The organism is Micromonospora musae, from assembly GCF_003626635.1.
Taxonomy (GTDB): Bacteria; Actinomycetota; Actinomycetes; order Mycobacteriales; family Micromonosporaceae; genus Micromonospora; species Micromonospora musae.
This window is the reverse complement of record NZ_RAZT01000015.1, coordinates 57,084-156,234: the sequence shown is the minus strand read 5'-3', so window position 1 is coordinate 156,234 and position 99,151 is coordinate 57,084. Positions and strand designations below refer to the sequence as shown.

The following is a 99,151-nucleotide window of genomic DNA, read 5'->3' as shown; positions in this document are numbered from 1 at the left end:
CGGTCCGGTGATCAGGCCGATCCGGCGGTGCCCGAGCGCCACCAGGTGCGCGACGGCCAGCTCGGCGGCCTCGCCGTCGTCGCAGGAGACGAAGGGTGCGGGCACGTCCGGCACGTAGCCGTTGATCATCACGATCGGCAGTGGCCGGGAGAGCAGCGCCCGGTACCGGTCGTGGTTCGCCGCGGTGTCGGCGTGCAGGCCGGAGACGAAGGCGATCCCGGAGACCTGGCGGTCCAGCAGCATCTCGACGTACTCGTCCTCGGTGACCCCGCCCGGGGTCTGGGTGCAGAGCACGGGGGTGAACCCGCTCTGCGCCAGGGTGGACTCGATGACCTGGGCGAACGCGGGGAAGATCGGGTTGTCCAGCTCCGGCACCACCAGGCCCACCAGGCCGGCGCTGCGCTTGCGCAGCCGGGCGGGGCGCTCGTAGCCGAGCACGTCGAGGGCGGTGAGCACGGCCTGCCGGGTCTCCGGGGCCACGCCGGGGCGGTCGTTGAGCACCCGCGACACCGTGGCCTCGCTGACTTCGGCCTGTTGGGCGATGTCGGACAGTCGAGCGCGCATGGCGGGCACTCTAGCTCAAGGGCAAGTTCTTGCGTACGACGTTGCAAACTCTTCCATTCCTTGAAACGTCTTGCTAGCGTCCCCGCAACACAGGAGCGCAGCGGCGCGGCATCCGTGCGCCGGCTCGGCACGAACCTCCGACCTTCCCCCCCCCCTTTGCGGACGACGCCCTTCCCCCGGCGCACCGCCACGACGACAGGAGTACCGATGCGCATCCGTACCGCGGGTGTGATCGCCGTCTTCACCCTGGCGCTCGCCGCCTCGGGTTGTGGCGGCGGCAGCGACGAGCCGGCCACCGACGAATCCCCCAAGGCGGCCGGCGGCAAGCTGGTGATCTGGGCCGACGACAAGCGGACCGCCGCCCTGAAGCCGTTCGCCGAGACCTTCGGCCGGGAGAACGGCGTCACCGTCGAGGTGCAGGCCGTCTCGAAGGACCTGCAGACGAACTTCGTCACCGCGTCGCAGCAGGGCAGCGGACCGGACGTCGTCGTCGGCGCGCACGACTGGATCGGCAACATGGTGCAGAACGGCGCCATCGACCCGGTGCAGCTCGCCGCCGACCAGAAGAGCGCCTTCAACCAGACCGCGATCAAGGCCGTGACCTTCAACGGGCAGCTCTACGGCGTGCCGTACGCCATGGAGAACCTCGCGCTGATCCGCAACACCGCGCTGGCCCCCGAGGCACCGAAGACCGTCGAGGAGCTCGTCGCCACCGGCAAGCGGCTCAAGGCGGAGAAGAAGGCTAGCGAGATCCTCTGCCTCCAGTCCGGCCAGAACGGCGACGCGTACCACATCTACCCGCTCTACACCTCGGCCGGCGGCTACCTCTTCGGCACCACCGCCAACGGCGACTACGACCCGAAGGACCTGGGCGTCGGCAAGCCCGAGTCGATCGAGGCGTTCAAGAAGATCGGCGCGCTGGGCGAGAAGGGCGAGGGTGTTTTGAAGCGCTCCATCACGCCGGAGAACTCGATCGCCACCTTCACCGGCAAGAAGTGCGCCTTCCTCGTCTCCGGCCCGTGGGCGGTGGCGGACGTCAAGAAGGCCGGCATCTCGTACGACATCACGCCGGTGCCCGGCTTCGCCGGTGGCAAGGAGGCCCAACCGTTCGTCGGCGTGCAGGCGTTCTACGTCGCGTCGAAGGGCAAGAACAAGGCGCTGGCGCAGGAGTTCGTGGCCAACCACGTGACCAAGCCGGACCTGGCCGTGGCGCTGTACCAGGCCGAACCTCGGCCGCCCGCGCTGACCGCCGCACTCGACCAGGTGAAGGGCAGCGACCCGGACCTCGCCAAGTTCACCGAGGCCGGCCGGAACGGCCAGGTGCTCCCGGCGATCCCGGCGATGGCCGCGATCTGGGACCCGTTCGGCAAGGCCGAGGCGGCCGTCATCGGCGGCGCCGACCCGGCCAGGACCATCACCTCCGCAGGCCAGACCATCGCGGGCCAGATCAAGTAATGAGCACGCCGTCGTCCGGCCCGGGGTCCACGCGGGCCCCGGGCCGGGAGCCGGTCGGCTCCCGGCCCGCGAAGAGTCGTACCGCGGGTGAGCACACGCCGATCACCCTGACCGGCCTCGGGGCCAAGGTGATCCTGCTCGGCCTCGTGGCCGGGATCGCGATCTGGGCGGCCTTCCCGCTGGTCGAGGCGGAGCAGTGGGTCGGGCTGGCGCTGCTGGTCGCCACCACGGCCGGGCTCTTCTACCTCTACCTCACCCGTCGGCACGTGCCGGCCAAGTACCTGGTGCCGGGCACGCTCTTCCTGATCGCGTTCCAGATCGTCCCGGTGCTCTACACGGCCAGCACGGCCTTCACCAACTTCGGCGACGGGCACCGCGGCGACAAGCAGGGCACGATCGTCGCCATCCAGACCGCCTCGGTCGAGCAGGTGCCCGGCTCCACCGAGTACGCGCTCTCCGTCGCCACCGAGGGCGACCCCGCCACCGGCCCGCTGGTCTTCCTGGTCACCGACCCGGCCGACGGCGCCGTCTCGATCGGCGACGCCACCGGACTGCGCCGGCTCGACGCCGACGAGGTCACCGTGGCGCCCGGCGGAAAGGTCACCGCCGCCGACGGTTACACCGTGTTGAACTTCGGCCAGGCGAGCGCCCGCAGCCAGGAGATCACCGACCTGGTGGTGCCGACCGCCGGTGGCGCGCTGCGCTCCTCGGGCCTGTCGCGCGCCTACGAGGGCAAGGCGGTTCGGGCGTACGACGCCGCCTGCGACTGCGTGCGGGACAGCGAGACCGGCCGGACGTGGACCGCGGACGAGTCCACCGGATCCTTCGTGGCCGACGACGGCGAGCGCCTCGCCCAGGGGTGGAAGGTCGGCGTCGGACTGCGCAACTTCACCCGGGTGCTCACCGACCCGAACATCTCCGGGCCCTTCCTCGGCACGCTCGTCTGGAACTTCGCCTTCGCCGTCGGCTCCACCGGCGGCACGTTCATGCTGGGCACGTTCGTGGCGCTCGCCCTGCACTCGCCCCGGATGCGCGGCACGAACCTCTACCGGGTGCTGCTCATCCTGCCGTACGCCATGCCGTCGTTCGCGATGCTGCTGGTCTGGCGGGACATGTTCAACACCGACTTCGGCCTGATCAACAACCTCTTCGGGCTCGGCGTCAACTGGTTCGGCGAGCAGTGGTCCGCGCGCGCCGCGGTGCTGCTGGTCCAGCTCTGGCTCGGCTACCCGTACATGTTCCTGGTGGCCACCGGCGCGCTCCAGGCCATCCCGCGCGAGCTGACCGAGGCGACCTCGGTGGACGGCGCGTCGCCGTGGCAGTCGTTCCGCGCGGTCACCCTGCCGCTGCTGCTGGTCGCGCTCTCGCCGCTGCTGATCTCGTCGTTCGCGTACAACTTCAACAACTTCAACGCCATCTACCTGACCACCGAGGGCGGCCCGTTCCCGGCCGACAACCCGAGCAACGGCGCGACCGACCTGCTGATCACCTACACCTACCGGTTGGCGTTCGGCGGGCAGGGCGCCGAGTTCGGGTTCGCCGCGGCCATCTCGCTCTTCATCTTCGCCATCGTCGCGGTCGTCTCGGCGGTCAGCTTCCGACGCACCCGCAAGCAGGAGGAGGTGTACGCATGACCGCGCTCACCGGGACCCCGGTCACCGGCGGCACGGCCGGCGCCCTACCCGCCGACCGGAACGGAAACGGGCGAAGTCGCCGTTGGCTCGTGCGGGTGGGCTGGCGGCACGGGGTGGCGGTGCTCGCCGTGCTCTTCAGCCTCTTCCCGATCGTCTTCGTGCTCTCGGCCGCGCTCAATCCGCTGGGCACCCTCTCCTCGACGGCGCTGGTGCCGAGCTCCGGAGTGTCGTTCGGGAACTTCACCGAACTGTTCGGCCGGACCGCCTTCGAGCGGTGGTTCGTCAACTCCCTGCTCATCGCCGGTCTCGCCGCGCTCGCCTCGATCACCCTCTCGGCGCTGGCGGCGTACGCCTTCTCCCGGATGCGGTTCCGTGGCCGGCGGGTCGGGCTGCTCTCGCTGCTGCTGATTCAGATGTTCCCGCAGTTCCTGGCGATCGTGGCGATCTTCCTGATCTTCGCCACCATCACCGACCTGTGGCCGGCGATCGGCTTCAACACCCCGTGGGGGCTCCTCCTGCTCTACCTGGGCGGCGCGCTCGGCGTGAACACCTGGCTGATGAAGGGCTTCTTCGACACGCTGCCGAGGGAGCTCGACGAGTCGGCCACGATGGACGGCGCCACGCACACCCAGATCTTCTTCCGGATCATGCTGCCGCTGGTGGCGCCGATCCTCGCGGTGACCGGCCTGCTCGCCTTCATCGGCACTGTCAACGAGTTCCTGATGGCGAACGTCTTCCTGACCGACACCGAGTCGAAGACCCTCGCGGTCGGCATGTACGGCCTGCTGCAGGGCGACGAGCGGAACAACAACTTCGGCATCTTCGCGGCCGCCACCCTGCTCACCGCGATCCCCACGGTGGTGGTCTTCCAGTTCCTCCAGCGCTACATCGTCTCCGGCCTCACCGCCGGGGCGGTGAAGGGATAGCGGGCGCATGCCGCTGCAACCGCACCACGACGGCTCCGCCCGCTACGTCCCCGAGCAGGCCCCCTCGCTCGGCGACACCGTCGACGTCTTCGTCCGGGTGCCGGCCGGTGCGGACGTACGCCAGGTGCACGTGCGTACCACCGGTGACGGCGAGCCCCGGTTCACCGAGGCGGTGGTCGACCGGGTCGACGGCGACGACGTCTGGTGGCGGGCCCCGGTCGAGGTCCGCAATCCGGTGAGCAACTACCGGTTCCTGCTCACCGGGGCGAGCGACCAGCGCTGGCTCAACGCCGCCGGAACGGTCGGGCACGACGTGCCGGATCACGGCGACTTCAAGCTCGTCAGCCACGCCCCGCCGCCGGCCTGGGCCCGGGACGCGGTGATCTACCAGATCTTCCCGGACCGGTTCGCCCGCTCGGCCGGGGCCGACGGGCGGGCGCTGCCGGACTGGGCGATCCCCTGCGACTGGGACACCCCGGTCGTCGGCCGCGGGCCCGAGACGCCGTACCAGTTCTACGGCGGCGACCTGGACGGGATCGCCGAGCGGCTGGACCACCTGGACCGGCTGGGGGTGAACACCGTCTACCTGACGCCGATCTTCCCGGCCCGCTCCAACCACCGCTACGACGCGGCGGACTTCGACCGGGTGGATCCGCTGCTCGGCGGGGACGCCGCGCTGGCCCGGCTCGCCGACGCGGTACGCGCCCGTGGCTGGCGACTGCTCGGCGACATCACGAGCAACCACACCGGGGACGCGCACCGCTGGTTCACGGCGGCGGTCGCCGACGTCGACGCGCCGGAGCGGGGGCTGTACTACTTCGACGAGCTGACCGGCCGCGACAACTCCGGCTCGGCGCGCTGCGACCCGGAGCCGTCGTACGAATCGTGGAACGGGGTCAGGTCGCTGCCGAAGCTGAACTGGGGCAGCGCCGAGCTGCGTCGCCGCTTCGCCACCGCGCCCGACTCGGTGCTGCGGCGCTGGCTGCGCGAGCCGTACGGATTGGCCGGCTGGCGGGTCGACGTGGCGAACATGACCGGCCGGAGGGGCGCGGACGCGTACACCCACGAGGTGGCGGCGCTGCTGCGAACCGTCGTGACGCAGACCCGGCCGGACGCCCTGCTGATGGCCGAGCACGGGCACGACCACACCGGCGACCTGGACCGCGACGGCTGGCACGGCACCATGAACTACGTCGGCTTCACCGAAACCGTCTGGTCCTGGCTGCGCCACGGCGAGCAGCCGGTGCCGAACTTCCTCGGGACGCCGGGTGGGGTCCGACGTCGGGACGCCGCAGCGGTGCTGGCGACCATGGACACCTATCGCAGCCTGGTCTCGTGGCGCTCGTACACCCATTCGTGGCAGCTGCTCGGCTCGCACGACTCGGCCCGGATCCGCACGGTGGTGGGCGACGCGGCCCGGCACGAGGTGGCCGTCGGACTGCTCGCCACCATGCCGGGCCTCCCGATGATCTTCGCGGGGGACGAGCTGGGTCTGACCGGCATCAACGGGGAGGACTCGCGTACGCCGATGCCGTGGCACCGGCCGGAGCGCTGGGACGGGGGCACGTTCGCCGCGTACCGGGCGCTGCTCAGGCTGCGACGCGACGAGCCGGCGCTGCGGCACGGCGGCCTGCGCTGGGTGCACCACGACCCAGAGACGCTGGTCTTCCTGCGGGAGTCGCCGGCCGGCACCGTGCTGGTGCTGGCCCGTCGGGCCGCCGGGACGCCGCTGCGGCTCGTCGGCCTGCCGGCCGGGGAGAACCTCTACGGTGGCGCGCCCGCGCTGCGGCCGGACGAGGGCGGCGCGGTCGCGCTGCCCGGCGACGGCCCGACCTTCCAGGTCTGGCGCCTCGCGTGACCGCGGTCCTGGCGGGGCTCGGGTCGCCGCGGCGCGGCCGTGAGACGGTCGGGGAGAAACCTGATACCTCTGGGGCGTCCACATGCCCCAGAGGTATCAGGTACTCGAACGGGTCGGCTCGCAGGAGCGACCGGTCGGGCGAGTCCCCCTACTACGAACTGTCGTTGATGGGGCAGGATGGGGCGCGTGGAAGCTCTGAGGCTGATCCTTCTCTACGTCCATCTGATCGGGTTCGCGTTGCTGCTGGGCGGTTCGTTGGCCCAGTACATCAGCGGGCGGATACGCATCAACGGAGCCATGCTCTGGGGGTCCGTGATCCAGCTCGTGACCGGTATCGGGCTCGCCGCGCCGCTTCGGGACGGCGACGAGCCGGCCCCGGCCAAGCTCGCGACCAAGGGCGTCATCGCGCTGCTGATCTTCGTAATGGTCTTCTTCTCCCGGAAGCGGGAAACGGTCAACCGCGGCCATTTCCTGGCAATTGTGGGGTTGACCCTGGTCAACGCCGCAGTAGCGGTCTTCTGGCGGTAACGTCAGCCTTGAAGGCGCTCGAAAATCGGACTTTCACGACGCCTGGGTGCAGCTCTACCTGCACTAAGAGTGATTTCCCCCACGGGACGGTTACGTAGGGGTAACAGGCACTCAACAGTCGTGCACGATTGGCGGCCGGTGGGTGGGCGCGGGCGTACGCTCCCGTCCGTAACGTGGGACGCCGGCCGCGACATCGCAGGCCGGCTCAAGGGCAGCCACCGCACAAGGCGCGGTGTGCGATGGGAAGGAGACGTCTTGCGCTCGGTGCGTGGGATGCGGATCGCCTCGATCGTGGCGGCGGGTGGGCTCGTACTGAGCGCCGCCGCGTGTGGTGAGGCGCCGGACGAGAACAACGGCGCCGGTGACGGCGGCAAGAAGTTCAGCGCCTGCATGGTGACCGACGTCGGCGGCATCGACGACAAGTCGTTCAACACCTCTGCCTGGCAGGGCCTGAAGGACGCGCAGGCGGCCAACAGCAACATCGACCCGAAGTTCGTGGCGTCGAAGGCCGAGGCCGACTACGAGCCGAACCTGACGCAGTTCGTGAACCAGAAGTGCGACTTCATCCTGGCCGTCGGTGGCCTGATGGGCGACGCGACGAAGAAGATCGCGCAGGCGAACCCGAACCAGCAGTTCGGCATCGTCGACGCCGACCCGGCTGTGGACAACATCTACCCGATGCAGTTCGACACCGCGCAGGCCGCGTTCCAGGCCGGCTACCTGGCCGCCGGGATGAGCAAGAGCGGCAAGGTCGGCACCTACGGTGGTCTGCCGATCCCGCCGGTGACCATCTTCATGGACGGCTTCGTCGACGGCGTGGCCTACTACAACCAGGTCAAGGGCAAGAACGTCCAGGCGCTGGGTTGGGACAAGGCGAGCCAGAAGGGCTCCTTCACCAACGACTTCGCCAAGCAGGATGAGGGCAAGAAGGTCTCCGACACCCTGGTCGCCCAGGGCGCGGACATCATCATGCCGGTCGCCGGCGGCTCCGGCCTCGGCACCACCGCCGCGGCCAAGGCCTCGAACGGCAAGTACAGCGTCATCTGGGTCGACGTCGACGGCTGCGAGAGCACCCCGGACTGCTCGGCGATCCTGACCACCGTGGTCAAGAACATCCCGGAGGCCGTCAAGGAGGCCGTGCTGAAGGCCGCCGGTGGCGAGAAGCTCCAGGCCAAGCCGGGCTTCGTCGGCGACCTGGCCAACACCGGCGTCTCCATCGCCCCGTTCCACGACTTCGAGAGCAAGGTCCCGGCCGAGCTCAAGGCCGAGGTCGAGAAGATCAAGACGGACATCGCCGCCGGCACCATCACCGTCACCTCGAAGGCTCAGCCGACCAAGTGACGACCGGCCGTTCCCCCTGGTGAGAACATCGGGGGGCCGGCGGGCAACACGCACGACCGATCCGGCCGCTCCGGCTCCGCGGAACCTCCCGCCGGGCCGGGGCGGCCGATCGCGCACCACGGAGACCGCCGTCCCCGGCCGGGTCGTCCGGCAGCCGGCCGCCCGCTAGGCTGCACCATCGCTCGCACTCCCGGGAGGTTGCGCTGAGACTCGAACTGCGCGGCATCACCAAGCGGTTCGGTGATCTGGTCGCCAACGACCACATCGACCTGACGGTGGAGCCTGGTGAGATTCACGCCCTGCTCGGCGAGAACGGCGCGGGCAAGTCGACCCTGATGAACGTGCTCTACGGGCTCTACCAGCCCGACGAGGGCGAGATCCTGGTCGACGGCGAGCCGCTGAAGCTGCGCGGGCCGTCCGACGCCATCTCGGCCGGGATCGGCATGGTGCACCAGCACTTCATGCTGGTCCCCGTCTTCACGGTCACCGAGAACATCATGCTCGGCGCGGAGCGGACCCGCGGTGGCCTCGCCGGTTTCCTGGACCGTCGGCGCGCCCGCCGGGAGGTCGTCGAGGTCTCCGAGCGGTACGGCCTGCGCGTCGACCCGGACGCGGTGATCGAGGACCTGCCGGTCGGCATCCAGCAGCGGGTCGAGATCGTCAAGGCGCTGACCCGGGACGTCGACCTGCTCATCCTGGACGAGCCGACCGCGGTGCTCACCCCGCAGGAGACCGAGGAGCTGCTCACGGTCATGCGGTCGCTCAAGGCGGCCGGCAAGTCGATCGTGTTCATCACCCACAAGCTCGGCGAGGTCAAGGCGATCGCCGACCGGATCACCGTGATCCGCCGTGGCAAGACTGTCGGCACCGCCTCCCCGGAGGCCAGCCGGGACGAGCTGGCCGCGCTGATGGTCGGCCGCAACGTCCGGCTCACGGTGGAGAAGGCTGCGGCGAAGCCGGGCAAGCCGGTGCTCGAGGTCGCCGGCCTGGTCGTCGACGACGACCGGCAGATCCGCGCGGTCGACGGGATGGACCTGACCGTGCACGCGGGCGAGGTGCTCGGCGTGGCGGGTGTGCAGGGCAACGGCCAGACCGAGCTGATCGAGGCGATCATGGGCCTGCGCCCGACGCTCGCCGGTTCGGTGACCCTCGACGGGGAGCAGATCGACGGCTGGTCGACGAAGCGGGTGCTCCGCGCCGGCGTCGGCTACGTTCCCGAGGACCGCAGCGTCGACGGGCTGGTCAAGGAGTTCAGCGTCGCCGAGAACCTGGTGTTGGACATCTACGACCGTCCGCCGTTCGCCGGTGGGCTCGCGTTGAAGCGGGACGCCATCGCGGCCTCGGCGAAGGAGCGGATCGAGCAGTTCGACGTCCGGACCTCCTCGGCGGCCATGCCGGTGGGCACCCTCTCCGGCGGTAACCAGCAGAAGGTCATCGTGGCGCGGGAGCTGTCCCGGCCGCTGAAGCTCTTCATCGCCGCCCAGCCGACCCGTGGGGTCGACGTGGGGTCGATCGAGTTCATCCACAGCCAGGTCATCCACGAGCGGGACATCGGCACCGCCGTGCTGCTGGTCTCCAGCGAACTCGACGAGGTGCTCGGGCTGGCCGACCGGGTCGCGGTGATGTACCGCGGCCGCATCATCGGCATCGTCGGCCCGGACACCCCCCGCGAGGAGATCGGCCTCCTGATGGCCGGTATCACCCCGGAGGCGGCGACCGAGCAGGCCGAGGCGCGGCCGGCGACCGATGGCGACGCGCCGACCAGCGAGGAAGAGGAATGAGCGAGCGTCAGCGAGCGAATCATCGAAACAGCGTCACGGTGCCTCTGGCCGGCGTCGAGCGCAGCGAGGTGACGGCATGAGCGAGCGCCAGCGAGCGAATCATCGGTACAGCTGCGTGGTGCCTCAGGCCGGCGCCGAGCGCAGCGAGGTGACGGCATGAGCTCCCCCAATCCGCAGTCGGGGTCGCCGGACAAGGAACCGGCGAGCGAGGCGCAGGCGGCGCAGGAATCGCTCGACAACACCGAGCGGGCCGAGGATGCCACCACGCCGCAGGCGGGATCGGCCACGGCGACGCCCGGTGACGCGGCGGAGCCGAAGCCCAGCCTCGGGCGACTCTTCGTGGCGAACCTCTGGGCCGCGAACACGGTCACGGTCACCGTGCTCTCGCTGGTGCTCGCGATCGTGGTCGGCGCGATCCTCATGATCATTTCTGATCCCGAGGTCCTCTCGACCTACTCGTACATCACCGCTCGCCCGTCGGACGCGCTGAACGCCAGCTGGACGCTGGTGAGTGAGGCGTACGCGAACCTCTTCAAGGGTTCGGTCTTCGACCCGGAGGCGTTCAGCGGGTGGCTGAACGGCAGCAACGGTTGGCAGGCCGTCCTCGCCCCGATCTCCGAGACGCTCACCTACACCGCGCCGCTGGTCTTCACCGGCCTCTCGGTGGCGCTCGCCTTCCGCGGCGGCCTCTTCAACATCGGCGGTCAGGGCCAGGCCACCGTCGGCGTGGTGCTCGCCGCGCTGGCCGGCTTCGCGCTGCCGCTCCCGCCCGGCCTGCACCTGCTCGTCGCGGTGCTCGCCGGTGCCCTCGGCGGCGCGATCTGGGGCTTCATCCCGGGCATCCTCAAGGCGCGTACCGGCGCCCACGAAGTGATCATCACGATCATGCTCAACTACATCGGGACCTACCTGCTCACCTGGCTGATCGTCCAGAACGGGGTGCAGGACCCGAACCGCACGGACGCGATCAGCAAGGCCGTGGACCCGTCGGCCCAGCTGCCCCGGCTGCTCGGTGACAACCTGCGGGTGCACGCCGGCATCCTGCTCGCCGTGCTGGCCACCTGGGCGGTGGCGTGGCTGCTCAACCGCTCCACGCTCGGCTTCGAGCTGCGGGCCGTGGGCGCCAACCCCGACGCGGCCCGTACCGCCGGCATCAGCGTCGCCCGAACCTTCGTCCTCATCATGGTCTTCGCCGGGCTCCTCGCGGGCCTGGGCGGCGCGAACATGGTGCTCGGCTCGACCGCCAGCGCGCTCACGCCGCTGGTGGTGGCGCAGATCGGCTTCGACGGCATCCTGGTGGCGCTGCTCGGCCGCCTGAAGCCGTGGGGGGTCGCGCTCGCCGCGCTGCTCTTCGGCGCGCTGCAGGCCGGCGGCAACCGCATGCAGTCCTACTCGGGGATCTCGTTGGAGCTGGTGACCGTGCTCCAGGCGCTGATCGTCATCTTCATCGCCGCGCCGGCCCTGGTGAAGGCGATCTTCCAGCTCCGGGCCGCACGCGCCGCCCGGTTGCAGACGAGCCTGGCGAAGGGCTGGTAACTCATGTCCACCATGGCTGTCCCCGACGTGGCGGTCGCCGCGGTCGACCAGGGCTTCTGGACCCGTAACCGCAAGGTCGGCCTCGTGCTGCTGGTGCTCGGCCTGCTGGCCGCGGTGCTCTTCGGCGCGCTCGCCACCGACCAGCAGGCCCGGTTCACCCTCAGCGAGGACGCCGCCGGGACCGCGCTGGAGATCAACGGAACCTTCGGCGCGATCCTCTTCGGCGTCATCGCGCTCGCCGCCGGCGCGGCGCTGCTCGCCGCGGTGCCGAAGCGCTGGTTCCTCCTGGTGCTCGGCGTCGGGCTGGTCGCCTTCGTGCTGTCGTTCCTCTGCTGGCAGGTCTCCGCGGCCCCGGCCGGGCAGAACTTCATGCCGCTGGTCAACATCATCCGGGGTACCTTCATCCTGGCCCTGCCGCTGATCTTCGGTGCTCTCGCCGGCGTGCTCTGCGAGCGCTCCGGCGTGGTCAACGTGGCGATCGAGGGGCAGCTGCTGATGGGCGCGTTCAGCGGCGCCCTCTTCGGCAGCATCTCCGGCAACGTCTGGGTCGGCCTGGTCGCCGCCGCCATCGGCGGCGCGTTCATCTCCCTGCTGCTGGCCGTCTTCTCCATCCGCTACCTGGTGGACCAGACGGTCATGGGGATCGTGCTGAACCTGCTCGCGGTGGGCGTCACCGGCTTCCTCTACGAGCGGCTGATGCAGACCAACGCGGAGCGCTACAACAGCGCACCCCGGTTCAGTAACTGGGAGATCCCGCTGCTCAAGGACATCCCGGTGCTCGGTCCGGCGCTGTTCCGCAGCAACATCTTCCTCTACCTCGGGCTGCTGCTCGTCCTGGTGATCCACATCGGGCTCTTCCGTACCCGGTGGGGGCTGCGTACCCGCTCCGTCGGCGAGCACCCGACCGCCGCCGACACCCTCGGCGTACGCGTGCTGCGGGTGCGCTACCGCAACGTGCTGCTGGCCGGGGTGGTCGCCGGCATCGGTGGCGCCTCCTACACGCTGGCGCTCTACTCCTTCACCAAGAACATGATCGGCGGTAAGGGCTTCATCGCCCTGGCCGCACTGATCTTCGGGCGGTGGAACCCGACGGGCGCGCTGCTCGCCGCGCTCTTCTTCGGCTTCGCCGACCAGCTCGCCACCTACCTGGGCGCGATCAACAGCGTGATCCCGAGCCAGTTCCTGGCCATGCTGCCCTACCTGGCGACGATCCTGGCCGTGGCCGGGCTGGTCGGCCGGGTACGCGCACCGGCCGCGGACGGCAAGCCGTACGTCAAGGGCTGACAGCCCGTCGGCGCCAGGAGGCCCGGGACGATCCGCGGATCGTCCCGGGCCTCCTCAGGGGTCTGTTTCATAAGACCGTGCCCGGCTGCGCCGGCCCCAGGCGACGACCGGCGGCGTTGGAGGTTCGTCCGGATACAACACCGGTATCCGGACGAACCTCCGCCTTGCCGGACCGCCGCCTGGGCCTCGGCTCGCTCGGGCGAGCCTTATGAAACAGACCCTTTGTCGTGCCGACCCGATGATCCTGCGATGACCCGCCGATGACGACGATGGTCACGCTCCACGCAGTTCTCCCCCGTCTGCGTGAGGTGACCCATGAAACGGCCTCTGGCCGCGCTCGCGGCACTGCTCGCCGTGATCCTCCTGTCCCCGTCCGTGGCCACCGCCGGACCGGCCCCCGGACGAACTCCGTCGGCCGTCGATCCGCCGGCCGCCACCGCCGACAATGACGAGCCGCGCCGGGGGCCCGATCGGGTGACGGATCCCGACGCCCGGCTCGGCCCCGCCTGGCGTACCTCGACCGACCGTGCCGTCACCACCTCCGGTGACGCCACCGGCCTGCACGTCCTCGTCGCCGACGAGTCGGCCGCCTACGCCTGGCGGACCGCGGCGACCCTCGCCGAGCCCGGCTTCGACACCGACCAGTGGATCGGCCAGGCGTGCGTGACCGGGTCGGGGCGGCGCGCGGTGGTGGTCTACGCCCCCAGAACCTTCACCAACCGGGAAGTGCTCATGCAGCGCGGCGGCTTCGCCGCAGTGGTGGACCTGAAGACCGGCGCGGTGACGAAGCTGCCCGAGCGGGTCTCGTTGGCGTACCACAACCCGGGCTGCGGCAGCGGCGAGAAGGTCGTGCTGTCCCGCCTGGAGGTGGCGGCGCAGCCCGGCCAGGTGGCACACACCTGGCTCGGCACGGTCGACACGAGCCGGCCGGCCGCGGCGGTACGGACGGTCCGCGCCGCCGGTCAGGTCTCCTCGGTGCTGCCGGTGGGCGACGACCTGATCGGTGCGAAGGGCAACAGCCTGGTACGCGTCGGCGCCGGTGGCGGGTTGACCCGGCTGGCGCAGACGCCCGGCACTCCCTTCCGGATGCTCGCCGACGGCCGGGACGCGGTGGCGTTCCAGATCGCTCGCGATGGGCGGACCGAGTTCAAGCGGTTCGCCGCGGGCAGGGTCTCCGACCACGGATCGGTCCCGCTGGGACAGGTCAAGCTGCGCCCCGGCGCGGGCGGCCGGGTGTTCGCCGTGGGCGGTCGCGCCGAGTCCACGCTGACGGCGCGGCTGCCGGGTGGTTGGCGGGCCGTCGACGGGCTGCCCGACGCGGACGTCTCGACCACCGGCGCGCTGGTGGTGCAGCGGGCGACCACGGGCCGGGAGGCGGCCGGGCAGCTGGCCGAGCGCCCGACGGACGGCCTGCCCGACCAGGTGGAGATCCGGTCCAACCGGACGGCCGGCGGCCAGGAGTTGACGTTCTCGGTGGCACCGCAGGTCGACGACGCCGGACGTGCGCCGTCGCCGACCGTCGCCCGGCGGGCGGCGTCCACCCGGTCGCCAGGCGCACGCACCGCCAAGAACCCGGCCGATCCGGACCTGTCGTGGGAGCCGGACGCGGCCTGCGGAGTGTCCCGTAACGACCCGGAGCTGCAGGTCTACCAGCCGACGGTGGCGCAGATGGAGTGGGCGGCCGATCTGGCGGTACGGAACCAGTTGACGTTCCAGCGCCCGGCGAACTGGAACAACAACGGCATGGCGGCCTACTCACCGCAGGGCTTCTTCCCCTCGGCGGCGCTCTCCGGCGGCGGTAACGTGCCCGCGCAGATCTTCCTGGGCATCCTCGCCCAGGAGTCGAACCTCTGGCAGGCCAGCCGGCACGCCGTCGACGCCTCGGTCGGCAATCCGCTGACCAGCCTCGGTTACTACGGCCTGGACCTCCTCGATCCCGACTTCAACGACATCAACTTCGACGAGGACGTCGACCCGCACCCGGACTGCGGCTACGGGGCCGGTCAGGTGACCTCCGGGATGCGGGTCTCCGACCGGGGCAAGACCATCGCCGGGGTGACCTGGAACTACACGAAGCAGAAGGCGGTCGCCACCGACTACGCCACGAACGTGGCGGCCGGGCTGCGGATCCTGCAGGACAAGTGGAACCAGACCCGCGGCGCCGGCCTGATCGCCAACGACGGCGACCCGCGGTACCTGGAGAACTGGTGGTTCGCCGTCTGGGCGTACAACACCGGGTTCTACGCGCAGAATCCGCAGAACCCGTCGGAGCCGTGGGGGGTCGGGTGGGCCAACAACCCGGCGAACACCGACTACCCGGCGGACCGGAAGCGGTTCCTGACCGCTCCGCTCGACGTCGACCTCCCGGGCACCGACGACGACATCGACGACGTGGTCGGCTACGACAACGCCAAGCACCCGAACCACTGGTCGTACCCGGAGCGCGTGATCGGCTTCGCGTACACCTCGTTGATCCGGTACAACTACCGGGCCGGGGCGTACTCGAGGACCTACGCGACGGCCACCGCACGGAACCCGGACATCGCCCACGCCGCCCGCTACACCTTCTGTGAACCGCAGGTCAACGACTGCGACGAGAAGCTGCCGCCGAAGGTGCCGCGCGACTTCCCGGACACGAAGCCGGGCGCCTGCCAGCGCGACGACCTCAGGTGCTGGTGGCACGGCCCGGTGACCTGGACCGATTGTGCGACCCACTGCGGTCTCGAGAGCCGCAAGTACACCTCGGTCGAGCCGCGGCCCTACGCCGAGGACGGGGACAACATCCACCCGACCCCGGTGAACGGCGACGGCAGTTGCCGCGTCTCCGGCCTGCCGGACGGCGTACGGATCATCGACGACATCCTGACCTCGGTGCCGCTCGGTGCGGAGGGCTGTACGCCGAAATTCACCAGGGGAGGGGGATTCGCGCTGAACTTCGCCACCCACACCCAGCCGGACGGTGACGTGGTCACGCCGGGCAAGGTGGACCTGCACCAGATCGGCGCGGGCTTCGGCGGTCACTTCTGGTTCACCCACACCTACAAGCAGGCGGAGGAACCCACCTACCGGGTCACCGGCACGTGGACGATCGATCCGACCAACGCCTGGACCCGGGTCTGGGTGCACCTGCCCGACCACGGCGCGCACACCCGCCAGGCGACGTACGTGATCCGCCGGCCGAACGGGGCGACGGAGAGGCGGATCATCCCCACCCAACTGGAGTCGAACAGCTGGGTCAACCTGGGGGTCTTCGACTTCACCGGCGCGGGGACGCCCAAGGTGGAGCTGAGCAACTTCACCCTCGACGGCACCGGGGTGCAGGACATCGCCTGGGACGCCCTCGCCGTCCAGCCGCTGACCCAGAAGCCGCGGCACTTCGTGGTGGCGCTCGGCGACTCGTACTCCTCGGGCGAGGGGACCGGGGACTACACCCGGGTCAGCAACCAGTACGGCGACGACGCCGCCTCGCGGAACTCCTGCCGGCGCAGCCCGAACGCCTGGTCGCAGCAGGCCACCATCCCCGGCGCGCCGGGCACGATCGCCGCGCTGGCCGAGGGGAACAACGAGGAGATCGACGCACAGTTCGTGGCGTGCAGCGGCGCGACCACCCTCAACATGCTCAGCCCGGCCCTGTTGCCCGACGGCAAGTGGCTCGGTAAGGCGCCGCAGGGCCAGTACGGCGAGATCGCCCAGTTGGACCAGGGCTCGCTGAACGAGAACACCACGGCCGTGATGTTCTCGATCGGCGGGAACGACGCCCGCTTCACCGACGTGGGCAAGTCCTGTGGGTTCGGGTACGACTGCAGCGCCCCCGACTACTACATGGAGGGCGACAGCAAGCCGCTGCGGGACGCCGAGCGGGATCTGATCACCGGCCCGGTCAAGTCGTCGCTGCAGGAGGTGGTCCGGCAGATCAGGGTGCGGGCTCCGAACGCCCGGATCTTCGTGATGGGCTACCCGCACCTGTTCGAGACGCCGTGCGAGTACGGCGTCGTGCTGCCGGGCATCACGGTCGGCATCTCGTGGGACGAGACGATCTTCCTGAACGAGCTGGGTGACCTGCTGGTCAACGAGGCGCTGCCGTCGGACGCGGCGCACGGCGTGCACGGCATGGATCCGCGCAGCGAGTTCACCGGGCACAGCCTCTGCGGCGACGACCTCTATCTCAACGGGTTGAAGGCCGGCGACGCCGTGGTGGGCGACGACGGTGACCCGAAGCAGCTGTTCAGCATGGAGTCGTTGCATCCAAACAAGGACGGGAGCCGGGCCTACGCGCGGATCGTCAACACGTACATGAATGTGTACGGCTATCGGTGGTAGAACCTCCCGCGGGGCCCGGCCGGCGGTCGGGCCCCGCGGGGCCTTACCGGAAGGCGGGTGAGCGGCAATGACCGAACCACGCGGCGTCGCCGCCGTCGTCCCCGCCACCATCGGAGGCGCCGTGCTGGCCGGCCTCTGGCGCGCGGAGCTGACCTTCCAGTCGGGGTGCCGGCCGGAGACGATCGGCGCCTGCCTGAGCTGGCGGATCCCGGTGCTGCTTCTCGGGCCGGTCGTCGTGGCCGTCGGCAGCTGGCTGGTGCTGCGGGCCGCCGGGGCCGCCCGACCGCTGCTCGCCACGTCGCTGGGCGTCCTCGCCACGGCGGGCGTGACGCTGCTGCACCAGGCCGGGCAGAGCGGCTGGAGGCCACCCTCGGTTCCGCTCGCCGCGCTCTTCGCCGCGTTCGGGTTCACCGTCGGCGTCGTCGTGGCCGGCCTCCGGATGCCGGTCGCGCTCCGCGCCGCGCTCGCCGTGCTCCTGGCGGTTCCGGTGGTCCTCTTCCCCACGATCAAGGAGAGCAGCACGCGGGACCGACGGGTCGAGAACTTCGCCCGGCTGGGCCTGCCGCTGCTGGTGCCCGAGGTCGGGGCGTACCGGGTGGTGGCGGCCCGAGCCGACCCGGCCGGCGGTCAGCTCTCGCTGGTGCTGGCGGACGGCCCACGCCGGCTCTCCGTCGACACGATCCGCGTGCCAGCGGACTTCGCCCCGCCGCAGCGGTGCGGGCCGAGCGCGGTCGAGGTGTCGCTGCGGGGCACCGTCTCGTTGCCGCCCTCGAACGGGCCGTGTCAGCGGTTCGCGGCCGACCACTGGCTCCGCAGCGAGAACGGTCACCCCGTCCACCTGCTCCGCCGCGGGGACGCGCTGGTGCTGGTCAGCCCCGGTGTCGACGTACCCGACCGGGACGTCGCGGCGGCCGCGGGGCAGCTGGTCGAGGTGTCGCCGCGGGAGCTGGCCGCACTTCTCGGCTGAACCGGCCGGCCCGGGTGGTCCTCGCCGCCTCCGACCAGCGGTTCGGCACAATGTAGGGGTGACGGAGATCGACTGGACGGGGCTGCGGGCCGCCGCCACCGAGGTGATGCGGCACGCGTACGCCCCGTATTCGAAGTTCCCGGTCGGCGCGGCCGGCCTGGTCGACGACGGCCGGGTGGTGGTCGGGTGCAACGTGGAGAACGCCGCGTACGGTGTGGTGCTCTGCGCCGAGTGCGGCGTCGTCTCCTCGCTGCACGCCACCGGCGGTGGCCGGCTCGTGGCGCTCTCCTGCGTCGACGCGACGGGGGAGCCGCTGATGCCCTGCGGCCGGTGCCGGCAGCTGCTCTGGGAGAACGGTGGCCCGGAGTGCCTGATCGAGACGAAGGGGCGCCCGCTGCGGATGGCCGAGCTGCTGCCGCACGCGTTCGGCGTCGAGGACCTGGAGTCGGTGGTCGGGGAGACCCCGCTGCCGGTGGTGCCGGAGCGGCTGGCCGCCTGGCGGGGTCGGGGCACCGTCTTCGTCCATCCGGACCTCTCCGCCGGCCAGCAGGTCTGGACGGCGTACTGGGAGCGGTCGGCGGGGGACGACGCGGGCGCCGAGACCGGTGTGCTGGAGGAGGGGCCGAGCTGGGACGACCCGGCCGAGGCGATCACCTGGGGGCTGGCCCGTACGCCCCGGGTGGTGGTGGTCGACGCGAGCGGCACCATCTTCTGGGCCGGCGAGGGTGAGCCACCGATGGAGATACCGGTCCGCTGGGGTTGATCGTGGTTCAGCTTGAGAGCCGGGGCCGACCGCGCCCGGCTCCGGGCGGTCAGGCTTGATCCCTCCGCCGGGCGCGGTCGGCCCCGGCCCGTCGTGGTCACCGGCCGCGGGGCGGTATCTGCAACGACTGGAAAGAGATCTTTGATGAGTGGCGCTTTTACGGCGGTTGACGTCATCCGGACCAAGCGGGACGGGGGCGTGCTGTCGGACGACCAGATCGACTGGGTGATGGACGCGTACACCCGGGGGCGGGTCGCCGACGAGCAGATGTCCGCGCTGGCCATGGCGATCCTGCTGCGGGGCATGACCGGTCCGGAGATCGCCCGGTGGACCGCCGCGATGATCGCGAGCGGCGAGCGGTTGGACCTCTCCGCCGTCGACCGGCCGACCGTGGACAAGCACTCCACCGGCGGCGTCGGCGACAAGATCACTCTGCCGCTGACCCCGCTGGTGGCGGCGTGCGGGGCCGCGGTGCCGCAGCTCTCCGGCCGGGGGCTCGGGCACACCGGCGGGACGCTGGACAAGCTCGAGTCGATCCCGGGCTGGCGGGCGACGCTGACCAACGACGAGTTCATCGGTCAGCTGCGCGACGTGGGCGCGGCGATCTGCGCGGCCGGCGCCGGGCTCGCGCCCGCCGACCGGAAGCTGTACGCGCTGCGTGACGTGACCGGCACCGTCGAGGCGATCCCGCTGATCGCGAGTTCGATCATGAGCAAGAAGATCGCCGAGGGGACCGGCGCGCTGGTGCTCGACGTCAAGGTCGGCTCGGGTGCCTTCATGAAGTCCGTCGAGCAGGCCCGCGAGCTGGCCCACACCATGGTCGAGCTGGGCGGGGCGCACGGGGTGCGTACGGTCGCGCTGCTCACCGACATGTCCACCCCGCTCGGCCTGGCGATCGGCAACGGGATCGAGGTGGCCGAGTCGTTGGAGGTGCTGGACGGCGGCGGCCCGACCGACGTCCTGGAGCTGACCCTGGCCCTCGCCCGGGAGATGCTCGACGCCGCCGGCCTCGAAGACATGGATCCGCAGGTGGCGCTCCGCGACGGCCGCGCCATGGACGTGTGGCGGGCGATGATCCGCGCCCAGGGCGGCGATCCGGACGCGGCACTGCCGACCGCGCCGGAGATCGAGACGGTCCGGGCGGAGTCCGACGGCTACGTCGAGGCGATCGACGCGTACGCGATGGGGGTGGCGGCGTGGCGACTCGGCGCGGGTCGCGCGCGCAAGGAGGACCCGGTGAGCGCCCCGGCCGGGGTGCTGCTGCGCAAGCGTCCCGGCGACTCGGTGCGGGCCGGTGAGGTGCTCTACGAGCTGCGGGCCGAGCAGGCCGAGCGGATCCCCCCGGCGATGGCCGAGGCCGCCGGTGCGGTGCGGATCTCGTCGACGCCACCGGTCGACCGGCCCCTCGTCATCGAGCGGATCGGCTGACCCGGCATCGGGCGGGGCGGCATGGTGCAGCCCAGCTGGGATCGCTATTCTCCCTGGCCAGGGGGGACAACCGGCGCTGAGCCGTTGCAAGCAAGGGAATCGCCGTGACCGTACCTGCCCCCGACCCACGTGAGGTGCGTGAGGCGAGCCTGGACGAGTTGTCCCGGCTCGGCCTCCCCCTGCCACCGCCGCAGTTCCCGCTGGTCTGGGAGCCCGGCGACCTGATCGAGCTGCGGCCCACGACCGAGATCGAGGCACGGATCGCGGTGCTGCACCTGATCCTGGCCCGCTGTTTCGGGATGCCGCCGCAGGACGCGATGAGCTGGCTGCTCGCCTCCCACCTGGTGGAGATGGTCACCCCGCCCGAGTGGCAGTTCGTCACCGGCAGCAAGGGTGATCACCGCTCCTTCGTGCTGCACCACGACGCGCTCTTCTCGCTGGCGTGGGTGCTCGGCCTGACCAAGCTGCTCGACCCGACGCTGCCGGTGGACGAGCGGCTGATCGAGCGGATGCCGGACATCGCCCGTGGGGAGAGCTTCACCCAGTGGCGCTCCCGCATCCTCGCCGCGCCGCAGCACCCCGCCGACGCGGCCGCCCTGCTCGACCTGCACTACTGCCTGGACTGGGCGTACCTGGAGCTGGAGCGGGCCGGCCACCGGCCGCCCGGGCTGGTCGACGCGAACGCGATCGGTCAGCGGCGGTGGGCGTTGGAGTGGGCGGTGGTGCTGCGCGGGCCGTACCACGACGAGCCGCCCGGCTGGGAAGAGGTCGACCTCTCCACCTGATAGACCGCCGGGAACCCGGGGTTTTCCGACGGTCTCTGAGCCGGGCCGGTCGCGGTCAGCGCGGCACCGGGCGCCACACGGCGAGCCGGATCGCCGCGGTCACCCGGACCGGCTCGGCCACCGCGGCGACCCGCGCGGCCAGTCCGGCCGGATCGGTGTGCCAGGCGCTCGGACCCATACCGACCAGGGTGGCCACCTCGGGCCGGGTGAGCGTCAACTCCCGGCGGTGCACCGTCTCCTCGGAGCAGGTGAAGTGCCCGCCGAGACTGCCGGCCACCCGGTCCTGTTTCGCCGGGTCGACCCGGAGCAGCCCGAGCGGGCCGATCAGCTCCGCGAGGTGGTCCGCCGCGGGTGTCACCACGAGCAGCGCCCCGGCCGGGTCGAGCACCCGGTGGAACTCGGCGCCGTTGCGCGGCGCGAAGACGTTCAGCAGCAGGGCGACGCTCGCGTCGGCGACGGGGAGGCGCTGCCAGGTGTCGGCCAGCGCGGCCGCGACCCGTGGGTGGGCCCGGGCGGCGCGGCGCAGCGCCGGCTTCGACACGTCGAGCGCCAGCCCCACGGCGTCCGGCAGCGCCGCCAGCACCGCGGCGAGGTGCCGGCCGGTCCCGGCGCCGGCGTCCACCACCAGGGGGTACGCCCCGGCGGTCGGCCCGACCGCCGCCTCCGCCGCGTCGGCGAGCGCCGCCGAGATCAGGTCGTAGTGCCCGGCGGCCAGGAAATCGGCCCGGGCGGCCACCATCTCGGCGGTGTCCCCCGGGTGCGGCGCGCGGCCGGCGAGCAGGTTCACGTAGCCCTGCCGGGCCACGTCGAAGCTGTGCCCGCGGGGGCAGCGCAGCGCTCGGGTGGTGCCGGCGGGCGTCTCGCTCAGCGGCTCGCCGCAGACCGGACAGACGAGCCGCTGGAGGATGCGGGGGTCCATGTCAGGCGTCCAGGTTGGTCGGCGCCGCGGGTGCCCGGAGGTCACCGTCGTGGCGGTGGGGCGGAAGGGCAACCGCGGAGCCTCGGCGATCGCGATCGGGCAGCTCCACGTCGACTACGGTAGGCCCACCCGTCGGTGCGCCGGTCCGTACCCGGCCGGCCGCCGTCCGGGTCCGGCGCGGTCCGGTGACCGTTCTCCGGACGCCGCACTAGGGTCTTGGCATGGTCGCGAACATCCGGTACGAGGACATCGTCAAGGTCCCGAAGGCGTTGCTGCACGATCATCTCGACGGCGGTCTGCGGCCGGCGACGATAGTCGAGCTGGCCGCGGAGGTGGGGCACGAGCTGCCCGCCACCGATCCCGAGGAGCTGGGGCGCTGGTTCGTCGGGGCGGCCGACTCGGGTTCGCTGGAGCGCTACCTGGAGACGTTCGCGCACACCGTGGCCGTGATGCAGACCGCGTCCGGGCTGCGCCGGGTGGCCCGCGAGTGCGCGCTCGACCTGGCCGCCGACGGGGTCGTCTACGCGGAGGTGCGGTTCGCTCCCGAACAGCACCTGGAGCGGGACCTCACCCTGGACGAGGTCGTCGAGTCGGTGCTCGGCGGCTTCGCCGAGGGCAGCGCCGAGGCCGCCGAGGCCGGCAACCCGATCCGGGTGGGCACGCTGCTCACCGCGATGCGGCACGCGGCCCGCTCGCAGGAGATCGCCGAGCTGGCGGTCCGGCACCGGGACGCGGGTGTGGTGGGCTTCGACATCGCCGGCGCGGAGGCGGGCTTCCCGCCCACCCGGCACCTGGACGCGTTCGAGTACCTCCAGCGGGAGAACTTCCACTTCACCATCCACGCCGGCGAGGCGTTCGGGCTCCCGTCGATCTGGCAGGCGATCCAGTGGTGCGGGGCGGACCGGCTCGGCCACGGCGTACGGATCGTGGACGACATCAGCACCGAGGGGCCGGAGCCGGTGCTCGGCCGGCTGGCCGCGTACGTGCGGGACAAGCGCATCCCGCTCGAGCTCTGCCCGTCCTCGAACGTGCAGACCGGCGCGGCCGCGTCGATCGCCGAGCACCCGATCGGCCTGCTACGTGACCTCCGGTTCCGGGTGACGCTGAACACCGACAACCGGTTGATGAGCGGCACCTCGATGTCGCGGGAGATGGCGCTGCTGGTCGACGCGTTCGGCTACGGGTGGGCCGAGCTGCGGTGGTTGACGATCAATGCGATGAAGAGCGCTTTCATTCCGTTCGACGAGCGCCTGAAGATCATCGACGAGGTGATCAAGCCGGCCTACGCGCCGCTGCTGCGGGACTGATCCGGGTGGCTCGGGTGGCCGGCGAGCAGGCCGGCCACCCGGTGCAGCACCTCGCGGCCCCGGGCCGCCTCCGCGCCCAGGTTCGTCTGTCGGCGCAGCACCGTCGGTTCGCTGCGGAGCAGCGCCAGCCCCCGTTGGACCAGCACCCGCGGCGCTTTGCGCTGCTCGGACAGGTCGCGGGCGAGCCGGCGCAGGAAGGTGGCACCGCGGGGCCGGCGCAGTGCGTACGCCCCGGCGAGCACTCCGCGACGTCGGCACTCCCTGACGATCTCGGCGGCGAAAATCCCTTCGGCCACAAAAAGTGGCGATCCGGCTAGGTCAAATGTCCGGGTGGACACCCGGCGATCCGCGCCTATCGCATAGACGGGCACTTCTGCCCGGCCGTCGCGCGCCAATCGCACGATCGTTTCCACCGCGCCCTCGGTGTCCCAGGACTCTGGTGACTCCCAGTCCACCTGCCCGTTTCGCCGTGGCAACGTAGGGTCATCACCGTCCTTGTAGAACTCGTCCAGGCACAGCACCGGAAGCCCGGTTCGCTGCGCTATATACGACTTTCCGGAGCCGGACGGGCCGGCCAGCAGTACGACGCGGTGCGGATGATCCATTACTTTGAGTGACTCCGGCCAGACAGTGTGCTATCAAAAACCTTCAACATCTCACCACACCATGGGCACCAGCCAACCTGGGCTTTCTTCTTGTCGAGCGGCGTGATGGAATCTCGGGGGTCCGACCCGCCGGGTCGGTCGCTGGGCGTTGCCCGGGGCAACGCGCTGAAGCTGTAAATCGCGAGGACGGTGACGTGAGCAAACGGCCGAAGACGGCGGGCTCCTTCCTGTCGCGGCTGCGTCAGCCAGCCAGTCGACTTCGGGACATGCCGATCTGGTCCAAGCTCGGTCTCATCATGATCGTGCCGACCATCGCCACGGTCGTGGTGGGAACCAACGGTCTGGTCGACCACCTGGAGACACTCAACAATGCCAACCGGGCCGGCGACCTTGCCAACCTCTCCGGCTACTCGGGTGACCTGATCAACACCGTGCAGGACGAGCGGACCACCGCCGTGCTGCTGCTGGTGTCACCTCCGGGGCAGGCGAGAGCGCAGTACCAGGAGGCGTACAACCGGGTGAACACCCGGGTCGACCAGTCGAAGGCCCCCTACCTGCGGCAGCGCGCCTCGATCGAGGGGCTCCCGGGCCGGCTCGAGACCCTGCTCGACAAGATCGACCGGAGCCTCACCGACCTGCCCGGCATCCGCAGCCAGGTCTACAACGGCAAGCTCCGGCCGGTCGAGGCGACGCAGGCGTACGAGGGTGTGATCACCGACCTGCTCGCCATCCGCGACTCGGCCACGCAGCTCGCCGGTGACAACAACCTGAGCGACCGGATGCGGGCCGCCGCCGCGGTGGCGCGGGAGAAGGAGTTCCTCTCCCTGCGCCGGGTGGTGGTGCACCAGGCGCTGGCACAGCGGCAACTGACCCCGGCCCTGCGCACCGAGTACATCGCCAGCGGCACCGGCCAGGACCAGGCCGCGCAGAACTTCAAGGCGGTGGCCACCGAGGACGAGGCCCGCTTCCACGACCAGACCATCGCGGGCGGCGACCGGCGCGAGGCCGAGCGCTACATCGGCTGGATCAACGGCAACACCAGCGGCAGCATGGTCGGGGCCCCCTTCGGGCCCGACCAGTGGGACGCGGCCATGGTCGCCAACGCGAAGCTGATCCGGTCGGTGGAGACGAAGCTCGACGGCGACGTGGTCGGCCTGGCCGAGGGCATCCGCTCCGACGTGCAGCGACAGGTGTTCCTGGAGACCGGCCTCCTGCTGAGCATGCTCCTGCTGGCCATCCTCTTCGCCTACCTGGTCGCCCGCTCGATGGCCCGTTCGCTGCGCGAGCTGCGGCAGGGCGCCCTCGCCGTGGCCCAGTACGGCCTGCCGCAGGCGGTGGCCCGACTGCGCGACCCGCAGGTGACCGGTCAGCTCTCCCCGTCCCAGCTGGCGAACCAGATCGCCGAACCGCTCCCGGTGCGCAGCAAGGACGAGTTCGGTCAGGTGACCGAGGCGTTCAACGCCGTCCACCTGGAGGCGGTCCGCACCGCGGCCGAGCAGGCGGCGCTGCGCGCCTCGGTCGCGACGATGTTCGTCAACCTCGCCCGCCGGTCGCAGATCCTGGTCGACCGCCTGATCGGGCACCTCGACCGACTCGAACGCGGCGAGGAGGACCCGGACCGGCTCGCCGAGCTCTTCCAGCTCGACCACCTCGCCACCCGCATGCGGCGCAACGACGAGAACCTGCTGGTGCTCGCCGGTGCCGACTCCACCCGCGTGCAGCGGGAACCCGCCGCCCTCATCGACGTGCTGCGCGCCGCGCAGTCCGAGGTCGAGCACTACACCCGCATCGAGTTCGGCGTCATCGACCGCGACATCGAGATCGCCGCGCACGCCGTCAACGACCTGGTCCACCTGGTCGCCGAGCTCTTCGACAACGCCACCGCGTTCTCGCCGCCGGACTCCCAGGTGCAGGTCGAGGCCCGCCGGGTCGGTGACCGCTCCTCGCTCTACGTCGAGGACCGCGGCATCGGCATCAGCGCCGACCAGCTCCAGGAACTCAACGAGCGGCTCGCCACGCCGCCGCAGGTGGACGTGGCCGTCTCCCGGATGATGGGCCTGGTCGTGGTCGCCCGCCTGGCGTCCCGGCACGGCGTCCGGGTGGAGCTGCGTCCGGGCACCGATCGGGGCACCGTGGCGGAGGTCGTGCTGCCCGCCTCGGTGCTGGTGCCTCGCGCGCTCTCCGGGCGAGTGCAGCAGCCCCCGGCGCTGCCCGCCCCGGCCGGTGCCCCGGCACCGACCGCCCCGACGCCGAGCTTCGGCGCGCTGCCCGCGCTGGGCGTCCGGCAGAGCGAGTCCGGCAACCAGGTGACCCTCGGCGGCCGCGCCTTCGACCCGCCGTCGCAGAACGGTTCGGGTTCGCCGATGCCGGCCGCTCCCGGGCGCGGCATGCCCGCCTGGTCGGATCTCACCGGCGCCGCCCCGGCCAACGGTGCGGGCGCGTTCACCCCGCGTGCCGCCAACGGGCAGCCGATCGACCCGCTGCCGCAGCGTCGGGGCGAGGCCGACCAGTCCGGCGGCCAGCCTCCGGCGATCCCGCGGCAGCTGCCGAGCAGCCCCGAGGTGAACCCCTACTCGCCGCCGGTCTCCGGCGGCCCGGTCTCCGGCTCGCCGGTCTCCGCGCAGCCGTACTCGGGCGCTCCGGTCTCGTCCTCGCCGTACGCGGGTCCGCCGACCTCGGCCTCGCCCTACACGAGTCCGCCGGTCTCGGCACAGCCGTACTCGGCGCCGCCCGTCTCCGGGCAGCCGTACTCCGCGCCGCCGGCCTCCGGGCAGCCGTACTCGACGCAGCCCTACTCGGCGCCGCCGGCCATGCCGCAGCCGTACTCCGCGCCGCCCTTCGCCGGCCAGCCGGCTCCGGCCAACCCACTGCCGTCCCGGCCGGACTCCGGCCCGTCGGCGCCGCCGGCCTGGCCGCCGGTGGCCGAGACGGAGCGAGAGGCGGCCACGCCGCCGGTGCCCGAGCGCCTCGCCGCCGCGCTGGACATGACGACCGAACTGCCGCGGGTGCCCCGGCCGGAGAGCCAGCCGGCCCCCGCGCCGGCCGCGCCGCCGGCACCCAACCGGCCCGCGCCGGCCCAGCCCCAGCCCCAGCCCCAGCCCCAGCCTCAGCAGCGGTACGCGGACGAGACGATGGAGCTGCCGATCTTCCGGGAGCTCGAATCGGCCTGGTTCCGTACCCGCCGACCGGGGCCGGAGGAGACGGCCGGGGCCGCGAAACCGGCGGCGACGAGCGGGGCACCGACCCAGCAGTTCGCCGCGATCGGCGCCAGCGGTCCGGCCGTTCAGACGACCACACCCGGGACGACAGGTAACGCACCGATGGCAGACACACCGACGCCGCGGGAGAACGGGTTGGGCGCGAACGGGGGCAGCCGTCCGACCGCCGCCGAGAGCCTGCCCAACCGCCGGCCCACTCAGCAGGGCAACAGTTGGGAGACCGCTGCCGACGACGGCTGGCGGGCCGCCACCGCCGCCACCGACGTGCCGGTACGCTCGACCACCCCGACCGGGTTGCCGAAGCGCACGCCGATGGCGCAGCTGGTGCCCGGCGCGGTGGAGAAGCCGACCACGTCCGTCCAACGGCGCTCGCCGGAGGCCGTCCGCGGTCTGCTCTCGGCCTACCATCGGGGCGTGCAGCGGGGGCGTAGCAACCCCTCGGAGGGCAACCCGACCAACCCGGAGGCGGCTCCGGGTGGGCAGCAATCCTCGCAGTCTGACTCAGGCCCAGTGGCCGGGAGCGGGCAGAAGGAGCAATAACGATGACTACTACGCAGGATCTCGGTTGGCTCCTCGCCAACTTCGCCGACCGGGTGCCGGGGGTCGCGCACGCGGTCGCCGTCTCCGCGGACGGACTGCTCCTCGCGGGGTCACGGGATCTTCCGCGTGACCGCGCCGACCAGCTGGCCGCGATCTCGTCCGGTCTGGTCAGCCTGACCCAGGGGGCGGCCCGCTGCTTCGAGGGAGGCGCGGTGCTGCAGACAGTCGTGGAGATGGACAACGGCTTCCTGTTCCTGATGTCCATCTCGGACGGCTCGTCCTTCGCCGTGCTGGCGGCCCGCAGCTCCGACGTGGGGCAGGTCGGCTACGAGATGGCACTGCTCGTCGACCGGGTGGGCGACGCGCTCACCCCGGCGCCGCGCGCTGCCGCGGGAATGCTGGGCTGACACCTGCTGACCGAAGTCGGCGGGGCAGCAACGACGACAAGTGGGGCTGCACCGGGTGGAGCCGGTGCCGGGTACGAAGGAGGTGAGCGGCGACATGGCCGATCGTGACGAACCGACCGGAGCGTTGGTCCGTCCTTACGCCGTGACCCGTGGTCGTACCCGCCCCCGACTCGACATCGCGCTGGAGGCGCTCGTCGAGACGACGGTGCGCGGCCGGGCCGCCGCTGCGAACGGCAGTGGTGGCCAGGGCCGCGAGCACCAGTACATTGCCGCGCTGTGTGACGGACGCGTCCAGTCGCTCGCCGAGATCGCGGCGCGGATGCAGCTCCCGCTCGGTGTGGCCCGGGTGCTCATCGCCGACATGGCGACGGACGGCCTGGTCGCAGTCCACGAGCCGACCATCCTGGACGACTCGGACGACGCGGTGGGCACTGAACTGCTGGAGAGGGTGCTGAGTGGACTTCGCAGGCTCTGACATGTCGCACCGCCCGCCGACCCAAAGCGGGCGCGTGACGTCGGCGAAGATCGTTATCGCCGGTGGATTCGGCGTCGGCAAGACGACGCTGGTCGGTTCGGTCTCGGAGATCACGCCGCTGACCACGGAGGCGATCATGACCTCCGCCGGCGTGGGTGTCGACGACACCCGGCAGGTGCCGGGTAAGGCGACGACCACGGTGGCCATGGACTTCGGCCGCATCACCATCGACCGTGACCTGATCCTGTACCTGTTCGGTACGCCGGGTCAGACCCGGTTCTGGTTCATGTGGGACGAGCTGGTCCGTGGCGCCATCGGTGCCGTCGTGCTGGTGGACACGCGGCGGCTCGCCGACTGCTTCGCGGCGATCGACTTCTTCGAGCACCGGCGGCTGCCGTACCTGGTGGCAATCAACTGCTTCGACGGGATGCAGTACCACGACCCGCAGGACGTCCGGGACGCGCTGGCGATCTCGAGCGACGTCCCGGTGGTGGCCTGTGACGCCCGGAACCGGGAGTCGACCAAGCACGTGCTGATCTCGCTCGTCGAGTACGTGCTCACCATGCGGCGGTCCCGCGCGGTCACGCCGGCCTGACCGGCAACCAACCCGTCGACGCGCCCCGGTGCGGCTGAGGCCGCGCCGGGGCGCTCGTCGCTTCTCGGCCGACCACCGCTGATCTCGCGAGCGAACCGACGCTCGTGCTCAGGCACGCGGTTCGGCCCTGGTCGTGCTCGGGCACGCGGTTCGGCCCCGCGCGCTGGCCCCGGCAGGCGCCCTGAGCGGGCCGCTGGCAAGCGAAGAGCCCCTGTGCCAACCCGGAGGGGTCGGAACAGGGGCTCTGCTGCGTCAGCGGATCTAGGAGCGGTACCCGGCCGAGCGGTACTCGTACTCCCGATCGTCGTCGCGGTCACCGTGGTCACGGCTGAAGTCCCAGCCGCCGGCGGCCTCTCGGCCCGGGCGGCCACCCACCGCGAAACCGCCGATCTCCTGACCTCGACGCCAGCCACGGAAGTAACCGGTGGTGTTCTCGGCGAGGCTCGCCGCGTCCCGGACGATCCGCAGCGGTCGCTCCTCCCGCAGCGGCGACCCCGGAACCAGGTTGGCCTGCGGCACCCGCTTGGGCAGCCCGGCCCTGGTCTCGGAGCCGACGGCGGGCTGGGCGGCCTGCTCGGCGGCCTGCCAGCCGGTGTCGGCCAGGCTGGCCCAGTCCAGGTCCACCTCGTCGTCGTGCCCCACGAACCAGGCGGACCTGGCCTGGGCGAAGATCAGCAGATCGCCGTCGCCGCTCTCGTCGGCCACCGGCGGCGGCCGGTGCTCGACCGGCGGGGTCGGTCGCTGTTCGAGCGGCGGGGCCGACCGGCGTTCGAGCGGCGGAGTCGGTCGGCGTTCGAGCGACGGGGTCGGTCGCTGTTCGAGCGGCGGGGTCGGCCGATGCTCGGCGGCCGGCGGCTGCCGGTGCTCGACGGGCGGGCGTTCCGCCCGGGCGGCGGGGCGTCCGTTGCGGCCGGAGTCCGCGCCGTCCACCAGGCGCAGCGACGGCAGCTCCAGCTGCGGGTCGGTGTTCTCGCGCAGCGCCCGGTCGGCCAGCGGCGGCGGCTCGACGAGCCGCAGCATCGGCGGTTCCTGAGGCAGGTCGTCGGCGAGCCACGGCGGGGTGACCCGGCCCTCGCCCGCGCCGGGGTCGGTCGGCGCGTCGACGCCACGACCACCCCCGTACGGGTAGGCGACCGGGTTCTCCGTCGGGCCGTCGGACGGGTCCTCCGGGTTGTTGACCAGCGGCCAGTTGGCCCGCGAGCCGGGTGGGGCGGATTCCTGCTCGGGTCGGGGAGCGGGCACCGGGACACTCAGGTCGGTGGCGCTGAACCCGCCCGTCGGCGGCGCGGCGTCCCCCCCGTTGGTCTTCGGCCGCGGCGGAATCACCGTGCGCTGCCGCTCCGCCCGGGCGCTCTGGATCGCCGCGGTGGTCAACGTCGGTCGGAACGGCTCGCCGGCCTCGGCGGGTGGCACCTTGCCGCGCTGCGCGGGCGCGATCGGCGTGATCCCGGGCGGCGGGGGAGGCGGTGCGGAGACGGGCCGGTTGGTGGGCGCGTCGATCTGGCTCGCCGCGGGCTCAGTGAACGCGGGCGGCGCGGAGACCGGCGGCCCGGCCAGCGCGGCCGGCGTGACCGGCGCCGGGGCGACCGGCGGAGGCGCGACCGGTTCCGGCGCGACCGGTGGCGGCCCGAGCGGTCGGGGCGGCAGCGGGGTGCTGCCCGCGGAGATCGGCTCGGGACGGCTTCGCCGGCCGCCGCCGGATGGCGTGGGCTCGGTGGTGGTCGGGCGGATCGCGCGCAGGCCACTGGTGTTGCCGGTCAGGCCGGGCAGCTCGGTGCGGCGGGCCGCGGCGCGTCGGCCGGCGGCCGGGGCGGGCGTGGTGACCCGGGCGTTGAGCGCGTCGACGAGCGCGTCGCAGCCCGCGTCGCAGGCCCGGACCGAGGCCACCGCCTGTCGGATCGTCTCCGCCACCGCGGCGGTGAGGGCCCGGTTCACCGTGGCCCGCCGGGGCGTCTCGGAGATGGCGACCCGCAGCGCGGTCATCGCCTCGTCGATCTCGCCCTCGTCGGCGACGCCGTCGGCCGCCAGGTGTGCGGTGATGGCGTCCGCGGCGACCGACATCTCCCGGCCCTGCCCGACCGTGCCGGCGAGCATGCTCGGCTCGGGCAGGGCGTCGAGCACGGCCAGCGGCACCGGCTCGGCCGGATCGGGGTACGCGCGCAGCGCGGCCGGGTAGAGCTCCCGGAGCACTTCGCGCAGCGCCGCGGCGGCCGAGTGGCGTCCGCTGGCCAGCGCGGCGTGCGCGGCGAGGACCTGCTTGTAGCCGGCGAGGTCCCGAGGGGCGGGGAGGGTCACCGCGGAGAGCGCGCCGGCCTGCAGCGCCCGGGCCAGGCCGACCGCGCGGCGCTCCGCCGGTGGCGACTGCATCTCCTCCAACGAGTCGTCGTCGGCGAATCGCTCGGCGAAGTCGTCCACCGAGTCGTCGTCCGCGATCGCGAGGGGACGGCCGGCCGCGCTGAGCAGTGAGGTGACGGTGTGGTCGTCGCTGTCGGCGGCGATCGCGGCACCGCTCGGCCCGCCCGACCGCTCCACGAGCAGCGCGACCAGCTGGGCGTAGCCGGCCGGGTCGTCGCTGATCTCGCAGACATGCAGCAGACGGCCCGCGTCATCCACCACAGCGGACGTCAGCGCCGAGCCGGCCGAGGCCGGTCGGTCGGCCGGATCTGCCGAGGCCAGACCGCAGTACACGCGCACGAGCGCCACGGCGTCGTCCTCCTCCCGGGACAGGTGTTCCTCTGCCAGAGACTGATGCTCCCCGGTAAGGGTCAGTCGCGCCAGTCCACGACGGCAGAGATCTTGCCGACAATGGTGCGCCAACCGAGGCTTGCGGTTTGTGCCCCGATTTTCTTGAGTCGGCGTCGACCGAGGAATCCGCCTACCCCGCCGTTGACCGAGGCCCGGAGCGCCTCGTCCAGGTCATCGAGGCTGGAGCCGGCGGAGAGCATGTCGAGTACGGCCGGTAGGTGCAGGGCGTACGACAGGTCACGGGCGGCCTCGCCGGCCTCGATCAGCAGCGTCGGGTCCCAGGTGTCGTGCCCGCCGCGGAGGTTCTCCACCACCAGGTCGAGCTCGTAGGTGTCCTCGTCCAGCGGGGCGATGTCGGCCGGCTCGACCCGTTCGGACAGTTCTTGCCAACTGTCCAGTTGAGACAGGTCGTTGGGCGCACCGGATCGGATGAAACTGACCAGCGACTCCGGGGTCTTGAAGAGCAGCAGCTTCCCCTTGTGGGAGAGGAAGACCGGGACCTCCTCGTCGCCCGCCTCCTCGGCGGCCTCCTCCTCGGCGGTGTCGGCGTCCTCGCCGTCGGCCTCGCGCCGGCCGCGCTCGTCCTCCTCGTCGCTCGCCGCGAACTCGTCGGCCAGCTCCTCGTCGAGGATCACGACGGTCTCGTCGTCCTCCTCCTCCTCGATCACCTGGCGGCGGGCGAGGAACGGGTCGTCCTGGTCCCGCTCGGCGACGTCGGTCGGGGTCAGGTCACGCGCCGACCGGTACGCGCGCAGCGTGAAACCGGTGCCGGCGGGAAGGGCGATCTCCACCGGGTCGATGTCGACCGAATCCCAGAGCGACCGGTCGGCGTTCGCCGAGGGGCGGTCGGCGTCGGCCTCCTCCGGCTCGACCGGCTCGGTGGTGTCGTCGAGCTCGGGCTCGTCGGCGTCGGGCCGTTGAGGCGTCTGGCGGGCCACGCTGACCTCCGTGTGCTTCGGGCTGCCCACTTCCGGCGCTGCTGCCGGTGAGTGACTCTGGGCACATACCCTAGTGGGCCGCTCCGGAACACCGGTGGCCGCACCCCGGTCCGGGACCGCCGGTCGCCGGTGGCGGTACGGCCGTCGGACAAGTAGCGTAGCTACGCATGAAGGCTCAGTCGCTGCACGGACACCTCGACGCCCTGCTGCTGGCGGTGCTGGAAGGGGGCGCCCTGCACGGCTACGCCATCATCGAGGCGCTGCGCGCCCGCAGCGACGGCAATCTCGACCTGCCGACCGGGACGATCTATCCCGCCCTGCGCCGGCTGGAGCGCGCCGGGCACGTGGTCAGCGACTGGAGCACGGTCAACGGCCGGGAGCGGCGCACGTACCAGCTCACCGACGCCGGGCACCGGGCGCTCGCCGGCGAGCGCGCCGGCTGGCACGAGTTCAGCGCGACAGTCGGACGGTTCCTCGACCCCGGAACCCCGCCCGCGCCGGCCTGACGTGGCCGCACCGGCCGGGCGGGCGTCGCCCGGGAGCCGAAACGGACGGGCCGCCTGACCGGGGCTCGCCGGTGGTCGGCCCTGCCGGGCGGAGTTCAGCGGACGGCGAGCACCCAGCCGCGCAGGGCCCGCCCCAGCCAGAGGTAGCCGGCGCCCGCGAGCGTCGCCCCGATGATCATCGGTGGCCAGGTCAGCGCGCCGTCCCAGAGCGCGATCGACCAGGCGAAGAGTGCGGCCCCCGCCGGTACGCCGAGGATCAGCGAGCCGGCGAGCCCGGAGCCGACCAGCCGGACCAGCGTCGCGGCGCCGGAGCCGGGCGACCGGGCGGCCCACGTGACCAGCAGCAGCCCGCCGGCCGCGAAGACGAGCGCGGCCAGCCAGAGCACGCTCACCGACTCGGAGAGGTGCAGGTAGCCCTCCGGCGGGCGGGGCCCGGCGCTCCAACTCGACCCGCGCCAGGTGAGGTCGCCCCCGGCGACCAGGAGCGCCGCCACGGCGAGCACCCGTAGCGACAGGGTGCGCAACGCGCCGGTCGTGAGCTCGGCCTGCCAGGCCGGCACGAGCTGCGCCGCGCTGCCGAACTCGGTCACCGCCCGCCGCTCGGCCTCGACCGCCGGCAGGCCGTCCGCGCGGTACGCCTCGACCGCGTCGAGCAACCCGTGCCGCGCCTCGGTCAGCAGGTCGGCCTTCATCCGGGCCGGCCCGCGCAGCAGCCCGGCCAGCGTCCGCAGGTGGTCCTCCACCATGACGTCGTCGCGGCGTGGCATGGACCCACCCTGCCACGTCGACCGCTTCCGTGCTGTCCGGGACAACCCTGGTCCGTCCCGGAGAACCCGTCAGGGGGAGAGCGCGAGGTAGCCGCGCTCGGCCGCCTCCTGGAGCAGCCACTGGTCCCGGTACCAGCCGGGGGTGGCGAGCAGTTCGGCGTGCCGGCCGCGCTGGGCCACCCGGCCGGCGTCGAGGACCACCACCTCGTCCAGTCCGGCCAGCCCGGTGAGCCGGTGGCTGATGAGCAGCACCGAGTGCCCGGCGGGGGTGGCGGCCAGCGCCGAGGCGAGCACCGCGTCCGCTGCTGTCGGGTCCAGCCCCTCGGTGGGCTCGTCGAGCAGCAGCACCGGCGGCGCGGCCAGCAGCGCCCGGGCCAGCGCCAGCCGCTGCCGTTGTCCGCCGGAGAGCTGACCGCCCTCCTCGCCGACCACCGTGTCCCAGCCGGCCGGCTGGGCGCGTACCCAGTCGAGCAGACCGGCTGCGGCGGTCGCGGTGGCCAACTCCTCGTCGTCCGCGCCCGGACGGCCGAGCAGCAGGTTCTCCCGAACGGTGGCGTGGAAGACGTACGCCTCGGCGAGCAGCCCGCCGATCAGCCGCGGCAGCTCGTCGGCGGAGTACGTCGTCACGTCGCGTCCACCGACGGTCGCCCGCCCACCGGCGGGGCGTACGGCGCCGGTCAGGACGGCGGCCAGCGTGCTCTTGCCGGCCCCGCTCGGGCCGACCACCGCGATCCGTCGTCCGCCCCGCAGGTCGAGGCTCACCCGGTCCAGCGCGGGCGGTGCCCCGGCCCGGTACCGGACCGTCACCTCGTCGAGGTGGACGTCGTGCCCACCGCCCACCGCCGGCCCGCTCGGCGCGGCCGGGGGCGGTAGTTCGGCGCCGGGCAGGGGCTCGGGCCCGGCGGCCCGCCGAGCGTCGGCCGGCGGGGCGGCGGGGGCGGTCTCGTCGAGCAGGACCGCCACCCGGGTCAGCCCGGCGCCGAGCTGGGTACGCTGCCGGGCCGCGCCGACCAGCGCCAACGCGATCTCGACGGCGCTCAGGGTGCCCACGGCCAGCACGCCGACGAGCACGCCGGGCACCCCCGCGGAGAGGGCGACGAGCACCACCGCGCCGGCGGTGAGCCCGGCGACCAGGGTGCCGACGGCGTCCACCGCGAACCCGGCGGCGGCGAGGCGACGTTCCAGCCGGGCCAGCCGTCCGGCGCGGCCGGTCGCGGCCCGCAGCGCGGATTCGGTGGCACCGAACGCGGCGAGGTCGGCGGCGCCGTGGGTCAGGTCGACGGCGTCGGCGGCCAGCGCACCGCGCAACGGCGCCAGCTCGGCGGCGCTGCGCCGGGTCAGCGCGGTGGCCAGGGTGGGCAGGGCCAGCCCGGCGACGAGCAGCCCGACCGCGAGCACCGCCGCGGCGGGGAGCGAGATCAGCGCCGCCCCGGCCACCGCGAGCAGGCTGACCAGCGCCGCCGCCGAGGCCGGTACGAGGACCCGCAGCAGCAGGTCCTGGACCGCCTCCACGTCGGAGACGAGCCGGCTCAACGAGTCGCCGGAGCGTGCCGGGGCGGCACGGCGGGCGGCGAGCGTGGCGAAGACCCGGGCCCGTACGTCGGTGATCATCCGCAGCACGGCGTCGTGCCCGGCGAGCCGTTCGGTGTAGCGGAACACGCCCCGGCTGATCGCGAGCGCGCGTACGGCGACGATGGCCACGGTGAGCCGGTCCAGCGGCGGCCGGCCCGCCGCGCTCATCAGCAGCCAGGTCGCGGTCGCCATCAGGGCCAGCCCGGCGAACTCGGTGGCCGCGGCGAGCAGCCCCGCGCCGACCAGTCGGCCGAGGTACGGCCGGGCCAGGCGCAGCACCGCCCGCTCGGCGGACCCCGTCCGGGTCGCGGAACCGAGGCCTTCGGCCGGGTCGACCGGGCCGAGCGGCGGGTCGACCGTGGCGGGGCCGGCGACGTCGAACTCCGACGGGACGGCCACACCGGCGGCGGCGGGGCCGAGCGGACCGGCCCGACCGGCGTCGAGCGCGGCCGCACCGGTTCCGTCCGGGGCGGGTCCGGGCCGGTCGGCCGGGCCGGGCGCAGGCTCGGGGCGCGGCAGTTCGCTCATCGGGAGGCCTCCCCGGTCGGTACGGGGCTCACTTCGGTGACCCGGCCATCCTCGATCCGCAGGATCCGGTCGGCGTCGGAGAGCAGCGCGGGACGGTGCGCCACGAGCAGTGCGGTCCGTCCAGCCACCAGCCGGTGGGTGGCGCTGAGCACCACCGCCTCGGAGGCGCTGTCCAGCCGCGCGGTCGGTTCGTCGAGCAGCACCACCGGGGCGTCGCGGAGGAATGCCCGGGCCAGCGCCACCCGCTGCCGTTGCCCGCTGGAGAGGCCGTGCCCGCGCTCGCCGAGCAGGGTGTCGAGCCCCTCGGGGAGGCCGGCGACGACCTCGTCCAGCGCCGCGTCGCGGACCGCTCCGGCGAGGGCCGCGTCGGGGGTGTCCGGCGCGCCGAGGCGGATGTTGTCGGCCAGGGAGGCGGCGAAGAGGTGGGCGCGCTGCGGGACCCAGGCGAGCTGGCGACGCCAGGCGTCCAGGTCGGCCTCGGCCAGGTCCACGCCGTCGACAGTGATCCGGCCGCTGGTCGGGGTCACGAAGCCGAGCAGGAGCCCCAGCAGGGTGCTCTTGCCGGCGCCGCTCGGTCCGACGACGGCGATCCGCTCGCCGGGTCGTACGGTCAGCGTCACGTCGCGCAGGGCGGTGGTGCGCTCGTACGCCACGGTCACCGACTCGAACCGGATCTCGCCGCGGCCGTCGGGTACGAGCCGACCGGCCGCCGGTCGCGGGGCGGGTCCGCCCGCCTCCACCGCGAACGCGTCGTTCAGTGCGGCGAGCCCCTCCTGGCTGGCGTGGAACCGGCTTCCGGCGGCCCGCAGCGGCAGGTACGCCTCCGGGGTGAGCAGCAGCACCAGCAGCGCGGTCTGCAGCGCGAGCCCGCCACCGAGCAGACGGATGCCGACCGGCACCGCCACCAGCGCCACCGAGAGGGTGGCGACCAGCTCCAGCACCAGCGCGGAGAGGAAGGCGATGCGCAGCGTACGCATGGTGGCGACCCGGTGTCCGTCGGCCATCCGGCGTACGACGTCGACCTGTGCCCGGGCGCGGCCGAAGGCGCGCAGCGTGGGTAGGCCGGCGACCATGTCCAGGAAGTGCCCGCCGAGCAGCGTGAGCCGACGCCACTGGCGTTCGGTGGCGGCCTGGGCCTGCCAGCCGAGCAGCGCACCGAAGATCGGGATCAGCGGCAGCGTCACCGCGATGATCAGCGCCGAGCTCCAGTCGGCGAGCCCGATCCGGGCGAGGACGGCCAGCGGAACGGTGACGCTGAGCACCAGCTGCGGCAGGTAGCCGGTGAAGTAGGCGTCCAGCGCGTCGAGCCCCCGCCCGGCGAGCGTCGCGAGCTGCCCGGCCCGCTGCCCGGCGACCCAGCCCGGGCCGTTGTGGCCGACCGCGGCGAGCAGGTCGGCGCGGAGCGCGGCCTTGACCGTCGCGGCGACCCGGGCGGCCACCGTGCCCTGCGCCCAGACCAGCAGCGCGCGGGCCGCGACGGTGACGCCGAAGCCGGTGAGCGCGAGGCGGTCCAGCCGCCCGTCGAACGCGGTCGCGAGCAGGGCGGCCAGCGCGGTCGCCTGGGCGACGATCAGACCTGCGGCGAGCACGCCCAGCAGGGCGAGCAGGGCGAGGTCGCGGCGGGCCGCGGGGACCCGACGCAGCAGACGTGGGTCGAAGGGGCGGCGGTTCACCAGTACACCGGTGCTCTGCCGTCCGTCCGTCCCCGGAACACCCACCAACACATCAGTTGGAAGCCTAGTAGGGCCGGCATGAGTGGCAGCGCGAGCCAGCCGAGCAGACGCAGGGTGGGGGTGCTGGCGGCGGCGTCGGCCACGGTCAGCGACGCGCTCGGGTCGGTGGTGGAGACCAGCACGTAGGGCCAGAGGGTCGCGCCGACCAGCGCCACCGGCAGCGCGAGGGTCGCCGCCGTTGCGGTGAAGGCCACCCCCGGGCGCCCTCGGGCGAGCGCCGCGCGGGCCACCAGCAGCGCCGTGACCAGCAGCGCGGGCAGCAGTACGCCGGCGAGCGGCTGCTGCGCGGTCGCCCGTACGCGTTCGGAGAGGAGACCGACGACGGTGGCGACGCCGACCGCGGCGAGCGCCACCGGGAGCAGTCGGCGGGCCAGCCGGCCGGCCCGGTCGGCGTCGGCGGCCGGCAGCCGGAGCGTGAGGAAGGTCGCACCGTGCGCCGCCACCAGCGCGACCATGGCGAGCCCGGCGGCCGCGGCGAACGGGGTGACGAGGTGGGTCAGCCCGACGACGTGCCCGTCGGCGTCGCGCGGTACGCCCTGGAGCAGCCCGGCGAGCAGCGCCCCCCAACCGAGGGCGGCGAGCGCGCTGCCCACGACGACCACCCGGTCCCACCGGGCGCGGACCCGCTCGTGGCTGGGACGGCTGCGCAGCTGCACCCCGGCGGTCACCAGGATCACCCCGGCGAGCGCTCCCAGCACGGCCGGGTAGAACCCGGAGAGCAGTTCGCCCTCCAGCACGGGGAAGGCGCCGAAGAGGATGCCGACGGCCGCCACCAACCAGACCTCGTTGCCGAGGAAGAACGGGCCGACGGCGTTGAGCGCGGCGCGACGGCGCCCGGGGTCGCCGTTGCGGGCGAGCGAGAGGCCGACTCCGTAGTCGTAGCCGCCGAGCACCAGGTAGGTGCCGAAGAAGAGGCCGAGCAGGACGTACCAGGTGAGTTCCACGTCAGCTCCTCACGCGAAGGTGGGCTCGGTACGGAGGTCGAGCGGCTGTCCCGGGGGTCGGCCGAGGGCCGGGTCCTGCGCTCCTCGGGCGGCGTGCCGGGCGATGAGCACCCAGTTGGTGACGGCGAGCGTGCCGAGCAGCAGGCTGAAGCCGATCAGCGAGGTGAGCATGGCCGGGGCGCCGACGGGGGAGACCGCCTGGTCGACGGGGAGCAGCCCGTACGCGACCCAGGGCTGGCGGCCGACCTCGCGCGCGATCCAGCCGAGGATCGCGGCGACGAACGGCAGCGGGAGGGCGAGCAGCAGCAGCCAGAGCGGGAAGCGCAGCCGGATGATCCAGTCCCGCCAGAGCAGCGGCACCAGCAGCCAGAGCGCGCCGAGGGTGAAGCCAATCATGATCATGAAGCCGAGCCCGGCGCTGGCCAGCACCGGCGGCGTGTAGTCGCCGGGGCCGAACCGGGCGGTCCACTCGGCGATCATGGCCTGGGCCTCGTCGCCGCCGCCGCCGAACTTCGTGGGCTGCACGCTCCCGACCGGAGCGAACTGGGCGAACCCGAAGCCCTGCACCAGGGTGATCGAGAGCGCCGCGGTGACGAGCCCGATCCGCAGCGCGGTGCGGTGCAGCGCGTGGTCGGTGGTGCGGCGGATCAGGTGCCCGGCGCTGACCGCGGCCATCAGCACCCCGCCGACCAGCAGCGCCGCCGAGACCACGTGCCCGAAGGCCATGCCGAGGGTGGGGTTGGTGAGCAGCGCCGAGAAGTCGGTGAGGTGTGCGACGCCGTCGCGTACCTCGTAGCCGACCGGGTTCTGCAGCCAGGCGTTGGCGACCAGGATCCAGAACGCCGAGGCGTACGCGGTGAGCGCCACGCCCCAGAGCAGCGCGAGGTGTACGCCGCGCCGCAGCCGGTGCCACCCGAAGATCCACATGCCGAGGAACGTGGATTCGAGGAAGAAGGCGACGAGGGTCTCGATCGCCAGGGGCGCGCCGAAGACGTTGCCGACGTAGCGCGACAGCCCGCTCCAGTTCAGGCCGAACTGGAACTCCATCACGATGCCGGTGGCGATGCCGAGCACGTAGTTGATCACGTAGAGCTGGCCCCAGAACCGGGTGAGTCGCTCGTACTTCGGGTTTCCGGTGATCACCCACGCCGTCTGGAGGCCGACCAGCAGGGTGACGAGGCCGAGCGTGACGATCACGAAGAGGAAGTGGATCGACGTCGTGGTGGCGAACTGCAGTCGGGCGAGGAGCAGGGTGTCCATCCGGCACTCCAACGAGTTGGCTCGCTTTTGGTAGCGAGCCTACACGTAGATTTACTACCTATAACTACTACGCCTTGTCGTAGTCAACTATACGACAAGGCGTAGTAGTTGTTGCGGAGTGGGATCAGCTCAGGAAGAGCGAGACGGGCAGAGTGACCAGCATCGACGCGACGGCCAGCGCGGTGACCACGGTCAGCCGACGCGGCTCGTCCGCGACCAGCAGCCGCTGCACCCGGACGTCGAGGTCCCGGTCGCCCAGGCCGAGCGCGCCGGCCGGCGTGATCCGGTGACCGGCGCTGGCGAACCGGCGCAGCGCGCCCGCCAGCGGCGCCTCGGCATGCAGCTCCCGGGCCTTGTCGTCGGCCCGCATCTCGACCAGCAGGGCGACCCGCTCGTGCGCCTGGCGCACCCAGCGGACCCAGGGCAGCGCCCGGCCCAGCGCGGTGAACGGCAGCAGCACCAGATCGTGCCGCTCCTGGGCGTGCGCCCGCTCGTGGGTGAGCACCGCGTCCAGCTCGGCCGGGTTCAGCAGGCTCAACGTGCCCGCGCTCACCACCACCCGCGGCTTCACCCCCGGCAGGCAGTACGCCGCCGCGCTCGGGTGGTCGAGCACGAGCGCACCGGGCACGGCCGGGTCGTCCCGGGCCACCAGGGCGAGCAGGTCCCGGTGCCGGCGTTGGGCGCGCAGGGCGCCGTGGACGCTGCGTACGGTCGTGGTCAGCAGCACCGCGCCGATCCCGAACCCGATGCCGACCCCGCCCAGGTGCAGCACGTTGACCCCGGCGGGGAGCCGGTCGTGCAGCAGGTCGTCGAAGAGGGCCACCAGCCCGCTGCCGGGAGGCAGGTCGTACGCGCTCAACCCGAGCGCGATCGGCAGTCCCATGGCGGAGAGGCCGAGCGCCAACCCCACCGCCTGCCAGCAGACGATCGCCGCCCGGGGGCTGTGCCAGGACCAGGTCGAGCGGGCCAGCACCTGGGCGGTCCCCCAGCAGGCCAGGATCGTCAGGGTGAAGTGCAGCGCGTACGCCACGGCCGCCGCCCTACCCGTCCACTGCCTCGTCGGCGGAGGTCGGGCGCTCGGCCCGCGTGCTGGTCGGCGCCTCGATCCGCCCGGTCAGCGCGCCCGGCCCGGCGCCGCCGCCGGAGGCCTCGGCGGCCAGGGCGGCGCGGAGCACCTCGGCCTCCGTGCCGGTCACCGAGCGCGCGAATCGCACCAGCGCCGCGTCCCGGCTGCCGCCCAGGTCGAGGGCGTCGAGCATGAGCTGGGCGATGTGCGCCTCGCGGCTCGCGGCGGCCCGGTAGCGCCAGGCCCGCCCCTCCCGCTGGCGCTGCACCATGCCCTTGCCGGCCAACCGGTCCAGCACCGTCATCACCGTGGTGTAGGCCAGCTCCCGGCCAGCCAGCGCGTCTGCGACCTCGCGCACGGTCACGCCGTCGGACGTGCTTGGGACCGAGTCCCACAGCACGTCCATCACCGCACGTTCGAGATCACCGAGCCGAGTCACCCCTCAATCCTACCCCCCGTAGTAGAACCCCCTCCCACCCCTCCCAGCACATGCCTCTTTCACGGAAAGACTGGCCATCCGACGCGCGGAGGCCACTCTTTCCGTGAAAGTGTGCGGATCTTGGGGAGGGGTGTGGGTGCGGGTCAGGTGCCCTTGGGGTGCCAGACCGTCTTCGTCTCCAGCAACGCGGTCATCCGGGTCACCCCGGGATCGGCGAACCAGTCGTGCTCGGCGGGCGCCGGCCGGAGCACCCGCTTCAGGTTCTCCGCGGCCTTGACCTCCAGCTCCACGGCCAGCTCGGCGTCACCCACGCCGGTCAGGTCGACGGCGTTGACGTCCATGTGTGCGGCGAGCGTCGGCGCGGTCTCGCTGATCCGGCCGGTGAGGAGGTTGACCACCCCGCCCGGCAGGTCCGAGGTGGCCAGCACCTCGGCCAGGGTGATCGCCGCCAACGGCTCCGCCGGGGAGGCCGCCACCACCACGGTGTTGCCGGAGACGATGGCCGGGGCGATCACGCTGACCAGCCCGAGCAGCGCCGGCCGCTCCGGGGCGACCACGGCCACCACGCCCGTCGGCTCCGGCGCGGAGAGGTTGAAGTACGGGCCGGCGACCGGGTTCGCGCCGCCGTACACCTGGGCGAGCTTGTCGGACCAGCCGGCGTACCAGACCCAGCGGTCGATCGCCGCGTCCACCTCGTCGCCCGGCACACCGAGCGCCACGAACTGCTCCCGCCGGCCCTCCAGCATCTCGGCGACGCGGTAGAGGATCTGACCCCGGTTGTACGCGGTCGCCCCGGCCCACCCCTTCACGGCGGCCCGGGCGGCGACCACGGCGTCCCGCGCGTCCTTGCGGGAGGCCAACGACACATTCGCGTCCTGCACGAGATACGACCGTCCCGACTCGCTGCGAGGGAACTTCCCGCCGATGTAGAGCTTGTACGTCTTGCGTACCGCGACCCGCTCAGACATTGAGGTACGCCTCCAGCCCGTGCCGGCCGCCCTCGCGGCCGTAGCCCGACTCCTTGTAGCCGCCGAAGGGCGAGGTGGGGTCGAACTTGTTGAACGTGTTGGCCCAGACCACGCCGGCGCGCAGCCGGTCGGCCATCCAGAGGATCCGGGAGCCCTTGTCGGTCCAGATCCCGGCCGACAGCCCGTACGGGGTGTTGTTCGCCTTCTCCACCGCCTCGGCCGGGGTGCGGAAGGTGAGTACGGAGAGCACCGGCCCGAAGATCTCCTCCCGGGCGATCCGGTGCGCCTGGGTGACCCCGGTGAAGATGGTCGGGGCGAACCAGAAGCCCCGGTCCGGCAGCTCGCACGGCGGCGACCAGCGCTCCGCGCCCTCGGCCGAGCCCGCGTCGGAGAGCTCCTTGATCCGGGCCAGCTGCGCCGCCGAGTTGATCGCGCCGATGTCGGTGTTCTTGTCCAGCGGATCGCCGAGGCGCAGCTGGGCCATTCGCCGCTTCAGCGCCTCCAGCACCCGGTCGGCGACGGACTCCTGCACCAGCAGTCGGGAGCCGGCGCAGCAGACGTGGCCCTGGTTGAAGAAGATGCCGTTGACGATGCCCTCGACGGCCTGGTCGACCGGCGCGTCGTCGAAGACGATGTTGGCGGCCTTGCCGCCCAGCTCCAGGGTGAGCTTCTTGCGGGTGCCGGCCACCGAACGGGCGATCGCGCGGCCGACCTCGGTCGAGCCGGTGAAGGCGACCTTGTCCACGCCCGGGTGCTCGACGAGCGTCCGGCCGGTCTCCCCGGCGCCGGTGACGATGTTGACCACGCCCGGCGGTAGGTCGGCCTGCTGGCAGATCTCGGCGAAGAGCAGCGCGGTGAGCGGCGTCGTCTCGGCCGGCTTCAGCACCACCGTGTTGCCGCCCGCCAGCGCCGGGGCGATCTTCCACGCCAGCATCAGCAGCGGGAAGTTCCACGGGATGACCTGGGCGGCCACCCCGACCGGCGCCGGGTTCGGGCCGAAGCCCGCGTAGGGCAGCTTGTCGGCCCAGCCGGCGTAGTAGAAGAAGTGCGCGGCGACCAGCGGCAGGTCGACGTCCCGGGACTCCTTGATCGGCTTGCCGTTGTCCAGCGACTCGAGCACCGCCAGCTCGCGGGAGCGCTCCTGGATGATCCGGGCGATCCGGTACAGGTACTTGGCCCGGTCCCGGCCGGGCATCGGACCCCACACCTTCTCGTACGCCCGCCGGGCCGCCCGGACCGCGCGGTCGACGTCGCCGGAGCCGGCCTCCGCGATCTCGGCGAGCACCTCCTCGGTGGCCGGGTTGACCGACTTGAAGCTGCCGCCGTCGGAGGGATCGACGAACTTCCCGTCGATGAAGAGCCCGTACGTGGGCTTGAGGTCCACCACCGAGCGGGACTCGGGAGCGGGAGCGTATTCGAACATCGGGCTCAGTCCAGGGTGAAGTAGTCGGGACCGGCGTAGACACCGGTCGTCAGCTTGGTGCGCTGCATCAGCAGGTCGTTCAGGAGGCTGGACGCGCCGAAGCGGAACCAGTCCGGGTCCAGCCAGTCCGGGCCGACGGTCTCGTTCACCATCACCAGGTACTTGATCGCATCCTTGGTGGTCCGGATCCCGCCCGCCGGCTTCACGCCGACCTGGCGGCCGGTGGCGGCGCGGAAGTCGCGCACCGCCTCGAGCATCACCAGCGTCACCGGCGGGGTGGCGGCCACCGGAACCTTGCCGGTGGAGGTCTTGATGAAGTCGCCGCCGGCCAGCATGGCCAGCCAGGAGGCGCGCCGCACGTTGTCGTACGTGGCGAGCTCACCGGTCTCCAGGATCACCTTGAGGTGGGCGTCCCCGCAGGCCGCCTTGGTGGCGACGATCTCGTCGTACACCTCCTGGTAGCGGCCGGCCAGGAACGCGCCCCGGTTGATCACCATGTCGATCTCGTCGGCGCCGGCCTCGACGGCCGCCCGGGTGTCGGCGAGCTTGACCTCCAGCGGGGCCTGGCCGGACGGGAAGGCGGTCGCCACGCTGGCCAGGTGCACCTTGCTGCCGCGCAGCACCTCGGCGACGTACGGCACCATCGCCGGGTAGACGCAGACCGCGCCGACGTGCGGGCAGGACAAGTCGGCCGGGTCGGGGCGCAGCGCCTTGGCCGCCAACGCCCGCACCTTGCCCGGGGTGTCCGCGCCCTCGAGGGTGGTGAGGTCGACCATCCGGATCGCCAGGTCGATCGCCTGGGCCTTGGCGGTGGTCTTGATGGAGCGGGTGCCGAGCTGTGCCGCCCGCTGCTCCGCGCCGACCTGGTCCACGCCGGGCAGGCCGTGCAGGAAGGTCCGCAGAGCGGTCTCGGATCGTCCCAGCTCGGAGAGGTCCGACCGGGCCGACGTCGCTGTCGCCGTCATGCAGGGAAGTCTACGCATCCATCGACCCAGTGATCTTGGTCACGTTCGGGTGGTACGGGTGAGCGGCGTCGCCCCTGCGCCGCACCCCGCACGCCGGCGCCGGGCCGTTCGGTAGGTTGAGCGATCGTGGATGTACACGTCATTGACCACCCGCTGGCGCAGTCCCGGCTGACCGCCATGCGGGACGAGCGCACCGACTCCGCCTCCTTCCGGGCGGCGCTGCACGAACTCACCACCATGCTGGTGTACGAGGCGGCGCGCTCCTTCCCGGTCGAGCGGTACGACATTCAGACGCCGGTCACCGGCACCGACGGCACCCGGCTGGCGAACCCGCCGCTGCTGGTGCCGGTGCTGCGGGCCGGTCTGGGGATGGCCGACGCCGCGTTGGGCCTGCTGCCCGAGTCCTCGATGGGCTTCGTGGGGCTGGCCCGGGACGAGAAGACGTTCGAGCCGCGCGCGTACATGGAGTCGCTGCCCCGGGACCTGAGCGGCCTGCCGGTGCTGGTGCTGGACCCGATGCTCGCGACCGGCGGATCGCTGGAGCACTGCTGCCGCCTGCTCGCCGACAGGGGCTGCACCGACATCACCGTCCTCTGCGTGCTCGCCGCGCCGGCCGGCATCGAACGGCTGCAACGCTCCGGTCTGCCGATGCGCCTGGTTACCGCCTCGATCGACGAGGGTCTCAACGACGAGAGGTTCATCGTCCCCGGCCTCGGCGACGCCGGCGACCGCCAGTTCGGCGGCATGCCCCGCTTCTGACCCCCGCGCCGTCACCGCGCCGAGCCGGCGGCGGCCACATCGCACGACAGAGAGGGCTCATTCCACGCTGAATGAGCCCTCTCTGTCGTGAACGAGCGCGCGACCCCGGGGGTGCGACGGCGCGCCCGGTGCGGGGGGTGCGGGGACGGGATAGCGTCTGCGGCCATGACTGGTGTTGCGCTCGCCGAAGAGCTGCTGCTCCTCGCGTACGACGACGAGACGGGCAAGGCGACGATGCCGCGGATCAGCCTCGACCTGGGGATGGCCGCGGCGGTACTGATCGAGTTGGCGCTCGCGGGCCGGATCGCGTACGCCGACGGGAACCTGACGGCGGTCGACCCGACGCCCACCGGGGAGGCGGTCGCCGATGGTGTGCTGGCCCGAATAGCCGAGGACACCCCGCACACCCCGTCCTCCTGGGTGCAGCGGCTCCGGCACGGCCTTCGCGACCGGATCCTGGGTGACCTGTGCAGCCAGGGCGTGGTCCGGGACGTGGAGGAGACCGAACTGGGCTTCATCCACGTGCACCGCTACCCGGTGCTGGACGCCACCGTCGAGGCCGACACCCGGCACCGGCTGGCCGACGCGCTCACCAGCGGGGTTGCCCCGGACGAGCGGACCGCCGCGCTGGCCACGCTCGTCGCGGTGCTGCGCATGGAGTCCGCGCTCGGGGTGAGCGGGGAGGCCGCCGAGACCGCCCGCCACCGGCTGGCCGAGATCGCGACCGGCGCCGGTTTCTCCGGCGAGGTCAGCCTGGACGACTCGGTGGTCCGTCCCTCGGTGGGCCTGGTCGTCGCCGCCCTGGCGCAGGCAGTCGACGCCGCCCTCGGCCCCCGCCGCTAACCCCCACCCCCCACCCCGTCCCCCCCGCCCCCCCGCTTTCCCGGACCCCCGCCCGGTTGATCAAGAGCTTTGCGTCAGGTTCCCCGCGATTCCTGACGCAAAGCTCTTGATCAACACCGACAGGGGTGGGGTCAGAGGTTTAGGGCGGTGGCGATCTCTGTGCGGAGGCGGGTGATTGCCTGCTGGGCGCGGGTGCGGGCGGCGGGGACGTCGCCGCCGGTGACCGGCTCCACCACCTCCAGGTACGCCTTCAGCTTCGGCTCGGTACCGGAGGGACGGATCACCACCCGCGCCGTGGCGGTACGCAGGATCACCACGTCCGCCTCGGGGAGCAGGTCCTCGGCCGTGTCGACCGGCTGCCCGAGCAGCGCCGTCGGCGTGGCCGCCCTGATCCGGGCCATCGCGTCGGCGATCTGCCGCAGATCGTCCACCCGCACCGAGAGCTGGTCGGTGTGGTGCACCCCGAACTCGGCGGCCAGCTCGTCGAGCCGGTCGGTCAGGGAGCGCCCCTGCGCCTTCAGCCCGGCGGCCAGTTCGGCGACGGTCAGCGCGGCGCTGATCCCGTCCTTGTCGCGGACGAGTTCCGGCGCGACGCAGTAGCCGAGCGCCTCCTCGTACCCGAAGACCAGCGGCTCCGTACCGCCGCCCGCCCGGACGATCCACTTGAACCCGGTCAGCGTCTCGTCGTACGGCAGTCCGCGCGCGGCGCACATCGCCCGCAGCAGTGACGACGACACGATCGTGGTGGCGTAGAGCCCCTTGACCCCGCGCCGCATCAGGTGGTCGGCGAGGAGTACCCCCACCTCGTCACCGCGGAGCATCCGCCAGCCGGATCCACCGTCGCGTACCGCCACCGCGCAGCGGTCCGCGTCCGGGTCGTTCGCGACGGCGAGGTCCGCGTCGGTCGCGTTCGCGAGCCCCACCAGCAGGTCCACCGCGCCCGGCTCCTCCGGGTTGGGGAAGGAGACGGTGGGGAACTCCGGATCCGGTTCGGCCTGCTCGGGCACGATCCCCGGCACCGGGAAGCCGGCCCGGGCGAAGGCCGCGGTCAGGACGGCCGCACCCACCCCGTGCAGCGGGGTGTACGCCACGGCGAGGTCCCGGGAGCCGTCCGGCGCGATCACCGACGCGACCTGTTGCACGTAGGAGGCGACCAGGTCGTCGCCGAGCACCTGACCGGGCGGGCCGAGCGGCACCTCGGTCAGCGGGCCGACGGCCCGGATGGCGGCCTCGATCCCGGCGTCGGCGGGCGGCACGATCTGCGCGCCGGCGCCGAGCGACCCGCCCAGCTGCGCGCCGAGGTAGACCTTGTAGCCGTTGTCCTGCGGCGGATTGTGACTGGCGGTGACCATCACCCCGGCCACCGCGTCGAGCCGGCGTACCGCGTACGCGAGCACGGGGGTCGGCAGCGGCCGGGGCAGCAGCAGCGCGGGCCGTCCTGCCCCGGTGGCGATCTGGGCGGTGCGTTCGGCGAACTCCCGGGAACCGTGCCGGGCGTCGTACCCGATCACCAGCGGACCGGTGCCGCCCTGGGCGGCGAGCCAGCCGACCAGCCCGGCGGCGGCCTGGGTGACCACCGCGAGGTTCATCCCGTTCGGCCCGGCCCGCAGCGGCCCACGCAGGCCGGCGGTGCCGAAGGTCAGCGGACCGGAGAACCGGTCGGCGAGGTCCGGGGCGCTCGCCGGCAAGCGGTCGAGGACCGCCTGTAGCTCCGTCCGGCTCGCCGGATCCGGGTCGTCGTCGAGCCAGCGCCGCGCTTGCTCGCGAATGTCGTCGATGTCAGTGGTCTCCGCCGGCATGCCTCTTGATAGCACGCCGGCGGAGCACCGCCGACACTTCCCTCCGGCTCAGCCGGTCACGCCACTGCCGCCGTAGCCCAGCTCAGCTGGCGTCGGTGAGCTTGAAGGTCCGTACCATCTCGTCGAAGATCGGCTTGCTCTCCGTGAACCGGCTGTCGGTCGCGGTCAGGTAGAAGGAGTAGATCTTCCCGTCGCTGACCACGCCGCGCCACACACCGTGCCGCATGGTGTCACCCTCGCCGCAGGTGTACTCGAACTCGGCGGCCGGCTTCCCGGCCAGCTCCTGGTCGGTCATCTCGATCTGGCTGTACGGCTTGGCGCAGCTCTTCGCCGACTTGAGCCCGTTCGCGGCGATCTCGGCCCAGCGCATCGAGCTGTCGCCGCCGAACTTCTCGGTGAGGACCCGGACCTTGCGCCCGCTGTCCTCGGGGTCGATGTAGTCGATGTAGACGCCGCCGGTCGCCTTCTTCCAGCCCTTCGGCACCATCACCTGGACGCCCCGGGCGGCGTGCTCCTGCATCTCGATTCCCGGTCCGGCGGGGGCCGTGGCGGTCGGCTGGGCCTGCGGGGCGTTCGGCGTCTCGTCGTCGCCGCCGGTGGCGACGACGATCACCGCGATCAGCAGGACCACGGCGAGGCCACCGGCCGCCGCCAGCTGGACGTTGCGCGGCCACCCCTTGACCGTACGGACCAGCTCGGCGCCCATCCGGCGGACCCGGTCGCCCAGGCTCCCGCCCTCCTGGGGCGGGTTGCCGGGCGAGGTCCACGCCTGGCCGGTGCCCGGCACCGACCACTGGCCGCCGCCGTAGGTGCCACCCATCCGCTGGGTCGCCTCGGGAGCGGTCGTGTAGGGGACCGCCTGGGTGGCGTCCGGCCGGACGCCCCAGGTCACCGGCTGGGTCGCGTCGGGCTGGGCGGTCACCCGCTGGGTGGCGTCCGGGCCTCCATAGGTACGACCGGCGCTCGGCAGGCCCGGGCCGGGCATCGCCCCGGTGGGCGTGTGCAGCGGCCCCGCCAGCGCGTCGGCGCTGGTCTCGTCGAGGGCTCCCACCCCGGGGGCGGTGGTCGGCTGCGGCCGTTCACCCCGACGCAGCGCGGCCAACCGGTCGGTCAGCGACTCCTCGGGGGCGAGCATGGCCCGGCCGCCGATCTGCGCGCTCGGCTTCGGCTCCGGCTGGATCGCCGGCGGGGGCGTGACCGGCCGCTGCAGCGGCACCACCGAGTACGGGTCGGTCATCGAGTGCACGGCGGCGGCGTTGTTGCTCAGCGCCCCGGCCAGCAGTTCGCGGAGCATGGCCCGGGCGCCGTGCACGTCCAGCCGGCGCGCCGGGTCCTTCTCCAGCAGGCCCATCAGCACCCCGGTCAGCGGGCCGCTGCGCTGCGGCGGGGCGGGCGGGTCCTCGACCACCGCGTGCATGGTCTCGATCGGGTCGCCCTTGTCGAACGGCGGGCGCCCCTCGACGGCCGTGTAGAGCGTCACGCCGAGCGAGAAGAGGTCACTGGGTGGACCGAAATCCTGGCCCATGGCTCGCTCGGGAGAGATGAAGTGCGGTGAGCCGAGCACCATGCCGGGCGTGGTGAGCTGCACGTCGGTGGGCATCCGGGCCACGCCGAAGTCGGTGAGCACGCAGCGGCCGTCGGTGCAGATCAGCACGTTGGCCGGCTTGACGTCGCGGTGCAGCACACCGATGGCGTGCGCCACCTCCAGCGCGCCGAGCAGCGCGATGCCGATCTTGGCGACGACGCGGGGCGCGACCGGCCCGTCCTCGATCACCATGTCGGCGAGGCTGCGGGCGTCGAGCAACTCCATCACGATCCACGGGCGGCCACTCTCGGTGACCACGTCGTAGACCTGCACGACTGCGGGGTGTTGGATCGCGGCGGCCGCGCGGGCCTCACGGAGGGTGCGTTCGTACATGGCGTCGCGGTCGCTGGGGGCCAACCCCGGGGGGAGGACGACCTCCTTCACCGCGACGTCGCGGCGCAGCAGGGTGTCTGTCGCGCGCCAGACCGTACCCATGCCGCCGTTGCCCACCGCGGAGCGCAGCTCGTAGCGACCACCGATGGTGGTGCCGGGTGCCGCGCGTCCGCTGGGGGGACTGACAGGTCCGCCGCTCCAGGTCGGGATCTGAGTCACAGAAAAGCCACCGGGGGATATCGAGGGGGCTGGGACACAACCTCCCTATCTTGCTTGTTCCGACGCCCGATGCGAAAGCCGACGCTCGGACGTTTATCGAAGTCAACGGTACGTACCCGGCCGTTCACGTCCGGTCGAACTTCCGGGACTCGGTGTGCGTGCTCCCTCACCCCCGGCCGTCGTGGCTCCTACCATCCGGTGATGAGCCAACGGCGGTCGAGCGAGTCCGGGTTTCCGATCGAGGACGTCTACCGCTCCGGCGACCTTCCGGAGGAGCTGGACTCCCGGCTCGGCGACCCGGGTGAGTTCCCGTACACGCGCGGGGTCCATCCGACCATGTACACGTCCCGCCCGTGGACCATGCGGCAGTACGCCGGCTTCGGTACCGCCACCGAGTCGAACGCCCGTTACCACCAGCTGATGCGGGCCGGCACGACGGGCCTCTCCGTCGCCTTCGACCTGCCGACCCAGATGGGGTACGACTCCGACGACCCGATCGCGCACGGCGAGGTCGGCAAGGTCGGGGTGGCGATCGACTCCATCGAGGACATGCGGCTGCTCTTCGCCGGCATTCCACTGGACCGGGTCTCCACCTCGATGACCATCAACGCGCCCGGCTCGGTGCTCCTGCTGCTCTACCAGCTGGTCGCCGAGGAGAACGGCGTCGCGGGCTCGGCGTTGAACGGGACCATCCAGAACGACATCCTCAAGGAGTACATCGCCCGGGGGACCTACATCTTCCCGCCGAAGCCCTCGCTGCGGCTGGTGGCCGACACGTTCGGCTACTGCCGCAGCGAGGTGCCGAGGTGGAACACCATCTCCATTTCCGGCTACCACATGGCGGAGGCCGGCGCGAGCCCTGTGCAGGAGATCGCGTTCACCCTGGCGAACGGCGTGGAGTACGTGCGCGCCGCGCTCGCGGCGGGGCTGGCGGTCGACGACTTCGCGCCCCGGCTCTCGTTCTTCTTCGTGGCCCGTACGACCCTGCTGGAGGAGGTGGCGAAGTTCCGCGCCGCCCGGCGGATCTGGGCCCGGCTCATGCGCGACGAGTTCGGGGCGAGGAATCCGAAGTCGATGATGCTGCGCTTCCACACCCAGACCGCAGGGGTGCAGCTCACCGCCCAGCAGCCGGAGGTGAACCTGGTCCGGGTCGCGGTGCAGGGGTTGGCCGCGGTGCTCGGCGGCACCCAGTCGCTGCACACCAACAGCTTCGACGAGGCCATCGCGCTGCCGACGGAGAAGGCCGCCCGGCTCGCGCTGCGGACCCAGCAGGTGCTGGCGTACGAGACGGACCTGACCGCCACCGTCGACCCGTTCGCCGGCTCGTACGTCGTCGAGGCGATGACCGCGGAGGTGGAGGCGGCGGCGACGGAGCTGATGGCACGGGTCTTCGAGCACGGCTCGGCGGTGGAGGCGATCGAGGCCGGGTTCCAGAAGCGGGAGATCGAGCAGTCCGCCTACCGGATCGCGCAGGAGATCGACTCGGGCGAGCGGGTGGTGGTCGGGCTCAACCGGTTCGCCGTCGACGAGGAGGAGCCGTACGAGCCGCTGCGGGTCGATCCGGCGATCGAGTCGGCGCAGGCCGGGCGGCTGGCCGAGCTGCGGCGCACGCGCGACGCCGGGACGGTGCGGCGGACCCTCGCCGAGCTGCGTGCGGCGGCCGCCGGCACGGAGAACGTGCTGTATCCGATGCGGGAGGCGCTGCGCGCCCGGGCCACGGTGGGCGAGGTCTGCGCGACCCTGCGCGAGGTGTGGGGGCAGTACCGGCCCAGCGACCGGTTCTGACCGTCCCGCCGACCGCCGCCGGCAGCCGCGCACCGTCCGGTCGGCTGTCGCGTTTTAGCTGGTCAGGCGCTATTTCGCTGCGTTCGCGCAGCGCTAGAGTCGGGGTAGGCGCATCCCGTCGCCGGCCCCCGGGCACGGTACGCGCGACGCCGTCGTACGTCGCGGGGCGACGCTGCCCCATCTCCGCGTGGTGTGTGCCCGCGGGGTTTGCGGGTACCCCGGCCGGGTGAACGGAACGGACACCGTGTGCGCTTCCGGTGCGCGGGCACATGTGAGCGTCTGTCCGGCTCGTTGCGGAGAGTGGTCGGCTAATTGGCGGAGTGTATGTTCATCAAGCTGACTAATGCGACAATTCGCAACGAAGGCCCTGAGTGGCAGTGCTCGATCTCGTGACCATGGATCGGTTACGCGTTGTAGGAGGTGATGCGGCAGATGGCAGCGTCCGAACGCGATCTACCTGCTGTGCCGCTGACTTCCGAGCGCTCCCAGCAGGGCATTCGTGACTCTGCGCGTTCCGATCACTACCGGAACGAGGTTGCGCAGCGTCACCGGCGGAGGTCTAGGCTGTCTGCTGTTCATGATGATCCATCCATCACTAACGAACGAGATTTCGACGTGACGAGTGCGTTGACGCTGCCCACTGGCAGCCAGCTGGCGTCGTCCTGGCCGGAGACGCCATCCGGGTCCCAACCCCTGCCGTTCGAGCTGGACGATCTGCTCGCCCTTCGCGTACCCGGCCTCATCGCGACCCGCCGTCACATCCACGCCCACCCGGAGCTCTCCGGGCAGGAGTTCGACACCGCGGCGCTGATCGCCCGGGAACTCACGATGGCCGGCCTCAACCCGCGGCTGCTGCCCAAGGGCAACGGGGTGATCTGCGACATCGACGGCCGCCCCGACGGCCCGGTGGTCGCGCTCCGCGCCGACATCGACGCGCTGCCGCTGACCGACGTCAAGGACGTGCCGTACCACTCCACCGTGGACGGCGTCTGCCACGCGTGCGGCCACGACGTGCACACGACGATCATGCTCGGCGTCGGGATGCTGCTCGGCCAGCTCGCCGAGCGTGGCGCGCTCAACGGCCGGGTCAGGCTGATCTTCCAGCCGGCCGAGGAGATCCTGCCCTGCGGTTCCCTCGAGGTCATCGAGGCCGGGGGCCTGGACGACGTGGTGCAGATCTTCGCGCTGCACTGCGACCCCAACCTGCCGGTCGGCCGGATCGGCCTGCGGGTCGGTCCGATCACCGCGGCCGCCGACAACGTCACCGTCCGGCTCACCGGGCCGGGCGGGCACACCGCGCGTCCGCACCTGACCGTCGACCTGGTCGACGCGCTCGGCCGGCTCATCACCGAGGTGCCCGCCCTGGTCAGCCGGCGCGTGCCGGCCAACAGCGGGCTGCTGCTGGTCTTCGGCCACGCCTCGGCCGGCACCCGCTACAACGTCATCCCGTCCGAGGCGTGCGCGGCCGGCACCCTGCGGGTGATGGACCGCGACACCTGGGAACTCGCGCCGAAGATCGTCGGCCAGGTGGTCCGGGACGTGGTCGCGCCGACCGGCGCCACTGTCGACCTGGAGTACCTCCGCGGCCGGCCGCCGGTCAGCAACGACGCCAAGGCGATCCAGATCCTCACCGCCGCCACCAGCGCGGCCCTCGGCTCCGAGGGGGTCGCGGAGACCCCGCAGAGCATGGGCGGCGAGGACTTCTCCTGGTATCTGGAGTACGTCCCCGGCGCGCTGGCCCGGCTCGGCGTCGGCCGGTCCGGACCCAACGTCGACCTGCACCGCGCGTCGTTCGACGTGGACGAGCGGGCGATCCCCGTCGGCATCCGGGTCATGGTGCAGACCGCGTTGCGGGCACTGGAGGCTGCGCCCCGCTGACCTGCGGGGGCTGCGGCCCGACACCCGGCGGAGGGGCCGCGCCGACCGGCGCCGCCGGCGGGTTCCGCCGCCGGCGGCGACGCAGCAGCACGAGCAGCACCGCCAGCGGTACGCCGAGCACGACCAGCCACGGCAGCAGCGCGCCGAGCACGGTCAGCAGGAGGGTCATCGAGGCCAGGAAGACCTTCCAACCGCCGCTCAGCCCGACCGTGAAGCCCAGCTCGGTCTCCTCGTCCGCCGTGCTCACGTCCGGCCCGAGCAGCGTCAGCGTGATGGTGGAGAGCGCCGTCAGGTCGGCCAGCCGGCGCTTCTTCGCCTCCAACGAGGCGAGGTCCGCCTCCCGCTTCGCCAGCTCACCCTCCAGCGACACCAGGTCGCTGATCGTGGTGGCCCGGGCCAGCAGCTTCCGGCCGCTCTCCACCCGGGCGCGCTGGGTGCTGATCCGCGCGTCCAGGTCGATGGTCTCCTCGGTGACGTCCTCGGTGCGGATCTCCCGCCGCTCCTGCCGGCCCAGCCCGGCCAGCTCGTCGACGATCCCGGTGAACCGCGCCGCCGGGACCCGCAGGCTCAACTCGGCCCGGGCGTCGGCGTCGACACTGGTCCGCTGGTCGCCGCCGACGAAGCCGCCGGCCGCGGTGACCGCCGCGACGGCGGAGCGCGCCGCCGCGTCCACATCGTCGACCCGGACCAGCATCGTTCCGGTGTAGATGATGGAGCGCTGCTCCACCTGGAGGTTCGGCGCTCCCGTACCGGCTGCGGCGGGACCACCCGCACCCGCCTGGTCCGGCGCGACCGCCGGCCCCTGCTCCGCCGTCCCCGCACCGGCCGCCGAGGTGGCCTCGTCGCTTCCACCGGACGCGCTGCAACCGCCCGCCGCGAGGGCCGCCACCAGCGCCGCGACCAGCACCACCCGACGCCGCCTGTCCCGTAGGTCCATCTCAGCTCTCCTCCGCTCGCCCGACGGCCGATAGCTCGGACGCGGCGCGTCAGTACGCCGGTTCCGGCAGACTGCGCTGAGGACGTCACGATTCGATAATCGAGGAGTCACGATGCAGCTCACCAAGTACGCCCACTCCTGCCTGCGGGTGGAGCACGACGGGGGAGTGCTCGTCATCGACCCCGGCGGCTTCAGCGATCCCGCGGCGCTGGACGGGGCGGACGCGGTGCTGATCACCCACGAGCACCCGGACCACCTGAACCTCCAGGCGATCACCGCCCAGCTCGACCGGCGGCCCTTCCCGGTGCACGGGCCGGCTTCGCTCTCCGCGCCGCTCGGCGACGCGGCCGAGGTGTTGCGGCCGGTCCGGCCGGGCGAGTCGTTCACCGCCGCCGGGGTGGCCGTCCGCGCCTACGGCGGGCAGCACGCCGTGATCCACCCGGACATCCCGGTGGTGGAGAACCTGGGATACCTGATCAACGACGTGGTCTACCACCCCGGGGACGCCCTGGTGGTGCCGGACCTCCCGGTCGACACGCTCTTCGCGCCGATCCACGCCCCCTGGTCGAAGTTCTCCGAGGTGGTCGACTTCATCCGGGCGGTCGCGCCCCGCCGCGTCTACGCCCTGCACGACGCGCTGCTCAACGAGAACGGCTTCGGCGTGCTCGACCGGCAGTACACGGCCCTCTCCCGGACGGACTACCGGCGGCTGGAACCGGGCACCCGGCTGGACGCCTGAGCCGATGCCCGGCCCCCCGCCCGAGCTCGTCCAGCAGCTCTACCGCACGCCGCCGGACCGGTTCGTCGCGGCTCGGGACGCCGCCGCGGCGGAGGCGCGCCGGGCGGGTGACCCGGCGACCGCCCGTCAGATCGCCCGACTGCGCCGCCCCACGGTGGCCGCCTGGCTGGTGAACCTGCTCGCCATCCGCCGACCCGAGCTGGTCGCCGACCTCGCGCAGCTCGCCGAGGCGCTGCGCTCGGCGCAACGGGAGCTGCGTGGCCCCCGGCTACGGGAACTCTCCGCGCAGCGACGGGCGGTGGTCGGCGCGCTCCTCGCCGAGGTCCGCAAGCTGGCCGCCGAGGAGCCCGGCGCCCCGTCGACCGGGAAGCTGCCCCTGACCGAGGTGGAGGCGACGCTCAACGCAGCGCTCTCCGACACCGAGGTCGCCGAGCAGATACGCGCCGGCCGACTGCTCCGGGCGGCCAGCTACGCCGGCTTCGGTGAGGTGCCCCGCCCGCAGCTGCGCCTGGTGACCGGCGGCGAGGACGAGGAGGAGGAGCAGCGGCGGCAGGAGGCCGGCCGAGCCCCCGCCCAGCGGACACCGGGCGGGCGGGCGGCCGAGCGGGCCGCGGAACGCGCCGAGCGGGAGGCGCGCGCCGAACGGGCCCGGCGACGTCGGGCGTTGGACCGTGAGCTGGCGAAGGCCCGTGCCGACCAGGAGCGGGCCGAGGCGGAGCTGGCCGCCGCGGCGGAGGTCGCGCAGGACGGCGACGCCGCCCTCGGCGAGATCGAGACCGAACTGGCCGAGCTGGAGCGGCGGCGGGCGGTCGCCGAGCAGGAGCTGAGCCGGGCCAAGCTGGCCCGCCGTGGGGCGGAGCGGGCGCTCAGCGCGGCCCGGCGGCGCACCGGTGAGGTGGAGGCGGCCGTGGAGGCGCTCGATGCCGAGGAGGGGGATTCCGGCCCGGGCGCCGGCGAGGCAGACTGACGCCGATGGACTTCGATGTGGTGCGGGCGGGGCGGGCCGGTTCCGACGCGCGCGGGGCGGCCCGATGACGCCGGAGCAGATCGCCGCGACCAGCAAACCCCTGGTGCTCGTCCTGGGCGACGCCTACAGCCGCTGCCCGGTCACCTTGCGTCGGGCCCGGCTGCTCGGCATCTCCGGCTGGGCCTTCTACGTCACCGGCCGGGCCGGAGCGCTCGGCGACGTACGCGCCGAGACGGTCGCCGCCGTGCTCGGCTTCCTCGCCCCCGACGCGGTGGCGGACGGCTGGGACGGGGCCGCGCGCACGGTCCGGCCCTCCGAAGTGGCCGCCGCGACACTCGCCGAGTGCTGCCGGTGGGGTACGCAGCACCTGGACGACCTTCCCCGGATCGACCGGCTCGTCGGGCTGCTCGAACGGGCGGTGCACGCCGCGGACGCCAGCGGCATGCCGCTCTTCGCCGCCGGACGCGCGATGCCGGTGCCGAACCGCAACGCCGGCGCCCGCGCCGCGGTGGCGCTGCGTCTGCTCCGCGAGTACTTCACCGGCGCGCACCTGCTCGCCGTGCGGGCCAGTGGGATGACCCCGCTGGAGGCGGTGCTCGCCGGGCCGGAGGGGGAGGCGGGCGCGATGGCGTGTGGCTGGCCGCCGCCGTACCCGCCGGTGGGTCCGCTGGTCCGGCGTCGGCTCTGGGCCGAGGCGGTGACCCACCGGCTGGCCGCACCGGCGTTCGCGGCGCTCGGGCCGGTCGACGGCGCCGAGCTGGTGGAGCTGCTGCGCGCCGCCCGGGCGCACCTCGGCCCGGCGACCCGCTCCCAGCCCGCCGCCTGAGTCGGAAAATGGGCGGCGCGACGCTGCGCCGCCTGTCAGGATCGGCCGCGTGACGCTCCCCGCCGGTTGGACCGCCCGCCGCCCCACCGCCGACGACGTACCGGCGATCCTGAAGGTGGTGCACGCCGCCGACGTCTTCGCCGTCGGCTACCCCGACTTCGACGCCGAGGACGTCCGGGACGCGCTGACCGCCCCCTTCGTCGACCCGGCCCGGGACTCCTGGCTGGTCACCGATCCGGACGGCACGGTGACGGCGTGGGCGATCCTGAGCAACCCGACCGGCGTGGGCCGCGAGTGGGTGGACGTCCTCGTGGACCCCGACCGTGGGGCCGACCTGCGGGCCCCGCTGCTGGCACGGCTGCTCGACCGGGTCGCCGAGCGGGCGGCCGAGCGGGGCCTGCCCCACCTCACCGCCCGCACCGGGGTCTTCGCCCCGGAGACCCGCTGGGCCGGCGAGCTGGTCGAGGCCGGCTTCACCCGGATCAAGCGGTACGTCCGGATGACCCGCTCCCTCGCCGATCTCCCCGTCGAACCGGCGTCCCCGCCCGGGGTGACCGTCCGTCCGCTGGTCGCCGACGACGAGGCCGACCTGCGCCTGTTCCACCGGATCTTCGACACCGCGTTCCGGGACACCCCGGACTACGAGCCCGTCGGGTTCGCGCAGTGGCGCGAGCAGCTGCCGTCGTACGGCAAGGTCTGGGACGAGTGGTTCGTCGCCGAGGTCGACGGCGTGCCGGCCGGCGCTCTCCAATCCTCCGACCAGGCCCTGGAGCAGGAGATGGGCTGGGTGCGCACGCTGTCGGTGCTGCCCGCGTACCGCCGGCGCGGGGTGGGGGCGGCGCTGCTGCGCCGGGCGTTCGCGGTCTACGCCGGCAAGGGTCGTACCGCAGCCGGGCTGGGGGTCGACCTGGCCAACCCGACCACCCCGGTGACCCTCTACCAGTCCGTGGGGCTGCGCGAGGTGCGCTGGACCGACATGTACGAGCGGACGGTCGCCGCCGCGGGTGTGTGATAGGCGACCCGGGCCGGGGCCGCCGCGCGACCGGGGACCGGCCCGGAGGAGACTGCAGGCGTGCGAACGTTACGCCGAGGCGGTGCCGGTGGGGCGGGACCGCAAATCGGAGACGTAGTCGTCCGGCGCGCCCGCCTTCTCCGCGGCGTTCACGATCTCCGACAGGTACCACGAGGTCGGCAGTCCACCCTCGTAGCCGTCGAAGACGTAGATCCACGCGGTCAGGTCGCCGTCGAGGGTCGAGACGCGGACGTGCAGCTTGCGGTACGTGCCGGAGGTGACGCCCTCGATCTCGTCGAGCTGGGCGGCGTCGTACGGGTGGATGTCGTAGAGCGCCACGAAGACCCGGTCGCCGGGGGACTCGACGAGGGTGCTGACCGCGCCCTCCCAGCCGATGACGTCCTCGCCGGCGAAGGTCAGCCGCCAGCCCTCGAGCCAGCCGGTGCCCACCATCGGCGAGTGCGGGCAGTAGGCACGCATTCGACCGGGGTCGAGGTTTGAGCCGTAGGCGGCGTGAAGACGCACGGCGATGACGATAGCCCGGCGGACGGGTGGGGGAGAATACGACGGTGCGTGTCGGACGCGTTCAGGAGAAGAAAGTCACTGTGAGCATCGACGAAGGGCGAGTGCGGTGAGCCGGATCGTGATCATCGGCGGCGGGCCGGCCGGCTACGAGGCGGCCCTGGTCGCCGCGCAACTGGACGCCGACGTCACAGTGGTGGAGGCCGAGGGGGCCGGCGGAGCCTGCGTGCTCTCCGACTGCGTACCGTCGAAGACCTTCATCGCGAGCTCGCAGGTGGTGACCGGCTACCGGGACACCGAGGAGTTCGGGGTGCACTCCGACGGGCTGGAGGCGGTCACCGTCGACGCCCCCGCCGTGCACCATCGGGTCAAGCGGCTCGCGCTCGCCCAGTCCGCGGACATCCACGCGAAGCTGCTGAAGGCCGGGGTCACCTTCGTGGCCGGCACCGCCCGCCTCGGTGAGGACACGCTCGGTCACACGCACCGCGTGGTGGTCAGCCCCACCGACGGTGCCGACGAATACACCATCGACGCGTCCACGGTCCTCTTCGCGACCGGCGCCACCCCGCGCCAACTGCCGACCGCTCTTCCCGACGGCGAGCGGATCCTCACCTGGCGTCAGGTGTACGACCTGCCCGAGCTGCCCGAGCACCTGATCGTGGTCGGCTCCGGGGTGACCGGGGCCGAGTTCGCCAGCGCGTACCTCGGGATGGGCGTCGAGGTGACCCTGGTGTCCAGCCGGGACCGGGTCATGCCGCAGGAGGACGCCGACGCGGCGCAGGCGATCGAGCGGGTCTTCCGCGCCAAGGGCATGAGCATCCTGAACAACTCCCGCGCCGACGCGGTCCGCCGCACCGAGGACGGCGTCGAGGTCGAGCTCTCCGACGGTCGCAAGGTGTACGGCTCGCACGCGCTGATCACGGTCGGCTCCATCCCCAACACCGCCGGCCTCGGCCTCGCCGAGTACGGCGTCGAGCTGGGCCGGGGTGGCTACGTGACAGTCGACCGGGTGTCTCGGACGAACGTGCCGGGCATCTACGCCGCCGGCGACTGCACCGGTGTGCTGGCGCTGGCCAGCGTCGCGGCCATGCAGGGCCGGATCGCGATGTGGCACGCGCTCGGTGAGGCCGTCCGCCCGCTGCGGCTGCGGACCGTCGCCGCGAACGCCTTCACCTCGCCCGAGCTGGCCACGGTGGGCGTCTCGCAGAACGAGGTGGACGCCGGCACGGTCCCGGCCCGGCAGGTGATGCTGCCGCTGGCGGGCAACGCCCGGGCCAAGATGGACGACCTCGCCGACGGTTTCGTGAAGCTCTTCTGCCGTCCGGCCAGTGGCCAGGTGATCGGCGGAGTGGTGGTGGCCCCCAAGGCGAGTGAACTCATCCTGCCGATCACCATGGCGGTGGAGAACAACCTCACCGTCAACGAGCTGGCCCAGACCATCACCATCTATCCGAGCCTCTCCGGATCGATCACGGAGGCGGCCCGCCAGCTCATGCTCCACGTGCTGGAGTGAGCGGTCGGAGCCCGGCCACCGCCGCCGCCAGGAACGCGATCAGGGTTACCTCGGTCAGGATGAGGACCCGTTCGACCAGGCCGATCAGCATCCGGTCACCCGGGTAGGCCGACCAGACCATGGTCGCCGCGAGCACCAGGCTGGTGAGGGCGAGTCCGCGTACCCAGCGGGCGGCGGGGTGGGGGAGCCGACCGGCCAGCAGCCAGCCGCCGACGGGCAGGGCCAGGAAGGCGACGACCGAGGCGTACCGGTGCACGTACGCCGCCGCGTCCATCGGCAGCCCCGGCTCGTTGGTCGGCACGACCGCGGCGAGCAGCAGGCCCCCGATCCAGGCCAGCAGCAGAACCCCGACCCGGCGGGTCGCGCCCGCTCGGCGCAGCGCGGGTAGCAGGGCTGCCGTGGCGAGGGCCAGCACCACCATGGCGACGTCGATGACGCCGCCGCGGTCGGAGACGGCGTAGTCGCTGACGGTCAGCGACCAGGGCGAGAGATCCTCGTTCACCTCGACGTGACCGATCACGGCGAGCAGCGCCGCGAGGGCGATCCCGCCGAGGGCCAGCAGGCCCGAGTTCCGCGTTCCAGGCATGCCTCAGCCTGTCGCCGGAGGCACCCGAGACGGATCGGGGCGAGCCACCGAATTCGATCCCCGGGACCACCCCTAGGTCGCGGTGGAGCCGCTACGCCACGTTGAGCTGGATGTTGCCGATCCGGGCGACCACGTCGAGATGACCGCCGAGTCCCGTCACGTACGCCCGAAGAGTTTCGAGGTTGGTGTGCTCGCCATTCTCAATCTGGCTGATGCGTGCCTGGGAGAGCCCTGCGGCCTCGGCCAGTTGGCGCTGCGTCATCCCGAGCTGCTTGCGGATCTCAGCCAGTTGAGCTCCGCTCACCGATGCAAGCATCTGCTCGCGCAGGCGACCGCGTCGCGCCACCCGATCAGGGTGATCCCAATCGGGGTCCATCTCGCGTGCCTTGGCCTTGACGTCCCGCCAGTCGGTGCCGTCGCTCATCGCTCCGCCTCCTTCAACGAGGTGAGGTGCTCCTGGAACCGCCCATCCGCCAACGGCACGGCCACCTGGTACCAACTCTGCCAATGGCCCGATTTGTCACCGGCCACCAGGAAGACGGCTTCCCGCAACGGGTCGAAAGCAAAGATCATCCTTATCTCCGTCGAGCCCGTGGAACCCGGCCTGAGTTCCTTCATGTGGTGGAAGGAGCTGCCCTTGAGTCGGTCCACCATCGGACGACCCAATGCCGGACCGTGTTCGGCCAGCAGGTCTATCGCCTCGGCGATCAGATCTGCGCTTGCTGGATCGGTCTTGCATAAGCCGAGGAACCAGTCTTCGACCTCAGGATGCAGTTTCACGCTCCACACGTCATCAATATAAATGCAGCTTATACGAGTCTGCGGCGGCGACACTCAGTCGATGGGGAGTTCGGCGGCGGCCCGGCGGGCGTTGCGGACGCCTACCAATGTCATCGCCCAGCCGGCGGCGCCGAACCCGGCCGCCGCGACGGCCGCGACCAGGGCGAGCCGCCAGGTGGACGAGGCGAGCGCCGCCCCGCCGAGGTGCCCGACCAGCGCGCCGTAGCTGGCCCAGCCCAGCGCCGCGATCGTCTCGTAGCTCAGGAAGAGCCGGTACGGGTAGCGGCTGCGGCCGGCCGAGAAGCAGGCCGCCATCCGGCCGCCGGGCACGAACCGGCAGAGCAGGATCACCATCGGCCCCGGACGGCGTAGGCCCTGGGTGAACCGGGCGGCGGTCCGTTGGGCGCGATTCTGCCGGGTATGTCGTCGTACCCGTCGATCGGGTGCGCTCCGGCCCAGCAGGTAGCAGACGAGGTCTCCGGCGAGCACCCCGAGCGCGCCGACGGCGATCGTGAGCGGCAGGTCCAGCCCGCCGTAGACGGTGAGCGCCCCGCCGGTGATCATGATTGCCTGGGTGGGAATGACCGGAACGAAGGCGTCCAGCAGCAACAGCCCGAGCAGCGCGAGGTACGCCCACGTCGGTGACGTGACGTCAGTGAGTAGTTCGGGCACGCGTGCCACCTCGCCGTATGTGGCCGATCTGATGTACCGAGCCTGACGGCGTGTCCGGCGTCACGACGGACGGCCCCGACAGGCGGTGACCACGGACACGGCAAGGTCACCCAGGTACAACGACGCTCCATAGCTCCCGGTCACGGTCGGCGGATCGGCGTTCGTCGGCGTACCGTTGGCGAGCGCGGCCCCAACGACCGTCGGGTCCCCCGTTCTCGACGATCGGGCCGCATTGGGCCGCCGGCAGGTCCCGTGCCGGCGGCCCGCCCCTGACCCGGCCGGGCCGGGCCTCGGCGGGGCGGTCCGTCGCCGCGCCTCGACGACGTCGCGGTGACCCGTCCGCGCCGACACCCTGACATCACCGCAGACCCAGTCGGTCAGGCGGCCGGGAGCCACGCCGCCTGCGGCGAAAAACGCGGGTGCGCCCGCGCCCGCACCGGGCGTACCGTCTCGGCATGCGCAGCGCGGATCTGACCACGACGCCGGACGACTCCGGCGTGCCGCACTGACGTTTCTGTCCACGAGGCCCCGGGGCGACCGCTCCCGGGGGCCGCGCGGACCTCGGTCACCGGGTCGCCTCCGGGTCGTACGCGATCAGGGAGAGCGACATGATCGACCACCGCAGGCTCGGCCGGGAGCTGGAGCTGTTCGTCTCCGATCCGCTGGCCGGCGCCGGGCTGCCCATCTGGTTGCCGGCCGGCGCCGCCGCCCGGCACGCGGTCGAGGAGTACGTCCGGGAGTTGGAGCGCCGAGCCGGCTACCAGCACGTCTACTCGCCACCGCTGGGTAAACGCGAGCTCTTCGAGCGCTCCGGCCACCTCGGCTACTTCGCCGACGACATGTTCCCGCCGATGCGCCTCTCCGCCGACGACGAGTTCGTGCTGCGGCCGGCGCTCTGCCCGCACCATGCGCTGGTGTTCGGCGCGCGCGGGCGCTCCTACCGTGAGCTGCCGCTGCGCGTCGCCGAGCTGGGCGGGATGTACCGCGCCGAGCGCTCCGGGGTGCTCGGTGGCCTCTCCCGGGTACGGGCCATCTCGCTCAACGACGCGCACAACTTCTGCGCGTTGGAGCAGGTGGGGGCGGAGGTGGCCGAGATCCTCCGGCTGATCCGCGAGGCGCACGCCGCGCTCGGCGTACGCCCGGCCGGGTTCCGGTTGTCGGTACGCGGACCCGGGCAGCGGTACGTCGGCGACGACGCGCAGTGGGCCCGCGCCGAGGAGCTGCTGCGCGACGCGCTGGCCGGGGTGGAGTACGAGGTGGCACCCGGGGACGCCGCCTTCTACGGTCCGAAGATCGACGTCCAGATCGTCGACGGCCGGGGGCGGGAGTCGACCCTGGCCACCGTGCAGCTCGACTTCGACAAGCCGGAGCGCTTCGACCTGGCCTACACCGACCGGGACGGGGCGAGGCGGCGCCCGGTGATGGTGCACCGGAGCCTGGTCGGCAGCATGGAGCGACTCTTCGCCTACCTGATCGAGGTGCACGAGGGCGCCTTCCCCGCCTGGTACGCGCCGGTCCAGTTGGCGGTGCTGCCGGTGGACGCCGGCCAGGCCGGCGCGGCGGCCGACCTCGCCCGCCGGGCCGAGGCGGCCGGGCTGCGGGTCGAGATCGACGCCGCCGGTTCACTGGGTGCCCGGATCCGGGACGCCGCCCGGCGACGCATCCCGTACGTCGCGGTGGTCGGTGCCCGGGAGGCGGCCGACGGGCGGGTGTCCCTGCGGCTGCGCGACGGGCGGTCCCTCGACCCGCTGCCCGTGGCGGACGCGCTCGCCCTGGTGGGCGACGTGGTGGCCAGCCGGACCGGACAGCTGCTGCCCGGCTGACCCGGGCGCGGCGGCAGTCAGTCCGTGGGCCGGCCGGTGCTCGTGCCGGCCGGCCCACGGCCGGTGCCGATGGTCCCGGCCGGGTGGGGGCAGGCCCGCCTGCACCCGGCCGGGAACCTCGCGCGCCTACCCGGCCGGGTGGGTCACGCGGAGAGCGCCCCCTGGGCCGCTGCCGGGGTCCGGGCGGCCTCCTCGCCCTCGTCCTCCTCGGTGATCGCCTGGGTGAACTGGGAAAGGTAGAGCCGGTGGTACGCGCCGCGCGCGTCGAGCAGCTGCTCGTGCGTGCCCTGCTCGACGATCCGGCCGTTCTCCATCATCAGGATCAGGTCGGCGTCCCGGATGGTGGAGAGCCGGTGCGCGATCACGAAGCTGGTCCGGTCCGAGCGCAGCGCGGCCATCGCCCGTTGCAGCAGCACCTCGGTGCGGGTGTCGACCGAGCTGGTGGCCTCGTCCAGGATCAGCAGCGACGGCTCGGCGAGGGCCGCCCGGGCGATGGTGATGAGCTGCTTCTCGCCCGCGCTGACGTTGCTCGCCTCCTCGTCGATGACGGTGTCGTAGCCGTCGGGCAGGCTGCGGACGAACCGGTCCACGAAGGTGGCCCGGGCGGCGGCGAGGATCTCCTCCTCGGTCGCGTCCGGCCGGCCGTACGCGATGTTGTCGCGGATGGTGCCGCCGAAGAGCCAGGTGTCCTGGAGCACCATGCCGATCCGGCCACGCAGGTCGTCGCGGCTCATGCTGGTGGTGTCCACCCCGTCGAGGGTGATCCGGCCGGCGTCCAGCTCGTAGAACCGCATGATCAGGTTGACCAGGGTGGTCTTGCCCGCGCCGGTCGGCCCGACGATCGCCACGGTGTGACCCGGCTCGGCGACCAGCGACAGGTCGTCGATCAGCGGCTTCTCCGGCACGTAGCGGAAGGACACGTGCTCGAACTCGACCCGGCCGCGCGGCTGGGTCACCCGGGCCGGCTCGACCGGGTCGGGGGTCTGCTCGTCGGCGTCGAGCACCTCGAAGACCCGCTCCGCCGACGCCACGCCGGACTGGAGCAGGTTGGCCATCGAGGCCACCTGGGTCAGCGGCTGGGTGAACTGCCGGGAGTACTGGATGAACGCCTGCACGTCGCCGAGGCTCATCGTCCCGTTGGCGACCCGCAGCCCACCGACCACCGCGATCGCCACGTAGCTCAGGTTCCCGATGAACATCATCGACGGCATGATGATCCCGGAGATGAACTGGGCGCCGAAGCTGGCCTTGAAGAGCTCCTCGTTCTTCTCCGTGAACGCCGCCTCGACCTCCCGCTGCCGGCCGAAGACCTTGACCAGCTCGTGGCCGGTGAAGGCCTCCTCGATCCGGCCGTTCAGCTCACCGGTGTGCGCCCACTGGGCGATGAACTGCTTCTGCGACCGCTTGGCGATCCGTTGGGTGACCAGCACCGAGAGCGGCACGGCCACCAGCGCCACCAGCGCCAGCAGCGGCGAGATCCAGAACATCGCCCCGAGTACGCCGACCACGGTGAGCACGGACGTGAGCAGCTGGCTCAACGTCTGCTGGAGGCTCTGCGAGATGTTGTCGATGTCGTTCGTCACCCGACTGAGCAGCTCGCCCCGGGGCTGCCGGTCGAAGTAGGGCAGCGGCAGCCGGTTGAGCTTCTCCTCCACGTCCGCACGGAGCTTCAGCACCGTCCGCTGCACCACCCCGTTGAGCAGCCAGCCCTGCCACCAGGAGAGCACCGCCGCGCCGAGGTAGAGCCCGAGCGCCAGCAGCAGCACCCGGCCCAGCGCGGTGAAGTCGATGCCGGCGCCGGGCACCGGGTTCATCCGGGCGAGCATGTCGGCGAAGGCGTCGTTGCCGCTCGCGCGGGCCGCCGTGACGGCCTGCTCGACGGTGCTGCCCGTTTCGAGCTGCCGGCCGATCACCCCGCTGAAGATCAGGTCGGTGGCGTGCCCGAGGATCTTCGGCCCGGCGACGCTCAACCCGACGCTCACCAGCGCCAGCGCGATGATCCCGCCGAGCTGGAGCTGGTGCGGCCGGAGCCGGCCGAGCAGACGCCGTGCCGACGGCCCGAAGTTCATGGACCGCTCGGCGGGCATCCCGGCCCCGAAGCCCGGGCCGCGGCCACCGCCCGGCCCCCGGCGCGGTGCCGAACCGGCAGCCGGCTTCTGCGCCGGTACGGGTTTCCTGTCGCTCACGCCGCCTCCTCCGCGCTGTGCCTGATGATTCGCTCCCTGCGGTCGCTCATGCCGGCACCTCCCTTCGGTCGGCGCCGGCCTGAGGCTTCTCCGCGCTGTGCCTGATGATTCGCTCCCTGCGGTCGCTCATGCCGGCACCTGCGCGGTCTGCTGCGAGGCGACGATCTCGGCGTACGTCGGGCAGCTCTCCAGCAGCTCCTCGTGTCGTCCCACTCCGACGACTCCCCCGTTCTCGAGCACGATGATCTGGTCGGCGTCGACGATCGTGGAGACCCGCTGGGCCACGATCACCACGGCGGCGTCCGCGGTGACCGGCCGCAGCGCCGCCCGCAACCGCGCGTCGGTGCCCAGGTCGAGCGCGGAGAACGAGTCGTCGAAGAGGTATATCTCCGGCTTCCGGACCAGGGCCCGGGCGATCGCCAACCGTTGCCGCTGGCCACCGGAGACGTTCGTGCCGCCCTGCGCGACGGGCGCCTCCAGCCCCTCGGGCATCTGCATCACGAAGTCCGCGGCCTGCGCGATCTCCAGCGCCCTCCAGAGCTCCTCGTCGGTGGCGTCCGGGTTGCCGTACCGCAGGTTGCTCGCGACCGTGCCGGTGAAGAGGTACGGCCGCTGCGGCACCAGGCCGATCCGTCGCCACAGCTCGTCGGGGGCCAGGTCGCGTACGTCGATTCCGTCGACCAGCACCGCGCCGGCGGTGACGTCGACCAGTCGCGGCACCAGCGACAGCAGGGTGGTCTTGCCGGCCCCGGTGCTGCCGATGATCGCCGTGGTGCTGCCGGGCGTGACCCGGAACGAGATGTCCCGCAGCACCGGGTCGGCCGCGCCCGGGTACTGGAAGCGCACGTCGCGCAGCTCCAACTCGGCCCGTCCGGACACCTCGGCGGTCGGCGTCGCGGGCGGCGCCACGGAGGTGTCGGTGTCGAACACCTCGACGATGCGCTCGGCGCAGACCGCCGCGCGCGGCACCATCATCAGCATGAAGGTGGCCATCATGACGGACATCAGGATCTGCATGAGGTACTGAAGGAAGGCGGTGAGCGCGCCGATCTGGATCGCGCCGGAGTCGACCCGCTGCGCGCCGAACCAGAGCACCGCGACGCTGGAGACGTTGAGCACCAGCATCACCACCGGGAAGATCAGGGCCAGCAGTCGCCCGACCCGCAGCGCGGTGGCGCTCAGGTCCGTGTTCGCCACGCCGAAGCGCTGCGTCTCGTACGGCTCACGTACGAAGGCGCGGACCACCCGGATGCCGGTGATCTGCTCGCGCAGGACCCGGTTGACCGCGTCGATCCGGGTCTGCATGAGCCGGAAGCCCGGCACCATCCGCCGGATGACCAGTGCCAGCGCGATGGCGAGGACGGGTACCGAGACGAGCATCAGCCAGGAGAGCCCGAGGTCCTCCCGCAGCGCCATCACCACCCCGCCGACGCACATGATCGGGGCGGCCACGAGCATGGTGCAGCTCAGCAGCACGAGCATCTGCACCTGCTGCACGTCGTTGGTGGTGCGCGTGATGAGCGACGGTGCGCCGAACCGGGCGACCTCGCGGGCGGAGAACCGGTTGACGTGCCGGAAGATCCCGGCCCGCGCGTCCCGGCCGAAGCTCATCGCGGTACGCGCCCCGAAGTACACCGCGGCGATCGAGCAGACGATCTGCACCAGGCTGACGGCGAGCATCCAGCCGCCGGTCGACATGATGTAGCCGGTGTCGCCGCGCGCCACGCCCTTGTCGATGATGTCGGCGTTGAGGCTCGGCAGGTAGAGCGAGGCCATGGTGCCGACGAACTGGAGCAGCAGGACCGCGGCCAGCGGCTTCGAGTAGGGGCGCAGGTGTTCGCGGAGCAGTCGGATCAGCACTTCTGCCGGCCTCCCGTCCCGTCCGTGGGCACTGTCATGCCTGGTTCCTCTCCACTACCGATGACCTCCAGCAGGAACTCGCGGATCACCGCCGCCTTCTCGGGGTCGGCGTCGACCGAGGTGAGCGGCCGACCCGACCGGATCAGGACGCCCACCCCCGCCAGCCGTTCGTGGCCGGCGGGGGTGATGGCGAGCCGTACGCTGCGCCGGTCGCTGTCGTCGCGTTGCCGCTCGACCAGGCCGTCCCGTTCCAGGGTGTCGACGATCCCGGTCAGCGTGGCGGGCCGTACGAAGCAGCGTTGGGCCACCTCGCGGTGGGGCATCGGGCCGTTCTTGTCGAGCGTCATGAGGGCGACCATCCCGGCCTGGGTGAGGTTGAACTTCTCCGCCAGGAAGCGGTTCCACCGCTGGGTGACCATGTGGCCGGCCAAGGCCAGGAGGCGACCCATCGGCACGTCGTTGAGGGTGACGAGATCCACGGTCTGCAGGTTAGCCCCCTGATAGTCAGGCACCAAACGAAATTGTCGCCGCGGTGACCAGGAATGCGATCTGCATGGCCGTGCGCTGCCCCAGCGGCGTGACCGGCCGTCCGGCCAGGGTGAGCCGGCGCTGTGCCGCGGAGACGTTGGCCGGGAACATCGCGAGCATCAGCAGTCCCAGCCCGGCCGCTCCCCACCGGGCCGTGGCCGGGACCAGCAGCGCCGCCGCCCCGACCAGCTCGAGCACGCCGGTCACGGTGACCAGGAGCGCCGGCCGGGGCAGGCGGGGCGGGACCATGGCGATGAGGCCGGATCGGCGGGGCTCGCTGAAGTGCGCGAGCCCGGTGATTACGAACATGGCGGCCAGCCCGATCCGGAGTGCGTCGGTCGTGCTGTCCAGGGCGTCGAATCCGGCCAGCCCGACGATCCGGGCCACCGCGAAACCGGCGATCAGGGTGATCAGTGGAGCCATGACAACCTCCTCGGGTCGAAACTTGTCACTGGCAAGATTGCTCGTCGAGTGTCATCTTGTCAATGGCAAGATAGGATTACGTCATGACTCCGACGCGTGGCTACCATCACGGCGATCTACGCCGTGCCCTGCTCGACACCGCAGTGGAGGCGATCTCCGAATCCGGCCCCGCCGCGCTCAGCCTGCGTGACCTCGCCCGGCGGGCCGGCGTCTCGCACGCCGCCCCCGCGCATCACTTCGGCGACAAGGCGGGCCTGCTCACCGCGCTCGCCGTACAGGGATTCGATCTGCTCGCCGAGACCCTCGGCCAGGCGGGCGACGACCTGCTCGCCGCCGGCGTCGCCTACGTGGACTTCGCGGTCCGGCATCGCGCGCACTTCGAGGTGATGTTCCGCCCAGAGCTGTACCGGGCCCAGGACCCGCAGGTGCGAGCCGCCAGTGACCGGGCCGGCAATGTGCTGCGCGATCGGGTGGCGGGCCTGCCGGCGCGCGACGGTGGCGCCGGCGAGCCCGGGCGGGACGCCCTCGCCGCCTGGTCGATCGTGCACGGCTTCGCCACCCTCTGGCTCGCCGGTGCGCTGCCTCCCCGCGTCGGCGACGACCCGCGGGAGGCAGCGCGGTACGTGATCAGCCGGCTCGTCGAGTAGGCGAGCCGGCCCGCCGTCACCAGCTGGTCGGCAGCGGCATCCCCTCGGTGTAGCCGGCCGCGCTCTGCACGCCGACCACCGCCCGCTCGTGGAACTCGGAGAGGTTGCGCGCGCCCGCATAGGTGAAGGAGCTGCGGACACCCGCGATGATCTCGTCGATCAGGTCCTCGACGCCCGGGCGGGTCGGGTCGAGGTGCATCCGCGCCGAGGAGATGCCCTCCTCGAAGACCGCCTTCCGGGCCCGGTCGTACGGGCTGTCCTCGGCGGTGCGGGCGCTGACCGCCCGGGCCGAGGCCATGCCGAAGCTCTCCTTGTAGCGCCGGCCGTCCGGATCCGTGTAGAGGTCGCCGGGGGACTCGTACGTGCCGGCGAACCATGAGCCGATCATGACGTTGGAGGCGCCGGCGGCGAGCGCGAGCGCCACGTCCCGGGGATGCCGGACGCCGCCGTCGGCCCAGACGTGCCGGCCGAGCGCCCGGGCCGCCGCCGCGCAGTCCAGCACGGCCGAGAACTGCGGCCGCCCCACCCCGGTCATCATCCGGGTGGTGCACATCGCGCCCGGTCCCACGCCGACCTTGACGATGTCGGCGCCCGCCTCGATCAGGTCCCGTACGCCCTCGGCGGTGACCACGTTGCCGGCCGCCACCGGGACGCCCGGGTCGAGCCGGCGTACCGCCCGCAGCGCGGAGATCATCCGCTCCTGGTGACCGTGCGCGGTGTCCACCACCAGGGTGTCCACCCCGGCCTCCAGCAGGGCGGCGGCCTTGCCGGTTACGTCGCCGTTGATCCCGATCGCCGCCGCGATCCGCAGCCGCCCCTGCTCGTCCACGGCCGGCCGGTAGAGGGTCGCCCGCAGCGCCCCCTTGCGAGTGAGGACGCCGACCAGCCGCCCCTGCGCGTCGACCACCGGGGCGAGCCGGCGCCGACCGGCGGAGAGCACGTCGAACCCGGTACGCGGGTCCGCGTCCGCGGGAACGGTGTGCAGCTCAGTGGACATCACGTGACGTAGCTGGGCGAACCGGTCAACGCTCACGGTGTCCGCCTCGGTGACCACACCCAGCGGTCGGCCGGCCTCGTCCACCACCATCACCGCGCCGTGCGCGCGCTTGGGCAGCAGGTGGATGGCGTCACCGACCGTGTCGGTCGGGCCGAGCGTGATCGGGGTGTCGTAGACCAGGTGGCGCTGCTTGACCCAGGACACCACGTTCGCCACCACGTCGATCGGGATGTCCTGCGGGATGACCGTGACCGCGCCGCGCCGGGCCACCGTCTCCGCCATCCGCCGGCCGGCGACCGCCGTCATGTTCGACACCACGATGGGGATGGTGGTGCCGGTGCCGTCGGAGCTGGCGAGGTCGACGTCGAGGCGGGAGCCCAGGTCGGAGCGGGACGGCGCCATGAAGACGTCGTTGTAGGTCAGGTCGTGCGCGGGAGCCGCGCCGTGAAGGAACCGCACCCGGCAATCATGGCTGCTCGATACGGGTATCGCCGCCGCTGGTAGCGGAAAACACCTTCCCAGGCCCTCCCGCCCCCACCGGCTTCGGTGATCAAGAGGTTTCGGTCGGAAATCGCTCCGCATCTGACGCCAAGCTCTTGATCATCGAGGGGAACGCGGGGGAGGGACGGTCAGCCCAGTAGTAGTGCCAGGGCGAGGAGGGCCATCAACGTGGCGATCAGCCCGTCCAGCAGTCGCCACGCGGTCCGGCGGGCGAGCAGCGGGGCGAGCCGGTGCGCGCCGACGCCGAGCGCCGTGAACCAGACCACGCTGGCCAGGGTGGCGCCGACGCCGAAGAGCCAGCGGTGCGGGTGCTGCTGGGCGATCCCCCCGAGGAGGAGCACGGTGTCGAGGTAGACGTGCGGGTTCAGGTACGTGAAGGCGAGGCAGGCCAGCAGGGTGGCGCCCAGGGTGGCCGGCGGCCGCTCGGTGGGCAGCAGCGCGCCGGGCCGCAGGGCGCGGCGGGCGGCGAGCGCCGCGTAGCAGAGCAGGAACGCGGCGCCGCCCCAGCGGATCGCGGTGAGCAGGACGGGCCGGCCGGTCACCAGCGTGCCGACCCCGGCGATGCCCGCCCCGATGAGCAGCGCGTCCGAGGCGGCGCAGGTGAGGACGACGGGTACCACGTGCTCCCGGCGCAGGCCCTGACGCAGGACGAAGGCGTTCTGCGCCCCGATGGCGACGATCAGGGCGATGGAGACGGAGAAGCCGGCGACGGCGGAGCTGAGCACGTCTCCGACCGTAGGCGGGCTCGTTCCGTCAGTCGAACTAAAGATTCTGACGCCGGTTAAGGTCAGCTGATGGAAGGGCTCGACTTCGTCCAGCTTCGTACCCTCGCCGCCGTGGTCTCGGAGGGCAGCTTCGAGGCGGCGGCCCGACTGCTGCACGTCACCCCCTCGGCCGTCAGCCAGCGGGTCAAGGCCCTGGAGGAGACGGTCGGGCAGGTGCTCGTTCGGCGGGCCCGGCCCTGCGTGGCGACCGAGGCGGGCGCACCGCTGCTACGTCTCGCCGGGCAGCTCGTACTGCTGGAGCGGGAGGCGCTGACCGACGCGCGCGGCCCGCTCACCGGCGGTGGCGCGCGGACCAGACTCGCCGTGGTGGTGAACGCCGACTCGCTCGCCACCTGGTTCCCGGCCGCCCTGGCCCGGCTGCCGGAAGGGCTCGAACTCTCCCTGGACCTCCGTCAGGAGGATCAGGACCACACCGCCGAGCTGCTCCGCGACGGGGTGGTGACGGCGGCGGTGACCGCGCAGCGCGAGCCGGTCCAGGGCTGCCGGGTACGCCGGCTCGGCGCCATGCGCTACCGGGCGCTCGCCGCCCCGGCGCTGGCCGCCGCGCACTTCGCCGACGGGCTGACCGCCGCGGCGCTGGCCGGCGCGCCGACCGTCGTCTTCGACCGGAGGGACCGGCTGCAGCACCGCTTCATCCGTACGCTGACCGGGCGCACGCTCGACCCGCCCGTGCACTATGTGCCGTCGGTGCCGGCGTTCAGCGAGACCATCCGGCACGGACTCGGCTGGGGTCTGGTGCCCGAGCAGATCGCCGAGGACGATCTCGCCTCCGGGGCGTGCGTCGACATCGCCCCGGGCCGGCAGGTGGACGTGCCGCTGTACTGGCAGCACTGGCGACTGGAGTCGGCGGCGCTGAACGGCCTCACCACCGCCGTACGCGCGGTGGCCGCCGAAGCCCTCCGCTGACCAGCCGGGCGGGCCCCCACGCGGAGGGGGTGCGCCCGACCCGGTCTCAGGAGATGGTGCAGATGGGGGCGCCCGCGCTGATCACCGCGCCGACGTCCGCCGTCAGGCCGCTGATCGTGCCGGCCTTGTGGGCGTGCAGCGGCTGCTCCATCTTCATCGCCTCCAGCACCACGATCAGGTCGCCCTCGGCCACGGTGTCCCCGTCCGCCACGGCGATCTTGACGATGGTGCCCTGCATCGGGGAGGTGAGCGCGTCGCCGCTGACCGTGCCGCCGGCCTTCGCACCCCCGCCACCACGGCGGGCGGGCTTACGGGCGGCGGGCGCGGCGGTACCCGTACCGGTGCCGAGACCTGCCGGAAGGCTGACCTCCAGCCGCTTGCCACCCACCTCGACCACGACGGTCTCCCGCTCGGCGGGCTCGGCGGTCGGGCCGGCGGTCGCGGTGAACGGCGTGATCGTGTTGTCGAACTCGGTCTCGATCCACCGGGTGTGGACAGTGAAGGGCTCCGCGGTGAAGGCCGGATCGCGGACCACCAGGCGGTGGAACGGCAGAGCCGTGGCCATGCCGTCGACCACCATCTCGTCGAGCGCCCGGCGGGCCCGCTCCAGCGCCTCGGTCCGCGTCTCGCCGACGATGATGACCTTGGCCAGCAGCGAGTCGAAGTTCCCGCCGATCACGTCACCGGCCGAGATGCCGGTGTCCACCCGTACGCCGGGGCCGGTCGGCAGCCGCAGCGCGGTGATGGCGCCGGGGGCGGGCAGGAAGTTACGACCGGGGTCCTCGCCGTTGATGCGGAACTCGATCGCGTGCCCGCGGGGCGTCGGGTCCTCGGTGAAGCGCAGCTTCTCCCCGTCAGCGACGCGGAACTGCTCGCGGACGAGGTCGATGCCGGCGGTCTCCTCGGTGACCGGGTGCTCGACCTGGAGCCGGGTGTTCACCTCTAGGAAGGAGATGGTGCCGTCGCCGCCGACCAGGTACTCGACGGTGCCGGCGCCGTGGTAACCGGCCTCGCGGCAGATCGCCTTGGCGCTCTCGTGGATCTGCGTACGCTGGGCGTCGGTGAGGAACGGCGCGGGCGCCTCCTCGACCAGCTTCTGGTGCCGCCGCTGGAGCGAGCAGTCCCGGGTGCCCACCACGATCACGTTGCCGTGCTGGTCGGCCAGCACCTGGGCCTCGACGTGGCGGGGCTTGTCGAGGTAACGCTCGACGAAGCACTCGCCGCGGCCGAAGGCGGCGACCGCCTCGCGGGTGGCGGACTCGAACAGCTGGGGGATCTCCTCCATCGTGCGGGCGACCTTCAGGCCGCGCCCGCCGCCGCCGAAGGCGGCCTTGATGGCGACCGGCAGCCCGTGGTCGACGGCGAAGGCCAGCACCTCGTCGGCGCTGCCGACCGGGTCCGGCGTACCGGGCACCAGCGGCGCGCCGGCGCGCTGGGCGATGTGCCGGGCGGTGACCTTGTCGCCGAGGTCGCGGATGGCCTGCGGGGTGGGGCCGATCCAGGTCAGCCCGGCGTCGATGACGGCCTGGGCGAAGTCGGCGTTCTCGGAGAGGAAGCCGTAGCCCGGGTGCACGGCGTCGGCGCCGGCCCTGGCCGCGATGTCGACCAGCTTGTCGATGCGCAGGTAGCTCTCCGCCGCGGTGTCCCCGCCGAGGGCGTACGCCTCGTCGGCCAGCGTCACGTGCAGCGCGTCCCGGTCGGAGTCGGCGTAGACGGCTACGCTCGCCAGGCCGGCGTCGCGGCAGGCGCGGATGACGCGGACGGCGATCTCGCCGCGGTTGGCGATGAGTACCTTACGCACCGTGGGGGCTCCTCCCGGGAGGTCGTTGACCGGGAGTGTATAGGCCATCCCGGCGGGCCCTAACGATCGCTCAGTGTGGGTTGGGGCACGGTCACATCGCGCTCTAGTCAAATTTGCCTAATACGCTTGTGCCGTGTCTGCCACCCGAATGATGATTCTCGGTCTGGTCCGCTGGATGCAGCCCGTGCACGGCTACGACGTGCGGCGCGAGCTGCTCAGCTGGAGCGCCGACAAGTGGGCCAACGTACAGCCCGGCTCGATCTATCACGCCCTGCGCAAGCTGACCGAGGAGGGGCTGCTGCGGGCGGTCGCGACCGAGCAGGTCGGCGGACGCCCGGCCCGCACGACGTACGAGATCACCGAGAAGGGGCAGGACGAGTTCGAGTCGCTGCTGCGCGGCCTCTGGTGGCAGTTGAACGAGCCGGCCGACCCGTTCACGGCGGCCTTCTCGTTCCTGCCGGCGCTGCCGCGCGAGGAGGCGGCGGCCGCGCTGCGGAACCGGGCGAACCTGCTGCGGGCCGGCATGGCGTGGATGCGGACCTCGTTGGAGTCGGACTGGCTGCGCGACACCAAGCCGGTCCACGTGGGTTGGATGTTCGAGCTCTGGACGGCCCGGGCGGAGGCGGAGATCGCGTGGTGCGAGCGCATCGCGGAACGTATCGATTCCGGAGTGTCGTACCTGCCTGCTGGGCTGGAACAGGCGGAGGGTTGGTCCGGGTGGGAGCAGCGACTGCCGGAGCATCCGTCCTCATCTGAATAATCAACGTTGACCAGAAAAGCTATATCGCGTTAGCCTCTTCGCGACGTACGGGGAAGTGCGCCGTCCCACGCTGCCCGCCGCGGCTCGGCGGCCGGCGACCGCGCTGCCTTCCCCGCCGACCCGTGGCCGGGAATACCGGCCCGGACGACCAGGAGCCCGCATGATCGAGACCAGGGGATTACGCAAGTCCTTCCGCTCCCGTGCCGGGCGGGAGACGAAGACCGTCGAAGCGGTACGGGGGGTCGACCTGACCGTCGCCGAGGGCGAGATCTTCGGCTTCCTCGGCCCCAACGGCGCCGGCAAGACGACCACGCTGCGGATGCTCGCCACGTTGATCGAGCCGGACGACGGGGAGGCGATCATCGCGGGCGCCGACCTGCGCAAGGCGCCGGGCGAGGTGCGCCGCCGGATCGGCTACGTGGCCCAGGGCGGCAGCACCTGGGACGAGTCGACCGCCCGCGAGGAGCTGGTGCTCCAGGCCCGGCTCTACGGGATCGGCAAGACCGAGGCGCACCAGCGGGCCGTCCGCGCCCTCGACGCCTTCCAACTCGCCGAGTTCGCCGACCGCAAGTGCAAGACCTACTCCGGCGGCCAGCGGCGGCGGGTGGAGATCGCCCTCGGCATCATCCACGAGCCGAAGATCGTCTTCCTGGACGAGCCCACCACCGGGCTCGACCCGCAGAGCCGCGCACACATGTGGGACGAGATCCGCCGGCTGCGTACCGAGGGGATGACGGTCTTCATCACCACTCACTACCTGGACGAGGCCGACGCGCTCTGCGACCGGATCGCGATCATGGATCACGGTCAGCTGGTCGCCGAGGGCACGCCGGCCGACCTCAAGCGGGAGATCTCCGGCGAGGTCGTCCAGGTCGGCCTCGACGCCGCCGACACCCCGCAGGCCGCGAAGGCGCTCGACGGCGAGGCGTACGTCCGGAAGCTGGAGACCGGCGACGACGGCGGCCTGCGACTGTACGTCGACGAGGGTGCCACGGCGATCCCGCAGATCCTGCGCCGACTCGACCACGCCGGCCTCGCGCTCTCCTCGATCGAGCTGCACCGCCCCAGCCTGGACGACGTCTTCCTCACCAAGACCGGCCGCTCGCTGCGCGAGTCCTGACGAACCGGAGATCGATCATGAAACTCGCCCGCGACACCTGGCTCATCTTCCAACGCCAGTTCCAGCTGCTCGTCCGTAACCCGGTCTGGGTCTTCGTCGGCGTCTTCCAGCCGGTGATGTACCTCCTCCTGTTCGCCCCGCTGCTCAAGCCCGCACTGAACGCGCCGACCCAGGCCGAGGCCTACAAGATCTTCGTACCCGGCCTGCTGGTGCTGCTGGCCATCTTCGGTGGCCTCTTCCAGGGCTTCGGTCTGATCGCCGAGCTGCGCGCCGGGGTGATCGAGCGGTCCCGGGTCACCCCGGTCAGCCGGCTCGCCCTGCTGCTCGGGCGCTCCCTGCGCGACGTCGTCTCGCTGATCGTGCAGGCGATCATCATCACGCTGCTCGCCCTCGCGTTCGACCTGCGGGTCGTCCTGGGAGACCTGCTGCTCGCGTACCTGATGCTCGCGCTGATCGCGCTGATGACCTCGGCCGTCTCGTACGGCGTCGCGCTGAAGGTCAAGAGCGAGGACGCGCTGGCCCCACTGATGAACACCGTCGCCCAGCCGGTGCTCCTGCTCTCCGGCATCCTCCTGCCGCTCAGCTTCGCGCCTGGCTGGTTGCAGGGCGTCGCCGACTGGAACCCGTTCTCGTGGGCGGTCGACGGCACCCGGGCCCTCTTCGCCGGCGACCTGGGCAACGACCGGGTCTGGCAGGGGCTGACCATCATCGCCGTACTCGCCGTGCTCGGCGTCTACTGGGCGGCAAGGCAGTTCGCCCGCAGCGTCCGCTGAAATCACTGGCCGGCTCGCGACTGCTTGCTCGCGGCTCGCGGTCCGCGGCTGGTGGCTCGCGGTGCGCGGCTCGCGGCTGGTGCCTCGCTTGATCCACTCGCCTTCATTGATGTCGGGGTATCGAACGCCGTTCGACACCCCGACATCAATGAACCGGAGTCGATCAGGGTGGCGCCGTCAGTGCACCCGGGCCAGGGTGAGTCCGTCGGCGATCGGCAGCATCACCGCGTCCACCCGGACGTCGGCGAGCACCTCGTCGTTGAAGGCGGCGATGGCCCGGTCGCTCTCGTTCCGTGGGGCGATCACGGCACCGCCGCGCAGCACGTTGTCCACGGCGATGACGCCCCCGGGCCGCATCCGCGGCACCAGCTCGGCCCAGTAGATCGGGTAACCCGTCTTGTCCGCGTCGATGAACGCGAAGTCGAGGTACCGCTCGTGCGGCAGCTCGCGCAGAGTGTCTCCGGCCGGGCCGATGCGCAGCTCGATCCGGTCGTCCACCCCGGCCCGTGCCCAGTAGCGGCGGGCGATCCCGGTGTACTCCTCCGAGATGTCGAAGCAGGTGAGCCGGCCGCCCTCGGCCAGGCCCCGGGCGATCGCCAGCGAGGAGAGCCCGGTGAACGTGCCCACCTCCACCGCCTGCCGTACCCCGAGGATCCGGGTGAGGAAGGTCAGGAACGCGGCCTGCTCCGGCGCGACCTGCATGGTCGCCTCGTCCGGCAGCACCGTGCGGGTCTCCTCCGCGAGGTCGCGGATGATCTCGTCGGGCGGGGATCCGTGCCCGACGAGGTACGCGTGCAGCTCGTCCGTCAGCGGAATCGACTTGGTGGTCATGGTGGCACGCTAACCGAGCGGCTCGACCGACTGGCCGCCCGGCGAGACCTTCGTCCACAGATCGGTGATCCGCAGGTCGAGGTCGGCGAGGAGCTTGCGCAGCAGCGGCAGGGAGAGCCCGATGACGGTACTCGGGTCACCCTCGATCCGCTGCACGAACGGCCCGCCCAACCCGTCGATCGTGAAGGCCCCGGCCACGGCGAGCGGTTCACCGGTGGCGACGTACGTCTGGATCTCCTCGTCGCTGATGTCGGCGAAGTGGACGACCGTGGAGGCGACCGCCTCGGCGCGCCGCACCGCCGTCACGTCGATCAGGCAGTGCCCACTGTGCAGCACCCCGCTGCGTCCACGCATCCGCCGCCAGCGCTGCTCGGCGTCGGCGGCATCGGCCGGCTTTCCGAAGATCTCACCGTCGAACTCGAGCACCGAGTCGCAGCCGATCACCAGGGTGCGCTCCTCGGTGGCCGGCCGCAGCCGGGTGAGCACCGCCTGCGCCTTCAGCCGGGCCAACTCCAGGCAGAGCTCGTCGGCCCGGTCGGTCACCACCAGAGATTCGTCGACGCCGCTGACCAGTACGTCCGGCTCGATACCGGCGGCTTGCAGGATCTTGCGGCGGGCGGGACTCGCGGAGGCGAGCACGAGGCGGAGCGGCAGCTGATCAGGCACGCCGCCGACGTTACCGGCTCAGCCCCTGCCACGGGCCGTGCGGCACCCCCCAACGCCGCCTCCGACCCGGCACCCCGTCCCGCCGGCCCTGTCCCCGACCCGGCGCCCCTCCCGCCGGTCCTGTCCCCGACCCGGCGCCCCTCCCGCCCCCGGAGATCAACTCGCAGATCAACTCGTCTTCCTTGAAGTCGGGGTATCAAGTGGCGTGGGAGGCCCCGACTTCAAGGAAGACGAGTTGACCAACTCGCGGCCGGGCCGCAACCAGGCACCGTTGCAACCGGAACCTCGCGTCGGGGCTCGTCAGCGGCTGATCCGCGGCGGCGGATCGTCCCCGCGCCTGCGTCGACGCACGATCACCGCCCACGTCACAGCGGCCGCCACGATCACACCGAGCGTGGCCAGCCCGCGGACCGTGGCCGCGTTGTCGCTACCGAGACCGTCGCCCGGAGGCTCGGCGGCCGCCGTCGTGCGCGGGCCACCGCCGGCCGGTGCGCTCGCCGTCGCCGATCCGAACCCCAGCGGCGGTACGTCAGCAGTCAACGCCGCAACGATGTCGATCACTCCGTAGCCGTACTCGTCGTCCCGCCCAGGCGGGCCCTTGTCGATGGCGGTCGCAGTGAGTCGATGCACGACCTCCCGCGCCGGCAGGTACGGGTACTTCGACCGAATCAACGCCACAGCCCCCGCAACGATTGCGGTGGCGTCCGACGTTCCAGTGCCCTTGCGGTACTTTCCGTCGATGCTCGTGCTGTAGATGTCGACGGCAGGCGCTACGACATCAATCTTCGGGCCGGTCACCGATACCTCGGCATGATTGCCGGTGCGATCAACCCCGCCAACACTAATGACACCCTCATATAGGGCCGGATACTCCACTGATGTGTCCTCGGGCCGATTGCCGGCGGCGGCTACCACCACTACCTCTGCTGCTAGTGCCGCATTGATCGATTCGGCGAGAGCGGCGTTCGGGCCTCCACTGCTTGAGATGCATATGACCTCTGCGCCGCTTGAGGCAGCGAACAAAATAGCGTTGGCCAGGGCGCCGAACTCGCCTTCATTCTCTTCTGAGGTGAAGGTTAGCGGAAGTACCTTAGCCTTCGGCGCTATCCCCATCGCACCGAATGCGTCTTGACCGTGGGCAGCGATCAATCCCGCCATCCCGGTTCCGTGGCTACTGGGTTCGGATTGCCTGCTCTCAGGGCTTTCGCTGATGAAATTCGCGCTCGGAAGTAGATTGCCCCGCAGATCTGGATGTGGCGCTACGTCGGTGTCGATTACCGCGACGACGACCCCCTCGCCAAGGCTGATCTCGTGCGCTCTCGAGGTCTTCAAGTACTTCAGGTGCCACTGATCGGCTCGAACGTGCTCGCTGCCACTAGTGCTCGGGTCGCTCGGGCTGCTTTCTGGAGTTGTAGCGGCTGTGAGTGTCCCGAGCAGGAGGATGCTGGCCGTCGTACTTGCCCACGCGGCGAGACTCACCGTGTCAGGCCGATGGCCGGTCCGGGGTCTATCGGCCCTTCCTCGTCAGGAGCACGCATCACAGGGGGAACGCCCTTGTCGACATCCCACGGGTGGTCCGGGTCCCAGTTGCGAGACTCCCCGGTCATCTGTCCGGGCTGGTCGAATCGGCTTGGAGAGTGAGCGTCTAACGTTCTCGGGATGTGTGCCGGATGCACGCCGTGAGCGCCTGGGAAGCCGCGGGTACCGCCCGGGCGGGTTCCGGCCGCGCCGGTAGGAGAGGTGCCTGCGCCGCCACCGATGACCCCACCAATCGGATTCACGCGACGTGGTGCGGCTCCGCCACCGACTGGCTGACCCATTCCTGGTCCAGGCATGCCTCCAATCAGGCCGCTGGAAGGCAGTGAATGGAAGGGCGGCGCTTTAGTTGAATTCTGGATTTTGCTCGAGCTTTCGATTGCTGGTTTGGTAGGCGGATGGGAAACGCGTTCTCCGCCTATCGGAGCTTGTGGGCTAAAGGCAATGGGTGCTGTAGGCGAGCGAGGCGCGCTGGCGTCCGGCGTTATAGCAAGCGGCGGTGGCAGTGCGCCGCCGGACGGGAGAGTGGGGGTCGGAGGCGAAGTGTTGATGTTTGCCCCGCCGAGTATTGGACCGACTCTGCCGGGGGTGGACGCATCGTCCTGTTGCAAAGCGGTTGCCGACGGCCGTGGAGACACGCGGGTCGCTGAATTGGTGCCTACTGGGGCGGGAACGATGGCTGGAATTACCGGAACGGCGCCAGCGCCGTATACGTCGGGATCTGCCGTGTCTTTGCCGGAAGGCCTAGGTGCCGGTGGCGGCTGGCGTAGCGCCGCCTGGGCTTGCTGGAGTTCGGTGCTGAGGCCGTACATGATGCCGCGCGCCTGGACGTTCAGCTGCTCAAGGTCGGCGTCGGTGACCGGCCGATCCGTCACGCGGCTGCCCATGGCTGCCTTCGGGTCGGCGGCCGTCGCCTCGTACGCCCGCTTCTGCTGGAGTTTGGCCGCGTACTCCTCGTGGATCTTCTGAAGTCTGGTGCGGGTGCCGCCGATGGCCTGGGTGGCGGCGGCGAGCGCGGTGTAGTTCGTGGCGGCGGCGTCGTGGGTACGGCGCACCTTGTCGATCAGCTCGTCGAGCTGGCTGAGGTACGCGAGGGCGGCCGTGTTGCTGGCCGGCGGCCATGCTGCGGCGAGACCCCGTCGGTACTCCTGGAGCCGGCTGAGGTGGGCCTGCGCCAGGTCGCAGATCTTGCGCCAGCCGGCGACCTGCTTCCAGTGGTTGGCGGTGTCGTGGTCCTGCAGGCAGGCCCACATGCTGTTCACGTCCATCCGGTGCCAGTCGGTGAGGCTGGACGTGCGGCCGCTGCCTCGTTCGATCATCTGTTCACCGCCGGGCCGTTCTCCGGACCGGTCGGGTCTCCCAGCAGCACCGATGGCGGTCCGGCGGCCCCGACGGCGCGGGGGTTGGCGAGCGCGTGCTCGACGTCCGCGACCCTCGCCGCGGAGAAGGCGTCGGCGCCGGCGTACCGGTCGGCGACCGTGCCCGCCGCGGCGGCGAGGTGGCCGGTGGCGCCGCAGACGCCCCAGACCATGTCGACGCTGGCCTGCTGGGTCTCGTGGTGGGCCTGCAGGAAGTGCACCAGCTCGATGAACGCGTCGCAGGGGTTGGGCAGCGGCGCGGTCACGTCCTCGGCGATGCGCGGCAGGTGCGGCGCGTAGTTGCGCTCGACCTCGGCGGTGAGCCGGTCGGCGAACTCTCGCAGTTGGCGGATGTCGGCGTCGATCGAACCGTAGCCGCTCAGCCAGGCCGGCGGGCGGTCCTCTCCAGGGATCATCGACCCTCCCATACCGTCACGACGCCGTGTCCCTGAGTGAGGTTAACGGCTGACAGTCCCCCAGGCAGCCCCACAAGCCCCCAGGCAGCCCCGCGATTGCGGCAATGCCTCATAAGGACATGAGGCCCATGAAGACATGATTGCGGCAGCCCCTAATAAGAACAGTGCCGGGCGAGCGGGGGGAACGGTGAGCGCCTGCCAGGGATCAGCTGGGCAGGCCGGAGGCGCGCCAGGCCCCGGGGCCGGCGGTGACGCCGACGGCCGGCCGTCCGCTGCGCGCCCAGGCGGAGGCGGCGGCGGGGGCGGGCGCGGCGGCCGGACGCGACCGGCTGACGACCGCGCCCACCAGCGCGGCCAGCTCCTCGGCGGTCGGAACCCCGCGGACGACCCGGAGCAGCGGCTCTTCGGCAGACATGAGGTCAGGGTACGCGCCGAGCTTCCGGAGCTTCACCGCAACGTGGCGTGCCGCCGGTGTGGCTGTCAGCGTGGCCGGGTACCGTCTCAGCGATGTCGAACGCGCTTCCCCAACTCGTCGCTGACCGGTACCGGCTGCTTTCGCCGCTCGGTCAGGGTGGCATGGGTCGGGTGTGGAAGGCGCGTGACGAGGTGCTGCACCGCGACGTGGCCATCAAGGAACTGGTCCCGCCGCCCAGCCTCACCGATGACGAGCGTCGTGAGATGCGGGAACGCTCGCTGCGGGAGGCCCGGGCCATCGCCCGGCTCAACCACATCAACGTCGTCCGTATCTTCGACGTGCTGCGTACCGACGGTGACCCGTGGATCGTCATGGAGTACGTCGCGTCGAGGTCGTTGCAGGACACTCTTGCCGAGTCCGGCCCGGTGCCGTCGGCCCGCGCGATCGAGATCGGTCTCGGTGTGCTCGGCGCGCTGAAGTCCGCGCACAAGGCCGGGGTGATGCACCGTGACGTCAAGCCGGGCAACGTGCTCCTCGGCAACGACGGTCGGGTGGTGCTGACCGATTTCGGACTCGCCACCATCCCGGGTGACCCGAACGTCACCCGCACCGGCATGGTGCTCGGCTCGCCCGCGTACATCGCTCCGGAGCGGGCCCACGACGGCACCGCCGGCCCGGAGGCCGACCTCTGGTCGCTGGGCGCCACCCTCTACGCGGCGGTCGAGGGGAAGTCACCGTACGCGCGGCCGTCGGCGATCGCGACGCTCGCGGCGCTGGCCACCGAGCCGTTGCCGCCGCCGAAGAACGCCGGTCCGCTGAAGCCGGTGTTGCAGGGGCTGCTGCGCAAGGACCCGCGGGAGCGGATCGACGCGGAGACGGCGGAGCGCATGCTGCGTCGCGCCAACGGGCGGCGGGCGCGGGGAATCTCGCTGCTCGACGGCGTACGCAGGCCGGGGCCGAACGGCCCGCGACTGCCGCGCCCGACCGTGGTGCCGGCCCCGCGCCCGGCCGAGCCGCCGGTCGCCCCACCGGCGCCTCGCGCGCCGTCGGCGGCGGCTCTGGCGGGGCCGGCGGCGGAGGCCACCGCGAAGGTTCCTGCCGGCGCCGACGCCGCCCCGACCGCGAAGGTCGAGCGGTCCACCGTGGACGCGGAGCCCACTACGAAGGTCGACCGGCCGACGCCCGTCGTGAGCGCCGACCCGACCGCGAAGATCGACCTTCCGGCCGGGGACGCCGAGCCGACGACGACTGTCGACCGATCGACCGCAGACGACGCGCCGACGGCCAAGGCCGACCGCGCGACGACTGACGATGTGCCGACGGCGAAGGTCGACCGGTCGACGCTCGACGCCGACCGCACCGCCAAGATGGAGCGTCCGGCCACCTCCGCGCAGAGCCGGCCCGACACGAAGGCCGGCGGCTCCGGGTCATCGGTCGAGGAGTCGAAGCCGGCCGACGGTCGGCGGACCGAGCGACCCGTCGCCGCGCCGCGCCGGCCGGCCAATCCGACGTCGGTGTTGCCGGTGAGCCCACCGGCCGGGCCGACCGGGCGTGCGCCGATCCCGGCGACCGGCGGCATGCCGGACGATCGGAAGCGACGCAACCTGCTGGTCGGCGTGCTGGTGGCCGTGCTTCTGGTCGGCCTCGCGGTGGCCGTGCCGCTCTTGACCAGTGGCGACGACCCCGAGGACGATGGCCGTCCGGCGGCCGGGTCGAGCGTCGGCTCCGTCTCCGCGCCGCCAGGCTCCGCGCCCGCCTCACCGCCGCCGACCAGCGCCGCGCCGAGCGTGACGCCGAGCGCCAGCCTTTCCCCGAGCACCTCCCCGAGCAGCGGCATTCCGGCCGGGTGGTCGTTGCGCAAGGATCCGGTCGGCTTCTCACTGCCGATTCCGAAGGGGTGGACCCGCAGCGCCGGCGAAACCTGGGTGCGTTACGCGGACCCGAACGGCGTCGGGGAGCTGACGATCGACCGGACTAACACTCCGGGGTCGAACGCTAAGAAGGCCTGGCAGGACATCGAGCCGGCCCGGAAGCGGCTGGTGAACAACTACGAGAAGCTCAGCCTGGAATCCATCGACTGCCGATGGCGGACCTGCGCGGACTGGGACTGGCTGGAGACCCGCGACGGCACCCGGATCCACGTCCGGAACCGGGGCTTCGTGACCGCGCACAACCGGGGCTTCGCCCTCCGCTTCGAGGTCGCGCAGAAGGACTGGAACGCCAGCCTGCCCAACTTCGAAATGATCTTCCGCGAGTTCGTGTCGGACCGGCAGGACTGACCACGCGAGTCGCACCGGTGTGAGGCTTCCTCGCATGACCTTCCGCCGTCCGGGGTAACTGGACCTTGACGACGGAAGGAGGTACGACATGGGTTACCGACGGAGGGACGCCCGGCCGCGGCTGGCACTGTGGATGCTCGTGGCGTTCGGCGACGCGGTCCTGCTCCTGGCCGGTCTCGGGATTCCGGCGCTCGTCGCGCTGGTCAGCGTCGTGGCCGTCACCGTCGCCGGGGTGGGTGCCTGGCTGGTGGCCCGACGGGCCGCGCTGGTCCGGGAGGAGACGATGCCCGCCCGGGTCGCGGTGCCGGTCCGTTACCGGCGGCGGGTCTGACGTACACGCAGGTGGCCGTGGCGGCAGCCGGACCGGTTGTCGACCGTACGGTGACAGTCGATCCCGCTGCCGCCACCTGCCCGTTCACGGGGTGTTGTTCGCCAGCGCGATCAGGCGTGAGCGGTCGCCGTTCCAGTAGTTGCGGTCGACGTTGCCGCTGATGCCGGCGACGCTGCCGGTGCTGGTGTACTGCCAGAAGCTCCAGACCGGGGCGCCGGCCGGCAGGGTGCCGGGCGCGCTGGCCCAGCGGGCGATCCAGAGCGGGTGGTTGCCCCACGGCCCGCTCCAGCTGCCGGTGCACTGGTTCCACCAGCTGGTGGTGGTGTAGATGACGGCGTAGCGGCCGGTGCGTGAGCGGTAGGTGTTGAGGAAGTCCTGCACCCAGTTGCGCATCCCGGTGGTGCTGAGGCCGTAGCAGTAGCCGCCGCTGTACGGGTTGGCCTCCAGGTCCAGGGCTGCGGGGAGGGTGCGGCTGTCGGCCGACCAGGCGCCGCCGTTGGAGGCCAGGTAGTTGGCCTGGACGGCGCCGGAGGAGATGTTGGGGCGGGCGAAGTGGTACGCCCCGCGGATGACGCCCGCGTTGTAGGCGGCCACGTAGTTGGTGTTGAAGCGCGGATCCTTGTAGCTCGTGCCCTCGGTGGCCTTGATGAAGGCGAACTGGATGCCCGCGTTGCGGACGCTGGTCCAGTTGATGACGCCCTGGTAGTGGGAGACATCGATGCCGGGAACGGTGGCGGCGGCGGCCGGGCCGGTGGTGGCGACGAGCGTCGCGGCCGCAGTGGCGAGGACGGTGAGGCCGGCTGCGAGGAGACGGCGCAGCGGTGATCCGGTGCGGGACATGGATACCTCCAGGAAGCGGGGGCATATCTATTGATGGAAATCTTTGGAGCTAATCACCCAAGATCGCAAGGGGGGCAAAAGAAACTTTCAGCGGCGGTGCTATGGCGCCCGGCAGCCAGCACGTGACGTGCTCGGTACGCGACCATGCGTGACGGAGGTGATCTCCGGTGCCCCGGGCCGGTAGGCTCGCGCCCCATGGTGTCGTTCGACGGGCTGACCGACCTCTGGGACCGGCTGTTCGGTGCACAGCCCGACCCGCCGCCGCTGCTGGTCGTGCTGACCGGTCTCGCCGCGCTGGTGGTGGTCTCCACCCGGCTCCCGTGGCGGGTCGCCCGCAACGCGATCACCATCGCCCACGAGGGCGGTCACGCGCTGATCGCCCTGCTCACCGGCCGCAAACTGCGCGGCATCCGGCTGCACTCGGACACCTCGGGGCTGACCCTCTCCGCCGGCCGTCCCACCGGGCTGGGCATGATCCTCACGCTGCTCGCCGGGTACGTCGCCCCGCCGCTGGTCGGGCTCGCCGGGGCCTGGCTGCTCGGCGGCAACCGGATCACCCTGCTGCTCTGGGTGGCCGTCGCGCTGCTGCTCGCGATGCTCGTGATGATCCGCAACGCCTTCGGCGTGATCTCACTGCTCGTCACCGGCGGCGTGGTGCTCGCCGTCTCCTGGTACGCCTCGCCGCAGGTGCAGGCCGCGTTCGCGTACACCGGGGTGTGGTTCCTGCTGCTCGGCGGCGTACGGCCGGTGGTCGAGCTGCAACGGCTGCGCTCCCGGGGCCGCATGCCCGCCTCCGACGCCGACCAACTCGCCGGGCTAACCCCGTTCCCGGCGTTCTTCTGGGTCACCGTCTTCGCCCTGGTCAACCTGGCCGTGCTGGCCGTGGGCGCCGCCCTGCTGGCCGATCCCCTCCTGGACGGCACCCCACTGCCCACCCTCTGACCGGGATCGACCGACCGCAGGGCCTGATCGGCACCGGCCGGGGCGGGGGCAGAATGGGCCTCATGCGGTACGTGATCATTGGGGCCGGCGCCGTGGGCGGGACCATCGGCGCACGACTGGCGACGGCCGGGCAGGACGTCACGTTGGTGGCGCGCGGCGCGCACCTGACCGCCCTGCGGGAACGCGGCCTCACCCTCCGACAGCCGGAGCAGGAGCGGACGGTACGGCTGCCGGCGCTCGACGGCCCGGACGGGCGGCCGTTGCCGGCCGACACCGTGCTCGTGCTCGCCGTCAAGTCGCAGGACACCGCCGGCGCCCTGGCGGCCTGGGTCGACGCCCCGGTGGTCGGCGGCGGTACCGCAGGTGAGCGGCTGCCCCTGTTCACCGCGCAGAACGGGGTGGCCAACGAGCCCGCCGCCCTGCGGCTCTTCGCCCGGGTGCACGGGGTGTGTGTCTGGCTCCCCGCGACCCATCTCGAACCGGGCGTCGTGGTGGCCAACGGCCACCCGCATCCCGGGGTGCTGCACCTCGGCCGCTACCCGTCCGGCCCGGACGACACCGACCGGGCGGTCGCCTCCGACCTCACCGCCGCCGGTTTCGTCGCGCCACTGCGGCCGGACGTCATGCGCTGGAAGTACGGCAAGCTGCTGGGCAACCTCGGTAACGCGCTTCAGGCGCTCTTCGGTCGGGACGTCCCCGAGGACCTGGCCGGCCGGATCCGGGCCGAGGGCGAGGCGGTGCTGGCCGCGGCCGGCATCGCGTACACCAGCCGGGCGGAGGAGGCGGCCGAACGCGGCGACCTCGTGCAGCACCGACCGGTTGGCGGCGAGCAACGGTCCGGCGGATCCACCTGGCAGAGCCTGGCCCGAGGCGCCGGCGCGGTCGAGACCGACCACCTCAACGGGGAGGTCGTGCTGCTGGGCCGGCTGCACGGCGTACCGACACCGGCCAACGCCGCCGTGCAGCAGGCGGTACGCCGCGCCGTGCGGGAACGGATCCCGGCCGGCGGATTCCCGCCGGACGAGCTGGCGAAATTGCTCGGCTGACCGGGGCAACCGCGTGCACCGTGCGGCGCGTGTCCACTGCGACCGCACGGGGGAGGTGGCCAGGTGCCGGACGTCGAAGGGTTCGACGAGTTCTACCGGGGCAGCCGGCAACGGTTGCTCGGGTTCGTGTACGTACTCACCGGCAACCTCGCCGAGGCGCAGGACGCGGTGCAGGAGGCGTACATCCGGGCCTGGCAGCGCTGGTCGACGGTGAGCGGCTACGACGACCCGGAGGCGTGGACCCGGGTCGTCGCCAGCCGGATCGCGGTGAGCCGCTGGCGCAGCCTGCGCAGCCGGGCCCGGGCGTACCTGCGGCACGGTGCCGTCGAGACCACCCCCGGCCCCGGCACCGAGACCGTCGACGTGGTGGCCGCGCTGCGCCGGCTCCCCGAGGAGCAGCGCACCGCGATCGCGCTCTACTACCTGCTCGGCATGCCGGTCGCCGAGGTCGCCCGGGAGACCGACGCCCCGGTGGGGACCGTCAAGGCCCGGCTCTCCCGTGGGCGCACCGCGCTCGCCGGGCTGCTCGCCGTCTCGGACCTGGAGGAGGCCGCAGATGCGTGACTATCCGACGTTCGTCGAGAAGGTGCAGCGGGACCTGCGGGACGTGCGCTGGCCCGACCCGGACGAGATCCGCGCCCGCGCCCGGCGGCGCAGCCGGCGCAACGTCGCTGCGGTGACCGCCGTGCTGGCGCTCGCCGGGGTCTCCGCCATCACGCTCGTCGCACCGGACCACTCCTCGGCACCCCCGGCCGCCTCGGTCGATCCGAGCGGGCCCGTCCGTGCCGAGATCACCACGGAGGCGCTGCTCCGGCCGGCCGACCTCGGGCTCGAGTCGGCGGAGAGCCAGCTCACCGAGTCGGGGCTGGCGGAGCCGATCCGGATCGACGACATGCTCGGCGCCTGCCGGACGAGCCAGGGGCTGTCGCAGACCTGGCCGTCCCGTTGGTCGCGGTCGCAGACCCTCCTGGCCGAGCGGCCGGCGAGCGTCGCCCTCGCCCCCGGTGACGTGCAGGCGATGCAGGACGTCTACCGGCTCACGCCGGGCGGAGCCGAGGCGTTCCTCGCCGACCTCGACCAGATTCTCGCCCCGTGCGTGCAGTGGCGAAGCGTCGGGCCGTACGACTGGAAGGGCCGGGCCGGCACGGCGGAGGCCGTACACCAGTGGCGGATCGTCCGGCGGGACTTCGCGGGGGACGGCGCCGCAATGGTGCAGCACGTCGTGACCCGGGCCCGCGACGTGAAGACCGGGGAGCCGTCCGGCGAGGTGCCCCAGCCCACCTACAAGGCGATCATTCGGGTCGGTGACCTCATCGCGGTGCTCGGCCTCGGGCGGCACGGCACCGAGTCCGAGCTGCTCCAGCTCTCCACGGTGGCGGCCGGCCGGATGTGCCAGGCGGCGAACCCGGGCTGCTGAACCGACAGTTGATCCGAGCAGTTTCAGGGATGTCGTCGCCTCCCGCCGTCAGGAGGCGACACTTTCCCTGAAACTGCTCGGATCCTGGAGCCGGCGTCGGCCACCGGCGGCGAGCGTCGGCTCAGAGCGGGATGTTGCCGTGCTTCTTCGGCGGCAGGGTCTCGCGCTTCGTCCGCAGCACCCGCAGCGCGCGGACGATCTGGCCGCGGGTCTCGTGCGGCGTGATGACGGAGTCGACGTAGCCCCGCTCGGCCGCGACGTATGGGTTGGCGAGGGTGTCCTCGTACTCGGCGATCTTCTCGGCCCGCAGCGCGGCCGGGTCCTCCGCACCCGCCAGCTCCGAGCGGTAGAGGATGTTCACCGCCCCCTGCGCCCCCATCACCGCGATCTGCGCGGTCGGCCAGGCGAAGTTCAGGTCCGCGCCGAGGTGCTTCGAGCCCATCACGTCGTACGCCCCGCCGTACGCCTTGCGCGTGATGACGGTGACCTTCGGGACCGTCGCCTCGGCGTACGCGTAGATCAGCTTCGCGCCCCGGCGGATGATGCCGTCCCACTCCTGCCCGGTGCCGGGGAGGAAGCCGGGAACGTCCACGAAGGTCAGCACCGGAATGTTGAACGCGTCGCAGGTGCGGACGAAGCGGGCGGCCTTCTCCGAGGCGGCGATGTCCAGGGTGCCGGCGAAGTGCATCGGCTGGTTCGCCACGACGCCGACCGGCCGCCCCTCGACCCGGCCGTAGCCGACGAGGATGTTCTGCGCGTAGAGCGGCTGGACCTCGAGGAACTCCCCGTCGTCGAGCACGTGCTCGATCACCCGGTGCATGTCGTAGGGCTGGTTGGCCGAGTCGGGGATCAGCGTGTCCAGCTCCCGGTCCTCGTCGGTCACCGACAGCTCGGCCGGGGCGTCGTAGACCACCGGCTCGTCCAGGTTGTTCGACGGCAGGTACGACAGGAGGGCCTTGACGTACTCGATCGCGTCCTCCTCGTCAGTGGCGAGGTAGTGCGCGTTGCCGCTGCGGGTGTTGTGGGTGTGCGCGCCGCCCAGCTCCTCCATGCCCACGTCCTCGCCGGTGACGGTCTTGATCACGTCCGGGCCGGTGATGAACATGTGCGAGGTCTGGTCGACCATGACGGTGAAGTCGGTGACCGCGGGGGAGTAGACGGCGCCGCCCGCGCACGGCCCCATCACCAGCGAGATCTGCGGGATGACGCCGGAGGCCCGTACGTTGCGGAAGAAGATCTCCCCGTAGAGGCCGAGGCTGGCCACGCCCTCCTGGATGCGGGCGCCGCCGGAGTCGTTGATGCCGATCACCGGGCAACCGATCTTCATGGCGAGGTCCATCAGCTTGACGATCTTCTCGCCGAAGACCTCGCCGAGGGAGCCGCCGAAGACGGTGAAGTCCTGGGCGAAGACGCAGACCTGCCGGCCGTCCACCGTGCCGTAACCGGTCACGACACCGTCGCCGTACGGGCGGGACCGCTCCAACCCGAAGTTGGTGGAACGGTGCCGGGCCAGCTCGTCCAGCTCGACGAAGGAGCCCTCGTCGAGCAGCAGTTCGATCCGCTCCCGGGCGGTCTTCTTGCCCCGGGCGTGCTGCTTCTCGACCGCCCGCGCCGAACCGGCGTGCACCGCCTCGTCGACCCGGCGCTCCAGGTCGGCCAGCTTGCCGGCGGTGGTGTGAGTGTTGGTCCCGGTGTCGGTAGTCACCCACGGAATATAACGATGGTTCAGGACCGCGCCGCTGTGCAGTACACCTCAGTACGCTTGCTCACCCCCGGCCGTAGGCTGGCGGAATGCCGGGCTCTCCGTACACGGATCTGGACCGACCGCCGCTCTCGGCGGCGCGACTGCGCCGGGCGCTGGTCGCCCCGTACGGCCCGTGGGCCCGCCTCGAGCTGAAGGCCGAGACCGGCTCCACCAACGCCGACGTCGCCGAGGCGGCTCGGGCGGGCGAGCCCGAGGGGCTGGTGGTGGTCGCCGAGCAGCAGAACGCCGGCCGTGGTCGACGCGGCCGGGTGTGGCAGTCGCCGCCGCGGGCCGGCATCGCGACGAGCGTGCTGCTCCGGCCCGGGGAGGCGGTCGCGGAGCGTGATTGGCCGGCGGCGCCGCCGAGTGCGTACGGCTGGCTGCCGTTGCTGGCCGGGGTCGCGCTCGTGGAGGCGGTAGCCCGCCTGGGCGAGCTGGACGCCACCCTGAAGTGGCCCAACGACCTGCTGATCGATGGGGCGAAGTGCGCCGGTCTGCTCGCCGAGGCGGTGCCGGGTGTGGCCGGGGACCAGCCACCGGCCGTCGTCGTCGGCATCGGGCTCAACGTCACGCTCCGCGCCGACGAGCTGCCCGAGAATCCGACCGGGCTGCCGGCCACCTCGCTGCAGCTGGCCGGCGCGGCGACCACCGACCGTGACCCGCTGCTGAGGGCGCTGCTGCGGGCGCTGGCCGACTGGTACGACCGGTGGCGTAGCGCCGGGGGCGACGCGGTCGCCAGCGGCCTGCGGGAGGCGTACGTGGCCGCCTGCGCCACGATCGACCGGCCGGTACGGGTGCTGCTTCCCGACGGCAGCGAGTTGACCGGCACCGCGACCGGGGTGGACCGGGACGGCCAGCTGGTGGTCGAGACCTCGGACGGCCCGCGCCAGGTGGCCGCCGGCGACCTCCTGCACCTGCGCTGACGGGTTCGGCCGGTCAGCTCGCCGGCCGTCAGGGTGGGCCGGTGCCGAACGGCAGGATGGTGGGGGGTCAGTGACGGCCGACCGCGCGGCTGATGGTCGGATGTGCGGTGGCCGGTTACGGTCACCGCGTCCGTTTCTGCGAGGAGGTTCGCGTGGCGTTCCCTGAAGACGTGCTCACCGAGGACGAGCACGTCGTGTTGCACCTGCACCCGCACTGGAAGGCCCTGATCCGGCCGGTGGTGGTGCTGGTGCTGGCCGTCGCCGCGGTGGTGGTCGGTACGGTACTGCTGCCCGCCGGCACCGGCGGGTCGGTCGGGCTGGCCGTGATCGGGGCGCTCGCCCTGGTGGCGGTGGTCTGGTTCACGCTCTGGCCGTTCCTGGTCTGGCGCACCACCCACTACCTCTTCACCAACGAGCGGGTGCTGCTCCAGCACGGTGTCTTCTCCCGCGACCGCCGGGACATCCCGCTCACCCGGGTGAACGACCACTCGATGAGCCAGAAGTTCATCGAGCGGCTGCTCGGCGCGGGCACGCTGACCATCGAGTCCGCCGGTGAGCGTGGCCAGTCCGTCCTCGCCGACGTTCCCAATGTCGGTCAGGTGCAGACGAAGCTCTACGAGTTGGTCGAGGAGCAGCACGACAAGCACTCGCTGGGTGACGGTGAGATGCGGGACATCCTGGCCGACATGCGCGAGGGCAAGCCTCTGCGCGACCCCTCCGCCTGATCCGCCTGCGTCAGGCTCGTCGGCGAACTGCCGTCGATCATGAGGTTGTTGTCGCGACACGCCGAGCGCGGCGGCAACAACTTCATGATCACCCCCATCGCCCCGGGTTGCCCCCACCGGGGGAGGGTGGGTGCGGGGTTTAGCGGCGGGGGCGCGGGTGGGTGGTGCGCTCGAGCTCGGCGGCCAGGGCGGCATCCAGGTCGTCGGGGAGCCGCGGGTTCAGCCGCTTCTGGGTCGGTGTCGTGTGGCCGTTCGTGGGCCTGGGGTGGTCTTCGGAGGACGAGGCCTCGGCCTCCTCGAGCTCGGAGACCGACTCGGCCAGCTCGGCGACCGGGTCCATCTCGGCCATCGTGTCCCACTCGTCACGCGGCACGCTGTGCCAGGTCTTCTCCTCCGCGGCCGGCGCGGGCTGGAAGACGAAGGTGCGGTAGGACCAGAACCGGAACATCGTGGCGAGCAGCACGCCGCCGGTCTTGGCGATGTTCAACGCCAGCAGGCTGGTGACACCGAGGCCGTACTTCGCCGCGGCCAGCACACCGAGTTCGATCAGCAGACCGGTGGCGTTGAACAGGAAAAACAGGACATATTCGCGCCGTAGTGCCGATTTCGGACGATCGCGGTACGTCCAGTGGCGATTCATCAGGTACGACGTGATGGTCGCCACCACCGTCGCGATCACCGTCGCCTTCAGCTGACCGTCGACGAAAACGGTCAGTGCCAGCGCATTGAACACGGCGTAATTGATGACGGTGTTGATGCCACCGACGATGCCGAATTTGAGCGCCTCGTGGATGAACTTCTGCCAGCGCTCGGGCAGCAGACGGACAAGACGCATGCGGAACACCTTAAGACAGTGGTCTGGGCCGGCAGGCTCCGGCCGGACAGGATGGGCGGCAGGTCACGCCCCGTGGTCTCGGTCGTACGTCACTTCCGGAACGGCTGGGGTTCCCGCTTCCGGGAAGACGAACCGTCGGTAGGACCAGAACCGGAAGAGGGTCCCGAGGCCGGTGCCGACGATGAAGCTCGCGATGTTGTCCGCCAGCGGGGTGCGGAACACCTCCGGCCAGAGGCTGCCCAGCCCGTAGCGGCTGATGGCGAGACACGCGACGGCGATGCCCAGGCCGACGCCGTTGAAGAAGAAGAAGAGCGCGTACTCGCGGGCCGGGTTGTTGCGCTGGCGGTGCCGCCAGGTCCAGAACCGGTTGCCCACGAAGGCGATGGTCGCGGCGATCACGGTGGAGATCGTCTTCGCGGTGACCTGCTCGAGCCCCTGCATCACCGTCAGGTAGTTGAAGAGCGCGAAGTCGAGCAGGAAGGCGATCCCGCCAACCGTGGCGAACTTGCTCATCTCGTGGATGAGGTGACCGAAACGGTCGAACAGCGCCCGGAGCGGGCCGGAACGGGTCGGTCGAGAGCCCTTTTGCTCTCCCGTCATCGTCGCGGCCACACGCGGAGCCTACCGGCTGAGGACACGCGGCACCGGTAGCAACGACGAGCGGGTGCGGCCGGCATGGGCGGCACCCGCGGCGACCGCGGTCGACATGGACAGAGCGTAATCGCCGGGACGGCGGTGCGGGGTCGAACGGGGGAGGCCATCGACGCCGTGCCGACGATCGCCGGCGCCCCGGGGACGCCCCGGCGAATGCCGCGCCGTCGAAGGTTTTCTCGAAGATTTGCGTGAAACTGCGCGCAGAAACGGGTATCAGATCGCGATGCCGCAGCGTGTCCCTACCTTGTGCAGTTCTTCACAACCAGTCCCACTGACTGGGGAGGCTGCCCGGTTTACGCTGAGCCCAATCCCAGGTTTCCACAAGGCGAAGCGGCTCCCGCCCGCCCAGACTCGTGCATCCCATAGATCGGTCAGCGTCGACCACAAGGAGATGTGTCATGGTTGCTCCGGCTGTTGTTCGGGGTATCGATCAGGCCCCGACGTCCCATCCCAAACTTCTCGCCTGGGTCCGTGAGGTCGCAGAACTGACCACCCCGGACCGGGTCGTGTGGGTGGACGGGTCCGACGAGGAGTGGCGTCGTCTCACCGACGAACTCGTGGACGCGGGCACCCTGATCCGGCTGAACCCGGAGAAGAAGCCGAACTCCTTCTACGCCCGCACCGACCCCTCGGACGTGGCGCGGGTCGAGGAGCGCACCTTCATCTGCTCCGTTGACGAGGCGGACGCCGGCCCCACCAACAACTGGATGGCGCCGGCCGAGATGAAGCGCGTGATGACCGACCTCTACCGGGGTGCCATGCGTGGCCGGACGATGTACGTCATCCCGTTCTGCATGGGACCGGTCGAGGCGGAGAACCCCATGTTCGGGGTGGAGATCACGGACAGCCCCTACGTGGTCGCCTCGATGCGCATCATGACCCGGATGGGCAGGTCGATCCTCGACGCCATGGGCGACGACGCGGACTTCGTGCGCGCGCTGCACTCGATCGGCGCGCCGCTCGCGCCCGGTCAGCAGGACGTGGCCTGGCCGTGCAACGAGACCAAGTACATCTCGCACTTCCCGGAGACCCGGGAGATCTGGTCGTACGGCTCCGGCTACGGCGGAAACTCGCTGCTCGGCAAGAAGTGCTACTCGCTGCGTATCGCGAGCGTCATGGGGCGCGACGAGGGCTGGCTCGCCGAGCACATGCTGATCCTGAAGATCACCTCGCCGGAGGGGCGGGTCTACCACATCGCGGGCGCCTTCCCGTCGGCCTGCGGCAAGACCAACCTGGCCATGTTGGAGCCGACGATCCCCGGCTGGAAGGTCGAGACGATCGGTGACGACATCGCCTGGATGCGGTTCGGGCCGGACGGCCGCCTCTACGCCGTCAACCCGGAGTACGGCCTCTTCGGCGTCGCGCCCGGCACCGACTGGAAGACCAACGCCAACGCGATGCGCACGCTCGACCGCGGCAACTCCGTCTTCACCAACGTGGCCCTGACCGACGACGGGGACATCTGGTGGGAGGGGATGGGTGAACCGCCGGCGCACCTGACCGACTGGAAGGGCAACGACTGGACGCCGGAGAGCGACAGCCTCTCCTCGCACGCGAACAGCCGGTTCTGCACTCCCATCACCCAGTGCCCGATCCTCGCCGAGGACTACTACGACCCGAACGGCGTGCCAATCGACGCGATCCTCTTCGGTGGCCGCCGCCGGGACACGGTTCCGCTGGTGACCGAGGCACGCGACTGGGTGCACGGCGTCTACCTGGGCGCGACGCTCTCCTCGGAGACCACCGCCGCCGCATCCGGCGCCGTCGGTGTGGTCCGGCGTGACCCGATGGCGATGCTGCCGTTCATCGGCTACCACGCCGGCGACTACTTCCGGCACTGGATCGAGATGGGCAAGGGCGCCGACGGCGACGAGTCGAAGCTGCCCCAGATCTACTACGTCAACTGGTTCCGCAAGGACCCGGACGGCAACTTCCTCTGGCCCGGCTTCGGTGAGAACTCCCGCGTTCTCAAGTGGGTGGTCGAGCGCATCGAGGGGCGCGCCGAGGCGGTGGAGACGCCGATCGGCATGGTGCCGGCGCAGGACGCGTTGGACGTCGAGGGCCTGGACATGACGCCCGAGGACGTCCGGATCGCGCTCAAGGTGGACCCGGAGGAGTGGCGTCAGGAGCTGCCGCTCGTCACCGAGTGGTTCGAGAAGTTCGGCGACAAGCTGCCCGGTGTCCTCTGGGCCGAGTTGGACGCGCTGCGCGCCCGGCTCGACGCGGCACAGCCGCAGCGCTAGGTGTAGCGCGCCCCGGGTAGGGGCATCATCGGATGTCATGAGGACGGCCGCCGCGACCGAGGTCCGGCGGCCGTCCGCCGTCCGGTCGTTGACCTGGATGTTGGCGGCCGCCGCGGCGGCCACCGTCGTGGTCGAGGTGCTCAACTGGTGGTACGCCCCGGAGCAGGGCTTCGGGCTGGCGGTCCGTACCGGCTGGGCGTTGCTGCGCTCGCTCGGTTTCCTGGTGCTGATCGGGCACGTCCGTCGGGGCAGGACCATCGCCCGGCCGTTCGGGCTCATCCTCGCCGTCACCACGGTCTTCGCGGTCGGCCGCCTGATCGTGCCCCGGCAGGGCGTGCCACCGGCGCCGGGAGTGGCCGGCTTCGCCCTGCTCACCGCACTCTGCGCGGCCGTGGTCTGGCAGCTCTACCGCTCGCCGGCTCTCGCCGAGCACCTGGTCCGGCATCGTCGACGGCTGGTCGTCGACCGCAACGGCATCTTCTGGCGCGAGGTGGCGCCGCGGCGGCCCGAGGCGAGCGGCTGGCTGCTGACGAGCCGGGTGGCCGCCTTCACGTACAGCCCGCTCATGCTCGTGCCGGCGCTGGCCGCCGTCGGCGCGGTGCTGGACGGGCGGCTGATCGCCGTGCCGGCGGTGCTGCTCTGGCTGGGCGCCGGGATCGCCGCCAGCTACCTGGTGCTCTTCTGCACCGCCTTCCTGCTCCGTGGCCGGCGCTGGGCCCGCCTGCTCCTCGTCGTGGTCACGGTCCTGGTGCTCGCCGTCGACCTTCCACTGTGTCTGTGGCTGCTCGGCCTGGACGGCCTGATCCGGGACGGTGGGCCACTGCTGGTCGCCGCCGGCGTGGCGCTGTACGGCGTCTGGCGTGCCGATCGCGCCGCCGCCGAATCGCCGACGGACGGGGATGTGGGCGTCGCCTGACGCTGTCGCGCTGCCTCTCCGGCGAGACCGGCCGGTGGTTCGGTTCCGCATCCGAGCCTGCCGGGTGATCTGGTCACCGCGAAACCAGGGGCGCCCGATTCGAATGGCCTGAGCCCGACCGGGCGCGACGGGCCGGGCACCCGACGGCGGACGCGCCCGGCGACGCGGTGTCGGCGGTCGAGGGCGCGGAGCGGGCAGGATGGGGGAGTGAGTTTGGTCACCTGAACGGCTCGTGCGGGTGCGGCCGGGCGAGCGCGACCCCGATCAGCAGGCCGGAGGAGGGCGACGCGATGAGCGACGAGTTCGACGTGGTGGTGGTCGGGGCGGGACCGGCGGGGGCGGCCGCCGCCCTGGCCGCCCGTCGTGCCGATGCCCGGGTGCTGCTGCTCGACCGGGCGGACTTCCCCCGGGACAAGGCGTGCGGGGACGGGATCGCCGCGCACGCGGTGGACGTCCTCGCCGAGCTGGGGGTGCGGGACGCGGTCGCCGGCTATCCGCCGCTGCCGGCGCTGCGGCTGGTGGGGCCGGGTGGCGGCACCGTCGCCCGGGAACTTCCCCGCCCGGCGTACACGGTGCCCCGGGAGGTCTTCGACGCGCGGCTGGTCGCCGCGGCGGTCTCGGCCGGTGCGCAGCTGCGCCGGCACACCGTACGCCGCTTCGAGCAGACCAACGGCCGGGTCGTCCTCGACGGTGAGATCGCGGCGCGGGTCGTGGTCGGGGCGGACGGGGCCGGGTCGGTGGTCCGGCGGCTGCTCGGGCACGCGGTCAACCCGGACCGGCATCTCGCGCTGGCCATCCGGGGATACGCTCCGGCCCTTCCGGGGCCGCCGGAGCAGCTCATCGTGACCTCCGGTGCCCGGTGGCCCGCGTACGCCTGGTCGTTCCCGATCGGCGACGGGCGGGCGAACGTGGGGTACGGGGAGGTGCTGCGGGGGGAGCCGTTGAGCCGGGCGTACCTGCTCGACCGGCTCGCCACGCTGCTGCCGGGGACCGATCCGGCCGGGGTCGGGGCGTTGCGCGCGCATCATCTGCCCCTGTCGACGCACCGCCCGGCTCCCGGCAGCGAGCGGGTGTTGTTG

The 99,151-nt window shown here is 72.0% G+C and carries 86 protein-coding genes (1 of these 86 running past the window's edge); 46 read left to right on the top strand and 40 right to left on the bottom strand.

What is annotated here, in order from left to right; translation table 11 throughout:
* A partial coding sequence (locus D7044_RS26530) for a LacI family DNA-binding transcriptional regulator (protein ID WP_120690505.1) occupies nt 1-564 on the bottom strand: 564 nt, incomplete at its 3' end.
* Nucleotides 565-771: 207 nt separating this feature from the next.
* Here D7044_RS26530 and D7044_RS26525 point away from each other — a divergent pair.
* From D7044_RS26525 to D7044_RS26460, 14 genes are all read left to right on the top strand, one after another.
* On the top strand, nt 772-2,019 hold the full coding sequence (locus tag D7044_RS26525) for a sugar ABC transporter substrate-binding protein (protein WP_120690504.1): 1,248 nt from the start codon (nt 772-774) through the stop codon (nt 2,017-2,019).
* Complete coding sequence (locus D7044_RS26520; RefSeq protein ID WP_120690503.1) at nt 2,019-3,653, top strand: ABC transporter permease subunit; 1,635 nt, start codon at nt 2,019-2,021, stop codon at nt 3,651-3,653. The genes D7044_RS26525 and D7044_RS26520 overlap by 1 nt, the downstream gene beginning before the upstream one ends.
* The gene (locus D7044_RS26515) at nt 3,650-4,579 is read left to right on the top strand and encodes a sugar ABC transporter permease (RefSeq protein WP_120690502.1); all 930 of its coding nucleotides are present in this window, start codon (nt 3,650-3,652) and stop codon (nt 4,577-4,579) included. The genes D7044_RS26520 and D7044_RS26515 overlap by 4 nt, the downstream gene beginning before the upstream one ends.
* Before the next feature lie 7 nt (nt 4,580-4,586).
* Complete coding sequence (locus tag D7044_RS26510) at nt 4,587-6,437, top strand: glycoside hydrolase family 13 protein (protein WP_120690501.1); 1,851 nt, start codon at nt 4,587-4,589, stop codon at nt 6,435-6,437.
* A 186-nt stretch (nt 6,438-6,623) separates the two neighbouring features.
* Entirely contained in the window at nt 6,624-6,965 is a 342-nt protein-coding gene (locus tag D7044_RS26505; RefSeq protein WP_120673934.1) for a hypothetical protein, read from the top strand.
* 273 nt (nt 6,966-7,238) lie between these two features.
* Nucleotides 7,239-8,306, top strand: coding sequence for a BMP family lipoprotein (locus D7044_RS26500; RefSeq protein WP_120673413.1), 1,068 nt, complete (start codon nt 7,239-7,241; stop codon nt 8,304-8,306).
* 170 nt (nt 8,307-8,476) lie between these two features.
* Nucleotides 8,477-10,087 carry an ABC transporter ATP-binding protein gene (locus tag D7044_RS26495; protein ID WP_325050634.1) on the top strand — a complete coding sequence of 537 codons (1,611 nt, stop codon included), beginning with the start codon at nt 8,477-8,479 and terminating at the stop codon, nt 10,085-10,087.
* Nucleotides 10,088-10,243: 156 nt separating this feature from the next.
* Entirely contained in the window at nt 10,244-11,623 is a 1,380-nt protein-coding gene (locus D7044_RS26490) for an ABC transporter permease (protein WP_120673412.1), read from the top strand.
* A gap of 3 nt (nt 11,624-11,626) precedes the next feature.
* Entirely contained in the window at nt 11,627-12,907 is a 1,281-nt protein-coding gene (locus tag D7044_RS26485) for an ABC transporter permease (protein WP_120673411.1), read from the top strand.
* 315 nt (nt 12,908-13,222) lie between these two features.
* Entirely contained in the window at nt 13,223-17,227 is a 4,005-nt protein-coding gene (locus D7044_RS26480; RefSeq protein WP_120690500.1) for an SGNH/GDSL hydrolase family protein, read from the top strand.
* 67 nt (nt 17,228-17,294) lie between these two features.
* A complete protein-coding gene (locus D7044_RS26475) occupies nt 17,295-18,194 on the top strand; it encodes a hypothetical protein (RefSeq protein ID WP_120690499.1) in 900 nt (299 codons plus the stop codon).
* A 58-nt stretch (nt 18,195-18,252) separates the two neighbouring features.
* Nucleotides 18,253-18,957, top strand: coding sequence for a cytidine deaminase (locus tag D7044_RS26470; protein ID WP_120673408.1), 705 nt, complete (start codon nt 18,253-18,255; stop codon nt 18,955-18,957).
* A 144-nt stretch (nt 18,958-19,101) separates the two neighbouring features.
* A complete protein-coding gene (locus D7044_RS26465; RefSeq protein ID WP_120673407.1) occupies nt 19,102-20,385 on the top strand; it encodes a thymidine phosphorylase in 1,284 nt (427 codons plus the stop codon).
* 104 nt (nt 20,386-20,489) lie between these two features.
* The gene (locus D7044_RS26460) at nt 20,490-21,170 is read left to right on the top strand and encodes a DUF4272 domain-containing protein (protein ID WP_120673406.1); all 681 of its coding nucleotides are present in this window, start codon (nt 20,490-20,492) and stop codon (nt 21,168-21,170) included.
* 55 nt (nt 21,171-21,225) lie between these two features.
* On the opposite strand, the gene D7044_RS26455 is transcribed toward D7044_RS26460, so the two are convergent.
* A complete protein-coding gene (locus D7044_RS26455; RefSeq protein WP_120673405.1) occupies nt 21,226-22,089 on the bottom strand; it encodes a putative RNA methyltransferase in 864 nt (287 codons plus the stop codon).
* Between the two features lie 221 nt (nt 22,090-22,310).
* Between D7044_RS26455 and D7044_RS26450 the strand changes: the two genes are divergently transcribed.
* On the top strand, nt 22,311-23,396 hold the full coding sequence (locus D7044_RS26450; protein WP_120673404.1) for an adenosine deaminase: 1,086 nt from the start codon (nt 22,311-22,313) through the stop codon (nt 23,394-23,396).
* Here the strand turns inward: D7044_RS26450 and D7044_RS33125 are convergent.
* Nucleotides 23,372-23,692 carry a hypothetical protein gene (locus tag D7044_RS33125; RefSeq protein WP_233562861.1) on the bottom strand — a complete coding sequence of 107 codons (321 nt, stop codon included), beginning with the start codon at nt 23,690-23,692 and terminating at the stop codon, nt 23,372-23,374. The genes D7044_RS26450 and D7044_RS33125 overlap by 25 nt on opposite strands.
* A gap of 503 nt (nt 23,693-24,195) precedes the next feature.
* Here D7044_RS33125 and D7044_RS26440 point away from each other — a divergent pair.
* The 4 genes from D7044_RS26440 (at nt 24,196) to D7044_RS26425 (ending at nt 29,236) form a co-directional block, all read left to right on the top strand.
* Nucleotides 24,196-27,759, top strand: coding sequence for a sensor histidine kinase (locus D7044_RS26440; RefSeq protein WP_120690498.1), 3,564 nt, complete (start codon nt 24,196-24,198; stop codon nt 27,757-27,759).
* A gap of 2 nt (nt 27,760-27,761) precedes the next feature.
* Nucleotides 27,762-28,166 (top strand): roadblock/LC7 domain-containing protein, encoded by a 405-nt coding sequence (locus tag D7044_RS26435; protein ID WP_120673401.1) that lies wholly within the window; start codon nt 27,762-27,764, stop codon nt 28,164-28,166.
* Nucleotides 28,167-28,260: 94 nt separating this feature from the next.
* A complete protein-coding gene (locus D7044_RS26430; protein WP_120673933.1) occupies nt 28,261-28,641 on the top strand; it encodes a DUF742 domain-containing protein in 381 nt (126 codons plus the stop codon).
* Between the two features lies 1 nt (nt 28,642).
* The gene (locus D7044_RS26425) at nt 28,643-29,236 is read left to right on the top strand and encodes a GTP-binding protein (protein WP_120673400.1); all 594 of its coding nucleotides are present in this window, start codon (nt 28,643-28,645) and stop codon (nt 29,234-29,236) included.
* 261 nt (nt 29,237-29,497) lie between these two features.
* On the opposite strand, the gene D7044_RS26420 is transcribed toward D7044_RS26425, so the two are convergent.
* Both D7044_RS26420 and D7044_RS26415 read right to left on the bottom strand, forming a co-directional pair.
* Nucleotides 29,498-31,963: a transposase gene (locus tag D7044_RS26420; protein WP_120690516.1), complete on the bottom strand. Its 2,466-nt coding sequence runs from the start codon at nt 31,961-31,963 to the stop codon at nt 29,498-29,500.
* 38 nt (nt 31,964-32,001) lie between these two features.
* A complete protein-coding gene (locus D7044_RS26415; protein ID WP_120690497.1) occupies nt 32,002-32,949 on the bottom strand; it encodes a DNA primase in 948 nt (315 codons plus the stop codon).
* A 137-nt stretch (nt 32,950-33,086) separates the two neighbouring features.
* Between D7044_RS26415 and D7044_RS26410 the strand changes: the two genes are divergently transcribed.
* The gene (locus D7044_RS26410; protein ID WP_120673398.1) at nt 33,087-33,425 is read left to right on the top strand and encodes a PadR family transcriptional regulator; all 339 of its coding nucleotides are present in this window, start codon (nt 33,087-33,089) and stop codon (nt 33,423-33,425) included.
* A 95-nt stretch (nt 33,426-33,520) separates the two neighbouring features.
* On the opposite strand, the gene D7044_RS26405 is transcribed toward D7044_RS26410, so the two are convergent.
* The 10 genes from D7044_RS26405 to deoC all read right to left on the bottom strand — a co-directional run bounded on the left by D7044_RS26405 (nt 33,521) and on the right by deoC (nt 45,090).
* Nucleotides 33,521-34,192, bottom strand: coding sequence for a permease prefix domain 1-containing protein (locus tag D7044_RS26405; RefSeq protein WP_120673397.1), 672 nt, complete (start codon nt 34,190-34,192; stop codon nt 33,521-33,523).
* Between the two features lie 69 nt (nt 34,193-34,261).
* Nucleotides 34,262-36,292: a thiol reductant ABC exporter subunit CydC gene (gene cydC, locus D7044_RS26400; protein WP_325050918.1), complete on the bottom strand. Its 2,031-nt coding sequence runs from the start codon at nt 36,290-36,292 to the stop codon at nt 34,262-34,264.
* Nucleotides 36,289-37,965, bottom strand: coding sequence for a thiol reductant ABC exporter subunit CydD (gene cydD, locus D7044_RS26395; protein ID WP_120690514.1), 1,677 nt, complete (start codon nt 37,963-37,965; stop codon nt 36,289-36,291). Before cydD ends, cydC begins: the two co-directional genes overlap by 4 nt.
* Complete coding sequence (cydB, locus tag D7044_RS26390) at nt 37,962-38,969, bottom strand: cytochrome d ubiquinol oxidase subunit II (RefSeq protein WP_120690496.1); 1,008 nt, start codon at nt 38,967-38,969, stop codon at nt 37,962-37,964. The genes cydD and cydB overlap by 4 nt, the downstream gene beginning before the upstream one ends.
* A gap of 9 nt (nt 38,970-38,978) precedes the next feature.
* A complete protein-coding gene (locus D7044_RS26385; RefSeq protein ID WP_120690495.1) occupies nt 38,979-40,229 on the bottom strand; it encodes a cytochrome ubiquinol oxidase subunit I in 1,251 nt (416 codons plus the stop codon).
* A 124-nt stretch (nt 40,230-40,353) separates the two neighbouring features.
* Nucleotides 40,354-41,259 (bottom strand): M56 family metallopeptidase, encoded by a 906-nt coding sequence (locus D7044_RS26380; protein ID WP_120690494.1) that lies wholly within the window; start codon nt 41,257-41,259, stop codon nt 40,354-40,356.
* A 10-nt stretch (nt 41,260-41,269) separates the two neighbouring features.
* Nucleotides 41,270-41,734: a BlaI/MecI/CopY family transcriptional regulator gene (locus D7044_RS26375; RefSeq protein ID WP_120673393.1), complete on the bottom strand. Its 465-nt coding sequence runs from the start codon at nt 41,732-41,734 to the stop codon at nt 41,270-41,272.
* A gap of 143 nt (nt 41,735-41,877) precedes the next feature.
* Entirely contained in the window at nt 41,878-42,702 is an 825-nt protein-coding gene (locus tag D7044_RS26370; protein ID WP_120673392.1) for an aldehyde dehydrogenase family protein, read from the bottom strand.
* A complete protein-coding gene (locus D7044_RS26365; RefSeq protein WP_120690493.1) occupies nt 42,695-44,125 on the bottom strand; it encodes an aldehyde dehydrogenase family protein in 1,431 nt (476 codons plus the stop codon). The genes D7044_RS26370 and D7044_RS26365 overlap by 8 nt, the downstream gene beginning before the upstream one ends.
* A gap of 5 nt (nt 44,126-44,130) precedes the next feature.
* Nucleotides 44,131-45,090, bottom strand: coding sequence for a deoxyribose-phosphate aldolase (gene deoC / locus D7044_RS26360; RefSeq protein WP_120690492.1), 960 nt, complete (start codon nt 45,088-45,090; stop codon nt 44,131-44,133).
* A 126-nt stretch (nt 45,091-45,216) separates the two neighbouring features.
* Between deoC and upp the strand changes: the two genes are divergently transcribed.
* Nucleotides 45,217-45,849 carry a uracil phosphoribosyltransferase gene (upp, locus tag D7044_RS26355; RefSeq protein WP_120690491.1) on the top strand — a complete coding sequence of 211 codons (633 nt, stop codon included), beginning with the start codon at nt 45,217-45,219 and terminating at the stop codon, nt 45,847-45,849.
* A gap of 165 nt (nt 45,850-46,014) precedes the next feature.
* On the top strand, nt 46,015-46,692 hold the full coding sequence (locus D7044_RS26350; RefSeq protein WP_120690490.1) for a GOLPH3/VPS74 family protein: 678 nt from the start codon (nt 46,015-46,017) through the stop codon (nt 46,690-46,692).
* A gap of 131 nt (nt 46,693-46,823) precedes the next feature.
* Here D7044_RS26350 and D7044_RS26345 read toward each other — a convergent pair whose 3' ends face one another.
* Nucleotides 46,824-48,491, bottom strand: coding sequence for a phospho-sugar mutase (locus D7044_RS26345; RefSeq protein ID WP_120690489.1), 1,668 nt, complete (start codon nt 48,489-48,491; stop codon nt 46,824-46,826).
* Between the two features lie 82 nt (nt 48,492-48,573).
* On the bottom strand, nt 48,574-50,628 hold the full coding sequence (locus D7044_RS26340; RefSeq protein ID WP_120690488.1) for a serine/threonine-protein kinase: 2,055 nt from the start codon (nt 50,626-50,628) through the stop codon (nt 48,574-48,576).
* A 201-nt stretch (nt 50,629-50,829) separates the two neighbouring features.
* Between D7044_RS26340 and D7044_RS26335 the strand changes: the two genes are divergently transcribed.
* Nucleotides 50,830-52,413, top strand: coding sequence for an acyl-CoA mutase large subunit family protein (locus D7044_RS26335; RefSeq protein WP_120690487.1), 1,584 nt, complete (start codon nt 50,830-50,832; stop codon nt 52,411-52,413).
* A 615-nt stretch (nt 52,414-53,028) separates the two neighbouring features.
* The gene (locus D7044_RS26330; RefSeq protein ID WP_120673384.1) at nt 53,029-54,291 is read left to right on the top strand and encodes an amidohydrolase; all 1,263 of its coding nucleotides are present in this window, start codon (nt 53,029-53,031) and stop codon (nt 54,289-54,291) included.
* Here the strand turns inward: D7044_RS26330 and D7044_RS26325 are convergent.
* A complete protein-coding gene (locus D7044_RS26325; protein WP_120673383.1) occupies nt 54,245-55,228 on the bottom strand; it encodes a DUF4349 domain-containing protein in 984 nt (327 codons plus the stop codon). The two genes, D7044_RS26330 and D7044_RS26325, sit on opposite strands and share 47 nt — an antisense overlap.
* A gap of 112 nt (nt 55,229-55,340) precedes the next feature.
* Between D7044_RS26325 and D7044_RS26320 the strand changes: the two genes are divergently transcribed.
* The 4 genes from D7044_RS26320 (at nt 55,341) to D7044_RS26305 (ending at nt 58,772) form a co-directional block, all read left to right on the top strand.
* The gene (locus D7044_RS26320) at nt 55,341-55,967 is read left to right on the top strand and encodes an MBL fold metallo-hydrolase (RefSeq protein ID WP_120673382.1); all 627 of its coding nucleotides are present in this window, start codon (nt 55,341-55,343) and stop codon (nt 55,965-55,967) included.
* A gap of 4 nt (nt 55,968-55,971) precedes the next feature.
* Nucleotides 55,972-56,934, top strand: coding sequence for a hypothetical protein (locus D7044_RS26315; protein WP_120690486.1), 963 nt, complete (start codon nt 55,972-55,974; stop codon nt 56,932-56,934).
* A 64-nt stretch (nt 56,935-56,998) separates the two neighbouring features.
* The gene (locus D7044_RS26310) at nt 56,999-57,760 is read left to right on the top strand and encodes an SCO6745 family protein (protein ID WP_120673380.1); all 762 of its coding nucleotides are present in this window, start codon (nt 56,999-57,001) and stop codon (nt 57,758-57,760) included.
* Nucleotides 57,761-57,809: 49 nt separating this feature from the next.
* Nucleotides 57,810-58,772: a GNAT family N-acetyltransferase gene (locus tag D7044_RS26305; RefSeq protein ID WP_120690485.1), complete on the top strand. Its 963-nt coding sequence runs from the start codon at nt 57,810-57,812 to the stop codon at nt 58,770-58,772.
* A gap of 69 nt (nt 58,773-58,841) precedes the next feature.
* Here the strand turns inward: D7044_RS26305 and D7044_RS26300 are convergent, their stop codons facing one another.
* Nucleotides 58,842-59,297, bottom strand: coding sequence for a gamma-glutamylcyclotransferase (locus tag D7044_RS26300; RefSeq protein WP_120673378.1), 456 nt, complete (start codon nt 59,295-59,297; stop codon nt 58,842-58,844).
* Between the two features lie 106 nt (nt 59,298-59,403).
* On the opposite strand from D7044_RS26300, the gene D7044_RS26295 reads away from it, so the two are divergent.
* Complete coding sequence (locus tag D7044_RS26295) at nt 59,404-60,807, top strand: NAD(P)H-quinone dehydrogenase (RefSeq protein ID WP_120673377.1); 1,404 nt, start codon at nt 59,404-59,406, stop codon at nt 60,805-60,807.
* On the opposite strand, the gene D7044_RS26290 is transcribed toward D7044_RS26295, so the two are convergent.
* The 4 genes from D7044_RS26290 to D7044_RS26275 all read right to left on the bottom strand — a co-directional run bounded on the left by D7044_RS26290 (nt 60,785) and on the right by D7044_RS26275 (nt 62,845).
* Entirely contained in the window at nt 60,785-61,393 is a 609-nt protein-coding gene (locus D7044_RS26290) for a DUF998 domain-containing protein (RefSeq protein WP_120690484.1), read from the bottom strand. The genes D7044_RS26295 and D7044_RS26290 overlap by 23 nt on opposite strands.
* Before the next feature lie 91 nt (nt 61,394-61,484).
* Entirely contained in the window at nt 61,485-61,817 is a 333-nt protein-coding gene (locus D7044_RS26285; protein WP_120673375.1) for a helix-turn-helix domain-containing protein, read from the bottom strand.
* Nucleotides 61,814-62,173 (bottom strand): type II toxin-antitoxin system RelE/ParE family toxin, encoded by a 360-nt coding sequence (locus D7044_RS26280; RefSeq protein ID WP_233565135.1) that lies wholly within the window; start codon nt 62,171-62,173, stop codon nt 61,814-61,816. The genes D7044_RS26285 and D7044_RS26280 overlap by 4 nt, the downstream gene beginning before the upstream one ends.
* A 54-nt stretch (nt 62,174-62,227) precedes the next feature.
* Nucleotides 62,228-62,845 carry a DedA family protein gene (locus tag D7044_RS26275; RefSeq protein WP_120690483.1) on the bottom strand — a complete coding sequence of 206 codons (618 nt, stop codon included), beginning with the start codon at nt 62,843-62,845 and terminating at the stop codon, nt 62,228-62,230.
* Between the two features lie 593 nt (nt 62,846-63,438).
* Between D7044_RS26275 and thrS the strand changes: the two genes are divergently transcribed.
* Complete coding sequence (gene thrS, locus D7044_RS26270) at nt 63,439-64,668, top strand: threonine--tRNA ligase (RefSeq protein ID WP_325050919.1); 1,230 nt, start codon at nt 63,439-63,441, stop codon at nt 64,666-64,668.
* A gap of 143 nt (nt 64,669-64,811) precedes the next feature.
* Here the strand turns inward: thrS and D7044_RS26265 are convergent, their stop codons facing one another.
* From D7044_RS26265 to D7044_RS26250, 4 genes are all read right to left on the bottom strand, one after another.
* Nucleotides 64,812-66,755: an ABC transporter ATP-binding protein gene (locus tag D7044_RS26265; protein WP_120690481.1), complete on the bottom strand. Its 1,944-nt coding sequence runs from the start codon at nt 66,753-66,755 to the stop codon at nt 64,812-64,814.
* Between the two features lie 225 nt (nt 66,756-66,980).
* A complete protein-coding gene (locus tag D7044_RS26260) occupies nt 66,981-68,714 on the bottom strand; it encodes an ABC transporter ATP-binding protein (RefSeq protein ID WP_120673370.1) in 1,734 nt (577 codons plus the stop codon).
* Complete coding sequence (locus tag D7044_RS26255; RefSeq protein WP_120690480.1) at nt 68,708-69,193, bottom strand: MarR family winged helix-turn-helix transcriptional regulator; 486 nt, start codon at nt 69,191-69,193, stop codon at nt 68,708-68,710. The genes D7044_RS26260 and D7044_RS26255 overlap by 7 nt, the downstream gene beginning before the upstream one ends.
* Before the next feature lie 25 nt (nt 69,194-69,218).
* Nucleotides 69,219-69,665, bottom strand: coding sequence for a DoxX family protein (locus D7044_RS26250; protein ID WP_120690479.1), 447 nt, complete (start codon nt 69,663-69,665; stop codon nt 69,219-69,221).
* A gap of 83 nt (nt 69,666-69,748) precedes the next feature.
* Here D7044_RS26250 and D7044_RS26245 point away from each other — a divergent pair, with 83 nt between their 5' ends.
* The gene (locus D7044_RS26245) at nt 69,749-70,312 is read left to right on the top strand and encodes a TetR/AcrR family transcriptional regulator (protein WP_120673368.1); all 564 of its coding nucleotides are present in this window, start codon (nt 69,749-69,751) and stop codon (nt 70,310-70,312) included.
* A 16-nt stretch (nt 70,313-70,328) separates the two neighbouring features.
* Here the strand turns inward: D7044_RS26245 and D7044_RS26240 are convergent, their stop codons facing one another.
* The gene (locus D7044_RS26240) at nt 70,329-71,768 is read right to left on the bottom strand and encodes a GuaB1 family IMP dehydrogenase-related protein (RefSeq protein ID WP_120673367.1); all 1,440 of its coding nucleotides are present in this window, start codon (nt 71,766-71,768) and stop codon (nt 70,329-70,331) included.
* 170 nt (nt 71,769-71,938) lie between these two features.
* Nucleotides 71,939-72,535 (bottom strand): LysE/ArgO family amino acid transporter, encoded by a 597-nt coding sequence (locus D7044_RS26235; protein WP_120673366.1) that lies wholly within the window; start codon nt 72,533-72,535, stop codon nt 71,939-71,941.
* A gap of 69 nt (nt 72,536-72,604) precedes the next feature.
* On the opposite strand from D7044_RS26235, the gene D7044_RS26230 reads away from it, so the two are divergent.
* The gene (locus D7044_RS26230; RefSeq protein ID WP_120673365.1) at nt 72,605-73,501 is read left to right on the top strand and encodes a LysR family transcriptional regulator ArgP; all 897 of its coding nucleotides are present in this window, start codon (nt 72,605-72,607) and stop codon (nt 73,499-73,501) included.
* A gap of 46 nt (nt 73,502-73,547) precedes the next feature.
* Here the strand turns inward: D7044_RS26230 and D7044_RS26225 are convergent, their stop codons facing one another.
* A complete protein-coding gene (locus D7044_RS26225; protein ID WP_120673364.1) occupies nt 73,548-75,302 on the bottom strand; it encodes an acetyl/propionyl/methylcrotonyl-CoA carboxylase subunit alpha in 1,755 nt (584 codons plus the stop codon).
* A 148-nt stretch (nt 75,303-75,450) separates the two neighbouring features.
* Here D7044_RS26225 and D7044_RS26220 point away from each other — a divergent pair, with 148 nt between their 5' ends.
* The 3 genes from D7044_RS26220 to D7044_RS26210 all read left to right on the top strand — a co-directional run bounded on the left by D7044_RS26220 (nt 75,451) and on the right by D7044_RS26210 (nt 77,955).
* Entirely contained in the window at nt 75,451-76,062 is a 612-nt protein-coding gene (locus tag D7044_RS26220; protein ID WP_120673363.1) for a PadR family transcriptional regulator, read from the top strand.
* 160 nt (nt 76,063-76,222) lie between these two features.
* Complete coding sequence (locus D7044_RS26215) at nt 76,223-77,182, top strand: ATP-binding cassette domain-containing protein (protein ID WP_120673362.1); 960 nt, start codon at nt 76,223-76,225, stop codon at nt 77,180-77,182.
* Between the two features lie 17 nt (nt 77,183-77,199).
* The gene (locus D7044_RS26210; protein WP_120690478.1) at nt 77,200-77,955 is read left to right on the top strand and encodes an ABC transporter permease; all 756 of its coding nucleotides are present in this window, start codon (nt 77,200-77,202) and stop codon (nt 77,953-77,955) included.
* A 177-nt stretch (nt 77,956-78,132) separates the two neighbouring features.
* Here the strand turns inward: D7044_RS26210 and D7044_RS26205 are convergent, their stop codons facing one another.
* From D7044_RS26205 to D7044_RS26180, 6 genes are all read right to left on the bottom strand, one after another.
* Nucleotides 78,133-78,786, bottom strand: coding sequence for an O-methyltransferase (locus tag D7044_RS26205; protein ID WP_120690477.1), 654 nt, complete (start codon nt 78,784-78,786; stop codon nt 78,133-78,135).
* A 9-nt stretch (nt 78,787-78,795) separates the two neighbouring features.
* The gene (locus D7044_RS26200; RefSeq protein WP_120690476.1) at nt 78,796-79,452 is read right to left on the bottom strand and encodes a Maf family protein; all 657 of its coding nucleotides are present in this window, start codon (nt 79,450-79,452) and stop codon (nt 78,796-78,798) included.
* Nucleotides 79,453-79,752: 300 nt separating this feature from the next.
* A complete protein-coding gene (locus tag D7044_RS26195; RefSeq protein ID WP_120690513.1) occupies nt 79,753-80,895 on the bottom strand; it encodes a S8 family serine peptidase in 1,143 nt (380 codons plus the stop codon).
* Nucleotides 80,896-80,927: 32 nt separating this feature from the next.
* Nucleotides 80,928-82,307 carry a hypothetical protein gene (locus D7044_RS26190; RefSeq protein ID WP_120690475.1) on the bottom strand — a complete coding sequence of 460 codons (1,380 nt, stop codon included), beginning with the start codon at nt 82,305-82,307 and terminating at the stop codon, nt 80,928-80,930.
* The gene (locus tag D7044_RS26185) at nt 82,304-82,762 is read right to left on the bottom strand and encodes a hypothetical protein (RefSeq protein ID WP_120673357.1); all 459 of its coding nucleotides are present in this window, start codon (nt 82,760-82,762) and stop codon (nt 82,304-82,306) included. The genes D7044_RS26190 and D7044_RS26185 overlap by 4 nt, the downstream gene beginning before the upstream one ends.
* A gap of 205 nt (nt 82,763-82,967) precedes the next feature.
* Nucleotides 82,968-83,177 carry an acyl-CoA carboxylase epsilon subunit gene (locus D7044_RS26180; protein ID WP_120690512.1) on the bottom strand — a complete coding sequence of 70 codons (210 nt, stop codon included), beginning with the start codon at nt 83,175-83,177 and terminating at the stop codon, nt 82,968-82,970.
* Between the two features lie 92 nt (nt 83,178-83,269).
* On the opposite strand from D7044_RS26180, the gene D7044_RS26175 reads away from it, so the two are divergent.
* Together D7044_RS26175 and D7044_RS26170 are read left to right on the top strand one after the other, a co-directional pair.
* Nucleotides 83,270-85,456: a serine/threonine-protein kinase gene (locus D7044_RS26175; RefSeq protein WP_120690474.1), complete on the top strand. Its 2,187-nt coding sequence runs from the start codon at nt 83,270-83,272 to the stop codon at nt 85,454-85,456.
* 88 nt (nt 85,457-85,544) lie between these two features.
* Entirely contained in the window at nt 85,545-85,787 is a 243-nt protein-coding gene (locus D7044_RS26170; RefSeq protein ID WP_120690473.1) for a hypothetical protein, read from the top strand.
* Nucleotides 85,788-85,871: 84 nt separating this feature from the next.
* Here D7044_RS26170 and D7044_RS26165 read toward each other — a convergent pair whose 3' ends face one another.
* Nucleotides 85,872-86,627, bottom strand: coding sequence for a lysozyme (locus tag D7044_RS26165; protein WP_120673354.1), 756 nt, complete (start codon nt 86,625-86,627; stop codon nt 85,872-85,874).
* A 195-nt stretch (nt 86,628-86,822) separates the two neighbouring features.
* Here D7044_RS26165 and D7044_RS26160 point away from each other — a divergent pair, with 195 nt between their 5' ends.
* The 4 genes from D7044_RS26160 to D7044_RS26145 all read left to right on the top strand — a co-directional run bounded on the left by D7044_RS26160 (nt 86,823) and on the right by D7044_RS26145 (nt 90,032).
* Nucleotides 86,823-87,569: a M50 family metallopeptidase gene (locus tag D7044_RS26160; RefSeq protein ID WP_120690472.1), complete on the top strand. Its 747-nt coding sequence runs from the start codon at nt 86,823-86,825 to the stop codon at nt 87,567-87,569.
* 62 nt (nt 87,570-87,631) lie between these two features.
* A complete protein-coding gene (locus D7044_RS26155; RefSeq protein WP_120690511.1) occupies nt 87,632-88,615 on the top strand; it encodes a ketopantoate reductase family protein in 984 nt (327 codons plus the stop codon).
* Between the two features lie 63 nt (nt 88,616-88,678).
* Nucleotides 88,679-89,179 (top strand): SigE family RNA polymerase sigma factor, encoded by a 501-nt coding sequence (locus D7044_RS26150; RefSeq protein ID WP_120673352.1) that lies wholly within the window; start codon nt 88,679-88,681, stop codon nt 89,177-89,179.
* The gene (locus D7044_RS26145) at nt 89,172-90,032 is read left to right on the top strand and encodes a hypothetical protein (RefSeq protein ID WP_120690471.1); all 861 of its coding nucleotides are present in this window, start codon (nt 89,172-89,174) and stop codon (nt 90,030-90,032) included. The genes D7044_RS26150 and D7044_RS26145 overlap by 8 nt, the downstream gene beginning before the upstream one ends.
* Before the next feature lie 121 nt (nt 90,033-90,153).
* Here D7044_RS26145 and D7044_RS26140 read toward each other — a convergent pair whose 3' ends face one another.
* Entirely contained in the window at nt 90,154-91,737 is a 1,584-nt protein-coding gene (locus D7044_RS26140) for an acyl-CoA carboxylase subunit beta (RefSeq protein ID WP_120673350.1), read from the bottom strand.
* Between the two features lie 86 nt (nt 91,738-91,823).
* On the opposite strand from D7044_RS26140, the gene D7044_RS26135 reads away from it, so the two are divergent.
* Complete coding sequence (locus D7044_RS26135) at nt 91,824-92,699, top strand: biotin--[acetyl-CoA-carboxylase] ligase (RefSeq protein ID WP_120673349.1); 876 nt, start codon at nt 91,824-91,826, stop codon at nt 92,697-92,699.
* Between the two features lie 152 nt (nt 92,700-92,851).
* Nucleotides 92,852-93,424: a PH domain-containing protein gene (locus D7044_RS26130; protein ID WP_120673925.1), complete on the top strand. Its 573-nt coding sequence runs from the start codon at nt 92,852-92,854 to the stop codon at nt 93,422-93,424.
* Nucleotides 93,425-93,563: 139 nt separating this feature from the next.
* On the opposite strand, the gene D7044_RS26125 is transcribed toward D7044_RS26130, so the two are convergent.
* Both D7044_RS26125 and D7044_RS26120 read right to left on the bottom strand, forming a co-directional pair.
* Nucleotides 93,564-94,259: a GtrA family protein gene (locus tag D7044_RS26125; protein ID WP_120690470.1), complete on the bottom strand. Its 696-nt coding sequence runs from the start codon at nt 94,257-94,259 to the stop codon at nt 93,564-93,566.
* 63 nt (nt 94,260-94,322) lie between these two features.
* A complete protein-coding gene (locus D7044_RS26120) occupies nt 94,323-94,859 on the bottom strand; it encodes a GtrA family protein (protein ID WP_120673924.1) in 537 nt (178 codons plus the stop codon).
* Nucleotides 94,860-95,311: 452 nt separating this feature from the next.
* On the opposite strand from D7044_RS26120, the gene D7044_RS26115 reads away from it, so the two are divergent.
* The 3 genes from D7044_RS26115 to D7044_RS26105 form a co-directional block, all read left to right on the top strand.
* Nucleotides 95,312-97,156 carry a phosphoenolpyruvate carboxykinase (GTP) gene (locus tag D7044_RS26115; protein ID WP_120690469.1) on the top strand — a complete coding sequence of 615 codons (1,845 nt, stop codon included), beginning with the start codon at nt 95,312-95,314 and terminating at the stop codon, nt 97,154-97,156.
* Nucleotides 97,157-97,193: 37 nt separating this feature from the next.
* Entirely contained in the window at nt 97,194-98,072 is an 879-nt protein-coding gene (locus D7044_RS26110; protein WP_120673346.1) for a hypothetical protein, read from the top strand.
* A gap of 290 nt (nt 98,073-98,362) precedes the next feature.
* A protein-coding gene (locus D7044_RS26105; RefSeq protein WP_120690468.1) for an NAD(P)/FAD-dependent oxidoreductase crosses the window boundary here: on the top strand, nt 98,363-99,151 show its 5' portion. 354 nt of this gene lie beyond the right edge of the window; only the first 789 of its 1,143 coding nucleotides appear in the window; it begins with the start codon at nt 98,363-98,365; its stop codon lies off the right edge, out of view.

Excerpts from the sequence above, each read along its gene's own strand:
- D7044_RS26525 (WP_120690504.1), top strand. The coding sequence starts at position 772 with ATGCGCATCCGTACCGCGGGTGTGATCGCCGTCTTCACCCTGGCGCTC.
- D7044_RS26520 (WP_120690503.1), top strand. The coding sequence starts at position 2,019 with ATGAGCACGCCGTCGTCCGGCCCGGGGTCCACGCGGGCCCCGGGCCGG.
- D7044_RS26515 (WP_120690502.1), top strand. The coding sequence starts at position 3,650 with ATGACCGCGCTCACCGGGACCCCGGTCACCGGCGGCACGGCCGGCGCC.
- D7044_RS26510 (WP_120690501.1), top strand. The coding sequence starts at position 4,587 with ATGCCGCTGCAACCGCACCACGACGGCTCCGCCCGCTACGTCCCCGAG.
- D7044_RS26500 (WP_120673413.1), top strand. The coding sequence starts at position 7,239 with ATGCGGATCGCCTCGATCGTGGCGGCGGGTGGGCTCGTACTGAGCGCC.
- D7044_RS26490 (WP_120673412.1), top strand. The coding sequence starts at position 10,244 with ATGAGCTCCCCCAATCCGCAGTCGGGGTCGCCGGACAAGGAACCGGCG.
- D7044_RS26485 (WP_120673411.1), top strand. The coding sequence starts at position 11,627 with ATGTCCACCATGGCTGTCCCCGACGTGGCGGTCGCCGCGGTCGACCAG.
- D7044_RS26480 (WP_120690500.1), top strand. The coding sequence starts at position 13,223 with ATGAAACGGCCTCTGGCCGCGCTCGCGGCACTGCTCGCCGTGATCCTC.
- D7044_RS26475 (WP_120690499.1), top strand. The coding sequence starts at position 17,295 with ATGACCGAACCACGCGGCGTCGCCGCCGTCGTCCCCGCCACCATCGGA.
- D7044_RS26465 (WP_120673407.1), top strand. The coding sequence starts at position 19,102 with ATGAGTGGCGCTTTTACGGCGGTTGACGTCATCCGGACCAAGCGGGAC.
- D7044_RS26455 (WP_120673405.1), bottom strand. The coding sequence starts at position 22,089 with ATGGACCCCCGCATCCTCCAGCGGCTCGTCTGTCCGGTCTGCGGCGAG.
- D7044_RS26450 (WP_120673404.1), top strand. The coding sequence starts at position 22,311 with ATGGTCGCGAACATCCGGTACGAGGACATCGTCAAGGTCCCGAAGGCG.
- D7044_RS26435 (WP_120673401.1), top strand. The coding sequence starts at position 27,762 with ATGACTACTACGCAGGATCTCGGTTGGCTCCTCGCCAACTTCGCCGAC.
- D7044_RS26430 (WP_120673933.1), top strand. The coding sequence starts at position 28,261 with ATGGCCGATCGTGACGAACCGACCGGAGCGTTGGTCCGTCCTTACGCC.
- D7044_RS26425 (WP_120673400.1), top strand. The coding sequence starts at position 28,643 with ATGTCGCACCGCCCGCCGACCCAAAGCGGGCGCGTGACGTCGGCGAAG.
- D7044_RS26410 (WP_120673398.1), top strand. The coding sequence starts at position 33,087 with ATGAAGGCTCAGTCGCTGCACGGACACCTCGACGCCCTGCTGCTGGCG.
- D7044_RS26405 (WP_120673397.1), bottom strand. The coding sequence starts at position 34,192 with ATGCCACGCCGCGACGACGTCATGGTGGAGGACCACCTGCGGACGCTG.
- cydC (WP_325050918.1), bottom strand. The coding sequence starts at position 36,292 with ATGAGCGAACTGCCGCGCCCCGAGCCTGCGCCCGGCCCGGCCGACCGG.
- D7044_RS26385 (WP_120690495.1), bottom strand. The coding sequence starts at position 40,229 with ATGGACACCCTGCTCCTCGCCCGACTGCAGTTCGCCACCACGACGTCG.
- D7044_RS26370 (WP_120673392.1), bottom strand. The coding sequence starts at position 42,702 with ATGTCTGAGCGGGTCGCGGTACGCAAGACGTACAAGCTCTACATCGGC.
- D7044_RS26365 (WP_120690493.1), bottom strand. The coding sequence starts at position 44,125 with ATGTTCGAATACGCTCCCGCTCCCGAGTCCCGCTCGGTGGTGGACCTC.
- deoC (WP_120690492.1), bottom strand. The coding sequence starts at position 45,090 with ATGACGGCGACAGCGACGTCGGCCCGGTCGGACCTCTCCGAGCTGGGA.
- D7044_RS26350 (WP_120690490.1), top strand. The coding sequence starts at position 46,015 with ATGACTGGTGTTGCGCTCGCCGAAGAGCTGCTGCTCCTCGCGTACGAC.
- D7044_RS26345 (WP_120690489.1), bottom strand. The coding sequence starts at position 48,491 with ATGCCGGCGGAGACCACTGACATCGACGACATTCGCGAGCAAGCGCGG.
- D7044_RS26335 (WP_120690487.1), top strand. The coding sequence starts at position 50,830 with ATGAGCCAACGGCGGTCGAGCGAGTCCGGGTTTCCGATCGAGGACGTC.
- D7044_RS26325 (WP_120673383.1), bottom strand. The coding sequence starts at position 55,228 with ATGGACCTACGGGACAGGCGGCGTCGGGTGGTGCTGGTCGCGGCGCTG.
- D7044_RS26320 (WP_120673382.1), top strand. The coding sequence starts at position 55,341 with ATGCAGCTCACCAAGTACGCCCACTCCTGCCTGCGGGTGGAGCACGAC.
- D7044_RS26315 (WP_120690486.1), top strand. The coding sequence starts at position 55,972 with ATGCCCGGCCCCCCGCCCGAGCTCGTCCAGCAGCTCTACCGCACGCCG.
- D7044_RS26310 (WP_120673380.1), top strand. The coding sequence starts at position 56,999 with ATGACGCCGGAGCAGATCGCCGCGACCAGCAAACCCCTGGTGCTCGTC.
- D7044_RS26290 (WP_120690484.1), bottom strand. The coding sequence starts at position 61,393 with ATGCCTGGAACGCGGAACTCGGGCCTGCTGGCCCTCGGCGGGATCGCC.
- D7044_RS26285 (WP_120673375.1), bottom strand. The coding sequence starts at position 61,817 with ATGAGCGACGGCACCGACTGGCGGGACGTCAAGGCCAAGGCACGCGAG.
- D7044_RS26265 (WP_120690481.1), bottom strand. The coding sequence starts at position 66,755 with ATGCCCGCCGAGCGGTCCATGAACTTCGGGCCGTCGGCACGGCGTCTG.
- D7044_RS26250 (WP_120690479.1), bottom strand. The coding sequence starts at position 69,665 with ATGGCTCCACTGATCACCCTGATCGCCGGTTTCGCGGTGGCCCGGATC.
- D7044_RS26245 (WP_120673368.1), top strand. The coding sequence starts at position 69,749 with ATGACTCCGACGCGTGGCTACCATCACGGCGATCTACGCCGTGCCCTG.
- D7044_RS26230 (WP_120673365.1), top strand. The coding sequence starts at position 72,605 with ATGGAAGGGCTCGACTTCGTCCAGCTTCGTACCCTCGCCGCCGTGGTC.
- D7044_RS26220 (WP_120673363.1), top strand. The coding sequence starts at position 75,451 with ATGATGATTCTCGGTCTGGTCCGCTGGATGCAGCCCGTGCACGGCTAC.
- D7044_RS26215 (WP_120673362.1), top strand. The coding sequence starts at position 76,223 with ATGATCGAGACCAGGGGATTACGCAAGTCCTTCCGCTCCCGTGCCGGG.
- D7044_RS26210 (WP_120690478.1), top strand. The coding sequence starts at position 77,200 with ATGAAACTCGCCCGCGACACCTGGCTCATCTTCCAACGCCAGTTCCAG.
- D7044_RS26205 (WP_120690477.1), bottom strand. The coding sequence starts at position 78,786 with ATGACCACCAAGTCGATTCCGCTGACGGACGAGCTGCACGCGTACCTC.
- D7044_RS26190 (WP_120690475.1), bottom strand. The coding sequence starts at position 82,307 with ATGATCGAACGAGGCAGCGGCCGCACGTCCAGCCTCACCGACTGGCAC.
- D7044_RS26185 (WP_120673357.1), bottom strand. The coding sequence starts at position 82,762 with ATGATCCCTGGAGAGGACCGCCCGCCGGCCTGGCTGAGCGGCTACGGT.
- D7044_RS26180 (WP_120690512.1), bottom strand. The coding sequence starts at position 83,177 with ATGTCTGCCGAAGAGCCGCTGCTCCGGGTCGTCCGCGGGGTTCCGACC.
- D7044_RS26175 (WP_120690474.1), top strand. The coding sequence starts at position 83,270 with ATGTCGAACGCGCTTCCCCAACTCGTCGCTGACCGGTACCGGCTGCTT.
- D7044_RS26170 (WP_120690473.1), top strand. The coding sequence starts at position 85,545 with ATGGGTTACCGACGGAGGGACGCCCGGCCGCGGCTGGCACTGTGGATG.
- D7044_RS26165 (WP_120673354.1), bottom strand. The coding sequence starts at position 86,627 with ATGTCCCGCACCGGATCACCGCTGCGCCGTCTCCTCGCAGCCGGCCTC.
- D7044_RS26160 (WP_120690472.1), top strand. The coding sequence starts at position 86,823 with ATGGTGTCGTTCGACGGGCTGACCGACCTCTGGGACCGGCTGTTCGGT.
- D7044_RS26155 (WP_120690511.1), top strand. The coding sequence starts at position 87,632 with ATGCGGTACGTGATCATTGGGGCCGGCGCCGTGGGCGGGACCATCGGC.
- D7044_RS26145 (WP_120690471.1), top strand. The coding sequence starts at position 89,172 with ATGCGTGACTATCCGACGTTCGTCGAGAAGGTGCAGCGGGACCTGCGG.
- D7044_RS26135 (WP_120673349.1), top strand. The coding sequence starts at position 91,824 with ATGCCGGGCTCTCCGTACACGGATCTGGACCGACCGCCGCTCTCGGCG.
- D7044_RS26125 (WP_120690470.1), bottom strand. The coding sequence starts at position 94,259 with ATGCGTCTTGTCCGTCTGCTGCCCGAGCGCTGGCAGAAGTTCATCCAC.
- D7044_RS26120 (WP_120673924.1), bottom strand. The coding sequence starts at position 94,859 with ATGACGGGAGAGCAAAAGGGCTCTCGACCGACCCGTTCCGGCCCGCTC.
- D7044_RS26115 (WP_120690469.1), top strand. The coding sequence starts at position 95,312 with ATGGTTGCTCCGGCTGTTGTTCGGGGTATCGATCAGGCCCCGACGTCC.
- D7044_RS26110 (WP_120673346.1), top strand. The coding sequence starts at position 97,194 with ATGAGGACGGCCGCCGCGACCGAGGTCCGGCGGCCGTCCGCCGTCCGG.